The 110,045-nt window shown below is 64.4% G+C and carries 114 protein-coding genes and 2 tRNA genes (2 of these 116 running past the window's edge); 64 read left to right on the top strand and 52 right to left on the bottom strand.

Features of this window, described 5'->3' with window-relative positions:
- The 4 genes from DYZ14_RS01410 to phnG all read right to left on the bottom strand — a co-directional run.
- Positions 1-885: the 5' portion of an alpha-D-ribose 1-methylphosphonate 5-phosphate C-P-lyase PhnJ gene (locus DYZ14_RS01410; RefSeq protein WP_154719009.1), read on the bottom strand. The gene continues 15 nt to the left of window position 1, outside the view; only the first 885 of its 900 coding nucleotides appear in the window; the start codon lies at positions 883-885; its stop codon lies off the left edge, out of view.
- Between the two features lie 157 nt (positions 886-1,042).
- Positions 1,043-2,152 carry a carbon-phosphorus lyase complex subunit PhnI gene (locus DYZ14_RS01405; protein ID WP_154719008.1) on the bottom strand — a complete coding sequence of 370 codons (1,110 nt, stop codon included), beginning with the start codon at positions 2,150-2,152 and terminating at the stop codon, positions 1,043-1,045.
- Positions 2,153-2,156: 4 nt separating this feature from the next.
- Positions 2,157-2,765 (bottom strand): phosphonate C-P lyase system protein PhnH, encoded by a 609-nt coding sequence (gene phnH / locus DYZ14_RS01400; RefSeq protein ID WP_154719007.1) that lies wholly within the window; start codon positions 2,763-2,765, stop codon positions 2,157-2,159.
- The gene (gene phnG / locus DYZ14_RS01395; RefSeq protein WP_154719006.1) at positions 2,765-3,235 is read right to left on the bottom strand and encodes a phosphonate C-P lyase system protein PhnG; all 471 of its coding nucleotides are present in this window, start codon (positions 3,233-3,235) and stop codon (positions 2,765-2,767) included. Before phnG ends, phnH begins: the two co-directional genes overlap by 1 nt.
- An 83-nt stretch (positions 3,236-3,318) precedes the next feature.
- Between phnG and phnF the strand changes: the two genes are divergently transcribed.
- Positions 3,319-4,056: a phosphonate metabolism transcriptional regulator PhnF gene (phnF, locus tag DYZ14_RS01390; protein ID WP_154719005.1), complete on the top strand. Its 738-nt coding sequence runs from the start codon at positions 3,319-3,321 to the stop codon at positions 4,054-4,056.
- 14 nt (positions 4,057-4,070) lie between these two features.
- Here phnF and DYZ14_RS01385 read toward each other — a convergent pair whose 3' ends face one another.
- From DYZ14_RS01385 to mepA, 6 genes are all read right to left on the bottom strand, one after another.
- On the bottom strand, positions 4,071-4,706 hold the full coding sequence (locus DYZ14_RS01385) for a 2,3-bisphosphoglycerate-dependent phosphoglycerate mutase (RefSeq protein ID WP_154719004.1): 636 nt from the start codon (positions 4,704-4,706) through the stop codon (positions 4,071-4,073).
- Between the two features lie 22 nt (positions 4,707-4,728).
- Positions 4,729-5,553 (bottom strand): 4-hydroxy-tetrahydrodipicolinate reductase, encoded by an 825-nt coding sequence (gene dapB / locus DYZ14_RS01380; RefSeq protein WP_154719003.1) that lies wholly within the window; start codon positions 5,551-5,553, stop codon positions 4,729-4,731.
- Positions 5,554-5,568: 15 nt separating this feature from the next.
- On the bottom strand, positions 5,569-7,362 hold the full coding sequence (locus tag DYZ14_RS01375; protein ID WP_154719002.1) for an ABC transporter ATP-binding protein: 1,794 nt from the start codon (positions 7,360-7,362) through the stop codon (positions 5,569-5,571).
- A gap of 115 nt (positions 7,363-7,477) precedes the next feature.
- Positions 7,478-8,500, bottom strand: coding sequence for a glucokinase (locus tag DYZ14_RS01370; protein ID WP_154719001.1), 1,023 nt, complete (start codon positions 8,498-8,500; stop codon positions 7,478-7,480).
- A 39-nt stretch (positions 8,501-8,539) separates the two neighbouring features.
- Positions 8,540-8,914: a methylglyoxal synthase gene (locus DYZ14_RS01365; RefSeq protein WP_154719000.1), complete on the bottom strand. Its 375-nt coding sequence runs from the start codon at positions 8,912-8,914 to the stop codon at positions 8,540-8,542.
- Positions 8,915-9,001: 87 nt separating this feature from the next.
- A complete protein-coding gene (mepA, locus tag DYZ14_RS01360) occupies positions 9,002-10,078 on the bottom strand; it encodes a penicillin-insensitive murein endopeptidase (protein ID WP_154718999.1) in 1,077 nt (358 codons plus the stop codon).
- 242 nt (positions 10,079-10,320) lie between these two features.
- On the opposite strand from mepA, the gene DYZ14_RS01355 reads away from it, so the two are divergent.
- From DYZ14_RS01355 to DYZ14_RS24085, 11 genes are all read left to right on the top strand, one after another.
- Positions 10,321-12,099, top strand: coding sequence for an extracellular solute-binding protein (locus tag DYZ14_RS01355; protein WP_445292244.1), 1,779 nt, complete (start codon positions 10,321-10,323; stop codon positions 12,097-12,099).
- Between the two features lie 139 nt (positions 12,100-12,238).
- Positions 12,239-13,333, top strand: coding sequence for a microcin C ABC transporter permease YejB (locus DYZ14_RS01350; RefSeq protein WP_154718997.1), 1,095 nt, complete (start codon positions 12,239-12,241; stop codon positions 13,331-13,333).
- A gap of 1 nt (position 13,334) precedes the next feature.
- Positions 13,335-14,480, top strand: coding sequence for an ABC transporter permease (locus tag DYZ14_RS01345; protein ID WP_154718996.1), 1,146 nt, complete (start codon positions 13,335-13,337; stop codon positions 14,478-14,480).
- A gap of 67 nt (positions 14,481-14,547) precedes the next feature.
- Positions 14,548-14,823 carry a hypothetical protein gene (locus DYZ14_RS01340; RefSeq protein WP_154718995.1) on the top strand — a complete coding sequence of 92 codons (276 nt, stop codon included), beginning with the start codon at positions 14,548-14,550 and terminating at the stop codon, positions 14,821-14,823.
- The gene (locus DYZ14_RS01335; RefSeq protein WP_195949777.1) at positions 14,823-15,323 is read left to right on the top strand and encodes a type II toxin-antitoxin system VapC family toxin; all 501 of its coding nucleotides are present in this window, start codon (positions 14,823-14,825) and stop codon (positions 15,321-15,323) included. The genes DYZ14_RS01340 and DYZ14_RS01335 overlap by 1 nt, the downstream gene beginning before the upstream one ends.
- The gene (locus DYZ14_RS01330; protein WP_154718993.1) at positions 15,320-16,948 is read left to right on the top strand and encodes an ABC transporter ATP-binding protein; all 1,629 of its coding nucleotides are present in this window, start codon (positions 15,320-15,322) and stop codon (positions 16,946-16,948) included. Before DYZ14_RS01335 ends, DYZ14_RS01330 begins: the two co-directional genes overlap by 4 nt.
- A gap of 14 nt (positions 16,949-16,962) precedes the next feature.
- A complete protein-coding gene (locus DYZ14_RS01325; RefSeq protein WP_154718992.1) occupies positions 16,963-17,925 on the top strand; it encodes a 2-hydroxyacid dehydrogenase in 963 nt (320 codons plus the stop codon).
- A 105-nt stretch (positions 17,926-18,030) separates the two neighbouring features.
- Positions 18,031-18,294, top strand: a complete 264-nt coding sequence (locus DYZ14_RS01320) for a hypothetical protein (protein WP_154718991.1) — start codon at positions 18,031-18,033, stop codon at positions 18,292-18,294.
- Positions 18,295-18,411: 117 nt separating this feature from the next.
- Positions 18,412-19,716: a nicotinate phosphoribosyltransferase gene (gene pncB / locus DYZ14_RS01315; protein ID WP_154718990.1), complete on the top strand. Its 1,305-nt coding sequence runs from the start codon at positions 18,412-18,414 to the stop codon at positions 19,714-19,716.
- A gap of 124 nt (positions 19,717-19,840) precedes the next feature.
- On the top strand, positions 19,841-20,314 hold the full coding sequence (locus tag DYZ14_RS01310) for an SRPBCC family protein (protein ID WP_154718989.1): 474 nt from the start codon (positions 19,841-19,843) through the stop codon (positions 20,312-20,314).
- Positions 20,315-20,425: 111 nt separating this feature from the next.
- Positions 20,426-20,584 carry a hypothetical protein gene (locus DYZ14_RS24085; protein WP_181903923.1) on the top strand — a complete coding sequence of 53 codons (159 nt, stop codon included), beginning with the start codon at positions 20,426-20,428 and terminating at the stop codon, positions 20,582-20,584.
- Positions 20,585-20,607: 23 nt separating this feature from the next.
- Here the strand turns inward: DYZ14_RS24085 and DYZ14_RS01305 are convergent, their stop codons facing one another.
- From DYZ14_RS01305 to DYZ14_RS01260, 10 genes are all read right to left on the bottom strand, one after another.
- Complete coding sequence (locus tag DYZ14_RS01305) at positions 20,608-21,198, bottom strand: IMPACT family protein (RefSeq protein ID WP_154718988.1); 591 nt, start codon at positions 21,196-21,198, stop codon at positions 20,608-20,610.
- A 102-nt stretch (positions 21,199-21,300) separates the two neighbouring features.
- Positions 21,301-22,377 (bottom strand): saccharopine dehydrogenase family protein, encoded by a 1,077-nt coding sequence (locus tag DYZ14_RS01300; protein ID WP_154718987.1) that lies wholly within the window; start codon positions 22,375-22,377, stop codon positions 21,301-21,303.
- A gap of 8 nt (positions 22,378-22,385) precedes the next feature.
- The gene (locus tag DYZ14_RS01295; protein WP_154718986.1) at positions 22,386-23,159 is read right to left on the bottom strand and encodes an amino acid ABC transporter ATP-binding protein; all 774 of its coding nucleotides are present in this window, start codon (positions 23,157-23,159) and stop codon (positions 22,386-22,388) included.
- 18 nt (positions 23,160-23,177) lie between these two features.
- Entirely contained in the window at positions 23,178-23,843 is a 666-nt protein-coding gene (locus DYZ14_RS01290) for an amino acid ABC transporter permease (RefSeq protein WP_115668817.1), read from the bottom strand.
- 191 nt (positions 23,844-24,034) lie between these two features.
- Positions 24,035-24,958, bottom strand: a complete 924-nt coding sequence (gene dapA, locus DYZ14_RS01285; RefSeq protein WP_154718985.1) for a 4-hydroxy-tetrahydrodipicolinate synthase — start codon at positions 24,956-24,958, stop codon at positions 24,035-24,037.
- Between the two features lie 17 nt (positions 24,959-24,975).
- A complete protein-coding gene (locus DYZ14_RS01280; protein WP_154718984.1) occupies positions 24,976-25,719 on the bottom strand; it encodes a 4-hydroxy-tetrahydrodipicolinate reductase in 744 nt (247 codons plus the stop codon).
- Positions 25,720-25,730: 11 nt separating this feature from the next.
- On the bottom strand, positions 25,731-27,149 hold the full coding sequence (locus DYZ14_RS01275; protein ID WP_232365398.1) for an aldehyde dehydrogenase family protein: 1,419 nt from the start codon (positions 27,147-27,149) through the stop codon (positions 25,731-25,733).
- Complete coding sequence (locus tag DYZ14_RS01270; RefSeq protein WP_154718983.1) at positions 27,146-28,483, bottom strand: FAD-dependent oxidoreductase; 1,338 nt, start codon at positions 28,481-28,483, stop codon at positions 27,146-27,148. The genes DYZ14_RS01275 and DYZ14_RS01270 overlap by 4 nt, the downstream gene beginning before the upstream one ends.
- Entirely contained in the window at positions 28,476-28,730 is a 255-nt protein-coding gene (locus DYZ14_RS01265; RefSeq protein WP_115668812.1) for a 2Fe-2S iron-sulfur cluster-binding protein, read from the bottom strand. The genes DYZ14_RS01270 and DYZ14_RS01265 overlap by 8 nt, the downstream gene beginning before the upstream one ends.
- On the bottom strand, positions 28,727-29,902 hold the full coding sequence (locus DYZ14_RS01260; RefSeq protein ID WP_154718982.1) for an NAD(P)/FAD-dependent oxidoreductase: 1,176 nt from the start codon (positions 29,900-29,902) through the stop codon (positions 28,727-28,729). The genes DYZ14_RS01265 and DYZ14_RS01260 overlap by 4 nt, the downstream gene beginning before the upstream one ends.
- A gap of 149 nt (positions 29,903-30,051) precedes the next feature.
- On the opposite strand from DYZ14_RS01260, the gene DYZ14_RS01255 reads away from it, so the two are divergent.
- Entirely contained in the window at positions 30,052-30,981 is a 930-nt protein-coding gene (locus DYZ14_RS01255) for a LysR family transcriptional regulator (protein ID WP_154718981.1), read from the top strand.
- 164 nt (positions 30,982-31,145) lie between these two features.
- Positions 31,146-31,973 carry a transporter substrate-binding domain-containing protein gene (locus DYZ14_RS01250; protein ID WP_154718980.1) on the top strand — a complete coding sequence of 276 codons (828 nt, stop codon included), beginning with the start codon at positions 31,146-31,148 and terminating at the stop codon, positions 31,971-31,973.
- 274 nt (positions 31,974-32,247) lie between these two features.
- Here DYZ14_RS01250 and DYZ14_RS01245 read toward each other — a convergent pair.
- Positions 32,248-32,337: transfer RNA gene (locus tag DYZ14_RS01245), tRNA-Ser, on the bottom strand.
- Between the two features lie 204 nt (positions 32,338-32,541).
- Here DYZ14_RS01245 and DYZ14_RS01240 point away from each other — a divergent pair.
- The 10 genes from DYZ14_RS01240 to deoA all read left to right on the top strand — a co-directional run bounded on the left by DYZ14_RS01240 (position 32,542) and on the right by deoA (position 41,776).
- Complete coding sequence (locus DYZ14_RS01240; RefSeq protein WP_154718979.1) at positions 32,542-32,859, top strand: hypothetical protein; 318 nt, start codon at positions 32,542-32,544, stop codon at positions 32,857-32,859.
- 51 nt (positions 32,860-32,910) lie between these two features.
- Positions 32,911-33,570, top strand: a complete 660-nt coding sequence (msrA, locus tag DYZ14_RS01235) for a peptide-methionine (S)-S-oxide reductase MsrA (RefSeq protein ID WP_154718978.1) — start codon at positions 32,911-32,913, stop codon at positions 33,568-33,570.
- Between the two features lie 250 nt (positions 33,571-33,820).
- Positions 33,821-34,813 carry a BMP family lipoprotein gene (locus tag DYZ14_RS01230; protein ID WP_154718977.1) on the top strand — a complete coding sequence of 331 codons (993 nt, stop codon included), beginning with the start codon at positions 33,821-33,823 and terminating at the stop codon, positions 34,811-34,813.
- 65 nt (positions 34,814-34,878) lie between these two features.
- Positions 34,879-36,399: an ABC transporter ATP-binding protein gene (locus DYZ14_RS01225; RefSeq protein WP_154718976.1), complete on the top strand. Its 1,521-nt coding sequence runs from the start codon at positions 34,879-34,881 to the stop codon at positions 36,397-36,399.
- 7 nt (positions 36,400-36,406) lie between these two features.
- Entirely contained in the window at positions 36,407-37,510 is a 1,104-nt protein-coding gene (locus DYZ14_RS01220; protein ID WP_154718975.1) for an ABC transporter permease, read from the top strand.
- Positions 37,511-37,520: 10 nt separating this feature from the next.
- On the top strand, positions 37,521-38,492 hold the full coding sequence (locus tag DYZ14_RS01215; RefSeq protein ID WP_154718974.1) for an ABC transporter permease: 972 nt from the start codon (positions 37,521-37,523) through the stop codon (positions 38,490-38,492).
- 5 nt (positions 38,493-38,497) lie between these two features.
- Positions 38,498-38,890 (top strand): cytidine deaminase, encoded by a 393-nt coding sequence (locus tag DYZ14_RS01210; protein ID WP_115668803.1) that lies wholly within the window; start codon positions 38,498-38,500, stop codon positions 38,888-38,890.
- Positions 38,887-39,696: a purine-nucleoside phosphorylase gene (locus DYZ14_RS01205; RefSeq protein ID WP_154718973.1), complete on the top strand. Its 810-nt coding sequence runs from the start codon at positions 38,887-38,889 to the stop codon at positions 39,694-39,696. Before DYZ14_RS01210 ends, DYZ14_RS01205 begins: the two co-directional genes overlap by 4 nt.
- A complete protein-coding gene (gene deoC, locus DYZ14_RS01200) occupies positions 39,689-40,462 on the top strand; it encodes a deoxyribose-phosphate aldolase (RefSeq protein WP_154718972.1) in 774 nt (257 codons plus the stop codon). Before DYZ14_RS01205 ends, deoC begins: the two co-directional genes overlap by 8 nt.
- A gap of 3 nt (positions 40,463-40,465) precedes the next feature.
- Positions 40,466-41,776, top strand: a complete 1,311-nt coding sequence (gene deoA / locus DYZ14_RS01195) for a thymidine phosphorylase (protein ID WP_154718971.1) — start codon at positions 40,466-40,468, stop codon at positions 41,774-41,776.
- 28 nt (positions 41,777-41,804) lie between these two features.
- Here deoA and DYZ14_RS01190 read toward each other — a convergent pair whose 3' ends face one another.
- The 7 genes from DYZ14_RS01190 to DYZ14_RS01160 all read right to left on the bottom strand — a co-directional run bounded on the left by DYZ14_RS01190 (position 41,805) and on the right by DYZ14_RS01160 (position 47,336).
- On the bottom strand, positions 41,805-42,314 hold the full coding sequence (locus DYZ14_RS01190; protein WP_154718970.1) for a TIGR02281 family clan AA aspartic protease: 510 nt from the start codon (positions 42,312-42,314) through the stop codon (positions 41,805-41,807).
- Between the two features lie 133 nt (positions 42,315-42,447).
- Entirely contained in the window at positions 42,448-43,077 is a 630-nt protein-coding gene (gene upp / locus DYZ14_RS01185) for a uracil phosphoribosyltransferase (protein WP_115669046.1), read from the bottom strand.
- A gap of 109 nt (positions 43,078-43,186) precedes the next feature.
- The gene (locus tag DYZ14_RS01180) at positions 43,187-44,155 is read right to left on the bottom strand and encodes an adenosine deaminase (protein ID WP_154718969.1); all 969 of its coding nucleotides are present in this window, start codon (positions 44,153-44,155) and stop codon (positions 43,187-43,189) included.
- Positions 44,152-45,372: a phosphopentomutase gene (locus tag DYZ14_RS01175; RefSeq protein WP_154718968.1), complete on the bottom strand. Its 1,221-nt coding sequence runs from the start codon at positions 45,370-45,372 to the stop codon at positions 44,152-44,154. The genes DYZ14_RS01180 and DYZ14_RS01175 overlap by 4 nt, the downstream gene beginning before the upstream one ends.
- A gap of 154 nt (positions 45,373-45,526) precedes the next feature.
- Positions 45,527-46,144 carry a TadE/TadG family type IV pilus assembly protein gene (locus DYZ14_RS01170; protein WP_232365397.1) on the bottom strand — a complete coding sequence of 206 codons (618 nt, stop codon included), beginning with the start codon at positions 46,142-46,144 and terminating at the stop codon, positions 45,527-45,529.
- Positions 46,141-46,791, bottom strand: a complete 651-nt coding sequence (locus tag DYZ14_RS01165; RefSeq protein ID WP_154718967.1) for a TadE/TadG family type IV pilus assembly protein — start codon at positions 46,789-46,791, stop codon at positions 46,141-46,143. The genes DYZ14_RS01170 and DYZ14_RS01165 overlap by 4 nt, the downstream gene beginning before the upstream one ends.
- 131 nt (positions 46,792-46,922) lie before the next feature.
- On the bottom strand, positions 46,923-47,336 hold the full coding sequence (locus DYZ14_RS01160; RefSeq protein ID WP_154718966.1) for a pilus assembly protein N-terminal domain-containing protein: 414 nt from the start codon (positions 47,334-47,336) through the stop codon (positions 46,923-46,925).
- 559 nt (positions 47,337-47,895) lie between these two features.
- Here DYZ14_RS01160 and DYZ14_RS01155 point away from each other — a divergent pair.
- The 10 genes from DYZ14_RS01155 to DYZ14_RS01110 all read left to right on the top strand — a co-directional run bounded on the left by DYZ14_RS01155 (position 47,896) and on the right by DYZ14_RS01110 (position 57,654).
- Positions 47,896-48,066 carry a Flp family type IVb pilin gene (locus tag DYZ14_RS01155; RefSeq protein ID WP_115668794.1) on the top strand — a complete coding sequence of 57 codons (171 nt, stop codon included), beginning with the start codon at positions 47,896-47,898 and terminating at the stop codon, positions 48,064-48,066.
- Positions 48,067-48,220: 154 nt separating this feature from the next.
- The gene (locus DYZ14_RS01150) at positions 48,221-48,733 is read left to right on the top strand and encodes an A24 family peptidase (protein ID WP_154718965.1); all 513 of its coding nucleotides are present in this window, start codon (positions 48,221-48,223) and stop codon (positions 48,731-48,733) included.
- 125 nt (positions 48,734-48,858) lie between these two features.
- On the top strand, positions 48,859-49,671 hold the full coding sequence (gene cpaB / locus DYZ14_RS01145; RefSeq protein ID WP_154718964.1) for a Flp pilus assembly protein CpaB: 813 nt from the start codon (positions 48,859-48,861) through the stop codon (positions 49,669-49,671).
- 11 nt (positions 49,672-49,682) lie between these two features.
- The gene (locus tag DYZ14_RS01140; protein WP_195949775.1) at positions 49,683-51,254 is read left to right on the top strand and encodes a type II and III secretion system protein family protein; all 1,572 of its coding nucleotides are present in this window, start codon (positions 49,683-49,685) and stop codon (positions 51,252-51,254) included.
- 62 nt (positions 51,255-51,316) lie between these two features.
- Entirely contained in the window at positions 51,317-52,009 is a 693-nt protein-coding gene (locus DYZ14_RS01135; protein WP_154719391.1) for a CpaD family pilus assembly protein, read from the top strand.
- Between the two features lie 34 nt (positions 52,010-52,043).
- Positions 52,044-53,333, top strand: a complete 1,290-nt coding sequence (locus DYZ14_RS01130) for an AAA family ATPase (RefSeq protein WP_115668790.1) — start codon at positions 52,044-52,046, stop codon at positions 53,331-53,333.
- Positions 53,334-53,361: 28 nt separating this feature from the next.
- Entirely contained in the window at positions 53,362-54,858 is a 1,497-nt protein-coding gene (locus tag DYZ14_RS01125) for a CpaF family protein (protein ID WP_154718962.1), read from the top strand.
- A gap of 5 nt (positions 54,859-54,863) precedes the next feature.
- On the top strand, positions 54,864-55,877 hold the full coding sequence (locus DYZ14_RS01120; protein ID WP_154718961.1) for a type II secretion system F family protein: 1,014 nt from the start codon (positions 54,864-54,866) through the stop codon (positions 55,875-55,877).
- 12 nt (positions 55,878-55,889) lie between these two features.
- Complete coding sequence (locus tag DYZ14_RS01115; RefSeq protein ID WP_154718960.1) at positions 55,890-56,873, top strand: type II secretion system F family protein; 984 nt, start codon at positions 55,890-55,892, stop codon at positions 56,871-56,873.
- Between the two features lie 136 nt (positions 56,874-57,009).
- Positions 57,010-57,654, top strand: coding sequence for a LysE family translocator (locus DYZ14_RS01110; protein ID WP_154718959.1), 645 nt, complete (start codon positions 57,010-57,012; stop codon positions 57,652-57,654).
- Between the two features lie 40 nt (positions 57,655-57,694).
- On the opposite strand, the gene DYZ14_RS01105 is transcribed toward DYZ14_RS01110, so the two are convergent.
- Positions 57,695-58,522: a tetratricopeptide repeat protein gene (locus tag DYZ14_RS01105; protein WP_154718958.1), complete on the bottom strand. Its 828-nt coding sequence runs from the start codon at positions 58,520-58,522 to the stop codon at positions 57,695-57,697.
- A gap of 146 nt (positions 58,523-58,668) precedes the next feature.
- On the opposite strand from DYZ14_RS01105, the gene DYZ14_RS01100 reads away from it, so the two are divergent.
- The 4 genes from DYZ14_RS01100 to DYZ14_RS01085 all read left to right on the top strand — a co-directional run bounded on the left by DYZ14_RS01100 (position 58,669) and on the right by DYZ14_RS01085 (position 62,165).
- A complete protein-coding gene (locus tag DYZ14_RS01100) occupies positions 58,669-60,060 on the top strand; it encodes a leucyl aminopeptidase family protein (protein WP_154718957.1) in 1,392 nt (463 codons plus the stop codon).
- Positions 60,061-60,162: 102 nt separating this feature from the next.
- A complete protein-coding gene (locus DYZ14_RS01095; protein WP_154718956.1) occupies positions 60,163-60,513 on the top strand; it encodes a MarR family winged helix-turn-helix transcriptional regulator in 351 nt (116 codons plus the stop codon).
- Between the two features lie 112 nt (positions 60,514-60,625).
- Positions 60,626-61,480 carry a C40 family peptidase gene (locus DYZ14_RS01090; RefSeq protein ID WP_154718955.1) on the top strand — a complete coding sequence of 285 codons (855 nt, stop codon included), beginning with the start codon at positions 60,626-60,628 and terminating at the stop codon, positions 61,478-61,480.
- A gap of 235 nt (positions 61,481-61,715) precedes the next feature.
- On the top strand, positions 61,716-62,165 hold the full coding sequence (locus DYZ14_RS01085; RefSeq protein WP_154718954.1) for a hypothetical protein: 450 nt from the start codon (positions 61,716-61,718) through the stop codon (positions 62,163-62,165).
- 115 nt (positions 62,166-62,280) lie between these two features.
- On the opposite strand, the gene DYZ14_RS01080 is transcribed toward DYZ14_RS01085, so the two are convergent.
- A tRNA-Leu gene (locus tag DYZ14_RS01080) sits at positions 62,281-62,367 on the bottom strand.
- 331 nt (positions 62,368-62,698) lie between these two features.
- Between DYZ14_RS01080 and DYZ14_RS01075 the strand changes: the two genes are divergently transcribed.
- On the top strand, positions 62,699-63,175 hold the full coding sequence (locus DYZ14_RS01075; RefSeq protein ID WP_154718953.1) for a BA14K family protein: 477 nt from the start codon (positions 62,699-62,701) through the stop codon (positions 63,173-63,175).
- Positions 63,176-63,235: 60 nt separating this feature from the next.
- On the opposite strand, the gene DYZ14_RS01070 is transcribed toward DYZ14_RS01075, so the two are convergent.
- Positions 63,236-63,541 carry a SelT/SelW/SelH family protein gene (locus DYZ14_RS01070; protein ID WP_154718952.1) on the bottom strand — a complete coding sequence of 102 codons (306 nt, stop codon included), beginning with the start codon at positions 63,539-63,541 and terminating at the stop codon, positions 63,236-63,238.
- Positions 63,542-63,663: 122 nt separating this feature from the next.
- On the opposite strand from DYZ14_RS01070, the gene DYZ14_RS01065 reads away from it, so the two are divergent.
- Together DYZ14_RS01065 and DYZ14_RS01060 are read left to right on the top strand one after the other, a co-directional pair.
- Entirely contained in the window at positions 63,664-64,110 is a 447-nt protein-coding gene (locus DYZ14_RS01065) for a DoxX family protein (RefSeq protein ID WP_154718951.1), read from the top strand.
- Positions 64,111-64,734: 624 nt separating this feature from the next.
- On the top strand, positions 64,735-65,226 hold the full coding sequence (locus DYZ14_RS01060) for an acyl-CoA thioesterase (RefSeq protein WP_154718950.1): 492 nt from the start codon (positions 64,735-64,737) through the stop codon (positions 65,224-65,226).
- A gap of 4 nt (positions 65,227-65,230) precedes the next feature.
- Here DYZ14_RS01060 and DYZ14_RS01055 read toward each other — a convergent pair whose 3' ends face one another.
- From DYZ14_RS01055 to DYZ14_RS01040, 4 genes are all read right to left on the bottom strand, one after another.
- Positions 65,231-65,530: a CcdB family protein gene (locus DYZ14_RS01055; RefSeq protein ID WP_154718949.1), complete on the bottom strand. Its 300-nt coding sequence runs from the start codon at positions 65,528-65,530 to the stop codon at positions 65,231-65,233.
- Positions 65,530-65,760, bottom strand: a complete 231-nt coding sequence (locus DYZ14_RS01050) for a type II toxin-antitoxin system CcdA family antitoxin (RefSeq protein WP_154718948.1) — start codon at positions 65,758-65,760, stop codon at positions 65,530-65,532. Before DYZ14_RS01050 ends, DYZ14_RS01055 begins: the two co-directional genes overlap by 1 nt.
- 183 nt (positions 65,761-65,943) lie before the next feature.
- Positions 65,944-67,767 (bottom strand): translation elongation factor 4, encoded by a 1,824-nt coding sequence (lepA, locus tag DYZ14_RS01045; RefSeq protein WP_154718947.1) that lies wholly within the window; start codon positions 67,765-67,767, stop codon positions 65,944-65,946.
- Positions 67,768-67,874: 107 nt separating this feature from the next.
- Positions 67,875-69,137 (bottom strand): MFS transporter, encoded by a 1,263-nt coding sequence (locus DYZ14_RS01040; protein ID WP_154718946.1) that lies wholly within the window; start codon positions 69,135-69,137, stop codon positions 67,875-67,877.
- Between the two features lie 270 nt (positions 69,138-69,407).
- On the opposite strand from DYZ14_RS01040, the gene DYZ14_RS01035 reads away from it, so the two are divergent.
- The 6 genes from DYZ14_RS01035 to DYZ14_RS01010 all read left to right on the top strand — a co-directional run bounded on the left by DYZ14_RS01035 (position 69,408) and on the right by DYZ14_RS01010 (position 76,068).
- The gene (locus DYZ14_RS01035) at positions 69,408-69,986 is read left to right on the top strand and encodes a helix-turn-helix domain-containing protein (protein WP_154718945.1); all 579 of its coding nucleotides are present in this window, start codon (positions 69,408-69,410) and stop codon (positions 69,984-69,986) included.
- A 22-nt stretch (positions 69,987-70,008) separates the two neighbouring features.
- Positions 70,009-70,533 carry a GNAT family N-acetyltransferase gene (locus DYZ14_RS01030; RefSeq protein WP_154718944.1) on the top strand — a complete coding sequence of 175 codons (525 nt, stop codon included), beginning with the start codon at positions 70,009-70,011 and terminating at the stop codon, positions 70,531-70,533.
- Between the two features lie 148 nt (positions 70,534-70,681).
- Positions 70,682-71,068: a hypothetical protein gene (locus DYZ14_RS01025; RefSeq protein ID WP_445292184.1), complete on the top strand. Its 387-nt coding sequence runs from the start codon at positions 70,682-70,684 to the stop codon at positions 71,066-71,068.
- A gap of 120 nt (positions 71,069-71,188) precedes the next feature.
- Positions 71,189-72,214: a histone deacetylase family protein gene (locus DYZ14_RS01020; RefSeq protein ID WP_154718943.1), complete on the top strand. Its 1,026-nt coding sequence runs from the start codon at positions 71,189-71,191 to the stop codon at positions 72,212-72,214.
- Positions 72,215-72,412: 198 nt separating this feature from the next.
- Entirely contained in the window at positions 72,413-74,515 is a 2,103-nt protein-coding gene (locus DYZ14_RS01015; RefSeq protein ID WP_154718942.1) for an SH3 domain-containing protein, read from the top strand.
- Entirely contained in the window at positions 74,512-76,068 is a 1,557-nt protein-coding gene (locus tag DYZ14_RS01010) for a hypothetical protein (protein ID WP_154718941.1), read from the top strand. The genes DYZ14_RS01015 and DYZ14_RS01010 overlap by 4 nt, the downstream gene beginning before the upstream one ends.
- Positions 76,069-76,122: 54 nt before the next feature.
- On the opposite strand, the gene DYZ14_RS01005 is transcribed toward DYZ14_RS01010, so the two are convergent.
- From DYZ14_RS01005 to DYZ14_RS00990, 4 genes are all read right to left on the bottom strand, one after another.
- Positions 76,123-78,927, bottom strand: coding sequence for an EAL domain-containing protein (locus DYZ14_RS01005; RefSeq protein ID WP_154718940.1), 2,805 nt, complete (start codon positions 78,925-78,927; stop codon positions 76,123-76,125).
- A 69-nt stretch (positions 78,928-78,996) separates the two neighbouring features.
- Complete coding sequence (locus tag DYZ14_RS01000; protein ID WP_210209263.1) at positions 78,997-79,866, bottom strand: FecR family protein; 870 nt, start codon at positions 79,864-79,866, stop codon at positions 78,997-78,999.
- Between the two features lie 185 nt (positions 79,867-80,051).
- Positions 80,052-81,158: a TRAP transporter substrate-binding protein gene (locus tag DYZ14_RS00995; RefSeq protein ID WP_154718939.1), complete on the bottom strand. Its 1,107-nt coding sequence runs from the start codon at positions 81,156-81,158 to the stop codon at positions 80,052-80,054.
- A 201-nt stretch (positions 81,159-81,359) separates the two neighbouring features.
- On the bottom strand, positions 81,360-81,824 hold the full coding sequence (locus DYZ14_RS00990) for a group III truncated hemoglobin (protein WP_154718938.1): 465 nt from the start codon (positions 81,822-81,824) through the stop codon (positions 81,360-81,362).
- A 200-nt stretch (positions 81,825-82,024) separates the two neighbouring features.
- Between DYZ14_RS00990 and mbfA the strand changes: the two genes are divergently transcribed.
- Together mbfA and DYZ14_RS00980 are read left to right on the top strand one after the other, a co-directional pair.
- Positions 82,025-83,008, top strand: coding sequence for an iron exporter MbfA (gene mbfA / locus DYZ14_RS00985; protein WP_154718937.1), 984 nt, complete (start codon positions 82,025-82,027; stop codon positions 83,006-83,008).
- A 44-nt stretch (positions 83,009-83,052) separates the two neighbouring features.
- Positions 83,053-84,252 carry an MFS transporter gene (locus tag DYZ14_RS00980; RefSeq protein ID WP_154718936.1) on the top strand — a complete coding sequence of 400 codons (1,200 nt, stop codon included), beginning with the start codon at positions 83,053-83,055 and terminating at the stop codon, positions 84,250-84,252.
- 108 nt (positions 84,253-84,360) lie between these two features.
- Here the strand turns inward: DYZ14_RS00980 and DYZ14_RS00975 are convergent, their stop codons facing one another.
- The gene (locus DYZ14_RS00975; RefSeq protein WP_154718935.1) at positions 84,361-84,978 is read right to left on the bottom strand and encodes a transglutaminase-like cysteine peptidase; all 618 of its coding nucleotides are present in this window, start codon (positions 84,976-84,978) and stop codon (positions 84,361-84,363) included.
- Between the two features lie 105 nt (positions 84,979-85,083).
- On the bottom strand, positions 85,084-85,911 hold the full coding sequence (locus DYZ14_RS00970; RefSeq protein ID WP_154718934.1) for an alpha/beta hydrolase: 828 nt from the start codon (positions 85,909-85,911) through the stop codon (positions 85,084-85,086).
- 183 nt (positions 85,912-86,094) lie between these two features.
- Between DYZ14_RS00970 and infC the strand changes: the two genes are divergently transcribed.
- From infC to DYZ14_RS00915, 11 genes are all read left to right on the top strand, one after another.
- Complete coding sequence (gene infC, locus DYZ14_RS00965; RefSeq protein WP_115669041.1) at positions 86,095-86,631, top strand: translation initiation factor IF-3; 537 nt, start codon at positions 86,095-86,097, stop codon at positions 86,629-86,631.
- Positions 86,632-86,791: 160 nt separating this feature from the next.
- Complete coding sequence (locus DYZ14_RS00960) at positions 86,792-87,397, top strand: hypothetical protein (protein ID WP_154718933.1); 606 nt, start codon at positions 86,792-86,794, stop codon at positions 87,395-87,397.
- Between the two features lie 153 nt (positions 87,398-87,550).
- Complete coding sequence (locus tag DYZ14_RS00955; RefSeq protein WP_154718932.1) at positions 87,551-88,051, top strand: PepSY domain-containing protein; 501 nt, start codon at positions 87,551-87,553, stop codon at positions 88,049-88,051.
- A gap of 4 nt (positions 88,052-88,055) precedes the next feature.
- Entirely contained in the window at positions 88,056-88,721 is a 666-nt protein-coding gene (locus DYZ14_RS00950; protein WP_154718931.1) for a response regulator transcription factor, read from the top strand.
- Positions 88,718-90,043, top strand: coding sequence for a sensor histidine kinase (locus tag DYZ14_RS00945; protein ID WP_154718930.1), 1,326 nt, complete (start codon positions 88,718-88,720; stop codon positions 90,041-90,043). Before DYZ14_RS00950 ends, DYZ14_RS00945 begins: the two co-directional genes overlap by 4 nt.
- Before the next feature lie 176 nt (positions 90,044-90,219).
- Positions 90,220-90,423 (top strand): 50S ribosomal protein L35, encoded by a 204-nt coding sequence (gene rpmI / locus DYZ14_RS00940; protein WP_147178545.1) that lies wholly within the window; start codon positions 90,220-90,222, stop codon positions 90,421-90,423.
- A gap of 39 nt (positions 90,424-90,462) precedes the next feature.
- Positions 90,463-90,867 carry a 50S ribosomal protein L20 gene (gene rplT / locus DYZ14_RS00935; protein WP_115668749.1) on the top strand — a complete coding sequence of 135 codons (405 nt, stop codon included), beginning with the start codon at positions 90,463-90,465 and terminating at the stop codon, positions 90,865-90,867.
- A 133-nt stretch (positions 90,868-91,000) separates the two neighbouring features.
- Positions 91,001-92,086, top strand: a complete 1,086-nt coding sequence (pheS, locus tag DYZ14_RS00930; protein ID WP_154718929.1) for a phenylalanine--tRNA ligase subunit alpha — start codon at positions 91,001-91,003, stop codon at positions 92,084-92,086.
- Positions 92,083-92,646 (top strand): hypothetical protein, encoded by a 564-nt coding sequence (locus tag DYZ14_RS00925; RefSeq protein ID WP_154718928.1) that lies wholly within the window; start codon positions 92,083-92,085, stop codon positions 92,644-92,646. Before pheS ends, DYZ14_RS00925 begins: the two co-directional genes overlap by 4 nt.
- A 1-nt stretch (position 92,647) precedes the next feature.
- A complete protein-coding gene (gene pheT / locus DYZ14_RS00920; RefSeq protein WP_154718927.1) occupies positions 92,648-95,074 on the top strand; it encodes a phenylalanine--tRNA ligase subunit beta in 2,427 nt (808 codons plus the stop codon).
- Positions 95,075-95,407: 333 nt separating this feature from the next.
- Complete coding sequence (locus DYZ14_RS00915) at positions 95,408-96,868, top strand: sensor domain-containing diguanylate cyclase (protein ID WP_154718926.1); 1,461 nt, start codon at positions 95,408-95,410, stop codon at positions 96,866-96,868.
- Positions 96,869-96,881: 13 nt separating this feature from the next.
- On the opposite strand, the gene DYZ14_RS00910 is transcribed toward DYZ14_RS00915, so the two are convergent.
- Entirely contained in the window at positions 96,882-97,880 is a 999-nt protein-coding gene (locus tag DYZ14_RS00910; protein ID WP_154718925.1) for an aldo/keto reductase, read from the bottom strand.
- Positions 97,881-98,008: 128 nt separating this feature from the next.
- Between DYZ14_RS00910 and DYZ14_RS00905 the strand changes: the two genes are divergently transcribed.
- A complete protein-coding gene (locus DYZ14_RS00905; RefSeq protein ID WP_154718924.1) occupies positions 98,009-98,899 on the top strand; it encodes a LysR family transcriptional regulator in 891 nt (296 codons plus the stop codon).
- Between the two features lie 6 nt (positions 98,900-98,905).
- Here the strand turns inward: DYZ14_RS00905 and DYZ14_RS00900 are convergent, their stop codons facing one another.
- The 4 genes from DYZ14_RS00900 to DYZ14_RS00885 form a co-directional block, all read right to left on the bottom strand.
- Positions 98,906-99,352: a GNAT family N-acetyltransferase gene (locus tag DYZ14_RS00900; protein ID WP_154718923.1), complete on the bottom strand. Its 447-nt coding sequence runs from the start codon at positions 99,350-99,352 to the stop codon at positions 98,906-98,908.
- 7 nt (positions 99,353-99,359) lie between these two features.
- Entirely contained in the window at positions 99,360-100,310 is a 951-nt protein-coding gene (locus tag DYZ14_RS00895; RefSeq protein WP_154718922.1) for an aldo/keto reductase, read from the bottom strand.
- Positions 100,311-100,398: 88 nt separating this feature from the next.
- Positions 100,399-101,397: a GlxA family transcriptional regulator gene (locus DYZ14_RS00890; protein ID WP_154718921.1), complete on the bottom strand. Its 999-nt coding sequence runs from the start codon at positions 101,395-101,397 to the stop codon at positions 100,399-100,401.
- Positions 101,394-101,954 (bottom strand): cysteine hydrolase family protein, encoded by a 561-nt coding sequence (locus tag DYZ14_RS00885; protein WP_154718920.1) that lies wholly within the window; start codon positions 101,952-101,954, stop codon positions 101,394-101,396. The genes DYZ14_RS00890 and DYZ14_RS00885 overlap by 4 nt, the downstream gene beginning before the upstream one ends.
- A gap of 199 nt (positions 101,955-102,153) precedes the next feature.
- Between DYZ14_RS00885 and DYZ14_RS00880 the strand changes: the two genes are divergently transcribed.
- Positions 102,154-103,143, top strand: coding sequence for a Gfo/Idh/MocA family protein (locus DYZ14_RS00880; RefSeq protein WP_154718919.1), 990 nt, complete (start codon positions 102,154-102,156; stop codon positions 103,141-103,143).
- An 8-nt stretch (positions 103,144-103,151) separates the two neighbouring features.
- Here DYZ14_RS00880 and DYZ14_RS00875 read toward each other — a convergent pair whose 3' ends face one another.
- Together DYZ14_RS00875 and DYZ14_RS00870 are read right to left on the bottom strand one after the other, a co-directional pair.
- Positions 103,152-103,526, bottom strand: a complete 375-nt coding sequence (locus DYZ14_RS00875) for a GtrA family protein (protein WP_154718918.1) — start codon at positions 103,524-103,526, stop codon at positions 103,152-103,154.
- Positions 103,523-104,527, bottom strand: coding sequence for a glycosyltransferase (locus DYZ14_RS00870; protein ID WP_154718917.1), 1,005 nt, complete (start codon positions 104,525-104,527; stop codon positions 103,523-103,525). Before DYZ14_RS00870 ends, DYZ14_RS00875 begins: the two co-directional genes overlap by 4 nt.
- Positions 104,528-104,683: 156 nt before the next feature.
- On the opposite strand from DYZ14_RS00870, the gene DYZ14_RS00865 reads away from it, so the two are divergent.
- A complete protein-coding gene (locus DYZ14_RS00865) occupies positions 104,684-106,501 on the top strand; it encodes a hypothetical protein (protein ID WP_154718916.1) in 1,818 nt (605 codons plus the stop codon).
- Between the two features lie 65 nt (positions 106,502-106,566).
- Here the strand turns inward: DYZ14_RS00865 and DYZ14_RS00860 are convergent, their stop codons facing one another.
- Positions 106,567-106,800 (bottom strand): hypothetical protein, encoded by a 234-nt coding sequence (locus tag DYZ14_RS00860; protein ID WP_332308661.1) that lies wholly within the window; start codon positions 106,798-106,800, stop codon positions 106,567-106,569.
- Between the two features lie 128 nt (positions 106,801-106,928).
- Positions 106,929-107,192, bottom strand: coding sequence for a spike base protein, RCAP_Rcc01079 family (locus DYZ14_RS00855; protein WP_154718915.1), 264 nt, complete (start codon positions 107,190-107,192; stop codon positions 106,929-106,931).
- Positions 107,193-107,399: 207 nt separating this feature from the next.
- Between DYZ14_RS00855 and xseA the strand changes: the two genes are divergently transcribed.
- Entirely contained in the window at positions 107,400-109,040 is a 1,641-nt protein-coding gene (xseA, locus tag DYZ14_RS00850; protein WP_154718914.1) for an exodeoxyribonuclease VII large subunit, read from the top strand.
- Positions 109,041-109,149: 109 nt separating this feature from the next.
- Here xseA and DYZ14_RS00845 read toward each other — a convergent pair whose 3' ends face one another.
- Together DYZ14_RS00845 and DYZ14_RS00840 are read right to left on the bottom strand one after the other, a co-directional pair.
- Positions 109,150-109,491, bottom strand: a complete 342-nt coding sequence (locus DYZ14_RS00845) for a hypothetical protein (RefSeq protein ID WP_154718913.1) — start codon at positions 109,489-109,491, stop codon at positions 109,150-109,152.
- Between the two features lie 134 nt (positions 109,492-109,625).
- Positions 109,626-110,045, bottom strand: the 3' portion of a protein-coding gene (locus tag DYZ14_RS00840; RefSeq protein ID WP_154718912.1) for a MarR family winged helix-turn-helix transcriptional regulator. Its footprint extends 78 nt past the window's final position; only the last 420 of its 498 coding nucleotides appear in the window; its start codon lies off the right edge, out of view — the gene reads right to left on this strand; its stop codon occupies positions 109,626-109,628.

The raw sequence follows: 110,045 nt of genomic DNA, 5'->3' as shown, positions 1-110,045 counted from the left end.
CTTTGCCACGCCGAGATGACCCACATGGCCATGCTCGCGGCGTTCCTCGCAGTGATCGGTGTCGGAGCAGACGAACATGCGTCCGCCCTTGTCGTCGAGAATGACCTCGTCGAGATAGACCTGCTCGGCGCCGCAAAGCGCGCAGGGCTTGTCGAAGGTCTGGATCTCGAAGGGGTGGTCCTCGAAATCGAGGCTGACGACTTCGGTGAAGGGCGGAACCGCATAGATGCGCTTTTCGCGGCCCGCGCCGAAAAGCTGCAGCGCCTCCGACATGTGCATCTTCGGATTGTCGAACTTCGGCGTCGGCGAGGGGTCCATGACATAGCGCCCGGCGACCTTGACGGGATAGGCATAGGTCGTGGCGATGCGGCCGTTCTTGGCGATGTCCTCGTAGAGCTTCACGTGCATCAGGCCGTATTCCTCGAGCGCGTGCATCTTGCGCGTCTCGGTCTCGCGCGGCTCCAGGAAGCGCAAGGGTTCCGGGATCGGCACCTGGTAGACCAGCACCTGGTTCTCCTGGAGCTTTTCCTCCGGAATGCGGTGGCGCGTCTGGATGATCGTCGCCTCCCGCGTGTGGGTGGTCACGGCGACGTTGGCGACCTTCTGGAAGAAGGCGCGGATGGAGACGGCATTGGTCGTGTCGTCGGCCCCCTGATCGATCACCTTCAGCACGTCTTCCTGGCCGATGATCGAGGCCGTCACCTGCACGCCGCCCGTGCCCCAGCCGTAGGGCATGGGCATTTCACGGGATGCGAAGGGCACCTGGTAACCGGGTATGGCAATCGCTTTCAGGATCGCCCGGCGGATCATCCGCTTGGTCTGTTCGTCCAGATAGGCGAAATTATAGCTCGCCAGTCCGGAATAGTGTGAAACTTCCTGCGTCATCGGGCGTTGTCCTGCATCAGAAGGAGGTGCTGGATATGGAAATCAATGTCATTCTCACGATCATCATCTCGGTCATGATCGCCACGACCGTCGGCAGTGCTTACTGGTTCAACGAACAGGGCCGTGATTGAGCAAGCCGTGACTGAGTTCGTCCTGGTCATTCTGCGGCCTCGGCCAGTCCGGCCCTCTGCTCTCGCCGTGTGGCCTCGAACTCGGTGCGCATACGCCGCACCAGGTCCAGTTCGGCCTGGAAGTCGACATAGTGCGGCAGTTTGAGGTGCTCGACGAAGCCGGTCGCCTGCACATTGTCGGAATGTGAAATCACGAATTCCTCGTCCTGCGCCGGGGCGACGATATCTTCGCCGAATTCCGTGGCGCGCAGCGCCCGGTCGACAAGCGACATGGCCATCGCCTTGCGCTCGCTCTGGCCAAACACCAGGCCATAGCCGCGGGTAAACTGCGGCGGTGCCTTGGCCGATCCCTTGAACTGGTTGACCATCTGGCATTCGGTGACACGGATGTCGCCGAGCGAGACGGCAAAACCCAATTCCGCAACCTCGAGTTCGACCTCGACTTCTCCGATGCGGATCTCTCCGACGAACGGATGCGTGCGGCCGTAGCCGCGCTGGGTCGAATAGGCCAGCGCCAGAAGAAAACCTTCATCGCCGCGGGCGAGCGCCTGAAGCCGGGTATCCCGCTCCATGGGGAATTCGATGGGCTCACGGGTGATGTCGCCGCCGCTCTGGTCCGCCGGCAGATCGCCGTCGGCTTCGATCAGACCTTCCTGGGCCAGGATGTCCGAGACCCGCATGACCGCCTCGGCGAGCGGCGCCTTGTGCGCCGGGGGAGCCACTTCGCCGTCTTCGAGCAGCGCGGTGTCGAGCAGCCTGTGGGTATAATCGAAGGTCGGACCCAGAAGCTGACCGCCGGGCAGATCCTTGTAGGTGGCCGAAACCCGCCGCTCGACCTGCATCCGCCCTGTGTCGACCGGCACCGAATAGCCGAAGCGCGGCAGGGTCGTGCGATAGGCGCGCAAGAGGAAGATCGCCTCGATCATGTCGCCACGGGCCTGCTTGACGGCGAGTGCCGCCAGCGCCCGGTCATTCAGTGAGGCTTCCGCCATCACGCGGTCGACGGCGAGGCCGAGCTGCTCGACAATCTGGTCGATGGTCAGCGCCGGAAGCGAACGGTCGCCACGCCGCCGGTCGGCCAGAAGCCGATGGGCATTGTCGATGGCGGCTTCCCCGCCCTTCACCGCAACATACATGGTCTCAGGCCTCCTTGAGCGTGATCTTGCAGGTGCGCGGCAGGCCCAACACCTGACGCCCGGCGGTCAGCAAGACGTCGACGCCGCGCGGAAAAAGCGCCCGGTTGTCGGCCCATTGCCGCAGGAAGATGTCGGGAAGGCCGAGGGGCGCGATCGTCGCGCTGTCGCGAATGCCTGGGCCGGAAAGGCTGAGCGCCGGCCCCTTGTCGAGGCTTGCCACCTCCAGGATGATGGTCGTCGAGCGGTCGGGATATTCCTGGTTTCCGGTGGCGAAAAGCCCGAAGGAGGAAAAGGAGGCGCCGGCTTCGGCGAAGGCGAAGCGCGCCTCCGATTTTTCGCGGGTGATTGGCGCGCCGGTATGGAAGCCGATCCAGTCCGCCACTGCCGACTTGGCAAGGCCTTGGGTCAGCCAGACCGGCGTATCGTGGTCGAGAAGCGTCAGTGCGATTGCGCCTGCAGCGGCACCCATCGGTTTCGGCGGTTCGATTTCAGGAAGGATGGACTGGATGGTTCCCGGCCGCGAAAGGCATTCCATCATCATTCGAAACACGCTCTGGGCGTGGTGCACCGGCTCGGAGAACCCGCCGGTCAGGGCCTCGATCGTCGTAGGCATCAGTCCTCTCCCCGCACCATGGTGAAGAAGTCGACGCGCGTTGCGGCCACTTCTTCCGACTTCTTCCGCTTTTCTTCGGCAATTCGCGCGGCGGTCGGGCCAAGCAATTGCGTCTCGACCAGCTCGCGATGCGCCTCGTCCTGCCACAGCGCGTCGAAGATGGCTGCGAGCTTCGCACGCTTCAGATTGGCGCCGAGCACATGGCCATGTCCGACCAGGCCACTGTCCAACCTGACGGTCGCCCGGCTGACCGTAGCTTCGCCAAGATTGAAGGGCGCACCGCCGCCGCCGATCCGGCCGCGCACCATGACAAGGCCGATTTCCGGTCCGCGCAGCATCTTCACGTCCGGTCGTGCGGGCAGTGCATCCCAAACGCGGCCCAGCTCGTCGGGCGCCGCGCGGGCGAGGAGGTCCACGACGCGCTTGCGTTCCGCGGCCGGCGGTCCCGAATTTTCCTGTCTTGCTTCCATTGTCAGGCCTCTAAATGTCTAGTAATATAGACAACCATACAAGTTACTGTATGGCTACCAACCGGGCGTGACAAGCGTGTGACATGACAGAGCCGAAATCGATGGAACGACAAAAGGGCGTGGCGCTGTGGCGCCAGATCGCCGACAGGATCCGGGCGTCGATCGCCCAAGGGGACTATGACGCGACCGGCATGGTGCCGCCGGAAATGCAACTGGCCGAAGCGTTCGGGGTCAACCGCCACACGGTGCGTAGCGCTCTTGCGGCGCTGGGACAGGAGGGACTGGTTCGCTCCGTGCAGGGGCGGGGTACCCTGATCGACCGGAAGGACAAGTTCTCCTTTCCGATCGCCCGGCGCACGCGCTTCACCGAGGGGATCGGCGAGCAGGCGCGGAATGTGGAAGGATTGCTGTTGTCATCCGGGTGCGAGCCGGCCGATGCCGAGGTGGCGAAATGGCTGAAGCTTGCCGTCGGCGCTCCGGTGATCCGCCTCGAAGCGCTGCGCAAGGCCGACGGCCGTGCGCTATCGCGCTCGACGACCTGGTTTCCCGCCGGGCGGTTCGATGGCATCGACGCGGCTTTCCGCCGGACGGGCTCGATCACCATGGCGCTGATGGAGCAGGGCGTGAGCGATTATCTGCGGGATGTGACGCAGGTTTCCGCAACCCATGCCGAACCGGACGATGTCGCGCAATTGGCGCTGACCCCGGGCGCCATCGTTCTGGTAACCCGGGCGCTCAACACCGATCTCGACGGTATTCCTATACAATACGCGGTCACACGGTTTCCCGCCGACCGCGTCGAGTTCACCATCATGAATTGACGATGAAACGGCGCTCAGTGCGCGCCCGACATGTCGCCCAGGACTTCCTTCGACGCGACCGTCGAATCGGCGTTGAGCTTGTAGACCATCGGCACACCGGTCGCGAGGTTGAGCTTGAGGATCTCTTCCTTCGACAGGCGATCAAGCACCATGACAAGCGCACGTAGCGAATTGCCGTGGGCGGCGACCAGCACGGTCTCACCTCTGAGCACGCGCGGCAGGATCTCCGTCATGTAATAGGGCCAGACGCGGGCACCGGTGTCGCGCAGGCTCTCGCCGCCCGGCGGCGGAACGTCGTAGGAGCGGCGCCAGATGTGCACCTGTTCCTCACCCCATTTGGCGCGGGCGTCGTCCTTGTTGAGGCCGGACAGATCGCCGTAGTCGCGCTCGTTGAGCGCTTCGTCGCGGATCGTCTCGAGGTTCGGTTGGCCGACATTGTCGAGCACGATCTGGCAGGTCTTCTGGGCGCGCGACAGCGCCGAGGTGAAGGCGATGTCGAACTTGATGCCGTAATCGGCAAGCGCCTTGCCGCCGGCATTGGCCTCCTCGACGCCGAGCTCGGTCAGGCCCGGGTCCTTCCAGCCGGTGAACAGGTTCTTCAGGTTCCATTCGCTCTGGCCGTGGCGCACGAGCACGAGGGTACCACTCATCGGAAAATCCTCCGCATTGCTTTCAGATGGATGAAGACAGCCCGAGCACGTCGAGCATCGAATAGAGACCGGGTTTCTGGCCTCGCGCCCAAAGGGCCGCCCTGACGGCCCCGCGCGCGAAGATGGAGCGGTCGCCGGCGCTGTGGCTCAGCGTCACCAGTTCGCCCTCGCCGGCGAGGATGACCGAATGCTCGCCGACCACCGAGCCCCCCCGCAGCGTGGCAAAGCCGATCGAGCCCGTTTCGCGCGCTCCGGTGTGGCCGTCGCGCACCCGGACAGAATGGGAGGCGAGATTGACATGGCGGCCACGCGCCGCGGCCTCGCCAAGCAGCAATGCGGTGCCCGACGGCGCATCGACCTTGTGCTTGTGGTGCATTTCCAGCACCTCGATATCCCAGCCCGCCGCGTCGAGCGCGCGCGCCGCCTGCTGCACGAGAACCGACAGCAGGTTGACGCCGAGGCTCATATTGCCGGACTTGACGATCCGCGCGTGGCGGGAAGCCGCCTCGATCCGGGCGTCGTGCTCGGCCAGGCAGCCCGTGGTGCCGATCACATGAACGATGCGCGCCTGCGCGGCCAGCGCAGCGAATTCGGTCGAGGCCTGCGGCGAGGTGAAGTCGATGACGCCATCGGCGTCGAGAAAGGCGGCGAGCGGATCGTCGGTCACGGCAACGTCGATGTTTCCGAGCCCGGCAAGTTCGCCGGCATCGCGCCCGATCAGGCTGGAGCCTTCCCGCTCGACGGCGGCATGCAGCGTCACACCCTCGCTTGCCTGGATCACGCGGATCAGCGTCTGGCCCATCCGCCCACCGGCACCCACCACGACGAGTTTCATAGCATCCTGCATGGTGATCGGTTGTCCCTAGATGAAGTCCTGCGAGGCGGCGGTCGGCTGCAACTGGTTCAGGCGAGCGTAAAGCCCGTCCGGACGCTGTGCAAGATCGTCGTGGCTGCCTTCCTCGGCGATCGTGCCGCCTTGCATGACGATGATCTTGTCGGCGCGGCGAATGGTCGACAACCGGTGGGCGATGACGACCACGGTGCGGCCGGTCATCGCCTCGTCGAGCGCCTTTTGCACGGCGGCCTCGGATTCGGTGTCGAGCGCCGAGGTCGCCTCGTCGAGCAGAAGGATCGGCGCGTTGCGCACCAGGGCGCGGGCGATCGACAGTCGCTGGCGCTGGCCGCCGGACAGCGTCACGCCGTTTTCGCCGACCGGTGTATCGTAGCCGAGCGGCTGAGCGACGATGAAATCATGGGCATGGGCAAGCCGGGCCGCCTCTTCGATCTCGGCATGGGTGGCGTCCGGACGGCCATAGCGGATGTTGTCGCGGATCGTCCCCTCGAAAAGATAGGGCTGCTGCGAGACATAGGCGAGATGCTTGCGCAAGGAGGTCTTGGTGACGTCGGCGATGTTCTGGCCGTCGATCAGGATCTCGCCCTCGAGCGGATCGTAGAACCGCGGAATGAGCGTGATCACCGTCGATTTGCCGGCGCCCGAAGGGCCGACCAGCGCGGTCGTCTTGCCGCCTTCCGCGATGAAATCTATGCCCTTGAGCACCGCCTCGTTTTCGCCATAGGCGAACTTCACCCCGCGAAACTCGATGCGTGCTTCCGTCACCTTGAGATCGGCCGCGCCGTCCTTGTCGCGCTGGTGGGTCTGCATGTCGAGGATCTCGTAGATCATCCGTGCATTGACCACGGCGCGCTCCATCTGCACCTGCAGCTTGGCCAGCCGCTTGGCCGGCTCGTAGGCGAGAAGCAGCGCCGTGACGAAGGAGAAGAAGGCGCCTGGCAGAACCCCGCCGTAAATCGATCGGAAGGCCGCATAGGCCAGCACGCTGGAAATGGCCACTCCGGCGAAGGTCTCGGTGATCGGCGAGGTGCGCTCGCTCAGCCGTGCGATCCGGTTGGCGCGCTTTTCCGCAGCCGAGATCGTGCCCTCGACCTTGCGCTCGAGCTCGGCCTCCATGGTGAAGGCCTTGACGATGGCGATCCCCTGAATGGTTTCCTGGATCGCTCCCAGGACGTGGCTGTTGTAGATCACCGATTCCTTGGTGGCGCTGCGCAGCCGCTTGGAGATGTAGCGCATAGCCAGGAGCATGGGCGGGGCGACCACGAAGACGATCAGCGACAGGATAGGGTCCTTGAACACCATGACGCCCACCAGGGCGACGAGCGTCAGCAGGTCGCGCGCCATCGAGGTCACGGTCAGGTTCAGGACATCGCGAATGCCGTTGATGTTCTGGCTGATCTGCGCGGCCAGGCGCGCCGAGCGCGACTCGGTGAAATAGCCGAGCGACAGGGTCATCAGGTGCGAATAGAGCCGGCGCTGATAGCGGGCGACGATATTGTTGCCGATTTTCGACAGCGTGACTGCCTGGCCGTAACTGGCGAAGCCGCGCAGGACGAAGGCGGCCAGGATAGAGCCGCAGATCAGCCAGACGACGTCGGCGCGCTGGTTGGCGAAGGCCTCGTTGACCACCGCTTCCATGATCCAGGCGGTAAAGGCCGTCGTCAGGGCGACGGCCATCAGGCAGAGAATGGCAAAGACGTAGCCGCGCACATGATCGCGGCCGTTTTCCGAGATGATGCGCTTGAGCACAGCGGTGACGCTTGCCGTGCTGATCGCTGTCTGGTTTGTCCTGCTGGCGTTCAAATAAGGGCGTTCCCGTTCAAAGGGGCCTCGGCATGCGCCATCGGCCCGCGCTGGGCGCTCTATAGCCAGTCGAATGCCGTTTGGCCAGTGTCAATCGGCCGCGCCGCGGGGCCGGTCAGCGGCGCCAGCGCCGGCCTTCGGTGGCGAGCCCGAAATTGGCAGGCGTTCGCGCATAGGCCGCAAGGCCTGAAAGAGCGGCGAGTGGATGGGTGACGACAAAGGTCGGGATCGTCTTCATCAGAGCCGTGTGCGGCGCCTTGTCCTCGAAGGCCTGACGGAATTCCGGCCGCTGGAGAGCCGGGATGATCTTCTGCGAAATGCCGCCCGAGAGGAAGACCCCGCCGCGCGCCATGAAGATCAGCGCCAGATCGCCGGCGAGCCGGCCGAGATAGGTGACGAACAGGCTGATGGTTTCCGCGGCCTGGGCGTCCGCTGCCGAAAGGCCGGTGGCGGTGATATCGGCGGGGATCGTGAACTTTGGCTCCACGCCGTCGGCAAGGCAGACCGCCGTATAGATGTTGACGATGCCGCGGCCGCATAGCAGTTGCTCGGCCGAGATCCTGCCCTCGATCGGCGCCAGGTGCGGGAAGATGGCGAAGTCGCGCTCGCTGCGCGGGCCGATATCGACATGGCCGCCTTCGCCGGGCACGGGAAACCAGGTGTGCTGCGCATGGACGAGGCCGGCCACGCCGAGCCCGGTTCCGGGGCCCAGCACGACACGCGATGCGACCGGGCTGTGATTGTTGCTGCCGATCGGCGCGCGATCCTCGTCGGAAAGCGATGCGACGGCGAGCGCCTGGGCTTCGAAATCATTGACCACCATCACCTCGGCAAATCCGAGATCGGCGATCATCGCCCTTGGCCTCACCACCCAGTCGCAATTGGTCAGCGGAATTTCATCGCCCTCAATCGGCCCTGCAATGGCAAGCAGCGCCGAGCGCGGCTGAACCGAGGTCTTGTCGAGCACGGTGACCTGGATCGCCTCGTCGAGCGTGGAAAAATCGGCGGTATGGACGCTTGGAAACTGCTTCGGCTCCGCATAGGCGTCAATCAGGATGGAAAAGCGGGCGTTCGTACCGCCGATGTCGCCGATCAAGATGGGAAAGGTCAGCTTGTCATTGTCGAGGGGCTTGGGCATGTCCGGTTCCATTTCGGGCCGCGGCGGTGGGCAGGTCGCTTAAGGGGTGTAGGTGGTCATCAGGATTTCGGCGGTGGCGCGGTTGAGCGCCATCGGAATGTCGTAGACGGTCGCCAGCCGCATCAAGGCTTTTACATCGACATCATGAGGCATGGATGTCAAAGGATCGACGAAGAAAATCAGCATGTCGACCTCGCCGGTGGCTATCATCGCGCCGATCTGCTGATCGCCTCCGAGCGGCCCGCTTTTCAGCCGGGTGACGTCGAGGTTCGGGCAGGTCGCCTGGATCCGACCGCCGGTCGTGCCCGTAGCGACGATCCGCCAGTGCGCCAGGACCGACTGGTGACGGTCGGCGAAATCCGCCATGTCGTCCTTTTTCTGGTCATGCGCAATCAGAGCGATGCATCGGGTCATGGTCGTTCCCGGTCGGATTTAAATCGATTTGATCGCCTTCTAACCCAGGACGCCCGGCTTGAAAAGCCCGTCGGCTCCGCGTCCGCTCTAATAGCCCGCGGGACGCGGAAGCGGGATCGGCACGACGTTCGGCACGTCGGGCATCTGCGCGGCGATGGCGGGAACGGCCTCGTTTGCGCTCGCCGGCGCGGCGGCAAGGGCGGAGACGGCGATGGTTCCGCTACCATATGTTGCCGCCATCTCGCTGTCGGGCGAGGGCGCCTGCAACACCACGGCACAGGCCTTCGGCAGGTCGGAAAGCTGCATCGGCCGCGGCGGCTTCGGCGGCTTGGCGTTCGGGTCCTTCTTCGGCTTGGCCCAGGGCTCGTCGGTGAACCACCAGGCGAGCGACTTGTCACAGCCGTCACCGGGGCCGACAGCCGCTTGCGGCTTGCAGCCCGCGGTCCCTTGCGGGCATCCGATGCGGATATGGAAATGCGCATCGTGGCCATAGATCGGCCTGACCTTGCCGAGCGCCGAACGGTCGCCCGTCCAGGTGTCGCACAGCTTCTTCTTGATCGCCGGATTGACGAAGATGCGCTCGACCTGCGGGTAGCTTGCTGCCAGCATGATCAGCCGGGCATGGGCCGGCGTCCAACGCTTGGTGTCGACGGTCAGGAATTTGTTTTCCTTGAGCATCGAGGTGAAGGGCAGGTCTTCGCGCTCCTTCGCCGACATTCGCCGGTCCGGCATCGGCGTCAGCCAGATATCGGCGTCGAGGCCGATCTGGTGCGAGGCGTGGCCGGAGAGCATCGGACCGCCACGCGGCTGCGACACGTCGCCGATCAGGATGCCCGGCCAGCCCACGCTTGGCGCATCCTTCGACAGCCGCTCGAGCAGCGAGATCATCTGCGGATGACCCCAGCGCCGATTGCGCGAAAGGCGCATGGCCTGCCAGTTGGGTCCGTCCACCGGAATGGCGACCGCACCGGCGATACAGCCCTTGGCATAGGAGCCGTAAGCGGCCGGTGCCGCGCGCGCCGGCAGTTTCATGCCGCCGAACAACTCCTTGGCCGGCCGGCTTTCCGCAGACGCTCCGCCGGTCATGGCCGCGAAAAGCCCTGCCGTGATCGCCAGGCCCTTCGCCACGGTCTTCAACCTTTCACGCATCATCATCATCGTCATGCCGTCTTCCGCCGCCTCAAGGATCGCCCGTCTCGTCCGGGTGATTTGCCGTGACGTTACTCTGGAACGAGATTTTGGTGAATCCGTGTTTTCCCACGGCAGCCCGCGTCTTCGCCATACCCGGTCTGTTTTTTGCCGCTGTTTGGCTTATTGTTCAGACAATCCATAAGAAACAAGGGGTGATTTGCATGGGGTTGGCGAAAGTTCGAATAGGGGCGCTCCTGTCTTTCCTGGCGATGGTGATGGGTTCGCCGGCAGGCGCCGCCGAACCGCTGCGCCACGGCGTGGCCCTCTCCGGTGAGGTCAAGTACCCCGTCGATTTTCCGCATTTCGACTACGTCAATCCGCAGGCGCCCAAGGGCGGCGACCTCAAGCTCGCCGCCACCGGCACCTACGACACCTTCAATCCGATCCTCGAAAAGGGCGAGGCAGCCCCCGGTCTCGGCTTGGTGTTCGACACGCTGATGAAGGATGCCGAAGACGAGATCTCGGCCTCTTACGGCCTGCTCGCCGAGGGCGTCTCTTACCCCGAGGACGTGTCGTCGGCGACCTTCCGCCTGCGCGCCGAGGCCAGATGGGCCGACGGCAAGCCGGTCACGCCGGAAGACGTGATCTTCAGCTTCGAGAAGTCCAAGGAACTCAATCCGCTCTACATGAGCTATTACCGCCATGTGGTCGCGGTGGAGAAGACCGGCGAGCGCGACGTCACCTTCCGCTTCGACGAGAAGAACAACAAGGAACTGCCGATGATCCTCGGCCAGTTCCAGATCCTGCCCCGGCATTGGTGGGAGGGTAAAGATCCCGATGGCCAGCCGCGCGACATCAACCGCACGACGCTCGAGCCGGTCATGGGGTCGGGTCCCTACAGGATCGCCGATTTCAAGGCCGGCGCGACCATCCGCTACGAACTGCGCGACGACTATTGGGCCAAGGACCTCAACGTCAATGTCGGCCAGAACAACTTCGCCACGATCAGCTACACCATGTTCGGCGACCTCGACGTCCAGTTCGAGGCCTTCCGTTCCGGCAATTTCGACTACTGGATGGAGACCAAGGCGGCACGCTGGGCGACATCCTACGATTTTCCGGCGGTAAAGGACGGCCGGGTCAAGCGCGAGGAACTGCCCAACCCCTATCGCGCCACCGGCATCATGCAGGCACTCGTACCCAACATGCGGCGCGAAGTCTTCAAGGACCAGCGGGTCCGGGAAGCGCTCAATTACGCGCTCGATTTCGAGGAAATGAACCGCACCGTCTTCTATGGCGCCTATAAGCGAGTCGACAGCTACTTCTTCGGCACGGAACTTGCCTCCCGAGGCTTGCCGGAGGGTCGTGAGCTGGAACTCCTCAACGAGATCAAGGACAAGGTGCCTGCCGACGTTTTCACCACGCCCTATTCCAATCCGGTCGGGGGCTCGCCGCAGGCGCAACGCGACAACCTGCGCAAGGCAGTCGGGCTGCTCAAAGATGCCGGATATGAAATCAAGGGCGGTCGCATGGTGAATACCGCAACTGGCGCGCCGCTCAGCTTCGAGATTCTCCTGTCCAATCCGATGCTTGAAGTGGTCGCGGTGCCCTATAGCGAGGTCCTGCGCAAGATCGGCATCGAGGCTCGCGTGCGCACGGTCGACGACGCGCAATATGCCAACCGGGCCCGAAGCTTCGACTACGACATGACCTGGGTGGTCTGGGGCCAGACGCTCAATCCCGGCAATGAACAGCGCGACCTGTGGGGTTCGGTATCAAAGGATCGCCAGGGCTCGCGCAACTATGCCGGCATCGCCGATCCGGGTATCGACGCGCTGATCGACAAGGTGATCTTCGCCAAGGGGCGCGACGAACTCGTCGCGGCGACCCGGGCGCTGGATCGCGTTCTGCTCGCCCATGACTATGTCGTGCCGCTCTACTATGGAAGCACCGCCCGCATTGCCTACTGGGACAAGTTCGACCATCCGGCCGAATTGCCGACCTATTCGATCGGCTTTCCCACCGTCTGGTGGTCGAAATCGGCGGCCCGGTAAGGCCGGGCTTTGCGCTCGCGCCTCGAACGGCTAGGAATGGCAGGAACGAATCGGTGTCACCGGAAGGGATCGGCGGATTGATCGAAGCTAGGACGACCATGGTTGGAGCGCGCGCGCATCTGACGGGAGCGAATGCCTGATGGGGGCCTACATCCTGAGGCGTCTGCTGCTGATGATCCCGACCATTGTCGGCATCATGGCGATTTCCTTCCTTGTCATCCAGTTTGCACCCGGCGGCCCGGTCGAGCAGGTGATCGCCCAGTTGAGCGGCCAGGGCGACGGCGCCGATCAGCGCTTGTCCGGCGGTGGCGACATGCTGAACCAGCAGTTCGGCGGCGACGACACGAGTGCCAAATATCGCGGCGCGCAGGGTCTCGATCCGGAACTGATCGCCAAGCTGGAAAAGCAGTTCGGCTTCGACAAGCCGCCGCTCACGCGCTTCCTCGACATGATGTGGAGCTATATCCGCTTCGATTTCGGCGAGAGCTTTTTCCGCAACACCAGCGTCATCGACCTGATCGTCGAGAAAATGCCGGTCTCGATCTCGCTCGGCGTGTGGATCCTGATCATTTCCTATGCGATCTCCATTCCGCTCGGCATCAAGAAGGCGGTCGAGGACGGTTCGCCCTTCGATGTCTGGACCTCCGGCGTTATCGTCATCGGCTATGCCGTGCCGAGCTTCCTGTTCGGCATCCTTTTGATCGTGCTATTTGCCGGCGGCTCCTTCTTCGACTGGTTCCCGCTGCGCGGTCTCGTCTCCGACAATTTCGCCGAGCTTTCCTGGTGGCAGAAGATCCTCGACTACTTCTGGCACCTCGCCCTGCCGCTGACGGCCCTGCTGCTTTCCGCCTTCGCCACCACCACCCTGCTCACCAAGAACTCCTTCATCGACGAGATCAAGAAGCAGTATGTGGTGACGGCCCGCGCCAAGGGTCTCGGCGAGCGCCAGGTGCTCTATGGCCACGTCTTCCGCAATGCCATGCTGATCGTGATCGCCGGCATTCCCGGCGCCTTCATCTCGGCCTTCTTCACCGGTTCGCTTCTGATCGAGAACATCTTCTCGCTCGACGGCCTCGGCCGCCTCGGCTATCTCGCCGTGGTCAATCGCGACTATCCGATCGTCTTCGCCACGCTCTACATCTTCTCGCTCATGGGCCTCGTCGTCAGCCTGGTTTCCGACCTGATCTACACCTGGATCGACCCGCGTATCGATTTCGAGCGGAGGGATGTCTGACATGACCTCGCTTGATGCCTCCCGCACCGATGCCGTGAGCCCGGTCAAGAAACCGTGGTTTTCGCCGACCAACAGGCGGCGTCTGGAGAACTTCCGGGCCAACAAGCGCGGCTACTGGTCGTTCTGGCTGTTCATGGTGCTGTTCGTGCTGTCGCTTTTTGCCGAGCTGATCGCCAATGACCGGCCGCTGATCGCCTCCTACAAGGGCGAGATCCTGTTTCCTGTCGCCGTCGACTATCCGGAGGAGAAATTTGGCGGTTTCCTGGCGGTCACCGATTATCGCTCGCCCTTCATTACCGACGAGATCAATGCCAATGGCTGGATGCTGTGGCCGCCGATCCGCTATTCCTACCGGACCGTCAATTCGGAAATCCCCCATTCGGCCCCGACCGCGCCGTTCTGGCTGATGGACAAGGAAGAGCGCTGCTCGGCCTATCCGCTGAAGGACGCCGATCCGAACTGCGTCATCGGCAATCTCAACTGGCTCGGAACAGACGACCAGGCCCGCGACGTCGCCGCCCGGATGATCTACGGCTTCCGTATCTCGGTCCTGTTCGGCTTGATCCTGACCCTCTGCTCGGCGATCGTCGGCGTTACCGCCGGCGCGATCCAGGGCTATTTCGGCGGCTGGACCGACCTTTTGATGCAGCGCTTCATCGAGATCTGGTCGTCCATGCCGGTCCTCTACATCCTGCTCATCATCGCCGCGATCCTGCCGCCCGGCTTCTTCGTGCTTCTCGGTATCATGCTGCTGTTTTCCTGGGTCAGCTTCGTCGGCATCGTGCGCGCCGAGTTCCTGAGGGCGCGAAACTTCGAATATGTGAATGCCGCCCGGGCGCTCGGCGTCGGCAGCTGGACCATCATGTTCCGTCACCTGTTGCCCAATGCCATGGTGGCGACGCTCACCTTCCTGCCCTTCATCCTGTCGGGCTCGATCACCACGCTCACCTCGCTTGACTTCCTCGGCTTCGGCATGCCGCCCGGCTCGCCTTCGCTCGGCGAACTGATCGCTCAAGGCAAGCGCAACCTCCAGGCGCCCTGGCTCGGCCTCACCGCCTTCTTCACCATGTCGATCATGCTGTCGCTGCTGATCTTCGTCGGCGAGGCGGTGCGCGATGCGTTTGACCCGAGAAAGACATTCCGATGAGATGCGGTTCGTCTTTCGCCTGCTTTTGTGGCACCATGCCGCCATCCGTTTCGATGAGGCGACTGTCATGAACAAGATCGTGCGCGATCATTACCCGGTCGAGAACCTGCCTGCCGACCTGCGTCAAGGCCTGGAGGATCAGGCCACGGTACGCGTCGTGATCGAGGTCGAGAACGAGCCGGCGTCCGATCCGCTGGCGCTGCCGGGTTCGGCGCGCAAGAAGCCGCTGACCATCGAGGAAACCCTGGAGATGATCCGCCGCTATCGCGAGCAGCATCCAGAGCGGGTCTCGATGGATGAGGCCGTATCCCGTATTCGTGAATTGCGGGACGAATGGGACTGATGATGCGTTCAGTCAGTCGGCTTTATCTCGACACCAACATCCTGATCGAACTGAACGAGGGAGAAGGGTCTCAGCGACCTCACTTGGAGCAGTTGTTGGCACAAGGTGCTCGCTCGGGAATGTCTTTCGTGACGAGCGCTCTCACCGTTTCGGAGCTGCTCGTGAAGCCCTACCGCGACGGAAAGCTCGACCTTGCCCGGACCTACTATGCCCTGTCACAAGGGCTCGAATGGCTGAGCATTGTCCCTGTTTCGGATGAAGTTATGGACCTGGCTGCCCTGGTTCGGGCGCGTTACAGCAAGTTGAAGCTGCCCGACGCAATACATCTGGCAAGTGCCGCTCGACATCGTTGCGAGGCCTTCTTGAGTGCGGATCAGGGCATTGGTGACCTCATGATTGCCGACCATCCCCTGTTCGGAACTCGTCCGCCGATCTCCGTCACAGTCATGCGCCCGGACGATCCAACGCTCAAATCCCTGCTGGAAAGCCTCTCATCATGACCGCTCCCCTTCTCTCCGTCCGCGATCTCTCGGTCGCCTTTCATCAAGGGAATGCGGAAACACTTGCCGTGGATCGCGTGTCCTTCGACATTGCGCCGGGCGAGGTCGTGGCGCTGGTCGGCGAATCCGGTTCGGGCAAGTCGGTCTCGGCCGCCTCGATCCTGAAGCTCCTGCCCTATCCCGCGGCCAGCCATCCGTCGGGGGAAATCCTGTTCGAGGGCCGCGACCTGATGACGGCCTCGGAGCAGGAGTTGCGCGCGGTGCGTGGCAACGACATCACGATGATCTTCCAGGAGCCGATGACCTCGCTCAATCCGCTCCACAACATCGAAAAGCAGATCGGCGAAATCCTGGCGCTGCACCAGGCGATCGCCGGCGAGACAGCGCGCGACCGCACGCTGGAACTGCTGCGCCAGGTCGGCATCCGCGACCCGGAGAAGCGTCTTTCCGCCTATCCCCACGAGCTCTCGGGCGGTCAGCGCCAGCGCGTGATGATCGCCATGGCACTCGCCAACCGGCCGAAGCTCTTGGTCGCCGACGAACCGACCACAGCGCTGGATGTCACCGTGCAGGCCCAGATCCTCGATCTCCTGCGCCAGCTCAAGGCCGACCACGGCATGTCCATGCTGTTCATCACCCACGACCTCGGCATCGTGCGCAAGTTCGCCGACAAGGTCTGCGTCATGACCAGGGGCAAGATCGTAGAAAGCGGCCCGGTCGAGGACATCTTCACCAACCCGCAGCACGACTACACCAAGAAGCTGCTGGCCTCCGAGCCCCGCGGCGAACCGCCCAGGCTCGACGAGACCAAGCCGGTCGTGATGCAAGGGGACGACATTCGCGTCTGGTTCCCGATCAAGGCCGGCTTCCTGCGCAAGGTCGTCGATCACGTGAAGGCCGTCGACGGGGTGGACATGGTGCTGCGCGCCGGCCAGACGCTGGGCGTTGTCGGCGAATCCGGCTCGGGCAAGACGACGCTCGGTCTGGCACTCGCCAGGCTGATCTCGTCCAAGGGGCGCATCAGCTTCATCGGCCAGGACATTGACGGCTATTCCTTCGCCGAGATGCGTCCGCTGCGCGACCGGCTGCAAATCGTCTTTCAGGATCCCTTCGGCTCGCTCAGCCCCCGCATGTCGGTCGGCGAGATCATCGCAGAAGGCCTGAAGGTGCATGAGCGGGCGCTTTCAGCCGCCGAGCGCGATGCCCGCGTCTGCTGGGCGCTCGACGAGGTCGGCCTCGATACGGCGACCCGCTGGCGTTATCCGCACGAGTTCTCCGGCGGCCAGCGCCAGCGTATCGCCATTGCCCGCGCCATGGTGCTGAAGCCCCGCTTCGTCATGCTTGACGAGCCGACCTCGGCGCTCGACATGACGGTCCAGGCCCAGGTGGTCGACCTGCTGCGCGACCTTCAGAAGAAGCACGATCTTGCCTATCTGTTCATCAGCCACGACCTGCGCGTGGTGAAAGCGCTCGCCAACGAGGTGATCGTCATGCGTTCCGGCAAGGTGGTGGAGCAAGGGCCGGCGACGGAGATCTTCCAGGCGCCGAAGGCCGATTACACCCGCGCCCTGATGGCCGCCGCCTTCAACCTCGAAGCCGTCGAAATCGGCGGCGTCAGCCAGTAAACGGACCGCCTTTCATGCACCACCAGAATGCCGTCGTCATCGACCTCAAATTTGCCCGCAGCGGCGTCCTCGAGGCGCTGAAGGGAGCCTTTCCCGGCCGCGAGGTGATCGACATGGGCGATCCGGCCAATGCCGGCCGGGATCTTTCCGGCGTGCCCTATGCCGTTGTCTGGAAGCCGGACCCGGCATTGTTCGAACGCGCACGGGACTTGAAGGCCATCTTCTCCGGCGGCGCGGGTGTCGATCATATTCTCTCGGCTTACGAGCTTCCGGACCTGCCCGTCGTACGCTTCGTCGACCGCAGCCTGACCGACCGGATGAGCGAATGGGTGGTGCTGCAATGCCTGACCCATTTGCGCGCAGCACTCCCCTATGCTCGCCAGCAGCGCGACCGTGTCTGGCACGAGATCTCTCCCCAGCCGGAAGCTCGCGACGTCACCGTCGGCGTCATGGGACTAGGCGTGCTGGGGCAGGACGCGGTGCGCAAGCTGAAGGTCATGGGCTTTGACGTCATCGGCTGGTCACGGCGCCAAAAGCAGATCGACGGCGTCGAGACCTTCGATGCCGCCGGCCTCGGCGCCTTTCTTGCTCGCACCGATATTCTCGTCGGCCTCCTGCCGCTGACGCCGGACACGCGTGGGCTCTACAACGCATCGCTGTTTGCTATGCTGCGCCAGGGCGGCGCTCTCGGCAAACCGGTATTCATCAATGCCGGCCGCGGCGGAAGCCAGGTCGAGGCGGACGTCGTCACCGCGCTTGAAACGGGTGTATTGGGTGCCGCGTCGCTCGACGTCTTCGAGAAGGAGCCGCTTTCGCCGGAGAGCCCGCTCTGGGATCTGGCCAATGTGGTCATCACGCCGCATGCCGCCGCCGCCTCCGATGTCGGCGCACTGTTCCGCCACGTCGAACGCCAGATCGACCGGTTCGAAAAGGGCGAGCCGCTGGAATACGTCGTCGACCGCTCGTCCGGCTATTGACACGGTCTTGTCGCGTATCTTCGGAACAATAAGTCTGTCCCTCCGTTTGCCCTGAGACTGCGGCACAGCCATGCCGCGCATTTTCAGCACGACACGGAGAGATCCATGACCAGCCGAACTGATCTGCCCGACACCACCGATCGCCGCACGCGGGGCTTGCGGCCAGAAACCGTCACGCCGACGGAGGCCCGCCAGGGGTTTCGCGGACGTCCGGTCCTGATCGTCCTGCTCGCCGGTATCGTTCTTGCGATGCTCGTCTGGATACCCGCCGAGTGGTGGGGTAACGCGATCGCGCCGGAGAACCCGTCGAACCAGCCGGTGCAGGAACAAGCGCCTTCGCCGGCTGAGAACACGCCGGCCCGTCCCTGATCCCTGCTATGGACTTTGCCGGACGGATTCCGGATAACTGACCTCTGAAACGGCCGGGGCAAATCCCGGCCGATTGCTGCGGTCTGAACCGGCCGCGACTTGCAGGACAGTCACTCGATGACCAAGACCGACATCGCGACCAGAGTCTTCAATCACAGCTGGAAGCTCGATCCGATCATCCGCAGCCTGATCGATACGGACTTCTACAAGCTTCTGATGCTGCAAATGATCTGGAAGCTCTATCCGGACGTCGATGCGACCTTTACCCTGATCAACCGGACAAAGACGGTGCGGCTCGCCGACGAGATCGACGAGGGTGAATTGCGCGCCCAACTCGACTATGCCCGCACGCTGCGCCTCACCAAGAAGGAAGCGATCTGGCTCGCCGGCAACACCTTCTACGGCACCAAGCAGATCTTCGAGCCGGAATTCCTCGCCTGGCTGGCCGCCTTCCAGCTGCCTGAATACGAGCTTTCGAAGAAGGATGGCCAGTACGTCCTGAACTTCCACGGCAAGTGGAAGGAAACCACGATGTGGGAGATCCCGGCGCTCGCCATCATCAACGAGCTGCGCTCGCGGACCGTGTCCAAGAACATGGGCCTTTTCACCCTCGACGTGCTCTACGCCCGCGCCAAGGCCAAGATGTGGGCCAAGGTCGAGCGATTGCGTGAGCTTCCGGGCCTCAGGATCTCGGATTTCGGCACCCGCCGTCGCCATAGCTTCCTCTGGCAGCGCTGGTGCGTCGAGGCGCTGAAGGAAGGGATCGGCCCGGCCTTCACCGGCACCAGCAACGTTCTGCTCGCCATGGACTCCGACCTTGAGGCGGTCGGGACCAATGCGCATGAGCTGCCGATGGTCAGGGCCGCGCTCGCGAAGACCGACGCCGAACTGCTCTCCTCCAACTATGACGTGATGCGCGACTGGAACCGGCTTTACGGCGGCAATCTGCTGATCGTTCTGCCCGACACCTACGGCACGGCCGCCTTCCTGCGCAACGCCCCGGAATGGGTCGCCGACTGGACCGGTTTCCGTCCCGACAGCGCCCCGCCGATCGAAGGCGGGGAAAAGATCATCGACTGGTGGCAGAAGATGGGACGCGACCCGCGCCAGAAACTGCTGATCTTCTCCGACGGTCTCGACGTCGACGCGATCATCGATACCTATCGTCATTTCGAGGGCCGGGTGCGCATGAGCTTCGGCTGGGGCACCAATCTGACGAATGATTTCGCCGGCTGCGCGCCGCGCGAGATCGAGGGGCTGAAGCCGATTTCGCTGGTCTGCAAGGTCAGCGAGGTCAACGGCCGTCCGGCGGTCAAGCTCTCCGACAATCCGAAGAAGGCGACCGGCGATCCGGCCGAGGTCGAACGCTACATGCAATTCTTCGGCACAGAGGACCGCGTCGAGCAAGCCGTCCTCGTCTGAAGCCGAAACATCCTGCCCGCAGCGCTTGCCATCCACTCCTTGCCCTGTAAGCTTCCGCATCAAGCGTGTGCCCGGGGAGGGGCGCAAACACACTGGACGGTCGCGGAACGGGAGGAGCACCGACATGGACATGAATGGCAGCGAACGCATCGAGGCGCCGGTCGAGACGGTCTGGCAGGCCTTGAACGACCCGGAGATCCTGCGCCAGGCGATCCCCGGCTGCGAGAGCCTGGACAAGACCTCCGACACAACCATGACCGCCAAGGTGGTGTTGAAGATCGGGCCGATCAAGGCGAAGTTCGAGGGCGCGGTCGAGCTGCAGAACCTCAATCCGCCGTTTTCCTATACGATTGCCGGCGAAGGAAAGGGCGGTTTGGCGGGCTTTGCCAAGGGCGGCGCCGATGTTTCGCTTGAAGCCGACGGACCGGATGCCACGATCCTCACCTACACCGTCAAGGCCGAGGTCGGCGGCAAGATCGCCCAGCTGGGTAGCCGTCTGATCGATTCGACCTCGAAGAAGCTGGCCGGCGAATTCTTCTCCAAGTTCGGCGCGATCGTCGCCGGAGGTGGAGCGCATGGGGAACCCCAGACGGCGTGATGCCGTTGCTGGCATGGGGCGAGCCGGGCGTGACAGCCCGGCGCAAGCCAGCCGGCGTTAAACAGTCCCGAACGATGCAGACTGAATCGGCACCATGAGGGGACTGATAGAATGACCAATGAACCGGATCACTTTTTCGAACAGCAGGATGCGGCAATCCAGGCCATGCTGGTCGAGAACAAGGGCGACGAACTGACCGACATTCTGGTCGCGGCCCTCACCGATGCGCTGCATCTGCTCCGCGACGAATCGCCGGACACCATCCACTGATACGGGCGTGACACGACGCGGGTTCAGCCGTCGCCGAAGCGGACGAATGCCCGTCCGCTGGTGAGGTCGGTTACCAGGCGGTTCGCCTGAGCGGCCGCCGCTTCCGGCAGGGCGACAGTCAGGATCGCGCCGCTTGCGGTGAATTTCTCGTTCACGACGATAAGATCGGGCAGGGCGCCGAGACGGGCCTTCAGCACCGCAAGGTCGGAAAAGCCGGCGACGATCTCACCCTCGATCCGCGGAATGATCTCTGTCTTTGCAGCCGCTTTCAGGCAGGCCGCCGCCGTGCCGCCATAGGCGCGCATCAGCCCGCCACTTCCGAGCAGGATGCCGCCGAACCACCGTGTGACAACGACCACGACGCGATCCAGCGCCTGGCCGTCGATCGCCTGCAGCATCGGCTTGCCGGCGGTCCCGCTCGGTTCCCCGTCATCGCTGAAGCGATACGACTGGCCCATGCGCCAGGCCCAGCAATTGTGATTGGCGGAAGGGTCGCTCACGGCGGCGATGAAGCCCTTGGCCTCGTCCTCGCTCATGACCGGGGCGGCGTGGGCGACGAACCGGCTCTTCTTGATGTCCTGGGAAAATGTCTCGGTGCGCTCGAGGCTAAACATGGGATGCTCCTGAACGTCCCTCATAGCGCTTCGCCCGCCCGCTTGCCAGAGACCGGCGCGAGCCGGAGAACTGCGCCGCCCGGCAATGGCCGGGCGTCGTGTTCAAGCCGACAACAGTGGCCGCAGGAAGTCCCTCGAAAGCAGGGTTCCGGTGTCGATGCGGTGGTGCGCGATCAGGCCCTGTGCCGGGATCTCTCCACCCTGCAACATCGATAGCAGCGTCGCGGCATAGCCGGTCGCCACCGAGGTCAGCGCATTGAAGGGTCCGAGGGTCCGGTTCGGAGAGAAGCGGTGGCAGATGGTGCGCTCCGTCGGCTGGCGGCCGCGATAGCCGCGCGCGGTCACGACCAGCAGCAGCACGTCGTCCTCGATCACCGGCAATCCGTTGTAGAGCAGCGACCGCAGCATGTCGCGTCGGTGGCGCAAACCCAGATCGTCGAGCAGGAAGCGCATGTAGTCGAGGTGGCCGGGATAGCGGATCGTCTTGAACGTCACGTTCCTCGGCGCCGATTCCGAGAAGATCGACAGATCCTCCACACCGCCGGATGTGACGAACTCCTCATAGGTCACGCCATCGATGCTCAGCTGGCCGTATTCCTCGAGCGGCGACACGCTGACCGCCTTGCCGTCGCGGATCGCGGCGCTCGGCCGGGTATATTCGTCGATCAGGCCGTCGACATTCCAGATCTGGCCATAGCCGAGCCGGTTGGTCGGATAGCGCGGTATGGCGCCGACCCGGATGGTCAGGTCCGTGACCGGCGAGAAGGCGTCGAGCAGGCCGCAGGCGACATTGCCGATCATTCCCGGCGAGACTCCGCAACCGTTGAACACGGCGCGGTGTTCGGAAAGCGGCGCGAGGATGGCCCGGGTCTCCGGCCGGGCACAGGAAAAGTCGAGATAGTGAACCCTTGCCCGCGCCGCCGCCTCAGCGATCGCGTTGACGGCCCCGTCCGGCACGGCCGCGACCGCGGCGTCCTGGCCTGACAACAGCCCCTGCAACTCGTCGCTATGGCCGAAGGTCTTGAGCGTCGCCTGGATGTTCATCGCGCGGAGGCGGTCGAGTGCCTCCTCCGATCGATCGATGACCTGGACCGCGAAATCCTCGTTCGCCGCCAGGGCCATTGCCAGCGCCGAGCCGATTTCCCCGGCGCCGAATATGCAGACCTTGAGTTTCGCCATGATGATGTTCAGCCCTTGAACCGCTGAACGAAGCCCTGAAGGCGCGGGTTCTGCGGATTGAGGATCACATCCTCGGCGGTGCCGGTCTCGGCGATGACGCCCTGGTCGAGGAACAGGACACGGCTTGCGACGTCTGCGGCAAAGGCCATTTCATGGGTGACGATTGCCATCGTCATACCTTTCTCCGCCAGGCCGCGAATGACGGCGAGAACCTCGCCCACCAGTTCCGGGTCGAGCGCGCTGGTCACCTCGTCGAGCAGCAGCACTTCGGGCTCCATGGCCAGAGCCCGGGCGATCGCCACGCGCTGCTTCTGGCCGCCGGACAGATGGTTCGGATAGGCTGAGTGCTTTTCCGCAAGTCCCACCTGGGCGAGCAGGTCCATGGCCAGTTCTTCCGCCTCGCGCTTCGGCCGCTTGCAGACCACGATCGGGCCTTCGGTTACGTTCTGCAGCACCGTCTTGTGCGGGAAAAGGTTGAAGTGCTGGAACACCATGCCGACATGGCGGCGCAGCGTGCCGATGCCGATCTCGTCGCCCTTGTCGCGAAACCGTTCGCCGACCGCCTTCTGGCGAAAGCGGATCGTGCCGCCGGTCGGGATTTCCATCATGTTGAGGCAGCGGATGAAGGTCGACTTGCCCGACCCGGAAGGGCCGATCAGCGCGACGACCTCACCTCGCTCGAGGCTGAGATCGAGACCCTTGAGGACTTCGAGCGTTCCATAGCTCTTGCGCAGAGCGGAAGCTTCGATCACGGGTGCCTTTGGTGTGGAGTTCTGTGTCATGTCCGTGCTTCCGTTCCGTTAATCGCTGACCCTGAGGCGCCGTTCGATCCAGTCCGCAGCCTGGGTGAGGGGCAAAAGCATGGCGATGTAGAGCCCGGCCATGAGCGTGTAGGATTCCAGCGGCCGGTAGGTCTGGCCGTTCACCACCGCCGCCATGTAGGCGAGATCGGCGACCGAGATGACCGAGACCAGCGAGGTGTTCTTGAACTGGATGACCGACTGGTTGATGAAGGACGGCAGGACCCGCTTCATCGCCTGCGGCAGGATGATCCGGCTCATCGACTGCCACGGGCTCATGCCGATCGCCGAGGCCGCCTCGCGCTGTCCCTTGTCGATCGACACGATCCCGCCGCGAAAGATTTCCGCATAGAAGGCGCCGACATAGAGCGACAGGGTCAGCATGGCCGCGATGCGGTTGTCGATCGAGGTGCCGACCAGCAACGGAAACGCATAGTAGAACCACAGAAGCTGGACCAGGAGAGGTGTGCAGCGGAAGATCTCCTGGTAGACCCGGGCAATGCCGGACAGGATTTTCCAGCCGGACAGCCGTGCCGCGCAGGTGAGGAAACCGATCAGCACGCCGAAGAAGATCGAGCCGAAGGTGTAGAGGACGGTGATCCACAGACCCCAGAGAAAGAGGTCCCAATATTGCCATACGGAATGGAAGTCCCAGTTGTAACTCATCGGCCACCTCTTGCGGTCTTGTCCGCCGGGAAAGACGGATGATGCCCGTATCGGGGACACCGGTGCACGTCAGTCCAGTTTGTCATTCTTGTTCCCCTGGTCTTTTCGTCGGCTGCCGAACGAGGCCGGAAGCCGACGGTGGATAGTCCTACGTCCGTTCGCCACGGACAATGCAAAGCTGATGCCGCCGCTTACCGCATTTCTTGGAAGGCGGCCGAGGCGGAGGCGAAGCGGCCGAGAATGCCGGCGAGCCTTTCGCGGTTGGCCGGCGAGACCGGAACCATCGGCAGGCGCATCTCCGGCCCGGCGAGGTTGGAAAGCGCCAGCGCCGCCTTGACCGGTCCCGGATTGGATTCGATGAACATGCCGTCGGTCAGTTCGGCAATGAGTTCGTGCAGGGCCAGCGCCCGCGCCGTATCGCCCGTCTTCCAGGCTTCGACCAGTTGCACCATCTCGCGCGGCGCGACATTGGCGACGACGCTGGTGACTCCGACGGCGCCGAGCGAAAGGAAGGGCAGGGTCAGTCCGTCATCGCCCGAATGGATGATCAGCCCGTCGCCGCAGGCGGCGCGCAACTGGGTGACGCGGGCGGCCGATCCGCCGGCTTCCTTGATCGCGATGATGTTGTCGTGCTTTTCCATGAGGACTGCGCAGGTCTCCGGCGCAATCTCCACGCCGCAGCGTCCGGGGACCGAATAGAGCATGACCGGCAGCGAGGTCGCCTCAGCCGCCGCGCCGTAATGCGCGACGAGGCCCGCCTGGGTCGGCTTGTTGTAATAGGGCGTGACGATCAGCACCGCATCGGCGCCGGCCTGCTCGGCCCGCTTGACCTTGTCGATCGTCTTTTTCGTGTCGTTGGCGCCCGCACCCGCCATCACCAGAACGCGCCCGGCTGCAAGCTTCACGGTGCGGGCGATCAGGGCCTCGGCCTCTTCGTCGGAAAGCGTCGCCGCCTCACCGGTCGTTCCGACCGGAACGAGACCCGCGACCCCGGCTTCGATCTGGCGCTCGACCAGGGCGTCATAGGCCGCGGTATCGATGGCACCGTCCTTGAAGGGCGTGATGAGGGCGGTGAAGACGCCGTTGAAGCGTTGATGAAGGTCCTGCATGGTCATGTTCCTCTCTATTATCATCAGTCGTTCAGGCTGTCCGCCAGGCTGTAGCGGCCGGCGGGACGCGGTGTGGAAACCAGCCATCGGGCGGCAGCAAGTGCACCTTCCGCATAGGCTGCGAGTGTATGAACCCGGTAGGTGAAGCTGGCCTCGGCCGAGCCCAAATCGAAGCGAACCTCGTTCACGCCGACCGTGTCGCCCTCGCGGTGGACGGTGATCGACGGTTCGGGGGCGGCAAAGCCCATGGCGCGGCTGCGCGCCTCGAACAGCTGGCGCGCCAGAAGGCGAGAGGTGCCGGACGGTTCCGCCTTCTTGCGGGCATGGTAGATTTCGCCGACGTTTGCCTCGGCATCCGGCATGCGCCGTGCGAAGTCCAGGACCGCCAGCCGGAAGGCTTCAAAGCCGTGGGCAAAGTTGGCGCTGACCAGCATTGGCCGATGAGCGCAGGATGCGGTCAGCCGGGCATCTTCTTCAGCGGTGAAACCCGTGGTACCGATCACCATCGGGATCGCCTTTGCGCCGATATCCGCCTGCAAGGCGAGGCTTGCCGCCGGCGTCGAGAAATCGATCATCACGTCGCAATGGCTCTTCATCGCCGCCTCGGCCGGGCGGTATTCGATGCTGCCGCCGGCGACCGGCATGCCGACAAGGCGCGATCCGGGAGAGACCAGGGCGGCTGCAAGTTCCAGTCCCGGATTGGCGAGGATGAGTTCGACGAGCCGGGTCCCGACCCGGCCCGAGGCTCCCATGATGGCGATGCGCATGACCTGGCTCCTCAGTCGATCACCACCTTCGGCTCCGACATTTCGCGCAGCGCGATGCGCACACCTTCGCGGCCGAGGCCGGAGCGCTTGACGCCGCCGAAGGGCACGTGCTCGGCGCGGAAATCCGGTCCCTCGTTGATCATCACGCCGCCGACGACGAGGTCGCGGGAGAAGGTCTTGATCAGCGCGTGGTCGTTGGTGAAGACGCCGGCCTGCAGGCCATAGGCGCCGGCATTGACCTCGGCGATCGCGGCGCGCGGGTCGGTGAAGCTGCGGATGGCGATGATCGGGCCGAAGGTCTCGTCGGCGATCACCGGCGCATCGACGGCCACCTCCGAGATGACGGTGGGCGCAAAGACCGTGCCGTCATGGGTGCCGCCGGTCAGCAGCGTGCCGCCATGGCCGGAGATGCTGGCGTTGACGCGTTCGGCCACGGCCTTGGCCGCGTCAAGGTCGATGACCGTGCCCATGTCGGTATCGTCCTTCGACGGATCGCCGAACTCGACGGCGTCGACGGCGGCCAGCAGCTTCTCGGTGAAGGCCTTCTCGATGTCCTGGTGCAGGTAGAGTTTTTTCACCGCCGCACAGCTCTGGCCGGCAATCTCGAAGCGATGGCCGATGGTGGTGGCGACGGCCTTGTCGAGATCGGCGTCGGGCAGTACGAACAAGGGATCGTTGCCGCCGAGTTCCATCAGGCAACGAATGAGCCCGCTGGCATTCTTCAGCGCAAGGCCGGCACCCGGCCCGCCGGTAAACGACAGAAGATCGATTGGCGAGCGGGCCAGCGACAGGGCAGCCTCCGCCGCGCCATGAACGATCTGGAACAGGTCGGCCGGCCAGCCGGCCTTCAGCGCCAGTTCGCGCAAGCGCGCGGCGGCCAGCGGTGCCTTGGGAGACGGCTTGGCGACCACGGCATTGCCGGCGGCGATCGCCGGGCCCAGCTTGTGGCAGAGCAGGTTGAGCGGGTAGTTGAAGGGCGTGATCGCCCCGACGACGCCGACCGGTTCGTAGGTGATCGTCGCCAGCCGGTCCGCGCCGCCTTCGACGATCGCGCAGTGCAGCGCCTCGCCGTCCAGGAAGGTCCCGGCATCGCCGGAGAGCTTCAGCGTGTTCTGGGCGCGGCGCACTTCGTTGCGCGCCTCGCGGATCGTCTTGCCCATCTCGCTGGAAATGATCCGCGCCAGGTTCTCTGCATCGGCGGCAATCTCGGCGGCCAGCGCATTCAGCATGGCGCGGCGCACCGCCGGGGTCGAGCCGCGGAACTCCCACTGGGCGGCCTTGGCGCGCAGCACGGCGGCGTTGATTTCGGCCGAAGAGCTGGCCGCCACTTCGCCGACCGGCTGGCCGTCGAAGGGATTGCGGACCAGGATCGCATTGGTGGTCTCGGGCGCCAGGCGCTGGGCTTGCGTCATGTCGGTAAACCTCGTCATTCGTTTTCGGTGTTCGGGGGGATGGCGCCGGTCAGCGCCGCGATGGATATGGGACGCACCGGCCAGCGGCGGCCGGTCAGGTCCTCGGTCGACGGCGCGGGGCCGCCCGGATTGATCTCGGCCATCAGCGCCGCGGTATTGGCGGCGCAGAACCGGCCCTGGCAGGCGCCCATGGCAAAACGGCCATTGTGCTTGACTTCTCGGCCCGTCAGCCGGTCCGCCCGGTCGCAGAGTTGGCGCAGGTCGCCGACCGTCTTGCCTTCGCAGCGGCAGAGAATGGTGTCGTCCGGCAGGGACCGAAGCAGCTGTGGCCCGTGGACCGGAGTAAAGAGCTCCGCCAGCGTCGCCTGCGCCATGCGGGCGCGCTCGACTGCATGGTCAAGCCCGGCGCGGTCGTGCTTCCCCGACAGGAGGTCGGCGACCGCGCGGCCTGCCCGCCGTCCGTCCGCCTCGGCGGCAAAGGCGCCGAGCGCCTCGCGGCAATCCCCGGCCCTCACTATCAGGGGCCTCGATGTCGGTTCCGTCGCCTCGTTCGGCAGGCCGAAATCGTTGGGCCGGATCCCGTCATGCAGGCCGATGCGGTCGACCGTGATCTGCCGCTCGCTGCCGTCGCGCCGCCGCAATACGGCCTGAAGGCTCTCGCCGTTCCGCGCGATCGTCACGAGCTGCGTGCCGCGCATCCATGGCACGCGGCGCAGATAGATCTGCGAGAGATAGCCGGCCGCTTCGCGCAGGAGGGCGGCATGCCCGAGCATGGCGATCCCCGGACCGATCTGCCGCATCGGATCGCCCGCCTCGACGATCGCCACCGGCGGACTGCCGAGCCGTGCCATCTGGGCCGCGACTGCAATCAGCAGCGGCCCGCTGCCGGCGAGCAGGACGCGACCTTGCGGCGCCCGTCCGGTCTCCTTCATCATCACCTGCAGCCCGCCGGCGGTGGAGACCCCGGCCATCTGCCAGCCCGGCCGCGGATGAACCTTCTCGACCGCGCCGGTTGCGAGAATGACAGCCTTGGGTCCCAATTGTTCGACCCGGCCGGTGCGTCGGTTCTCGATCAGAACCCGCCCGTCGCCGTCGACGCCGAGGAAGACCGAAGCATGACGCACCGGGATGCGTGCGGCCGAAAAGGCGTTCGCCAGCGCCTGCCAGCGGGCCTTGGGGCCGGCCGCCTGGTGGATCGGCTGAACGCCTTCGATCGGCTGGCGATGGATCGCGCCACCCAGGCTCTCGCGTTGTTCGACGAGTTCGACCGTGTAGCCGGAACGAGCAACTTCGGTCGCAGCCGCAATCCCGGCCGGACCGCCGCCGATGATGATGACATCGGACTCAATCATGGCGTCTCTCCAGCGCTTCCACCTGCATGCCCGCCCTGGCCGGTGTGATGCACGCTTCCCGGACCACCCCGTCGACCCGCAGCAGGCAGCACTGGCAGGCGCCGATGCCGCAGAAATAGCGCGTCTCCTGGCCGAGCGTGTCGGGGCCGAAGGTCAGGATGCCGGCGGCCTCCAGCGCTGCCGCAAGGCTTTCTCCGGTGCGGAAGGGAATTCTCCGCCCCATCCAGTCGAAACTCTGCCCGGTCATGCCGACGCTCCCTGGCCGGCGAACCGGGCCGGTTCGAAGGACGAAAGGTCGAGATCCGGCTCCTCGCCGCAGATCAGCTGGACGATCGACTTGCCGGTGACCGGGCCGAGGCAGATGCCGTCGCCCTCAAAGCCGGTGGCCACATAGCCGTTTTCGAGACCTGGGATCCGTCCGACCAGGGGCAGACCATCGATGACGGCCGTGCGAACTCCGGCAAAACTCCGCAGCAGCCGGACGCCGGCAAGGCCGGGAACGAGCGCCACGGCATCCTTGAGGATGCGCGAAACGGCGTCGATGTCATTGGTCTCCCGTTTGCCAAAATCCTCGCGCGTGCCGCCGATCAGGAACTGGCCGGTGACGAGCGGGTCGATCACCAGTCCGAGCCCGCGCGGCGGCGGCGCATGGCCGGCCTTCTGGCTTCCCTTGCTGAGCAGATAGCGGCCCGACATGATCGCGCCACGCATGGCGGCGTTAAGCTCGGGTGCCCGTTCCGTAACCAGCAATTGGCCCTTGCGCGGGGTGAGTATGCCGGAGAACCCGAGGAGCTCCGCCGAGCCATTGCCGGCGGCGATTACCACGACGTCGGCGGTGAGCGAGCCGCGGTTCGTCGTTATCCCCGCAATGCGCCTGCCGCCGTCCTCGAGCTGAAATCCCTCGACCCGCATATCGCGCTCGACCACGATACCGGACGCCGTCAGCAGCCGATGGACGATCTGGTAGCCGATCGCATGGCCCTCGCCATGCACCTCAACCGCCATCTTCGCCTGCGGCGAGAGAGCCCGGAAGTCTTGGCGCAAATCGGTTCCGGACAGCGTCTCGACCCTGACGCCTGCGCCGGCGAGAGCGGCCGAATGGGCCTCGAGCACGGCGCATTCCTCGTCCGATGCCGCAACGATGAAAGTCGAGCGGCGCTTGAAGGCGCCGGCGAGCAATCCCGCGTCGGCGAGTTCGCCATAGAGTGCGACACCCTTGAGCGCCGCGGCCATCATCGGTCCCGGTCGCTTGCTGGCAACGGACACGGCGCCGTCTGCGGCCCCCGTCGCTTCCGCCGCCGGAGCCGATGCGTCGATCAGCCGGACGGCGATGCCACGCCTGGCCAGGAAATAGGCCGTGGCGGCTCCGACGATGCCGGAACCGATGACGATGGCGCTGGACGGGGGGCGGGATTGCATGATTTCGAGCCGGCCTTGTTGGTTGTCGACCAATATTGGCGGCTGCAGGGCTTGACCGTCGATACAAGATGACGGCCTTGCTTGTTCACGAAATTTGTATCCGCTAGAAAGTCCCGACCCCTTAACAGAGAAGGAGGGGGACCCGCTCCATGGCCAAGATCAGCCTCACACTCATCCAGACTTTCTACCAGGTGGCGCGGCACGGTTCGTTTTCCGGTGCGGCGCGCGATCTGAACCTGAGCTACCAGTCGGCCGCCAATCATGTGCGGCGGCTGGAGCAGATCCTGCAGGGAAAGCTGATCGATTCCGAGCAGGGCGCCAAGCGAATCTCGCTCACCCCGCGCGGCCGCGCCCTCTACAGCCTGCTTCATCCCGAACTCGACATCATGCTGGAGCGGTTGACCAAGCTGATCGAGAACCAGCGCTCGTCGCTGCGCGTCGGCATGCCCCAGGCGATCTTCTTCTATCTGTTCCCGAGGGTTCTCTCGCGGTTCCGCGAAGCCTTTCCCGAAATGGAATTCGCCGTCTACGAGCGCGACACGGTGCTCGCCGAACTCGTCAAGAACGGCAGTCTCGACGTTTGCATTTCCGAGCGCTATTTCGGCGATCCGGTCGTTCCGCAGCGCCTGCTCGGCAGCTACCGGCTGAGCCTCGTCTATCCCGAGGCCTGGGGCGAGCCGCCTGCGCAACAGGACATTCCCCGCTGGGCCGAGGGCCGCCCCTTCATTACCTACGAGCCCGGCCAGACACTGCGCAACCTGGCCGTCGACTTCCTCGGCCGCGACGGGGCGATTGTCCAGCCGGCCATCTCCACCTCCGGCAGTTCCAGTGTGAAGCGCTGCGTCGAGGAAGGTCTCGGCTTCTCGATCATCCCCTCCTGGTGCGTCGGTCCGGAAGACGTGTCGATCCGCAGCACAAAGCTCACCAACCTGCCGGAAGTGCGGGTCTATTTCGGCAATGCCGGCTTCCTGCAGAAGCATCCGATGGTGCAGCAACTGTTCGAGGACTGCCGCCGCGAACTGGTTGGCCCGGTGCTCGATCCGCCGCGCAGCAGCGAACTCTCCCTGCCGCCGCTCTGACCACGACATATAAAAAAGCCGATAAGTGGCTCGGACTCTCTAGCATTGTTCCCGGTCGATTCGCGGATAGGCTGATTTCCGGCCGGTCAGCCCGCGAGCCTCAAGCACGGGCGCGGGGAGACGGACATCAAACGAGATTCCGGGGAACAATGGAGAACCAGACCATGAAATTGCTTTCAAAGATCTGTGGCGCAGCCGCAATCGCGCTGTCGCTGCTGGCTGGCACGGCGGCATCGGCCGGCACCATCGACGACATCCGCGCCCGTGGCGTGCTGCGCATTCCGGCGATCCTCAACGAGACGCCCTACTTCAACAAGGATCCCCGCACCGGCGAATGGCAGGGCTTCGTGCTCGACATGGCCAACGACATCGCCAAGACCCTGGACGTCAAGCTCGAAGTGGTGGAATCCAGCTGGGCCAACGCCATCCTCGACGTGCAGAGCGGCAAGGTGGACATGGCCTTTGCCGTGACCGCGACGCCGGTCCGTGCCATGTCGGTCTCCTTCTCCGACCCGACCTACTACAACAGCTTCGTGCTGGTCTCCGCCAAGGAGGAGATTGCCGGCAAGACCTGGACCGAGCTCAACGACCCGAAATACACCTTCGCCGTCGACCTCGGCTCCGCCCAGGACCTGATCACCCAGCAATATCTGCCCAAGGCCAATATCCTGCGCTTCAAGACCCGTGACGAAGCGATCGTCGCAGTGACCACCGGTAAGGCCGATGCGCTGGTCAACACCATGCTGAACGGCCTGGTCATTGCCAAGAAGGCACCGACCATCGGCGCCGTGAAGGTCCCGACGCCGGTTCTCTCCACGCCCTCGGTCATCGCCCTGAACTATGGCGCTGACGAGACCTTCAAGAGCTTCGTCTCTGCCTGGGCCGAATATAATCGCCGCATCGGCAACAACCAGACCTGGATCCTGAAGAGCCTCGAGACCTTCGGCATCACTCTCGACGACATGCCGGTCGGCTTCGGCTTCGGCGGCTGACGGCAAGGACACAATCTGTCGCGACCAGGAAACCCGGCGGGAAACCGCCGGGTTTTCCTGTCTTTGCGGCCGATCCGCTCGGCCACGCCAGGATTCTGATGCGACGCCTGCAGGAAACCCGTGCGCCGCGCCATAGGAAAACGAGGACGTGGCGGCGAGCCGGGGGTGTTTCGTCTCGATTAAGACCCGCCCGCCTTGGCAGCCGTTCGGTCGATACGATCGACCGTGCGAAACCGGCCGCTACATATCGCTACATATATTGAGGAAGATGGAATGGCGGACAGAGAGGGATTCGAACCCTCGGTACGCTTTCACGTACACACGCGTTCCAGGCGTGCGCCTTAAACCACTCGGCCACCTGTCCGTAGGAGCCGGCACCCTCGTCATGCGAAGCGGCCGGTCGGGCGCGATATATAACGAGGATTTCCCGGCGATCAACCGAAATCTGACGGTTTTTTGACTTGCCTGGACAAAAGCCTATCTATTGGCTGGCCTTCGCCCCGAAGGCGGTGCATGCAGGGGGCAGGTGCCGTGGTCGCGTGGGGTGGCTGCATGGGGGACTGGTTCTGTGCGTTTCATATTTCGTCTGGCGAGTTTCGGGGCCTTGTGTGTCGCGGTGATTGCCGCCACCATGGATTCGATCGCCTCGGTGTCGGCGTCGCAATTCGTCGTCACGCCGCTCCGATTGGCCTGGGTGGAAATCGCCCCCGCCTCCCTGGTCGGTTTTCGCGCTTTCGTCGAAACGAAGATCGGCACGTCGGCCTGGCGTATGTTCGATGCCTGGTTCCTGCCGCAACCCGCATTTGCGGTGCTTCTCGGTCTGGCGCTGCTCTTGTGGATGGTGGGCTACAAGAAGCCGTCGCCGGCCGGGCGTTTCGCCGCCTGATCCTTGTGCCGCCCCGTCCGCGCGGTTGGTCCGTGCCCGTTAGGAGTCCTGATGTTCCTGATCGATATGTTCAACAAGAAGATGACCATGCCCACCGCCGAGACCGCGCTTCCCGGCCGCCCGGAGCCGCTCGCGACCGCCGAGACGCATTTCGTCTCCGGGCGCCCGTTGAAGGGACCTTATCCGGAGGGTTCGAGGACGGTCTATCTCGGCATGGGCTGTTTCTGGGGCGCCGAGCGGCTGCTGTGGAAGACGCCCGGCGTGTACGTCACAGCGGTCGGCTACCAGGGCGGGTTCACGCCCAATCCCACCTACCAGGAGACCGTGACGGGGCTCACCGGTCATGCGGAGGTGGTCAAGGTCGTCTACGATCCGCAGGTGGTGCCGCTCGAGGCGCTGCTGAAAATCTTCTTCGAGGCGCATGATCCGACCCAGGGCATGCGCCAGGGCAATGACATCGGCACGACCTACCGTTCGGCCATCTATGCCGAAAGCGTCGATGACATCGACACCGCGCTCAAGGTTCGCGATGCCTTCCAGGAGGCGATGATCGCAGCGGGCCGCAAGCAGACGGTGACGACGCAGATCGCCCCGGCGGGACCATTCTATTATGCCGAGGACTATCACCAGCAATATCTGGCGAAGAACCCTGACGGGTATTGCAGCCTTCGCGGCATTGGCGTGACCTGCCCGCTGCCGGTCGCCTCATGAGCCGCCCGCTGCTCGTTCCGGCGGCAGCGAGCCCCTTGATCTGGCTGAATTTTCGGCGTCCTGTGTTGAGGCGGGCAAGCGTCGAATGTTTCTTTACCAGTTGAAAAAAATCGGGTGAATTTTTCCAAGAGCCATGCAAGGATGAAACCAGCCAGGCCCTTGGAAAAGGGGTCGGTGGTTCCGCAGACTGGCGCGTCAAAGCGCTTGCGGGAGGACCCAGCAAGATCAATAGCAACAACAGGGCTGCACAATGAAGAAAACCCTTTTGAGTCTCTTTGCCTTGGCCGCAATGTCGGCAACGGCGCTCGCCGCCGACGTCAAGCCGGCACTCGTCTACGGCACGGGCGGCAAGTTCGACAAGTCGTTCAACGAAGCAGCCTATGCCGGAGCCGAGAAGTTCAAGGCCGAGACGGGCACCGAGTATCGCGACTTCGAACCGACCGGCGACACCCAGGGCGAACAGGCGATCCGCAACTTCGCCTCGCGGGGCTATAACCCGGTCGTCGCCGTGTCCTTCGCCTGGACCTCGGCGGTCGAGAAGGTCGCGGCCGAATTCCCCGACACCCAGTTCGTCATCGTCGATTCGGTGGTCGACCTGCCGAACGTCCGTTCGGTCGTCTACAAGGAAGAGGAAGGCTCCTACCTCGTCGGCGTACTGGCCGGCATGGCGTCGAAGACCGGCAAGGTCGGCTTCGTCGGCGGCATGGACATTCCGCTGATCCGTAAGTTCGCCTGCGGCTACGAACAGGGCGCGCGCGCAGCCAATGCCGACATCGAGGTGTTCCAGAACATGACCGGCACCACCGGCGCTGCCTGGAACGACCCGGTTCGCGGCGGCGAACTCACCAAGAACCAGATCGACCAGGGCGCCGACGTGATCTATGCGGCAGCCGGCGCAACCGGCCTTGGCGTTCTGCAGACCGCGGCCGACAATGGCAAGCTGTCGATCGGCGTCGACTCGAACCAGAACCACCTGCATCCGGGTTCGGTCCTGACCTCCATGGTCAAGCGCGTCGACCTCGCCGTCTACAACGCCTATGCCGACTCCAAGGGTGACAAGTTCACCGCCGGCGTCCAGGCGCTCGGCGTCAAGGAAGACGGCGTCGCCTATGCGCTCGACGAGCACAATGCCAAGCTCGTCACCGACGATATGAAGGCAGCCGTCGAAAAGGCCAAGGCCGACATCATTGCCGGCACCATCAAGGTCCACGATTACATGTCGGACAATTCCTGCCCGAAGTGATCTGATCCGGGCGCAAGGCGGTTGCTCAATCCGCCTTGCGCCCTTTTTATGTCTGGGGGACCGGAATGAACGAAAAGAGCCAGGCGCCGGCGATCGAACTGATCGGCATCGACAAGAAGTTCGGTGCGGTGCATGCCAACAAGAACATCAATCTCACGGTCGCCAAGGGCTCGATCCACGGCATCATCGGCGAAAACGGGGCCGGCAAGTCGACGCTGATGTCGATCCTCTACGGCTTTTACCATGCCGACAGCGGCGAGATCCACATCGACGGCAAGCCGGTCGCCATCCGTGACAGCCAGTCGGCGATCGCCGCCGGTATCGGCATGGTGCATCAGCACTTCATGCTGGTCGAGAATTTCACCGTGCTGGAAAACCTGATGCTCGGCGCCGAGGGCGGCCCGCTGCTCGGCAAGGGCACGGATGCGGCGCGCGACGCCTTGAAGAAGCTCGAAGACGACTATGAACTCGAGGTCGACCCCGATGCCGTGGTCGAGGAGCTCCCCGTCGGGCTGCAGCAGCGGGTCGAGATCCTCAAAGCCATGTATCGCGGCGCCGAAATCCTGATCCTCGACGAACCGACCGGCGTGCTCACCCCCGCCGAAGCCGACCACCTGTTCAAGATCCTGCGCGTGCTGCGCGACCAGGGCAAGACGGTCATTCTCATCACCCACAAGCTGCGCGAAATCATGGCGATCACCGACACGGTGTCGGTCATGCGCCGCGGCGAGATCGTCGCCACCCGCACGACGTCCGAAACGACGGTCGAGGAACTGGCCGAACTGATGGTCGGTCGCCGCGTGCTGCTGCATGTGGACAAGGGCGATTCCAAGCCCGGCGAGGTCTTCCTTTCTGTGCGCAACCTGACGGTCAAGGATCAGCGCGGCGTCACCATGGTCGACAATGTCTCCTTCGACGTGCGTTCCGGCGAGATCCTCGGTATTGCCGGCGTCGCGGGTAACGGCCAGAGCGAACTCTTGGAGGCCATCACCGGCATCCGCAAGCCGACCTCGGGCGAAATCCTGTTCTGCGGTGAGCCGGTCACCGGCTTTGATCCGGCGCGCCTCAGGCGCATGGGACTGGCGCATATTCCGGAAGACCGCCACCATATGGGCCTGGTGCTGGCCTTCGAGGAGGCGGAAAACGCCATCCTCGGCTATCATCGTGACGATCGTTACGGCAGGGGCGCATTCCTGAAGCCCGATGCGGTGCGCAAGGCCGCCGTCGACGAGATCGAGAAATATGACATCCGTCCGCCCAATCCCAGGCTGAAGACCGCCAATTTCTCCGGCGGCAACCAGCAGAAGATCGTCGTTGCCCGCGAGATCGAGCGCGACCCGAAACTGCTCGTCGTCGGCCAGCCGACCCGCGGCGTCGACATCGGCGCCATCGAATTCATCCATCGCCGGATCGTCGAGACGCGCGACGCCGGCAAGGCCGTGCTTCTGGTGTCGGTCGAACTCGACGAGATCCGTTCGCTGTCGGACCGGGTGCTGGTGATGTTCGCCGGCAAGATCGTCGGCGAGAAGAGCCCGGAAACGGCCGAACAGACGCTCGGCCTGATGATGGCCGGCATTGCCGCATGAGGTTTTGATGAGCACCGCTTCCGTACCGCTGCCGAATTGGATCAACTACGCGCTGATCCCGCTGATCAACCTCATCCTCGCCTTCCTGGTCTCCGGTCTCGTGGTCTGGATCATCGGCGAGGATCCCTATGAAGCCCTGAAGCTGATGCTGGCCGGGGCGCTCGGACGCGGCGAGGGCATCGGCTTTACGCTGTTCTACGCCACCAACTTCATCTTCACCGGATTGTCCGTCGCCGTCGCTTATCATGCCGGCCTGTTCAACATCGGCTCCGAAGGCCAGGCCTATCTCGGCGGCCTCGGCGCAGCCCTGGTGGCGCTGTCGCTCGACCATTATGTGCCGTGGTACGTGACCATGCCGCTCGCCATCTGTGCCGCAGCCTTGTTCGGCGCGGCCGGCGCTGCCATCCCCGCCTGGCTGCAGGCCAAGCGCAACAGCCACATCGTCATCACCACGATCATGTTCAACTACATCATCTCGTCGCTGATGAACTATGTGCTGGTGCATGTGCTGATCGTGCCCGGCAAGATGGCGCCGGAAACCCGCACCTTCCTCGAAGGCGGACAACTGCCCAAGCTCGACTGGCTGATGGCCATGTTCGGCCTGAAACTCGGACCCGCGCCTCTCAACGTCTCCTTCCTGATTGCGCTCGTCATGTGCGTGCTCGTCTGGGTGCTGATTTGGCGCACCAAGCTCGGCTACGAGATGCGCACGCTCGGCATCAGCCGTTCGGTCGCCGCCTATGCCGGCATTCCCTATGTCAAGATCGTCATCATCACCATGCTGATCTCCGGCGGCCTTGCCGGCATGATGGCGCTCAATCCGGTGATGGGCGCGTCCGCCCGCCTGCAGGTCGAATTCGTCAGCGGCGCCGGCTTCGTCGGCATCGCCGTCTCGCTGATGGGCCGCAACCACCCGATCGGCATCGTGCTCGCCGCGATCCTGTTCGGCGTGCTCTACCAGGGAGGGGCGGAACTGTCCTTCGACATGCCGACCATCACCCGTGACATGATCATGGTGATCCAGGGTCTGGTGATCCTGTTTGCCGGCGCGCTCGAATACATGTTCCGGCCGACGATCGTGCGCATCTACCAGCAAATCGTCAAAGCGTGAGGTGAGCGACATGGATTACTTCGACATTCTCGTCAGCATCCTCGGCTCCACCGTCCGCCTGTCGATCCCGCTGATCTTCACCGCGCTGGCCGGCCTGTTTTCCGAACGCGCCGGCATCTTCGACATCGGCCTCGAGGGCAAGATGCTGGCGGCCGCCTTCGCCGCCGCCACCGCCGCCTACATGACCGGTTCGCCCTGGCTTGGGCTTGCATCCGGCATCGGCGTATCGCTCGCCTTCTCGCTGGTCCACGGTTTCGCCTCGATCACCAATCGCGGCAACCAGATCGTCTCCGGCGTGGCGATCAACTTCGCGGCCGCCGGCCTCACCGCCGTGCTCGGTCATGCCTGGTTCCGCCAGGGCGGCCGCACCCCGGGCCTTGCCGCCGATGCGCGCTTCTCGCCGATCACGCTTCCGGGTGTCGACCTGATCCGCGACGTGCCGATCATCGGTCCGCTCTATGCCAATGTCATCTCAGGCAACAATCTGCTCACCTATCTCGCCTTCCTCGCCGTGCCGATCTCCTGGTGGGTGCTCTATCGCACCCGTTTCGGCCTGCGCCTGCGCGCCGTCGGCGAAAATCCGGGCGCCGTCGACACCGCCGGCATTTCGGTCACCTGGCTGCGCTACCGCGCGGTTCTGGTCGCCGGCTTCCTCTGCGGCTTCTCCGGCACCTATCTGGCGATCGCCCAGTCGGCGGCCTTCATCAACAACATGTCGGCCGGCAAGGGCTATATCGCACTCGCCGCGCTGATCTTCGCCAAATGGCGCCCGGTGCCGGTCCTGCTTGCCTGCCTGCTGTTCGGCTTCCTCGATGCGCTGGCCAATTTCATGCAGGGCAAGTCGGTTCCCGGCATAGGCGAAGTGCCGGTACAGATCTTCCAGGCGCTGCCCTACATCCTCACCTGCATCCTGCTTGCCGGCCTGATCGGTTCTGCCAATCCGCCCAAGGCCGGCGGTGTCCCTTACGTGAAGGAGCGTTGATTTCCATGTCCCATGACCTGTTCGAGGCTGCGCGCGACGCGATGAAGTTCGCCCATGCGCCCTATTCGAAATTCCCGGTCGGGGCGGCCATCCGCGCCGATGACGGGCGCATCTACACCGGCGCCAACATCGAGAACCTGTCCTTCCCCCAAGGCTGGTGTGCCGAGCCGACGGCGATCGGCTGCATGATCATGGGCGGGGCGAAGAAGATCGTCGAAATGGCGGTCATCGCCGAGAAGATGGCGCTCTGCCCGCCCTGCGGCGGCTGCCGCCAGAAGATCGCCGAATTCGCCGAGGCAGGCACGAAGATCTATCTGTGCGATGAGGTCGGCGTGAAAAAGACGATGACCATGGACGAACTCCTGCCCTTCTCCTTCAAGACGGACATTCTCGGATGAGGGAGGCGATCAACTTCCTCGTCGACCGGCTCGAAGGCCTTCTGCCGCGGTACGGTATCGTGCTCGGATCGGGCCTCGGCTCGCTGGTCGACGAGATCCGCGATCCGATCCGTGTCTCCTACCATGATCTGCCGGGCTTTCCGCTGAGTGGCGTGTCCGGTCATGCCGGTGAACTGGTCGCCGGCTATCTCGACCGCGAACCGGTCATCATGCTGGCTGGCCGTATTCACTACTACGAGCACGGCGAAGCCAATGCCATGCGCGTGCCGATCGAGGTGTTGCGCGGGCTTGGCGTGCAGTCGTTGATCCTCACCAATTCCGCCGGATCGCTGCGCGAGGATCTGCCGCCGGGTTCGGTCATGCAGATCAGCGATCATATCAATTTTTCCGGCGTCAATCCGCTGATCGGCGAGGAAAGCGACAGTCGCTTCGTTGGCATGACCTCCGCCTACGACGCCGATCTCGCCGCCGCCATGCAGCGTGCCGCCGCCGAGGAAGGCATTCCGCTCTCCTCCGGCGTCTATATGTGGTTCTCCGGCCCGAGCTTCGAAACGCCGGCCGAAATCCGCATGGCCCGCATCCTCGGCGCCGATGCGGTCGGCATGTCGACCGTGCCGGAAGTCATCCTCGCCCGCTTTTTCGGGCTGCGGGTGGCCGCCGCCTCTGTTATCACCAATTTCGGCGCCGGCATGACCGGGGCCGAGCTCAGTCATGCCGAAACCAAGGACATGGCACCGATCGGGGGCAAACGGCTTGCCGCCATCCTCAAGAGAATGATCGCTGGTGGAGGGACGGAACTTGGATAGTCACGAAGCGCGGGCCATCGCCGCCCGGGCACTTGCCCTGGTCGATCTCACCAATCTGAAGGACGATTGCACACCGGCGCAGATCGATGCGCTCTGCGCCAAGGCGGTAACGCCCTATGGCCACACCGCCGCCATCTGCATCTGGCCGCGCTTCATCGCCCGCGCCCGCACCCTGCTCGGACCGGAAAGCCCGGTGCGCATCGCAACCGTGGTCAATTTCCCCTCCGGCGACCTGAAGCTCGAGGACGTGCTTGCCGAGACCCGCGAAGCGATCGCGGACGGTGCCGACGAGATCGATCTGGTCATTCCCTATCGGGCTTTCATGGCCGGAGACGAAGGGGCGGTAACGTCCATGGTCGAGGCGGTGCGCGCCGCCTGTGCCGAACCCGTCCTGTTGAAGACCATCCTCGAGACCGGAGAGATCAGGGATACCGCCCTGATCCGCCGCGCCTCGGAGCTGGCGATCGCCGCCGGTGCCGATTTCATCAAGACCTCGACCGGCAAGGTCGCCGTCAATGCGACGCTCGAGGCGGCCGACATCATGCTGCAGGCGATCCGCGACAGCCGCAAGAAGGTCGGCTTCAAGCCGGCCGGTGGCATTTCGAGTGTCGCCGACGCCGGTCTATACCTGCGCCTTTCCGATACCATCCTGGGCGAGGACTGGGTGATGCCGTCGACCTTCCGCTTCGGCGCCTCAGGCCTGCTCGACGATATTTTGACCGTGCTCGGCGGTGGCCGGTCGAGCGCCGACAACACGGGATACTGACAGATGCTGCCCCAGGAAATTATCCGCCGCAAGCGTGACGGCGCCGTCCTCACCGCTACCGAGATCACCGCTTTCGTCGAAGGGCTGAGCCAGGAAAGCATTTCCGAGGGCCAGGTCGCGGCCTTTGCCATGGCGGTGTTCTTCCGGGGCATGACGCCGGAGGAGATCGTCGCCTTGACGCTTGCCATGCGCGATTCCGGCGAGGTTCTATCCTGGGCCGGCATCGGCCAGCCGATCGCCGACAAGCATTCGACCGGTGGTGTCGGCGACAATGTCTCGCTGATGCTAGCGCCGATCGTTGCGGCCTGCGGGCTCGCCGTGCCGATGATCTCCGGTCGTGGTCTCGGCCACACCGGCGGCACGCTCGACAAGCTGCAGTCGATCCCCGGCTATGACGTGATGCCCGATGCGGCGACCTTCCGCCGGGTGGTGGACGAGGTCGGCTGCGCCATCATCGGCCAGACGGGCGATCTTGCGCCAGCCGACAAGCGCCTCTATGCCATCCGCGACGTCACCGCGACCGTCGAATCCATTCCGCTGATCACCGCCTCCATTCTGTCGAAGAAGCTCGCCGCAGGACTGGAGAGCCTGGTCCTCGACGTCAAGGTCGGCAATGGCGCCTTCATGGCCAAGGCCGAGGATGCCGAGGCGCTGGCCCGCTCGCTGGTGACTGTTGCCAATGGGGCAGGGGTGCGCACCTCGGCGCTTCTGACCGACATGAATGAACCGCTTGCCGATGCGGCGGGCAATGCCGTCGAGGTGCAGAACGCGGTCGATTTCCTCCGCGGCGCCAAGACCGGCACCAGGCTCGAGGAAGTGACGCTGGCACTCGGGGCCGAGATGTTGGTCAATGCCGGCATTGTCGCTGACCTCCAGACGGGCCTCACCCGGTGTCGTGATGTGCTCGCTTCCGGCAAGGCAGCCGAGGTGTTTGGCCGAATGGTGCATGCGCTCGGCGGTCCGGTCGATTTCATGGATAATGCGGATCGCTACCTGCAAAAGGCGGCCATCGAGATTCCGGTGCTGGCCAAGGCCGATGGTTACCTCGCCTCCGCCGACACCCGCGGCCTTGGCCTTTGCGTCGTCGCCCTTGGCGGCGGACGTCAGCGACCGACCGATGCCATCGACCACCGGGTCGGGCTGACGGGGCTCATTCCGCTCGGCACCGCCGTATCCAGGGGCGACCTGATTGCCACCGTGCATGCCAACGACCGCGACAGCGGCGAGCGTGCCGCGCAGATGGTGGCGGCAAACTATGGCATCGCCGACGACAGGCCGGAGCTCGCGCCGGTGATCGGCAAGCGCATCAACTGAGAATGAGGGGCGAGGGCAGGGGTGCCCCTTAACGCTCCAGGCGCAGGCGGTCGTCCTCGGCCGAATAGCCGCCGAGGCGCTTGAGGAAACTCATGCCGATCAAGGTGCCGGACAGCGCCTTGTCGCGCAGCACGAAGGCGTCGACGTCCTCAACCCGCACCGTGCCGATCTCGACCCGTTGCAGGCGGATATGCGCGGCGCGGGTCTCGCCGTTTGCCGTGCTGATCGGATACTTGAAGTCGAGCGAGGCGATGCTGACCCCGATGCGCCGCGCGGTCGTCTCGTTGATCGCCACCAGCGATGCCCCGGTATCGACCATGGCCTCGATGGCCTTGCCGTTGAGCCTGAACGTGCCGCGATAATGGCCCGTCGCGTCGGCTTCCAGCACCGTGGTTCCCGCCCGAGCGACCGCCACCGGCACTGCGGCGGGTGTCCCGCCGCCGGCGGAGACGGGCATCTTCAGGGCCTCGAATACCTGTGGCACCTGGGTTGCAGCGACCGCCACCACGAAAACCAGCCCGATCGCGCGCATCAGCATGGCATTTCTCCCGCCTTATCCAAGCCTTCGGGGGGTCTGATAGCCCATCCCGATTGAAAAGCCGCTAAGGCGCGAACGAAAACGCCCCGGAACGCGTGTCCCGGGGCGTGATCCGTCAATTCTGGTTAAGCCTTTATTTCGTTCCGTACATGCGGTCGCCGGCATCCCCGAGACCGGGCATGATATAGCCCTTCTCGTTGAGATGGCTATCGATCGAGGCGGTGAAGACCGGCACGTCCGGATGCGCCTCGCGGAAGTTCTTGATCCCTTCCGGTGCGGCGAGCAGGCAGAGGAAGCGGATGTTCTTCGCGCCGCGTTCTTTAAGCTTGTCGACGGCCGCGATCGAGGAATTGCCGGTGGCCAGCATCGGGTCGACGACGATGATCAGGCGTTCGTCGAGCGCGTCGGGTGCCTTGAAATAATACTCGACGGGCTGCAGCGTTTCGTGGTCGCGATAGACGCCGATATGCGAGACACGGGCGGCGGGCACCAGTTCCAGCATGCCTTCCAGAAGGCCGTTGCCGGCGCGCAGGATCGAGGCGAAGACCAGCTTCTTGCCCTCGAGCACCGGCGACTGCATGGTCGTCAGCGGCGTCTCGATCGTCTCCATGGTCAGTTCCAGGTCCCGCGTCACCTCGTAGCAGAGCAGCGTGGAGATTTCCCTGAGCAGCCGGCGGAAACTCGACGTCGAGGTCTCCTTGCGGCGCATGATGGTCAGTTTGTGCTGAACCAGCGGATGATTGATGACTGTGACGCCGTCCATGGTCGGGCCCTTCTATTCTTCTTTTGTGATAGGAAATGTTTTCCACATTCCCTCGGGAACCCGCAAGGGCGTCGTTGAAATTTGCCCGCTCATCCCCAGGCGCGGACGTTCAAAGCCGGGCGAGCAGCGCCTTCCGGGTCGGCTCGTCGACAAAGGCCGCCTCGATCGCCGTGCGCGTCATGGCGTTAATCTCTGCGTCGGTGAAGCCCATCACCGTCGACGCCGTCTCGTATTCCTGCGCCAGCGAGGTATGGAAGTACGGCGGATCGTCGGAGTTGAGCGTCACGCGCACACCGGCCTCGACAAAGCGCCGGAGCGGATGGCTGGCATAGTCGGGAAACACCTTGAGCGCGATGTTCGAGCCGGGGCAGACCTCCAGCACCGTGCCGAGATCGGCCAGCCGCCTGACCAGGTCCGCATCCTCGATCGCCCGCACGCCGTGGCCGATCCGGCTCGGCTTCACCAGGTCCAGCGCATCGGCGACGGAGAAGGCCCCGCACAATTCGCCGGCATGGATGGTGATGCCGAGGCCTGCCTCGCGCACGATGTCGAAGGCCGGGGCATAATCGGCCACCCGGTTCATCCGCTCCTCGCCGGCCATGTTGAAGCCGGTGACCAGCGGATGGTCGAACGTCGCCGCCCATTTTGCGCGGGCGAGCACGTTTTCCGGCCCCAGATGCCGTTCGCCGATGATCACCATGCGGCATTCGATGCCGGTCTTTTCCCGGGCCGACAGGATGCCCGCCGCAAGGCCGCCGACATAGTCGTCGGGCGACAGGCCGACGGCCTCGCCATGGTCGGGCGAGATGAACAGCTCGCTATAGATCGTGTTCGCGGCGGCCAGCTCGAGGAGATAGGCCTCGGCCAGCGCCGTATAGTCCTCGGCCGTGCGAAAGACGGACGCGACGAAATCATAGCAGGCTATGAAGCTGGTGAAATCGTTCCACACATAGGCGCCGTCCTTGACGAAGCCATCGGTTGCCACGCCGTATTTCTCCGCCTGCGTCATCGTCAGAGCCGGCGGTGCGGCGCCCTCCACGTGGCAGTGGAGTTCGGCCTTCTTCAGATGTGCCGTCAAAGGAAGCTCCGTCCATGCGGCCCGGCCGGAATGCCGAGATGGGCGGCAATCGTCTCGCCGATATCGGCATAGGTATTGCGGATACCGATCATGCGAGACTTGATGCCGGGGCCGAAGGCCATGATCGGCACCCGCTCGCGGGTATGGTCCGTGCCGCGCCAGGTTGGGTCGCAGCCATGGTCGGCGGTCATCAGCACCATGTCGCCGGGCTTGAGCTTGCGATGCACCTCGGGCAGCCGCCGGTCGAAGGCCTCGAGTGCGGCGGCATAGCCGGGCACGTCGCGGCGGTGGCCGTAGAGCATGTCGAAATCGACGAAATTGCTGAACACCAGGTCGCCGTCCGCCGCCTCGTCCATGACCTTCAGCGTCGCATCCATCAGCGCCATGTTGCCGTTCGCCTTGATGACGCGCGACACGCCCTGGTGGGCGAAGATATCGCCGATCTTGCCGACACCATGCACGCTGCGGCCGGCCTCGACGAGGCGGTCGAGCAAGGTCGGCTCCGGCGGCAGCACGGAATAGTCGCGGCGGTTGCCGGTGCGCTGGAAGGTGGCGGGCGTCTCGCCGATGAAAGGTCGTGCGATGACCCGGCCGATATTGAGCGGATCGATCAGCTTGCGCACGATCTGACACAGCGTCAGCAAGCGCTCGAGGCCGAAATGCGTCTCGTGGGCGGCGATCTGGAAGACTGAATCGGAGGACGTGTAGCAGATCGGCTTGCCGGTGCGGATATGCTCCTCGCCGAATCTGGCGATGACTTCCGTGCCCGAGGCGTGGCAATTGCCGAGAATGCCGGGAAGCTCCGCCTCGCGGCAGATCGTCTCGACCAGTTCCTCGGAAAAGGCGTCGCCGTCTGCAGGAAAATAGCCCCAGTCGAACATCACCGGCGTCCCGGCGATCTCCCAATGGCCCGACGGCGTATCCTTGCCGTGCGAAACCTCGTTCGCCGCGCCGTGCAGGCCGAACACCCGTTCCGGCACAGGCATGCCGGCCGGCGCACGTCCGCTCGACAGTTTGGCAATGGCCACCAGTCCGAGGGCCGACATGTTGGGAAGCGCAAGCGGACCGGACCTCAACCCCTTGCGATCGCCTGCACCCGCCGCGCAGAACTCGGCGATATGACCGAGCGTGTCGGAGCCGTCGTCGCCATAGGCGGGCGCATCGGGCGCACCGCCGATGCCGAAGGAATCAAGAACGAAAAGAAATGCTCGTGCCATGGTCCACCTGCGCCGCGGGACACGGCCCTCATGGCTGTCGTCGTCCGGGCGGTCGAAGCGGCATGTTTAGCGCCAAGCGGCCGGCTTGGCAAACCCGGGGGCGGACGTGAAATGGACTCTAGCGCCGTCACGGCCCTTAAGGAGAGCCGCCCTGTCAGCAGTCGCTACAGGTGATGTCGGTATTGACGCGCTGCCGGAAGTAGAATTCTCTGGTGATCGTCAGTTCCCTGATCGTCGATCCGGAGAGCGCCGGAAGATACATCAGCAATTCGTGGGAAACGGTGAGTTCGGTGCGGATCAGGAAGATGTCGGCTTCGAGCATGTCGGCGGGCACCGGCACCGTCGCGCCGACCGCATAGGGTGCGGAGCCGGAATTCGACCACGACCACGCCACCGACGCAGCCTTTGCGCTGTCGACTTTGACCCCTGTAATATTCAGCGCCAGTTTGTACGGGTCATACGGCGCGAAGATCGCGCTCACGACATCGATCATGTCATCGAGGTCGTCCTTGACGACCTTGTCCGTCCGCGACACGAGGTCCGCGACGGTGCTGGCCGACACTGTTGCCCGTTTCGACGTGTTGAAGGCGAGTGTCAGCTCGAAAGCCGCCAGATACAGCACCAGCAGCAGCGGGGCGATCAGGGCGAATTCGACGCCACCGATACCGCTTCGGTCGTCGCGCATGCGGCGTAGCGCCGATGTCAGCCGGGAAAGGTAGCCTTTCCGGCTCCGGTCGGCGTCGCGGCCCGGGGTCTGGCTCGGTGCGCTCACGGATAATCCTCGTTCTGGATGGCCGTCGTCGCCGAGATCAGGAAGTCGGTGGGCATCGAGCCGTCGGCCGGACGGATCGTGGTGATATAGGGCCGGACGAGGTCGGTCATCACCTGCCAGCGGTAGAGGGCCCGGACCATGTTGATGGACTTGGGACCGCCGGGGGCAAAATCGAAGCTCGACGGGTCAATGTCGGAGTAATCGGCGGTCGATATGCGCGGTATTTCGCCGGGTATGTCGCCGAAGGTCGGGAAGGTACGGACGTCGAGGTAAAGTTTCGAAGGCGTGGCGATTTCTGTTTCGGAGCAGGTGATGAGGATCGAGATCTCGTTGCAGAAAGCCTGGCGGAACTCCCCCTCGGTCATGTCCGTCGTCCGGTCGAGATCGTAGGTGATCCGGCCGGTGCGCAGCTCGCGCGCCATGTTGTTCACGGCCAAATGGACCATCTGCTCCGCATAGAAGGCCACGAAGGTCTCGATGATTGCGAAGATGATGAGGAAATAGGGAATGGCCAGAATGGCGAACTCGATGGCCGCAGCCCCGTCGCGGGATCGGCGCAGGCGTCGCCACAGGCGGCGTATCGGCCGGCCGGTCTTGGCGCGCCCGTCCTGGTGCTGCCTGTCGGGATGCTTGAAGTCTGCGCTCATCGCTCGTATCCGCGGTCCGGGATCAGTCTCGACGTTAGGAGCGAAGTGTTGATTTTCCGTTGTCGCGATCTTTACAATTCGATGCGTGCCGCAAGCGGCCTTTCACGGGGTTTGCCGGTCGGGGCCTTGAATCACTTCGTGGCGGCGGTGGCGCCGGTGGTGACATGCTCTTCGCAATTGGGCGAGCAGGACAGAACGGTGCGCGTGGTGGCCTTGAACACCCGCACGGTATTGCCCTCGTCGATGGACACCAGAATGCGCTCGTCGACGATGGCATTGCCGTCGGCGTCGAGAAGTACGAGGTTGGTGGTGCCGAAGGCGCGGCCGGTGAGAACGATGGTCTGGGCGTCGGCAACGGTTGCATCGGCGACATCGGAATTGCCGACGATCACCTTGCTCACCGGGCGATCGAGCTTCAGCACGCGCGCGCTGTTCATATAGACGCGCAGGACCGTGTCGTCCTCGGCCCGGACAGGTCCGGCGGCAAGGGCTCCGCTCAGCGCAAGGGCGCCGGCAAGCGAGAAGAGAACGCTGCGAGACAACATACGTGCCAGCCTTTGAAACCGCCTGTGATCGTGACTGGTCTGAGAGCATGGTCGGGAATGGTGAATGAACCGTTAAGTCGCCCGAGGAAACGATCGCGACTGCTTGATCGCGCACGATATCGGACTTCAAGCCCTTCCGGAACGAGTTGCCGCTCGTTCCGCCTTGCAAAGGACAGAGGCAGGATGCCGGTGGTCTGCGTGCGATCCGCAAGCCAGGCGTATCGGAATGGCGCATGGTTCGCCCGTTAACGGGCATACGCCTGGGCACTAAGGTCGCCAGTTGCCCCACCGGGCGGTCGCAGCCTGTCCGAGTGCTAAGTCAACATATTGATAATTAATCACTATTTACGAAGCCGTAGTGAGGTCTCGGCGATCGACTAAAATGCAGTCTGGCCTGTTCGACATTCGTTTACCACGCCCGATGCAATCCTCTCTTCAGGTCTCGGTAACTGTCTTTGTTAAGCCGATGGCAATGGCCGCTGTGTAGTTTGCAGCCATCCGAGCAACGGCGAACAGTTGCCGGGAGTGCTGAACAACCTTCGTGGAGTAGGAGAGTCACATGACCAAGATTTTTGCACGTTTTTTCAAGGATGAATCCGGCGCAACCGCGATCGAGTACGGCCTCATCGCCGCCCTGATCTCCGTCGCCCTCATCACCGGCGCCTCGACGCTCGGCAACTCGCTGAACAATCAGTTCAAGGACCTGGCCGACAAGCTGGACAACAACTGATACATCCCTTGCCGGTCATATCGGCATAGGCGATCCAAAGACCGCTCTCGTCCAGAGGGCGGTCTCTTTCGTTGAGCGAGACGGATCGCTCCGCGATTTGCATTTCCTTAAGCCGAGCCCGTTAGGGTCAAAGGGTCTAAGTCGGAAGCGTGCCATGCTTGAAGCTGCGATCTTCGTGATATTCCCGATATGCCTCGTCCTGGCGGCTCTGACCGACCTGTTCGAGATGACGATCCCCAACCGGATCCCGGCGATCCTACTGGCCTCATTCTTTGTAGTGGCCCCCTTCGTCGGCTTGACCTGGGCGGGTTTCGGCATGCATCTGGTGGCGGGCCTGATCGTCTTTTCGGTCGGCTTCACGCTCTTTGCCTTCAACGTGATGGGCGGTGGCGATGCCAAACTCCTGACCGCTGCGGCCGTCTGGTACGGTTTCACGCCGGAGCTCATGTCCTTCCTCATTCATGTCGCCTATCTGGGCGGGGCGCTGACCATCGTCATCCTGCTCCTGCGCTCGCGCCTGAATACCGTGATCGCCATGGGTCTGCCCATTCCCCAGTCCCTGCTCGGCGCCAAGAAGGTGCCTTATGCCATCGCCATCGGCTTTGCCGGCCTGATGACCTATCCCCAGTCGCCCCTCGTCCTCGCCGCGCTCGACAACATCCGGTAACACGCGACGATGAGGTGACCGAAAGCGATCGTTAACCAAGATCGTAAGCGGCTTGTTAACCATAATTACACCAATTGCTGATCATTCTGCGAGGCACAGACCTTTGCGTCCCTCAAGGAACGATCATGAAACCCGCGCGTATCATCATTCTCGCAGTGGCTATCGTCGCCGCCGGCATGGCCGGGCTGCTGGCCATGCGGCTCAGCGGCACCCGCTCCGTCGTGATGGAGCAGGCCGAGTCGGTGGTGAAGAAGGAACCGACGGTCAACGTCCTGGTGTCTGCCGCTAACCTCCCCGTCGGATCGCGGCTCGATGAAAAGTCGATGCGCTGGATGGCCTGGCCCGAAGGCAGCGTGATCGAAGGGTTCATCACGGAAAATGCCCGCCCCCAGGCGATGACCGAGCTGACCGGGGTCGTCGTGCGACTGCCGATGTTCGAGGGCGAGCCGGTGCGGCGCGAGAAGATCGCCGATTCCTCGGGTCGCGTCATGTCGTCGCTCCTGCCGTCCGGCAAGCGTGCGGTCGCCAGCGAAATCTCGGTTGCAACCGGCGCCGGCGGCTTCATCCTGCCGAACGACCGCGTCGATGTGATCATGGTGCGCCGGGGCAGCGAAGATTCCTATCTGACCGAGACGGTGCTTTCAAACGTGCGCGTGCTGGCGATCGACCAGCAGATCGAGGAAACGCCGGACGGCGGCAAGTCGGTGGTCGGCACGACTGCGACGCTCGAGCTGACGCCGGACCAGGCAAAGGTCTTCACCGTCGCCCAGCAGATGGCCGAGCGCCTGTCGCTCGCCCTGCGCTCGGTCGCCGACGCCCAGGAAGAAGATACGTCCGCGGCCGACTATCTGCTGAGCGGCGGATCGGGCCGTCCATCGATCCAGGTCATCAAGTCGGGCGAGGTGGTCAAGTCGACCGCCGACGCCAAGTCGGAATGAGGGGGGATGTCATGACCAGTTCGAAACGGAAGATCCGCCCGTCGCTTTCCACAGGCCTGGCCCTCTGCCTGGCCTTCTCCGGCATGCCGGGCGACTATGCCCCGAGCTTCCTCTCCGTCCCGGCCGCCGAAGCGGCAAGCCAGAGCGTGCTGCGCATTGCCGAGGCCGGTCCCGGTGCCCGCCGCACCGTCAAGCTGGGCCTCAACAAGGCGCTGGTCGTCGATCTGCCGCAGGATGCGCATGACATTCTCGTCGCCGACCCGGAAATGGCCGATGCCGTCACACGCACCTCGCGCCGCATCTACCTGTTCGGCAAGGCGGTCGGCCAGACCAATATCTTCATCTTCGGCGAGAACGGCGAGGAGATCGTCAGCCTCGACATCGAGATCGAGCGCGACATTGCCGGACTGGAGACCAATCTCCGCCGCTTCATTCCCGAATCCGATATCACCGTCGAGATCGTCTCCGACAACATCGTGCTGACCGGCACGGTCCGCACGCCGCAGGACGCGGCCCGCGCCGAAAGCCTGGCCACGGCCTTCCTGAAAGGCGGCGAAGCGACCACGCGCAACGAAACGGCGTCCGGTGGCGACAATGGCGGCGACGTCGCGATCTTCGCCGAAGAGCGTCAGGTCTCCTCGATCGTCAACCTGTTGACCATCGAAGGCGAGGACCAGGTCACGCTCAAGGTCACCGTCGCCGAAGTGAGCCGCCAGGTGTTGAAGCAGCTCGGCTTCAACGGCAGCGTCTCCGACGGCTCGAGCGGCATCACCTTCCAGAACCCCTCCAATCTGGGCAATTCCGTCGGCGTGACCAATGCGCTTGGCGGTGTCCTGCCCACCGCGGTCGGCTCGATCGCGGGCTATACGGTCAGCAGCTACATCAACGCCATGGAGCAGGCCGGTGTCATGCGCACGCTCGCCGAACCGAGCCTGACGGCGATCTCCGGCGAACAGGCGAAGTTCTACGTCGGCGGCGAGTTCCGCATGGCCGCCGAGCAGGAAATCAATTTTGACGAGGACACGGGCAGTCCGACCGTGACCCGCACGACCGAAACCGTCGACTACGGCATCGAGCTGAACTTCCGGCCCGTCGTGCTGGCGCCGGGCCGCATCAGCCTGAAGATCGAGACAAATGTCTCGGAGCCGACCTGGGAAGGTTCGGTCGTCACCGGCAACACGTCGCGCGGTATCCCCGGCTCGACCTATATGTCGATCCGCAAGCGCGAGGCCTCGACCTCCGTCGAACTGCCCTCGGGCGGCTCGATCGTCATCGCCGGTCTCGTCCAGGACAATATCCGTCAGGCCATGTCGGGTGTTCCCGGCCTCGCCAAGGTGCCGATCCTCGGCACGCTGTTCCGCAGCAAGGACTTCCAGCGCAACGAGACCGAACTGGTGATCATCGCCACGCCCTATCTGGTCCGGCCGGTGGCACGCAACCAGTTGCAGCGGCCCGACGACAACTTCAATCCCGAAAACGATGCGGCGACCTTCTTCCTCAACAAGGTCAACAAGGTCTACGGCCGGCGCGAAGCGGATGCCACGGGTCGCTACCACGGCGCCGTCGGTTTCATCTACAAGTGAAGAGGGAGGCGAGGATGAACAAGCACCAGACCCTTCCCGGCAACAGCGAAAGCCGCAACACCATGCCTCTCAAGAGATCCACTTTCGCCGCGCCGCGCTTCACCCGCACCGCGCTCGCCGCGACCATTCTCGGTGCTGCCGCCATCCTGTCGGGATGCGGCACCAATCCCGACAGGATGAACACCGGTTCCATTCCCGACGATTACCGGACGCGTCACCCGATCACGCTGACGGAAGTCGAGCACACGCTGGACATCCCGATCGCTTCGGGCGATCGCGAACTGACGATCGGTATGTCCGACGCGGTCGGCGGCTTTGCCGCCGATTATCTCGCGAGCTCGTCCGGTACGATCCAGATCCTGTTGCCGCAGGGCTCGCCGAATGCCGGTGCGGCATCGCTGATGCGCCGTCAGATCCGCCAGGCGCTGATCGGTCGCGGCGTGCCGGCGCCGCGCATCATCGAGACCAGCTATCAGGCAGGCGCAAGCGGCGATGCCGCACCGGTCCGGCTGAGCTATGTGGCGATCACCGCGGTGACCAACCAGTGCGGCCAGTGGCCGGAGGACTTGCAGGCCAACACCTTCTCCAACAGGAACTGGCAGAATTTCGGCTGCGCCACCCAGGCCAATCTGGCGGCCCAGATCGCCAATCCGATGGATCTCGTCACCCCGCGCGCCCAGGCACCGATCGATGCCACGCGGCGCTCGACCGTGATCGGGCTCTATCGCCAGGGCAAGGACACCTCTTCGAACTAGGACGGCGCGAGCCACCCGAAGGCAGGATGAAAGCATGAGTGCGATCGACTACGAATTCGATACGAGGCCCGTAGACGACATTCTGCCCGAGGGCAGGGTGGGAACCGGCGATCTCGAAAGCCTGCGGCCCCTGCCGCGCATTTCCGTTCACGCCTTCTGCGTCTCGCAGGGCGTGCAGCGGGTGATGGAGCAATGCGCCCAGGATCGGCGCATGGCCAAGGTCAGCATGCGGATCACCAACGGCAACATTGCCGCCGCCGCCTCCATGTTCTCGTCGACGCCGACGCCCAATCTGATCATCCTCGAAACCGACGCCACACCGCAGACCCTGCTGCAGGAACTGGCGCCGCTGGCCGAGGTCTGCGATCCGAGCTCGCGCGTCATCATCATCGGCCGGCACAACGACATCGCCCTTTATCGCGAACTGGTCCGCAACGGCATTTCCGAATACATCGTCTCCCCGGTCAGCATGGCCGAGGTCATGGCCGCCGTTTCGGCGATCTTCGTCGATCCCGAAGCCGAGCCGCTCGGCCGCACCATCGCCTTCATCGGCGCCAAGGGCGGCGTCGGCTCCTCGACCATCGCCCACAACTGCGCCTTCGGCATTTCCAGCCTGTTTGCCACCGAAACCATCCTCGCCGATCTCGATCTCGCCTATGGCACGGCCAATATCGATTTCGACCAGGATCCGGCCCAGGGCATCGCCGAGGCGGTGTTTTCGCCCGAGAGGCTTGACGAGGTCTTCCTCGACCGCCTGCTGACGACCTGCTCGCAGCATCTGTCGCTGCTGGCCGCCCCGTCGCTGCTCGATCGCTCCTATGATTTCGATCGCGGCGCATTCCAGCCGCTGCTCGAGCTCTTGCAGCGCTCCGCGCCGATCACCGTGCTCGACGTTCCGCATGCCTGGTCCGACTGGACCCGCGCAGTGCTTGCCGAGGCAGACGAGGTGGTCCTCACCTGCGCGCCCGATCTTGCCAACCTGCGCAACGCCAAGAACATGCTCGACGCCCTGAAGAAGCTCAGGCCCAACGACAAGGCGCCGCATCTCCTGCTCAACCAGGTCGGCATGCCGAAGCGGCCGGAAATCGCGCCCCAGGACTTCTTCGAGCCGCTGGAAATCGAGCCGATCGCCATCATTCCCTTCGATGCCGCGCTGTTCGGCAATGCGGCCAATAGCGGCCGGATGATCTCGGAGATCGACGCCAAGTCGCCGACGGCCGAGACCTTTGCCCAGATCGCCCATCTGGTGACCGGACGGGCGACGGTGAAGAAGCCGAAGCGGGGCGGGCTCGACAAGGTGCTCGGATTGCTCGGCCGGAAATAGTGTCTTCGACGGAAACAGGTAGTCAGTGATGTTTGGCAGACGCGGAAGCGACGGATTTGGCAAGGGTGGTCTGGGGGCTGGAACGGCATCTCCGGCTGCGCCGCCGGCGGCCGCCCAGCCGCAACGCGTCCCGTCGTTCGATCCTGTCGGCGAAGAGCCGGTGGTGCGCCAGCAGGTCTCGCCGCCGCCGCTCCAGTCCCCCGCGGCGAGCCCGGCGCGCAAGCGTCCGCCCCGCACCCAGGACTACTACGACACCAAGAGCCAGGTCTTCTCGGCGCTGATCGACACGATCGACCTCTCGCAGCTCGCCAAGCTCGACGGCGAGAGCGCGCGCGAGGAAATCCGCGACATCGTCAACGACATCATCACCATCAAGAACTTCGCGATGTCGATCTCCGAGCAGGAGGAACTGCTCGAGGATATCTGCAACGACGTTCTGGGCTACGGCCCGCTCGAGCCGCTGCTGGCGCGCGACGACATCGCCGACATCATGGTCAACGGTGCCGGGCAGACCTTCATTGAAGTCGCAGGCAAGACGATCGAATCGGAAATCCGTTTTCGCGACAACGCTCAGTTGCTGTCGATCTGCCAGCGCATCGTCAGCCAGGTTGGCCGTCGCGTCGACGAGAGCTCGCCGATCTGCGACGCCCGTCTTCCCGACGGCAGCCGCGTCAACGTCATCGCCCCGCCGCTCGCCATCGACGGCCCGGCGCTCACCATCCGCAAGTTCAAGAAGGACAAGCTGACGCTCGACCAGCTGGTCAAGTTCGGCGCGATCACGCCGGAAGGCGCGCAGATCCTGCAGATCATCGGTCGCGTGCGCTGCAACGTGGTCATTTCCGGCGGTACCGGTTCGGGCAAGACGACGCTGCTGAACTGCCTCACCGGTTATATCGATACGACCGAACGCGTCATCACCTGCGAGGATACCGCCGAACTGCAGCTCCAGCAGCCGCATGTGGTGCGCCTCGAAACCCGCCCGCCGAATATCGAAGGCGAAGGCGAGATCACCATGCGCGACCTCGTCAAGAACTGCCTGCGTATGCGCCCCGAACGCATCATCGTCGGTGAAGTGCGCGGACCGGAGGTCTTCGACCTGCTGCAGGCGATGAACACCGGTCACGACGGCTCGATGGGCACGATCCACGCCAACACGCCGCGCGAATGCCTGAGCCGCATGGAATCGATGATCGCCATGGGCGGGTTCTCGCTGCCGGCCAAGACCGTGCGGGAAATCATCTCCGGCTCGATCGATGTCATCATCCAGGCCGCCCGCCTGCGCGACGGCTCGCGCCGCATCACCCACATCACCGAGGTGATCGGCATGGAAGGCGATGTGATCGTCACCCAGGACCTGATGCGCTACGAGATGGAGGGTGAGGACCTCTCCGGCAAGATCATCGGCCGCCATGTCTCGACCGGCATCGGCAAGCCGCATTTCTGGGATCGTGCGCGCTACTACAACGAGGAACGGCGCCTTGCCGCGGCCCTCGACGCCATGGAACAGAAGAGCAAGGAGATCTAGGCGCGATGTTCGGTTTCGATCCCATGGTGCTCGCCATCGTCGCTCTCGCGGCCATCGCGACGGCTGGCCTTACCTATGGGATCCTCTATTCGCGGATCGAGGTCGAGAAGAAGACGGAAAGCCGGATCAACAGGGTCAAGGCCGCCGAAACCGATACCCTCAAGGTCAAGGCGGCCCGCGACCGGGTGCAGGAAATCTCCAAGCGGCGCAAATCGGTCCAGGATTCGCTGAAGGATCTGGAGCGCAAGCAGGAAGAGAAGTCGAAGAAGATCGCCAGCACCAGCGTCAAGCAAAGGCTGGTGCGGGCGGGGCTGTCGTTTACGCCGGGCCATTTCTACATCGCCAGCGTCGTGCTCGGCATCGTCGTTCTCGTGGTCGCCTTCCTCGCCGGGTTTCCCCTGCTCGTCACGCTCGGCATGGGCTTCGTCGCCGGTCTGGGTTTGCCTCGCTGGATCCTCGGTTTCCTGATCGGGCGTCGGCAGAAGAAGTTCCTCAACGAGTTTCCCAATGCGCTCGATGTGATGGTTCGTTCGATCCGCTCCGGACTGCCGCTCAACGACGCGCTGCGGCTGATCGCGTCCGACGGCCAGGAGCCGGTGAAAGCCGAATTCCGCCGCGTGGTGGAATCCCAACAGGTCGGCTTAAGCGTTCCCGAGGCCTGCCAGCGCATGATGCTGACCATGCCGCTGACGGAGGTCAATTTCTTCGCCATCGTCATCGCCATTCAGGCCCAGGCCGGCGGCAACCTGTCGGAATCCCTGTCCAATCTGTCGCGCGTCCTGCGTGATCGCCGCAAGATGCGGGCCAAGGTCCAGGCACTCTCCATGGAAGCCAAGGCGTCGGCCGCCATCATCGGCGCCCTGCCGTTCATCGTCACGCTGCTCGTCTACCTGACGTCGCCGCAATATATCATGATCTTGTTCACCGACCCGCGCGGACATCTCATCATCGGCATCTCGGCCGTCTGGATGTCGATCGGCATCTTTGTCATGCGCAACATGATCCAGTTCGACATCTAGGGAGGGCCGGCCATGGAGCAACTCGCCGCAAGTTTGACCGACCCCGCCATGATTGTCGCAGCCCTCGTCGCGATCGCGGTTTTCGCGACGTTTTACACCTTTGCCATCCCCTATCTGGAGCGCGGCGACCTCAACAAGCGGATGAAGGCCGTCTCGACCGAGCGCGATCTGATCCGGGCCCGCGAGCGCGCCCGCATGAATGCCGAGGGCAGCCATGGCAAGGCGAGCCTGCGCGCCGGCAACAACCAGTCTGTCCGCCAGATCGTCGAGAAGTTCAACCTGCGCCAGGCGCTGGTCGACGATGCGACGATGGACAAGCTCAAGGCGGCCGGTTTCCGCTCGCAGAATGCGCTCAACATCTTCCTGGTGGCGCGCTTCCTCCTGCCCTTCCTGACGCTGACGCTGACCGCGGTGTGGATCTTCGGCCTCGGCAACCTGGCGGAAAAGGCCTTGCCGGTGCGGCTGCTGGTGACGATCGTCGGCGGCTATGTCGGCTTCTACCTGCCCAACATCTACGTCAAGAACCGGATGAACAAGCGGCAGCATTCCATTCGCCGCGCCTGGCCGGATGCGCTCGACCTCATGCTGATCTGCGTCGAATCGGGCATATCGATCGAGGCCGCCATGCGCCGCGTTGCGGAAGAGATCGCCAGCCAGTCGAGCGAACTGGCGGAGGAGATGGTGCTGACCACCGCCGAACTCTCCTTTCTGCAGGATCGCCGCACCGCGCTGGAGAATCTCGGTACTCGTACCCAGCTCGAAGGGGTGAAGAGCGTCACACAGGCGCTCATCCAGGCCGAGCGCTACGGCACGCCAATCGCCCAGGCGCTGCGCGTGCTGGCCCAGGAAGGCCGCGACGAACGCATGAACGAGGCCGAGAAGAAGGCCGCCGCCCTGCCGCCGAAGCTGACCGTGCCGATGATCCTGTTCTTCCTGCCCGTCCTCGTCGCGGTCATTCTCGGCCCGGCCGGCATCCAGGTGGCGGACCGCTTCTAGTCATTCCATATTCCTCGCCCGATTGTCGCCGGCGACCTCGTCGGTTAACACTCGGCAATCGCGCCTGGCCGTCGTCTATTGGCGGTGCGGCTCGTCTTGCGCTGGCCACGCGTGGCCCTTGGGAACGGAGATCCGCATGTCTTCCATCGCAATCCTGCTCAGCATCGTCGGCACCGTGCTGATCGGGGCCATGAGCCCGGGGCCTAGTTTCGTGCTCGTCTCCCACACCGCGATCATCCGCTCGCGCAGGGCCGGCCTTGCCGCTGCGTTGGGCATGGGAATCGGCGGTGCGATCTTCGCCCTTCTGGCGCTTGCCGGCCTTCATGCGCTGCTGGTGCGCGTCGAATGGGCTTATCTGCTGTTCAAGCTGCTCGGCGGAGCCTATCTCGCCTATCTCGGCGTTCGCATCTGGCGCGGTGCGAGCCTGCCCCTGCCGCCGGAGCGGGCAGGGGGCGTCGACCACGCTGGCGCCGCTTGGAAAAGTCTCGCCGTCGGCATCGCCACCCAGCTCAGCAATCCGAAGACCGCGCTGGTCTACGGCAGCATTTTTGCCGCTTTCCTCCCGGCCGCGCCGGAGCGCTGGCTGTTCACGGCGCTGCCGCTCGGCGTCTTCGTCGTCGAGGCGGGATGGTATGCGGTGGTGGCGCTGGTCTTTTCAGCCGAGCGGCCGCGGGCGGCCTATGGGCGGGCGAAGCACGTCGTCGATCGCATTGCCGGTGCGGTACTCGTCGGGCTCGGCGTGCGACTGATCCTCGATGCAGTCAGAATGCGCGCCGTCTGACGGCAACCGTCCGACGACGTCCCTGATGGATCTAACCAGCTCAGTTGGTGCTTTTGTCGTTCTTGCCGTCCTTGGCCGCCAACTGCTTCCAGGAATTCTGCTGGCTCATCATCGAGCGCAGATAGGCGACGTTGGCGTCCGCCTGCTGCGGGTCGAGTTCCTGGCGGGCGATTTGCTCGGCCTCGGGGAAGCGTCCCTGCAGACCAACCACCAGCGCCAGGTTCTGCCGCACCCGGCTGTCGGCGCCGGGCTGCTGCGAGGCCGATCTGAGATAGGTCTCGGCGGTCTTGAGATCGCCGCCCAGCACGTAGGACATGCCGAGATTGGACAGGATGGTCGGATCGTTGGGCTTGAGGTCCAGCGCCATGCGATAGCGCCCCCTGGCCTCGTCGGACCGTCCGAGCTGGTCGAGCACGGCGCCTTCCGCCGAATAGAGGCGCCAGTCCGGGCGGTCCGGCGTCTGCGCCCGGCCTATGGTCCCGAGCGCCTGTTCCAACTGGCCGGCCGCAGCTTGCGCCTTGCCGAAGGCGGCAAGCACCTCGCGGTCGGCGGGATGGGCGATCGCCACCTGCTGCATCACGGCGAGCGCCTGGGTGTTGCGTCCGGTCATCATCAGGATGTTGGCATAGGCGAGGCCGGTGTTCCTATCTTTCGGATTGCGCTCGTAGCCGGCGCCCACGGTCGCTGCGGCGCGCGCCAGTTCCGGGGCGTTCATCGTCTCGACCGGCTTGGACAGTTTCGGGATGGACCCGGTCGTCAGAGGCTTCTTCGTCGTCGAACAGCCGCCAAGGGCCGCAGCCGCGATCAGCACGCAGACGCTGCCGAGAATACCGATGCGGTGCCGTGGTGAAGTCTGCCGAAGAGCCATGTCGCTTATCCTGGATCGGTTTGCCGGCGCCGCATGTCCATCCGCGCGGACGAAGGCGGCGCAACCTCCACTCAAGCAATAATCTGTTAACCCTAACGGAGTGTTAATAGCCCCGATCCGCATTGATTCTCCCAAGAAGGCAGGCCATGGCCCCGTACCAGTATATCGAAAGACCGACCCCCTTCAGCACCAAGGGCGGCCATACGCTTCCCGTCTTCGCTGTCACTCCCGCCCATATCGAGACCGGGACGATCGATCCGATCGCGCTCGACTGGGCGCGCAAGGCCGGTTTCAAGGCCGATGCGGGCTCCCTGCTGTTGATCCCGACCGCAGACGGCCATCTCGGTGGAGCTCTCTTCGGCCTCGGCAGCAATCCGTCGGACAATCCTTTTCTCTCCGGCAAGCTCGCCCGCAGCCTTCCCGCCGGCGAATGGCATATTGAGACCGCGCCGCTGACCGCTAATCGTCTGCTCCTCGGCTATGGCCTTGGCGCCTATCGTTTCGGCCGCTACCGTTCGGAAAAGCCGGTCGAGCCGACGCTGATGATTCCGCAGGACGCCGATGCCGCCGACATCAAGCGCCAACTCGCCGGCGTCTATCTCGCCCGTGACCTGATCAACACGCCGACCAATGACATGGGCCCGGCCGATCTGGAAAAGGCCTTCCGGGCGCTGGCCGATCACTACAAGGCCGAGGTCTCGGTCGTGGTCGGCGATGGCCTTCTGGAGCGCAATTTCCCGCTCGTCCATACCGTCGGCAGGGCGAGCGCCCAGGCGCCGCGCCTGCTCGAGATGCGCTGGGGCAAGAAGGGTCATCCCAAGGTGACGCTGGTCGGCAAGGGCGTGTGCTTCGACACCGGCGGCCTCGATATCAAGGGCTCGGCCAACATGCTGCTGATGAAGAAGGACATGGGCGGCGCGGCCAATGTCATGGGTCTCGCCCTGATGATCATGGACGCCAAGCTGAAGATCGACCTGCGCGTCATCGTGCCGGCGGTGGAAAATTCCATAGCCGGCAATGCGTTTCGTCCCGGCGACATCTATCGCAGCCGCAAGGGCCTCACCGTCCAGATCGACAATACCGATGCCGAGGGGCGCCTGATCCTCGCCGACGCGCTGGCCTATGCCGACGAGGACAAGCCGGACCTGCTGATCGACATGGCGACGCTGACCGGTGCCGCCCGTGTGGCGCTCGGCCCCGACCTGCCGCCCTTCTACACCGACGACGAGGATCTTGCCGAGCACCTGATCGATGCCAGCCTCGAGACCGACGACCCGCTGTGGCGCATGCCGCTCTACAAGGGCTACGAGAAAAACATCCGGGCGCAGATCGCCGATCTCACAAACGCGCCCGCCGGCGGCATGGCCGGCTCGATCACGGCCGCCCTGTTCCTCAAGCGCTTCGTCGACAAGCAGACCAAGTGGGTGCATTTCGACATCTTCGGCTGGGCGCCTTCCGAGCGCCCGCATTCGCCGGTCGGCGGCGAGGCCCAGGGCATTCGCGCGCTCTACCGCTATCTGCGCACCAATCTGCGCTGAGGCCGGGTTTGAGCGGCGCGCCGGCCTCAAGTGTCGGCGCGCTTGCAATGCCGCGCCGATTGCCGGAAAAGAAGAGGCGACAACGACGTTCCGGATCGGTTGATGAGTGTTGAACTGACCGCCAGCCAGGCCTTGGGCCTGTGGCACCAGGTAAGCCTGCAACAGGTGCAGGAGGACAAGCGCGACCTGACGCTCAGGCAGATGGCAATCCTCTTGCAGATCTATCTGGTGCCACCGCCGCACACCGTGCGCGGCCTAGCCGCGACGCTCGGCGTCACCAAGCCGGTGATCACCCGCGCGCTCGACACCATGGGCGAGATGGGGCTCGTCGACCGGGTGCGCGACGAACGCGACCGGCGCAGCGTCATCGTCAAGCGCACCGTCGGCGGCGCGCTTTTCCTCGAGAAACTGGGCGATCTGATCATCGATCGGGGCCGTAGACTGGGATACTAGAGCAGGTCCGCATTTCTTCTTGAAATGCACCCTTGCCCTGGCTTTTTGCTTCTATCCGTTCCGGCGCCAGGATCGCTGCGCGCTTTGACGAAACAGCTTTTGAGAGAGTGACATGGCACTGGACCGCAGACTGCATGCGTATCGCGACGACCTGGCCGACACGGCGCTGCGAGGGCAGGTGACCGCCGCGCGTTTCGCCTCCGGCGAGCCCGCCCGCCTCGCCGTTCCGGTCGCCGGCCTTCGGCCGAGGCCGGATGCCGCAAGCGGCATCGACACCGAGCTGCTGTTCGGCGAAGACGTCGCCGTCTTCGATCGCGCCGACGGCTGGGCCTGGGTCCAGGCGAAGACCGACGGCTATGTCGGCTACCTGCCGGAGGGTGCGCTGTCCGACGCAGCCGAGCAGCCGACCCATCATGTAATCGTGCCGCGCACCTTCGTCTATCCCGGACCGGACCTGCGCTTTCCCATCTCGACAGCACTCTCTATGGGCAGCCGCATCGCGGTCGTCGGCGAAGCCGAGACGCGTGGCACCCGCTATTTCCTGCTGGCCGACGGCCGCGCCGTGGTCGCCGGCCACTGCCTGCCGCTGGGCACTTACGTCACCGACGACTATGTGGCAATCGCCGCGCGCTTCCTCGAGACGCCCTATCTCTGGGGCGGCCGCTCCGGTTTCGGCATCGACTGTTCGGGCCTGGTTCAGCTGGCGCTGCAGATCACGGGGCGGACCGCGCCGCGCGATTCCGACATGCAGGCTTCGGGCCTTGGCGCGGTCATCGCCCGCGAGGATCTGCGGCGTGGCGATCTGGTCTTCTGGAAGGGCCATGCCGGCATCATGACCGACGAGAAGACGCTGCTGCATGCCAATGGTCATACCATGACCGTGGCCCTCGAGGATTTCGAGGCGGCGGTGAAGCGCATCGGCTGGCTTTACGAAATGCCGACCGGCTATCGCCGGCCGATCGCCTGAGCAAGGCCTGGGCAGGCAGGCCCGCGCCACAGGCCCGCCAACAGGGAGGTCGCCGCAGCGAAGGCGGTTTCCCCTGGGGCAGAAGGGGTGCCGGGCGACGGCTCTGGGGCGGCAGGGCTTGCCACGGCTCTGAGGGCGATAAGCTTGAGGCGACGGGCATTGGGCAACCGGTCTTGGGCGAGGCGACCGTGATCCCTATATGGCGACGGGAATGCAGCGGATGAGGCAGGGTGCTATGACCATATTCTCGATGATGCGGCGGGCAAGCCAGGCGATCCGCCGGCTCAAGACACAGGCACCGACAGAGCCCCGGTCGCAGCCGATGCGCCGGGCCTTGCCGGCCCTGTCCATCCTCTGCCTCGCCGCCGTCCCGGTCGCGATCCCAGTCGCAGTCCCTGTCGCCAGGGCCGCCGGCCCTTCGCAACCGCCCGCCGCCGCGCCGCAGGCGTTTCACGACTTGCCCGGCGTGAAGCCGCAGTCCGGCGATCTGTTCGGCAAGGGCTATCGATGCGAGACGGAACTCCGACAGGTGCGGCAGCGCCACGGCGTACGCTTCTTCGGCGACGGCGTGCCGGTTCGCGTCTATCGCTGCACCCGCGACGGCGTGGTCTACGAGAGCACCGAGCCGCCCAATCCCTCCGGCGGCTGGTATCCCGGCGTCAATCCCCGCATCATCGACCGCTGACCGGACCGTCTCGAGCCCCCGGTCCACCGTTGAATTCTCGGCAACAAAAAAGCCCGGCGAACCGGGCTTTTTTGTTTTGTTTTCGGACCGTTAGACACGGTCTGAAACGGGAATTTGGTGCCCAGAAGAGGACTCGAACCTCCACACCCTTTCGAGTACCAGCACCTGAAGCTGGCGCGTCTACCAATTCCGCCATCTGGGCGACGAGGAGCCATGTAAGGGGAGGGACTCCGGCTGTCAACTGGCTTTTTGAAGTTTTCGTGTCAATTGCCCAAGCATCGCCCGGAAAGCCTTGGGATGCGGATTTTCACGGCGGAAATTTTTTTGGCATTCGGGCATGCGAAGCGGTCGCGGACGCTTTACGCGGGGTCTTGGAAAAGCCATCATCGCTCGGGAAAGCTTGTATGTTTCGCCTTGTCCGCAGGCCGGCTCGCCAGCCGTTTCAGCGGGGGAGGCGGGATCGCCGGACATCGGGCGAAGACGGAGGATGGTCCACCGCCAAGGCCGAATGCCCCGTTTACTGGAGGAGCGCCATGAACAAACTGGCCCATATGCTGCTCGGTTCGCTGCTCGGCCTGGCCGGCCTTTTCGCCGTCCCGGCCCAGGCGGCATCCGGCCTTTCGCCGTCCGCCCGGCCGGCTTCGGGGGCTTCGGATGTGGTCGAGGTCGAGGTCGTCTGCGACCGCTACGGCTGCTACGACACCCGCCGCCGCCGGCCGCCGCCGGCCTGGGATGACGGTTATCGCCGTCCGCCACCGCCGCCACCGCCGATCTATCGTCGTCCGCCGCCCCCGCCATACGGCTGGGATGACGGCTATCGTCGCCCGCCACCGCCACCGCCGCCGATCTACCGCCGGCCGCCTCCGCCGCCCCCGCCGGTCTATGGCGGGCGCAACTGGAGCCGGCATGTCGAATGGTGCCTCAATCGCTACCGTTCGTACAATCCGCAGACCAACCGCTTCCTGTCGACCAGCGGTTACTTCAAGGTCTGCCGCTCTCCCTATTATTGAGCGTAACCGACTGTCGATCTGCAGGCACCGGGCGGGGAGCGATCTCCGCCCGTCTCCGTCTCAGTCCCCGGCCTGCCCTTCGCCCTTCGGCCGATCGACATGTCCAAGGTCGCGCTCCGGCTCGATCACATCGCGCACCCTCTGCTTGAGGTCCTTCGGCCCCGGAAAGCCGCCGTCGCGCTTGCGCTCCCAGATCAGCGCCCCGTCGATGCGGATCTCGAAGCTGCCGCCGGTGCCGGGAATGAGCGCCACTTCGCCAAGCGCGTCGCCGAAGGTCTGCAGCAGTTCCTGCGCCATCCAGCCGGCGCGCAGCAGCCAGTTGCACTGGGTGCAGTAGAGAATGGTGATCCGTGGTTTCCGGTCCATGGGACAGCCTTGCGTCTTCACGATAAAGTCAACTCGTTTAATCATGTTTTGATTGCGCCGCACTTGTCGGAACGCGCAGTTGCGGCCATGAGTGCGGGGAAATCGAGACAAGGAGCTATAGCATGTCCCACCCCGTCGACCGCAACCGCCTGATCGTGCCGCAGGTCGCCCCGCTCTATGCCGGCGGCCACGAGACCGTCGAGACGTTTCTGAGGGTGGTGGCCGGCCTGCTGCTCGTCACCCACGGCTATGGCAAGATCGTCAACCCGTTCGCCGCCGCCGGCATGGTCGAGAGCCTCGGTTTCTATCCCGGCGTCTTCTGGTCGCCGCTTCTGGCCGCCACCGAATTCTTCGGCGGCATCCTGGTGGCGATCGGGCTCTTCACCCGCCCGGCCGCCTTCGCCGCGGCGATCGTCCTCCTGGTCACCGTCTATTTCCACGGCATCGTCAAGGCCGAGGGTCTCGGCGGAGCGGAAAAATCGATCCTGTGGACGGCCATCTTCCTGTTCTTCGCCACCCGCGGCGGCAACCGCCATTCGCTCGACGCCCGGCTGAAGAAGACGTTCTGAGAGGTGTTACCCGCCAGGGCGGCGCTTCCGCCCGGCGGACGCGGTTTCGCGCTCACGCGGGCGGTTTTTCGCCCCCGTGTTGCGGCACATCTGCGTCATCTCGGCCCTTGGCCGCATCAGTTCGGACGGGGCGCTGCAAGCTGCCTCGTAAGTTAAATTAAATATGGCACCCTGCGGCGCCCCGTTCGGTGATTTTTGGCTTCGGAGGTCGTCTCCTCTGCACGGGGCAGCGCCATCCTCGAGGGATGCCGGACCCCGCTTGTGTGCCGCACAGGCACGCCGCTCTTTCAGCGAGGGGAGCCACTTACCAAAACCCCGAGGACCTGAAGCCAGCGATCGCTCCCGCCCACGGCACCGGTCCCGCCTCGCCGGGCTCGCATCACCCGATGTATCCGATGGCGGAACGGACCCAGTGTGGCGCTGCTCGCGAAGACGGGGGCGAAAAACCGACACGCGCCCTGAATTCGTTGAGGAAACGCGTTTGGGCTTCCCCGCATTTTGGGCCTTTTGGCGGGAATGCGGCGCCGCTCGGCTCAGGCGCGCGCCGGTTTGCCCCCCCTATTCACCGCCCGGCGCGCTGCCTAGACTGGGGCCGCCAGCCGCCACGCCGAGAAAGGACATCGCATGAACCGCGCCCACGACCCAAGCCAGCTCGACATGGTCGTGCTGATGACGCCGGACATGGCGAATTTTTCCGGCAAGGTGCATGGCGGCGCCCTGTTGAACCTGCTCGACCGGGTCGCCTATTCCTGCGCCTCGCGCTTTTCCCAGCACTATGCCGTGACGCTGTCGGTCGACCAGGTGGTGTTTCGCCAGCCGATCCATGTCGGCGAACTCGTCACCTTCCTTGCCTCGGTCAACTATGCCGGCCGCACCTCGATGGAAATCGGCATCCGCGTCGAGGCCGAGGACATCCGCAGCGGCGAGCGCCGCCACACCAATTCCTGCTATTTCACCATGGTCGCCGTCGACGAGACCGGCAAGCCGACCACCGTGCCGGAACTGGTGATCGACACGGAGATGAAGGCCAGGCGCAAGCGCGCGGCGGAAGAACGCCGGGCGCTCAGGCGCGAATTCGAGGCGCGCTTCGAGAAGGCCAAGGCGGGGGTGGAGTGAGGGGTCAGAAGCCCTGGAACAGGAAGTCTGTCGCGGCGGTGATCTCGTCGGATCGGTGCGAGAGGTCTGTAACCATCGGGCCGATCTCGGAGGTCGGGACGGAGGCCATGCGATGAGTCGCCATCACATAGGGCTGGCCGTCAATCACAAAGCGGGGCGTAAGGCGCGTCATCGTCCAAGGCATGTCGGACACGGGGATCAAGGGTGCCATGATTCGCGACGGAAGTTGATCCAAAAGGTCGGACTGAAGGTCGACGGCGAGCATGCTTCCGGTCCTCAGACGAAAGATGCGGAACCGGCTCATCAGAACTGCCGATACTTGGCGAAGGGCAATCCGTGCTTCTCGACATATTCGCGCTCCGCCCGGATCGCCTCGGCGTTCTCGATCCGCCAGAGCCGTTCCTTCTCCGCCTTGACGGCGCCGGCTAGCCCTTTCTCCGCGGCACCAGACACGTCGAGGCCAAGCGCGCGGGCTTCCGTGACCAGCGTGTCGTCAAGCGGGACATCGGTTGCCTTGCGGATGTTCGAACTCATCGCACTCTCCATCGGAACGGCGGAACTATAGCGCAGTCGCGGGGGCGACGCAAAAGGCCGGTGCTGCGCCGGCCTTGCCATTTCTATGATGTTGAGGCCGCGTGATGATCTCAATGGACGGGCAGCTAGGCCCCCTCATCCGGCGCTGCGCGCCACCTTCTCCCCGAGGGGAGAAGGGGAGGATCACTCGTCGCTCATCTTCAACGCGGCAATGAACGCTTCCTGCGGAATATCCACCTTGCCGAACTGGCGCATGCGCTTCTTGCCGGCTTTCTGCTTGTCGAGCAGCTTGCGCTTGCGGCTGGCGTCGCCGCCGTAGCACTTGGCGGTGACGTCCTTGCGCATGGCGGAGATCGTCTCGCGGGCAATGACGTTGCCGCCGATCGCCGCCTGGATCGGGATCTTGAACATGTGGCGCGGGATCAGGTCTTTCAGCTTTTCGCACATGTCGCGGCCGCGCTTTTCGGCGGCCGAGCGGTGGACCAGCATGGACAGCGCATCGACCGGCTCGCCATTGACCATGATCGACATCTTGACGAGATTGCCCTCCTGATAACCGTTCAGGTGGTAGTCGAAAGAGGCATAGCCCTTGGAGATCGACTTCAGGCGGTCGTAGAAATCGAACACCACTTCGTTGAGCGGCAGCTCATAGGTGAGCATGGCGCGCTTGCCGACATAGGTGAGTTCGGTCTGGATGCCGCGACGGTCCTGGCAGAGTTTGAGGATGCCGCCGAGATAGTCGTCGGGGGTGAGGATCGTCGCCTTGATCCACGGCTCGCGGATTTCGGCGATCTTGACCACATCCGGCATGTCGGCCGGATTGTGCAGTTCGCGCTCGGTGCCGTCGGTCATGGTCAGCTGGTAGACGACGGACGGGGCCGTGGCGATCAGGTCGAGGTTGAACTCGCGCTCGAGGCGCTCCTGGATGATTTCCAGATGAAGCAGGCCGAGGAAGCCGCAACGGAAGCCGAAGCCGAGGGCTGCCGAACTCTCCATCTCGTAGGAGAAGGAGGCGTCGTTGAGACGCAGCTTGCCCATGGCGGCGCGCAGGTCCTCGAAATCGGCCGCATCGACAGGGAACAGGCCGCAGAACACCACCGGCTGCGCCGGCTTGAAGCCCGGCAGGGCCTTGGCGGTCGGGCGCTTGTCCTCGGTGATGGTATCGCCGACGCGGGTGTCGGCCACTTCCTTGATCGAGCCGGTGAAAAAGCCGATCTCGCCGGGCCCGAGTGAGTCGACGGCGACCATCTTCGGCGTCAGCACGCCGACGCGTTCGACCTGATACTTGGCGTCCGTGCCCATCATGCGGATGGTCTGGCCCTTGGTCAGCACGCCGTCGATGACGCGCACCAGGACCATGACGCCGAGATAGGTGTCGTACCAGCTGTCGACCAGCAGCGCCTTCAGCGGGCCTTTTTCGCCGAGCTCGCTCTTCGGCGGCGGCAGCTGGTGGACGATGGCTTCCAGCACGTCGGGAATGCCCAGGCCCGTCTTGGCGGAAATCAGCACGGCTTCCGAGGCGTCGATGCCGATCACTTCCTCGATCTGCTCCTTGATGCGGTCCGGTTCGGCTGCCGGGAGGTCGATCTTGTTGAGGACGGTGACGATCTCGTGATTGTTGTCGATCGCCTGATAGACGTTGGCGAGCGTCTGGGCTTCGACCCCCTGGGAGGCGTCGACGACCAGCAGCGAACCTTCGCAGGCCGATAGCGAGCGCGACACTTCATAGGCGAAGTCGACATGGCCGGGCGTGTCGATCAGGTTCAGCACATAGGTCTCGCCATTATTGGCCTTGTAGTGCAGGCGCACCGTCTGGGCCTTGATGGTGATGCCGCGTTCGCGCTCGATGTCCATCGAGTCGAGTACCTGTTCCGACATCTCGCGCTCGGCAAGGCCGCCGGTCGTCTGGATCAGACGGTCGGCCAGCGTCGACTTGCCGTGGTCGATATGGGCCACGATCGAGAAGTTGCGGATATGGTCGAGGGGCGTGCGGGTTTCTGTGCTCATGGCTTGCGCATATAGCAGCGGCGCTTGAGCCCGCAAAGCGGAAAAGCAGGGTTTTGTTCACCCTGACTTCGGGTTTTGTCGGCTTGTCGCGCCGTCCGCTGGGTCTGTCAGCGGGCTCGGTCGCTGCGGCCGTCGTCCGGCTCGGTGATGACGGTGGCGTTCGGCACCTGGGCGCTCAGCATTTCAAAGGCCTCGCGCTCATCCGGCGGAACGGCTTCGCGGCCCTTGAGCCGCATCAGAATGAAGGCGCCATAGGCTGCCGCGACCGCCATGGCGGCATAGATGAAGGTCTTGGGTCCAAAGACCGGCGTCACCAGCGTGACGAACAGCGGCACCAGCGTCGCCGAGGCCGACCAGGCGACCAGCATGGTCGAGGCCAGCGGCACGAAATCCTCGGGCTTGGTGCGGTCGTTGGCATGGGCATTGGCGATCGCATAGACGGTCTCGACCGCGCCGGCCCAGATGGCGAAGACGATCATCAGCAGCAGCAGCTGGGCAAAGGAGACAAACAGCGCGACGACGGCCATGACGGCGATCAGCCCGCAGGTAAACAGAAGGACCAGGCGGCGATCCATGCGATCCGACAGCGCGCCGAGCGGATACTGGATGAACAGCATGCCGAGCTGCATGACGAACATCAGAAGGGCGACCTCGGCCTGCGACACCTGGTGGCCGGCGGCGTAGATCGGCGTGAAACCCTGCACCATCATCGACAGACCGCCGGCGGCGAGAACGCCGATGAAGCCGACGGGGGAATTGCGCCAGGCCATCTTGATGTCGACGCTGACAGTGGCCGGCGCCGGCGGGGTCGGCAGGCGCGTCAGGCTGATCGGCAGGATGGCGAGCGCGGTGAAGAATATGGTGACGAGCGGCGCCAGATTGCCTTCGGCCGGCAGCCGGCCGAAGGCGAAGGCGCCGACGCCGAGCCCCACGACATAGGCCATGTAGAAGAAGGACATGGCCTTGCCGCGCCATTCGTTCGAGGCGGCATGGTTGAGCCAGCTCTGGGCGATGATGAAATTGGTATTGCCGGCCATTCCGTAGAGCAGGCGACCGATGATCCACAGGATCGGGTTGACGCCGATCGCGATCAACAGCGCCCCGAGGATGACGAGCGCCATGGAGGCGGCGAACAGCCGCGCATGGCCGACCCGGCGGATCAGGGGCCCGGCGACGACGCAGCCGACGAGCCCGCCGAAGGCGACCGCGGTGATCGCCGCGCCCGCGGCCCAGGACGGGCTGTCGCTGCGGGTCAGGACGAAGGGCACATAGGCCGACATCACCCCGTTGCCGAGCGCCACTGCCGTCATCGAGGCGACGATGCTGGCGACGGAGAGGGGCGAATTCGCCCGGGCTTGCTGGGGGATCATCGAAAAACCCTGGAGAATGGCGGCACCGGATGACATCCGGCAAGGCGGTGGAACGCGGAAACGGCCGCCCGGGAGGCGGCCGTCCCAGTCTTTCTAGCCGAAGGGAAAGGGGCGCGATAGCGTCGCCGCGACGCCGGCTGTAGTTTGCCGGACGGCCGCGGTCAGGGTGCCGCGGGATTGCGAGGCTTCGGCTGAAGAAGCCCCGGGCCTGAGGGCGCAAAGGACGGCGCGGGCCTTGACTCCAGCATATGACTACGTAATTCTATGATAATGGAAAATGTTGACGCCGATCTGGCGCGCCATATCGGCGCCCGCCTCAATGCGCTTCGTGCCGAGCGCAGCCTGACCCTTGACCAGCTGGCGGAATTGTCCGGCGTCAGCCGGGCGATGATTTCGCGGGTCGAGCGCGGCGAGGCGAGCCCGACGGCGGCGCTTCTGGCGCGGCTCTGCTCGGCGCTCGGCGTGTCGCTTTCGGTCTTCTTCGCCACCAGCGGGGCAGAGGTTTCACCGCTCGCCCGGCGGGCCGACCAGCCGGTCTGGCGCGATCCGGAAAGCGGCTACCTGCGTCGGGTCGTTTCGCCGGGCGGAACGGGCAGCCGCGTCGATGTTGTCGAGGTCGAGTTTCCCGCCGGCGCCGAGGTGCGCTTTCCCGGCCAGCAGGCGAGCCGCAGCCAGTCGCAGCATGTCTGGCTGTTCGAGGGCGAGATGGAGCTTTCCGTCGGCGAGGCGGTGCACCGGCTTGCTGCCGGCGACTGCCTCTTCATGAATGTCGGCGACGTTCACGGGTTCAGGAACCCGACGGACAAGCCCGCCCGCTATGCCGTGATCATCGATCTCGGCCACCGCTGAACAACTGCCTCTGGAGCGCCTTATGACCGCCATCCGCCTGCTGAACGAAGAACAAGCCTTGGCCGCCCTTCCCGACCTCTGCGAGGTGCTTGCCGATTGCGTCGAGGGCGGCGCCTCGCTCGGCTTCATGTCGCCCTATCGGCCCAAGGACGCGCTTCCCTTCTGGCAGGGGGTGGCGGCTGCCGTCGGGCGGGGAGAGGTTCTGCTGGTCGTGGCAGAGGACGATGACGGACGGGTGGTCGGCACGGTCCAGGTCGGGTTCGCCAGCAAGCCCAACCAGCCGCATCGCGGCGATCTGATGAAGCTTTTGGTGCATCGCCGGGCCCGTGGGCTCGGGCTGTCGCGGCTTCTGATGGAGGCGGCGGAATCGGCGGCGGCCAGGGCCGGTCGCACGCTGCTGGTGCTCGACACCGCGACGGGGGAGCCGGCGGAGAAGATCTACGAGCGGCTCGGCTGGAGCCGGACCGGGGTGATCCCGAACTATGCGCTGTTCCCGGATGGGCGCTACTGCGACACGACGATCTTTTACAAGCAGATCAACGGTTAGATCGGGGGGGCAGATCGGCGGGACGGCAGGCAACTAAGCCCAAAAAACGTCCGCGCCTCGGGCCCTCACCCCCTCCCTTGATTGCCGCCCGTCGTGCTAGCAATGGGAAGGCCTGACGTTTCGGGCCGTCAAGCATCGGGGGTAAATCATGTCATCGCTTTCTTACGGGATGCGCCGCGCCGCAGCCCTCTTCCTTCTCGCCGGTACTGTCGCGGCATCGGTCCTGCCGGCCGCTGCCGCCGACGTCACTTTCATGATGCGCAACAGCCATCCGAATGCCGTCGAGGTCGAACTCTACAGCCAGGACCGAAATCACGTCTGGCCGGGCGGCAACGAAGTCTATTATCTCGATGACGGCGAGACGAAGGAGATCCCGCTGTCCTGCAACGAAGGCGAGCAGATCTGCTACGGCGCCTGGGTTTCCGGCGATCAGGGTACTTACTGGGGCACTGGGCCGGAAAATGCCGAGAACTGCTCCGACTGCTGCTACACCTGCACCGGCGGCGAGACCGAGGAAATCAACCTCGTCCCGTAAGCCTGTTCCGGTCGGATGAAATTTGGTCATCCGACCGGAAATGACCTTGTGTCCGTCTTGCCGAGCCGGCGCGGATGACGTTACGTTCCTCTCAAGATTACAAGGGGAACGTCAACGATCATGCGGGTCATCTATTCCGAAAAGCACAAGCTGCGCGACGCCAAGACCGAGCTGCATGGCGGCATCCTGGTGAAGCCCTTCGAGGGGCCGTTCCGCGCCGAATGGATTCTCGCGGCGGTCAGGCAAGCGGGCTTTGCCGACGTCGTTGCGCCCGAGGAACACGGGCTCGAGACCGCGCTCAAGGTGCACGGCGCCGACTATCTCGAATTCCTGCGCACCTGCTGGGACCGCTGGAGCGCTCAAGGGTTCCCCGGCGAGGCGATCCCGACGGCCTTTGCCTATCGCCGCAGCCGCAATCGCGTGCCCGACAACATCGACGGCGCCGTCGGCTACTATGCCAATTCGGTCGAGACGGCGATCTCCAAGGGCACCTACGAGGCGGCGATCGCGTCGATGGACGTGGCGCTTTCGGGCGCCGACTGGCTGAATGCCGGCAACCGCTTCGCCTTTTCGCTCTGCCGTCCGCCCGGCCATCACGCCGGCATCGACCTCTACGGCGGTTATTGCTTCATCAACAATGCCGTGGTGGCCGCCCAGCGCCTGCTCGATCACGGAGCGAAGAAGGTCGCGATCCTCGATGTCGACTTCCACCATGGCAACGGCACGCAGGACATCACCTACAATCGCGGCGACATCTTCTTCGCCTCGCTGCACGGCGATCCGGTCGATGCCTTCCCCTATTTCCTCGGCTATGCCGACGAAACCGGCGAGGGCGACGGCGAAGGGCTGAACGCCAATTATCCGATGCCGGCGGGCACGCCCTGGGAGGTCTGGGCGGCGGCGCTCGCCGATGCGCTGAAGCGCATCGAGGCCTATGGCGCCGAGGCGATCGTCGTCTCGCTCGGCGTCGATACCTTCGAGCAGGACCCGATCAGCTTCTTCAAGCTGAAGAGCCCCGATTATATCCGCATGGGCGAGATGATCGCCGCGACCGGCCTGCCGATCCTGACCGTCATGGAGGGCGGCTATGGCGTGCCCGAGATCGGCTTGAACGTCGCCAATGTGCTGAAAGGTCTGGAGGCCTGAGGGGTACGGCCATAGGCAGACGATTGGCGCAGATGGCTGGCTTGCCGGCCGCTCTCTGTGCCCGCAGTTGACTTCAATCAATAATCGCCGGCCGCAAAGGCGCATACTCGCCTTGGACCAACAAGGGGAATTGCCGCAATAGGCCGTCTTTCCGATCCCTCATCGGCGGACGGCGGCGCGGCAACAGGGAGGCATGGCGTGGACCGGCATCGCACATTCTGGCTGGGCACTATCCTTTTGGCATCGCTCGGAGCGAGCCTGGCGGCTGGACCGGTGTATGCCGACTATGTCGGGGGGCTGAACCCGGCAGGCGATAACTTCCTGGCACTGCGCACGGGACCGGGCTCGCGCTTTCCGATGATCCTGCCCATGGGGCCGGGCACCGAACTGACGGTGATCGGCCGTGACGGACGCTGGCTGAACGTCGAACTCCCTGACGGTACACGCGGCTGGGCCTATGACGCCTACATCTTTGGCGGCGCCTCGCCGGACGGCGGCCCGGACGGCCCGCCGCCGGATATGCCTCCGCCAGATATGGACTCCATGGGACCCGGCAGCCCGCCGCCCCTCGACCTCAGCGATGATGCCCCGCCCTCCGACATGGGAGGAGATCCTGGGCCGGCCGAAACCGAAGATGCGGAGCAACCGTCCGAACCCGAGGACATTGCGCAGCCCCCCGATCCCGTCGAGACCGATCCGGGCGAGGCGGACAAGGCCGGTGTCCCGGCCAATCCGATGGCCAGCAACTGGATCACCTATCGCAACGACCGCTTCGGCACGCGGATCGATTATTCCGCGCCGATGTTCCGCATGCTGCCGCCGCCGGAAAACGATGATGGGCGGACCTTCGAGGCGCGCGATGGCTCGGCCCGCTTCCTGGTCTTCGGTTCGCACAATGTGTTCGACAGCACGCTCGACGAACTGATCGAGGAGCACCTGGCGGGCCTCGCCGACGACGAAAAGGTCACCCAGAAGCGCCGGGGGGATAGCTGGTATCTGCATTCCGGCTTTCGCGGCGGCGACTTCTTCCTGCGCAAGGTGCTGATGAGCGATGATGGCGGGGTGATCCACACTTTCGAGATCAGCTATCCCAAGGGCCTGAAGGCCAGGCTCGATCCGATGGCCGCGCGCATGGCCAACTCGCTGCGTACGGCGGATGAGGGGGCCGACGGCCAAGGCGAACAGCCGGCGACGACGGTTGATAAGGATCTGCCGGAAGAGACGGGTTCGGCCAGTGACGACGGGGCACGCTCTGTGGACGCCGCCGGGACGACCGCCGACGACGGCAAGGCGCCGCCGGTGACCGAACGGGATGGCTGGGCGACACATGCCTTCGAGGGGTTTGCCCTCCAGGCGCCGCAGGACTGGACGAAGCAGATCGACGGCGACACGCTCACCCTGAAGGCGCCCGACGGCCAGCGTAGCCTGATGGTCTGGTGGTGGTTCCCCGACGAGCCGCTGCTCGGCTATACCGACATCGTCTCCAACCGCAAGATCAAGGTGGCCGATCAGGCGGCCCTGTGGATCCACTCGAGGTTCGAGGGGATCGAGACTTTGAGCGTGACGCTGGACGAGGGCCGGGCGGACAAGAAGCGCCTGCATTTCCTGTTCGAAGCGACCGGCGACATCCGCCTCGGCGGTGGCGACCCGGACTTCGACCGCATCCTCGAGAGCGTGACGATCGATGGAAAGGAGAGCAAGGCTGAGGACGACGGCGGCGGGCAGCCACTGGTCGTGCTCGGGGCGGGCAATCGGGTGGCGACGTCGCCTGGTGCCGCAACGGCGGACAGCGAGGCAGAGGAAGGCCTGACCGAAGAAGACGACGAGCGCCGCGCCTGGGTCGGCCGGACGTCGGTCGCGGTCCCAACCGGCTGGAAGGTCGAGCCCGACGAGGACATTGCCGGCGGGGTCCTCATGACCCGTCCGGACGAAGGGGCGCAGATCGCGCTGTCGCTCTGGCCGAAGGACAAGCCGATGCCGAGCGACGAGGTCGCCTCGCTGGACTACACGGTGATGATCGGACGTCCTGCGACCGTGCTCGAGCTCAGCCAAGGGCGCATGCGCGGCCGGCAGATCTTCTTTGACGAACCGCGCGGCGACGGCGCGCGGCTGACGCTGTCCTACCGCGCCTTCGGCGAGGACCTGGCCGACGGTCTGCCGCTGTTCGAAATGGTGCTGGCGAGCCTCGACGAGACGCTGCCACCGCCCGAGGGAACCGAGGTTCCCGCCGTCGCACCGGCGAGCGGAGCCGATCCCTTTGCCGATATCGACCTGAGCGACCTGGAGGTGAACCCGAGATGAGATCCTTGCGACCGATTGACCTGCCGGCCCTGGTCATGGCCGGGACACTCGCGCTCTTTTCTCCGGCGGCGCTCGCCCAGGCGCCGACCACCTGGCAGGAGGATGCCAAGAAGGCGGCGCTCGACTATGCCGATGAACAGGCCAAGGAGGTGATCAAGTCGCAGTCGCAGGCGGCGATCGTCGCGCTCTACAAGAAGCTGTACAAGTCGGGAGCGAACAAGACCCTGGTGCGCCAACTCGGTACGGTGGCGCTTTCGGCCAACGAGATCAACAAGTTCGCCGAGAATGCGGCCGATGCACTGACCAGCGGCGATCCCGAAAAGGCGAAGGCGGCGACCGAAGAGGTCGCGGTCGCCCTCGGCAAGACGCTGGCCAACGGCATCAAGGACCCGGCACTGCGCCAGCAGATGGCAGGCGTGCTCGGCAATATCGACAAGGTCAACGAGGCAGCCGACGTGCTTGGCAAGGCGGCGGGCGGCGATCCGCAGGCGGCCTATGAATTTCTCGGCCGCGCCTTCATCGCCGCGACGCCGGCGGCCGCCGCCTTTACCGCGGTCGAGACCGCGGCGGGCGTGGTGAACTACGCCAAGGGCAAGTTCGTCGACAGCACGATCGAGGAACTCTACCAGGAATATGCCAAGGGTGACGAGCAGACCCGCGAGGCGATCCGCACGCGGCTGGAGACTTTGCCGCTCTATTCCTCCGTCATCCGCGACCGCAAGATCGAGTTGGCCGACCAGCGTGCCGACGACATTTCCCAGGCGACGGCGGAACCGAGCGACGCGGTGCGCGAACGGTTGACCGCAACGAGCGACGAGGAAGTCGTCGACGACATACTCCAGACCTTTGCGGCCCGCAGCAAGAAGGATCAGGCGGCCGCAGTGGTGGAAAAGGCGCGCGCCGATGCCCAGGCCGAAGCCGACCTGATGACCGAGGCGCTCGACACGGCGGCTTATGGCAAATACGGGCGCGACTGGTGGACCAAGCACCCCTACAATCTTCAGCGCTTCACCCAGATGATCCGCGACAAGCTGAAGAAAGACGGCGTGCTCGATCCGCACAATGCGACCCACATCAAGGCCATGGCGAATCTTCTGTCGACCGGTGTGGTGTATGGGGCCAATTCCACGGAATATCGGGAGCAACTGGAAAAGTTCGAGGAATACCGGTCCGTGGTGGCGCGCCATAGCGGACTGACCGAGGAGCCGCAGCAACCGGCCGCGGATCTCGCCGGCCAGTATGGTGGCCGCATTTCCGGCAAGGCCTCCGGTTCCCTGACCCTCGTCGTTGCCGGTTCTTCGGTCTCAGGTTCGATTTCGGGCAGCTTCGAGGGCGACGGCTTCAACGCGCGATTTTCAGGCTCGCTGGGCGCGGACGGCGCCTTCAGCGCGCCGTTGACCGGTGTGCTGCAGGGCACGGTGTTCAAGGAGACCAAGCCCTACCCGTTCAACGGGACGATCAACGGCCGGATCGACGGGCGTTCCGGTTCGGGCCAGTGGTCGGCCAGCAACAAATGGGGTGGCGGCAGCGGCGGCTGGCAGGTGTCGAAATAGGCGGGTGGTGCTCTCTCTGCGTGAGGACGGCCAAATTTGCCTTGCCCCGCCGGATCAAGCCCGCGCGGCCAGCGCGGGCGGCACGCTTTCGCTGTCCGCCAGCCGGATGAGGTCTTCGGCGGGTTGCGGCCGGCCGAACAGATAGCCCTGGCCCTGCTCACAGCCGATCCGCCGCAGGAAGGCGGCTTCCGCCTCGGTTTCGATCCCTTCGCAGATCATGGCGATGCCGAGACCGCGGCAGAGCGTCTTCACCGATTGGACGATTGCCTGGCTCGCCGTATTGTCGATCAGCGTGCGAACGAACATCTGGTCGACCTTGATCTTGTCGAGCGGGAAGCGTGCCAGATAGCCGAAGGAGGAATAGCCGGTGCCGAAATCGTCGAGCGCGATCGAGACGCCGAGCGCCTTCAGGGCCGAGAGCTTTTCCAGCATTTCGTCGGAGGGATTGAGGAAGGTCGACTCGGTGATCTCGATCTGCAGCCGGTCGGGGCGCAGGCCGGTTTGTTGCAGCGCCTGCCGGACCGTGGCGACGATGTCGCCGCGCTGCAATTGCAGGGGCGAGACGTTGACCGCCACCGCAAGGTCCGGCCGGAAGGTCAAGGCATCGCGGCAGGCCTGGAGCATGGCCCAGGCGCCCAACTGCTCGATGAAGCCGTTGGCCTCGGCGATCTCGACGAAGACCTGGGGCGAGACGAAGCCGAGTTCGGGATGGCGCCAGCGCAACAGGGCCTCGCAGCCGATCAGCTTGCCGTCGCTGAGGCGAACTTGCGGCTGGTAGAACAGCCTGACCTCGTTGCGGTCGAGCGCATGCCAGAGTTCCGCCTCGATCCGCCGCGTCTGTGCATGGCGGGCGCCGCCTTCCGGATCGAATTCGACCAGTCCATTGCCATTGGTGCGACGCGCATCGTCTAGCGCGAGTTCCGCCTCCGCGACGAGAGCCGCACCGCCCCGGCTGGGCGCATCCGTGCTGAACACCATGCCGATATGCACGCCGAGCTGCGCCTTGGTCTCGGCGACGGCGAAGGGGGTCGAAAGGGCGGCGACGATGGCATCCGCCAGCGCGCGGGCTTCCTGAGGGGTGACGGGCGTGAGGGTGAAGGCGGAGAACGTGTCGCCGCCGAGACGGGCAATCGGCGACAGCCGATCGTCGAGCGATCCCAGGCGGCGCACGACCGCCTTGAGCAGGGCGTCGCCCTTGGAGCGGCCGAGGGTCGAATTGATGGTCTTGAAGCGGTGGAGGTTGACGGCATAGACGGCATGGCCGCTGCCCGGCGGCGGTGTTTCCGTCAGCCTTGCATTGATCTCGTTGACGAAAGCCGAACTGCGCAGCGCGCCGGTGAGAACGTCATGGCGTGACAGGAAGCCGATCCGTTCCTCCTGCCGGCGGCGCTCGGTGATGTCGCGCGCCGTCACGCAGGCGACGAAGGCATGGTCTTCGCCGCGGCGGCTCTTGCCGTCCGCAAGCGCCCTCTGCGAGGCGGTGATGGTGTATTCGATCGTCCGCGCCCCGGCACCTTCGCCGAGCGAGAGCTCACGCAGCTTCGCCGGTCCGACGCATTGCCGGCGCACATCCGCCATGGCGGCGTCAATCTCGCGACGCCAGGCCTCGGGCAGGATGGCCATGACCGCATCGCCGTCCTCGAGCGAGGCGAGTTCGGGCAGCACGTCGGCGATGCGGGTACTGTGGGCGATCAGGATCCCGTCCTCGTCGACCACCAGGATCGCATCGGCGCTGTCGCTGATGACCTGGCCGAGCAGGCTGCGGCTATTGTCGGCCTCGACCGAGGCGAGCCGCAACAGCCAGGTCCTGAGGTCCAACTCCTCGAGGATCCGGGTGACGACGATCAGGCCGAGCAAGGCCTGACTGGCGGCGGTCGGCAGGAGGAGAGCATGGGCCGATTGCAGCCAGAAGCCGGCTGTTTCCAGCGCGATCACGGTCGACCCGATCAGCAAGGATTGCAGACGCAGGCTGCGCCGCGGCGAAAGGGTGACAAAGCCCAGGACAGCGCAAAGAATCAGCAGAGGCCAGGCCCGCAACGGGGTCAGCATCCGGTCCTGCAGCAGGGTTTCGGTGGCGATGATCTGGAGTGTCGGGCCCGAGATCAGACCATGCACCGGCACCAGGAAATTGTCCTTCAGCTCGATCGCGGCCGCCCCGACGACGACGATCTTGTCCTTGAATGCGGCGGGATCGACGCGGCCGGAGGCGACGTCGATCGCCGAATGGGAAACGAGGCTGGCCGGATCGATGGAAAAATCGATGACGAACGGCGGCGAGTTTGCGTCGGCCATGCCGGCGAGTGCGGCGGGAACGGACATGACGAATTCGCCGTCCTGCTCTTCGCCAAAGGCGAACCTTCGAACGACGCCGTCGGCATCCGCTCGCACGCTGGCGCTGGCCGTCCAGGCATTTTCGGAGAAGATCGGGTGGGGTGCCGTGACGTCCGTCGCGCCGGACCGGTCGCCGGTCGTGCGGTATTGCGTGAACGTCGGCAGGATGACCCCGCCGCCGGCCTGCTCGAGCGCCCGGGCCAGGGCCTCGTCGCCCGCCTCCGACGAGCGGGAACTGAAATCGACATCGAGGAAGATGTCGCGGGCCTCGGCCCTGGTGAGAACGTCGATCAGCCGGGCATGGACCGAGCGGTCCCAGGGCCACACGCCGATGGCATCCAGGCTCTGCTTGTCGATGGCGACGAAGACCACATCGCCGGTCGGCGCGCGCGGCGCAAGAGCCATGCGCCGCGCCGTCAACCCCGCATCCAGCCGGGCGAAGCCGCCGAGCCCGGCCAGGCTGGCGACGATGCAGAACAGGCTGGCCAGGACCAGCAACCGGCGGAAGGGGAAGGCGGCTTTCAACATCCTCTGCTTTCTGGTGATGGCGAAATATCGTCCTCGAGAGACGTTAGGCCCTTGATCAATCTGCCCCGCTCATCTCCCGTTCCCGTTCCCGTTGCCGTTCCCGTTCCCGTTGCCGTTCCCGTTCCCGTTCCCGTTGCCGTTCCCGTTCCCGTTCCCGTTCCCGTTGCCGTTCCCGTTCCCGTTCCCGTTGCCGTTCCCGTTCCCGTTGCCGTTGCCGTTGCCGTTGCCGTTCCCGTTGCCGTTCCCAATCCCGTTACCATTGCCAATCCCGTTGCGGTTCCCGGGCGTGTCGCCGGCTCCGTCGGCGCGGTTGTTAGGATTGGTGGCATCAATGCTGGGGACGGCCGGGGCGGTGACCGGCGCGCTGACGACGGGAGCCTTTGGACCGGGCCCGAGGACGGAGAGCGAGCCCGGAGTACCTGGCGAAACGGCGACCGACTGGCCGGCGTGGACGTCGACCGACTGGCCGCGTTGCGGGTCGGTAACGCCGACGACGCCGCGCGATACCCCAAGCGTGGCACCCTTGCGGTCGACCTGGACGCTGAAACGCGTGCCCTTGACGACCGCCGCGAGAAACGGTGTCTGGATCTTGAGATTGCGGCCGGCGCGCTTTTCGAAGTCGACGACGATCTCACCGAACTGCTGGGCGATTTCGAATTTCTTGCCCGCGCTGTCCTTGGCGAAGATCGCCGTCATCGTGCCGGGCTGGACCGTCACCATGTCGTCTTCGTGGGCGAGGAGCACGCGGCCGCGCGGTCCGGTGCTGATCCAGGCTCCGGTCGGGATCTCCATTCCGTCCACGACGCGCTGCCAGGTCTTGCTGTCGGTCGTATAGTTTGCCGGTTGCCGGACCTTGGAGACGATCCAGCCTTCGGCGAACGCCGAAACGGCCGGGCTGAGAGCCACGACAATCGTGGCAAGGGCTATCGACAAGCGCAATTTTCGACCTCCACGCAGAACACACTGCGCGGATCGTAAAACACTCAAAATAACAAATACCTAACATATAAAATTAGAAATATTTCATTGTGCTCCGCTAAGCCGGCCCGAATGGGCGCGCGCCAAGAAAAAGCCCCGGACAGGGATGTCCGGGGCGGGGTCTGCGCGCCTTGGCGGCGAAGGCGTCAGAGTTTGCCCTGGCGCTGCTGGATCATCATGTAGGTATCGAAGCCGTATTCGGCGATCTGTGCCCAGAGATAGGCATCCTTCTTGAACGCCTGCTGGCTGTCGTAGATCTTCTTGAAGGCGGGGTTCTCGGCGCTGAGGTCGGCATAGGTCTCAAGCGCCGCCTGGTGGCAGACATCGAGGATATCGGAGCCGAAGGCCCGCAGTTCGGTTCCTTCCGCCACCAACTGGCGAAGCGCCGCCGCATTGTGCGTATCGTACTTGGCCAGCATGGAGGCATTGGCTGCCGCGCAGGCATCGGTGAGGATGCGCTTGTAGTTCGCCGGCAGCCCTTCGAACTTCTCCTTGTTGAAGAAGGCATGCACGGCCGGGCCGCCTTCCCACCAGGCGGGATAATAATAGTACTTGGCGACCTTGTAGAAGCCGAGCTTGAAATCGTCATAGGGGCCGACGAATTCGGTGGCGTCGATCGTGCCCTTTTCGAGCGCGGCATAGACGTCCGAGCCGGCGATCTGCTGCGGCGTGACGCCGACCTTGCTCATCACTTCGCCGGCGAGCCCGGCAATGCGCATCTTCAGGCCCTTCAGATCGTCGATCGTCTTGATTTCCTTGCGGTACCAGCCGCCCATCTGGGCGCCGGTATTGCCGGCGGGCAGCGCATAGAGATTGTGCCCGGCGAGAAACTCGTTGATCAGTTCATTGCCGCCGCCAGCCGAAAACCAGGCATTGGTCATCCGGGCATTGAGGCCGAAGGGGATGGCGGTGCCGAGCGCGAAGGCCGGATCCTTGCCGATGTAATAGTAGCAGCAGGTGTGCGCCATCTCGACGGTGCCGGCAGCGACCGCATCGGCGGCCTGGAGCGGCGGAACGATCTCACCGGCAGCGAAGGTCTGGATGGTAAAATTGCCGCCGGTGGCTTCCGATACGCTGCGGGCGATCTCGTCAGCGGCGCCGAAGATGATGTCGAGGCTCTTGGGGAAGGACGAGGTCAGCTTCCAGGTGATCTTGGGATTTTCCTGGGCAAGCGCCGGGGCGGCGAGCGAGACGGAGGCGGCAGCGCCCAAGCCGGCGGCGCCGGCCTGCTGGAAGAATTTACGGCGATTCATGGTTCAGTGGCCTTGGTTGTTTCCTATAATCGTTTCCTCCTCCATTGCGGGGTCTAGCCATGATGTGACGTGCTTGCAAGCCCGAAAGCTGCCAGAATTGCGCACAAGGGCGTTTTGCCTTTCGCAAAATTACGCAGAAAGCTCGGACGGAATGCGAAAGATGCGCGACAGGGCGTGTTGGCAGATCCGTCAGGCGGACGGCTAGATGCGTTGGGTCGGGTCGTCGAGGGCGGGATTATAGAAGAGGGCGGTGACGAGGCTGCGGGCGATCCGTTCGGCCGTCGCCATGAACCAGGCATGGGCTTCGACTGTCGCTTCAATGTCGACGAGGGTCTGGCTGAACAGCGCCAGCCATTCGGCAAACAAGCCTTCTGTGATGCCAGCCACGCCTTGGTGGGCCTGGACCGGCTTGCCGCCATAGGCACCGTTCTTGAAGGCGACCGAAGTCCAGAAGGCCTTCATCTTGGCGAGGTGCTCCGGCCAGCGGCCGGAAAGGCGGGTGTCGAAGACGGGGCCCAGGCTCGGATGGTCCTGGATGCGGCCGTAGAACGTCTCGACCAGTCGATCGATGAAGGCGCGGTCGACGCCCATTTCGGCCATCTGCGCCTCGGCGCGGGCGGTGATCTCGGCCCGGTGCGCCGCGCGACCGATCAGATCATCCTGCATCGCCGTCTCCTTCCTTCGTCCCATGTCAGCTTGACGCTTGTCGTTGATCGTGATGCGCTCGTCAAACGGGCGCGCCCGGGCCGATCGCGGCATCGGCTTTTGGATTTCCCCTGGTCAAGGGGTGCGGCACTGCGACGACTTGACCTCGAACAGCTCCCGAACTAGATTTAGAATGATTATAAAGAACGAGGTAGATTTTCATGCTGGCGCGCTTGTTTTCGTCGTCGAAACGCCCTTTTTCCAGCCTCAGCGACCAGGAAATCCTGGCGCTCGCGATTTCGTCGGAAGAGGATGATGCGCGCATCTACCTCGCCTATGCCGACCAGCTGCGCGAACAATATCCGCAATCGGCCAAGGTGTTCGAGGATATGGCGGAGGTCGAGCACACCCACCGCAACCAGCTGATCGAAATGCACCGCCAACGCTTCGGCGAGCGCATTCCGCTGATCCGCCGCGAGCATGTCAGCGGATTTTATGAACGCAAGCCGGATTGGCTGCGCGTCAACCAGAGCCTCGACCAGATCCGCGCCGAGGCGGAGACGATGGAGCAGGGCGCCTACCGCTTCTATATCGCGGCGGCGCAGCGCACGACGGACGCGCAAACCCGCAAGCTGCTCGGCGATCTGGCGCTGGCCGAGCAGGGCCATGAGGAAATCGCCTCCATGCTCGGCGAGCGCCACACGCCGGAAGACGTCAAGAAAGAGGAAGACGCGAGCGCCCACCGCCAGTTCGTGCTGACCTATGTGCAGCCGGGCCTTGCCGGTCTGATGGACGGATCGGTCTCCACCCTCGCACCGATCTTCGCCGCCGCCTTTGCCACCGGCGACACCTGGCAGACCTTCCTGGTCGGCCTGTCGGCCTCGGTCGGCGCCGGCATTTCCATGGGCTTTACCGAAGCCGCCCACGACGACGGCAAACTGTCGGGACGCGGCTCGCCGATCAAGCGCGGCCTGGCTTCGGGCATCATGACGGCGCTCGGCGGCCTTGGTCACGCGCTGCCCTATCTCATTCCGCATTTCTGGACGGCGACCATCACCGCCGCCGTCATCGTCTTCTTCGAACTCTGGGCCATCGCCTTCATCCAGAACAAGTATATGGAGACGCCCTTCCTGCGCGCCGCCATGCAGGTCGTGCTCGGCGGCTCGCTCGTTCTCGCCGCCGGCATCCTGATCGGCCACGGTTGATGATTGTCATGAAGCCGCAATGCGAATAGCGTAGCGGCGTCATCATGAAACCATCCCCGGCCACTCTCGGCATGGGCGTTTCCATGACCGTGGGTTATGGCACGCTCTACTATTCCTTCTCGATCCTGGCGCCCGAAATCGCTCGCGAATTCGGCTGGTCGCAGAGCTTTGTCTTCGCGGTCTTTTCGATCGGCCTGTTGGGCGGCGCGGTGTCTGCCCCCATTATCGGGCGGCTGATCGACCGGTTCGGCGCGCGCCCCGTGCTGACCTTCGGATCGATCCTGGCGGCCGCGATGCTCGCCGCCCTTTCCATGGTGCAGAACGGCTGGCAGTTCGCCGCCGTGACGCTGGCGGCGGAATTCGTGTCGATCGCCGTGCAATATGATGCCGGCTTCGCCGCGCTCGCACAGCGCCATGGCCAGGAGGCGCGCAGCCAGATCACCCTGGTGACGCTCGTTGCGGGCTTTGCCTCCACGGTGTTCTGGCCGCTGATCCAGTGGCTCTTGACGATGATGACCTGGCGCGAGGTCTATCTGGTCCTCGCCGGTCTCAACCTGGTGCTCGCCCTTCCGGTTCATGCGCTCTGGCCGTCCTATCGGCAGCCGCCGGTGCGCCCCGCGACGAGTTCTGCTGGCGCCGGACGTCCCCCGGTCGTCAGCCGCCGGCCGCAGCTCGCCCTGATGGCCATCAGCCTTTCGGCCGGCGGATTCGTTCTCTCGGCCATGGGCGCCTCCCTGCTGGTGCTGCTCGGCGACGCCGGCTTCACGCCCGCGATCGCGACGCTTGCCGGCAGCATGATCGGGCCGTCGCAGGTCGCGGCCCGCATCATCGAATATGCGCGCCGGGGCGTGCTTTCCCCGCCGGTGACGGGGCTGATCGCCACCGGGGCGATCTTCCTCGCGCTCGCCTTGCTGTTTGCCGCGGCAATCTTCCCGGCCGTCGCCATCGTGCTGCTGTTTGCTGTCTTCTTCGGCATTGGCCAGGGGCTGACGTCGATCATTCGCGGCGTCCTGCCGCTGCATTATTTCGGCACGGCCGGCTACGGCCGGACCATGGGCACTTTGTCGGGCATTCGCATGGTCCTGTCGGCTGCCGCACCCGTCACCATCATCTTCGTCAATGAGAAGCTCGGCGTATCAGCGGCGGTCGGCTGCCTGCTGTTGATGGGGGCGGTCGGTCTTGCGGCGATGATCGCCCTGTCGCGCCTGGCGCCGCTGCGGGCGCAGGAGACATCGACGAACTGAACTTCAGGCCCGGGATCGCACGGGATGGCGTTGTCCAGACGGGGAAGGACGGGCCCGCAGCCATCGACGCCGTTCGCTCATGAAGCGCGACGTGCCGGCAGGGTGGCCTCAGTCGAGCGCGCCGACCATGACGTCGGTCGCGCCGTTCTCGATCGTCACCCAGCGGCCGGTGTCGAAGCTCGCCTGACGCTTGAGATAGGTATAGCGCGTCTCCGTCCAGAGCTTCACCTCATCGACGAGGTTGTCGAGGATGAAGTCGCCCTGGGCGCTGCGCAGCGTCAGCACGGCATGGCCCTCGCCATCGGGCTTGCGCACCACGGTGATCAGCAGGTCGGCGGCCGAGAAGCCGGCTTCCATCAGCTTCTGCCGCTTCAGGAGGACGAAATCCTCGCAATCGCCGGCATCCACCGGATAGCTCCAGACCTCTTCGCGGCCATGGGCCTCGGCGTCGGTCACCGGCATGATGGCGGCATTGACGCCGGCATTGATGTCGCGGACCACGTCCCAGCCGTGCGGGGTGAGGCGCGGCAGGGCGCCCGGCTTGCTCTTCACGCTGCATTGGTCGCGGTAAAGGCGGCAGAATTCATAGTGGCCGATCGGCTGCGACGTGACGCTGCCGGTGGTCATCGACAGCAGAGTCCTCGGTGCGGTGAAGCCATTGCCGGCCGGCGAGCAAACGCCGAGCATCACAAGCAGCGCCGCAAAAGCGCGCGATCGGTTCATCATGAACTCGTCCCCTTAATCCTTAACAAAAAGTTAAGGTCCAACGGGGTTGAGAGTCAATCGCGGCGCCGGCGCTGCGTTAGGGATTTGTCAACTATGGTTAAAATGCTACAGATCGGCCGCACCGCCGGCGTCGACCATCGACAGGATCGCCGCCTTCATCCGGGCGATGTCTTCGGGCCGCGACAGCCGGTGATCGCCGTCGCGCACCAAGGTCAGGACGACGTCGTCGGCCGGGAGGAATTCCATCAGCTTGAGGGCGTGGGCATGGGGTACGTCCGGGTCGGCCATACCCTGCAGGATATGCACCGGGCAGCCCGTTTCGATGATCCCGGTCAACACCCGGTTCGCCCGGCCGTCCTCGATCAGCGCGCGGGTGAAGATGTTCGGTTCGGGGCTGTATTCCGACGGCTCCTCGAAATAGCCTCGCTCGGCGAGGGACGCCCGTTCGGCTTCGGAAAGGTTCGGCTCTATCAGCTCGATCGTGAAGTCCGGCGCCGGCGCGATCAGCACCATGCCGGCGAGCCGCGGGCCGGTGCCGCGTCGTGCGAGTTCCTGAGCCAGGCGCAGCGCGATCCAGCCGCCCATTGACGAACCGACCAGGACGAGGCTCGGCAGGCCGGCATGATCGATGACGGCGAGCGCTTCTTCCACCCAGCGGGAAATCGTGCCTTGACGGAATTCGCCACCGGAGGCGCCGTGGCCGGAATAGTCGAAGCGGATCGCCGCCAGGCCCTTTTCCGCTGCCAGCGCATCCATCTCGAGCGCCTTGGTGCCGCTCATGTCGGAACGATAGCCGCCGAGCCAGACGAGCGCGGGGGCCGCGGGCGCCGTCGTCGCAGCCGCGGGACGCGTAAGGATGGCGATGTCGCGGGCTTCGTCGCCGCGGCCGACCGTGATCGTTTCGGCGTGCGGGGCGGAGTGGATCGAGGTCATGGAGGGCTCCCTGGGCGTGTAAGGCCCTGTAAAACAGATTCGCGAAGTGACGGACAGCAGGTGATTTTCCATCCGAAGCGTGTTATTGACTTGCCGAGCGGCAAGAGCCAAATAGCTGAAACGCTGGAGGCCCGCGCGTCAGGCGCGTCGTCGCTAGGCTCAACAGTTCAGGAGAATACGACCATTCGCAGACCTTTCAAAGCCGATGCCCCTGTCAAGGAAGGGCCGCGCTCCAATCGGGAGATCCGGATTCCCCGGGTCCAGCTTATCAATGACGAAGGCCAGAACCTCGGCATCGTGCCGACGGACGAGGCGCTCAGGATGGCGGAAGAGGCGGGTCTCGACCTGGTCGAGATTTCCCCCAATGCCGAGCCGCCGGTCTGCAAGATCCTCGACCTCGGCAAGCTGAAATTCGCCAACCAGAAGAAGGCGGCCGAAGCGCGCAGGAAGCAGAAGATCGTCGAGGTCAAGGAAATCAAGATGCGTCCCAACATCGACACCCATGATTATGAGGTGAAGATGAAGGCCATGAACCGCTTCTTCGAAGAGGGCGACAAGGTCAAGGTGACGCTCAAGTTCCGCGGCCGCGAAATGGCCCACCAGGAACTCGGCATGAAGCTTCTCTTGCAGGTGAAGGAAGACACGCTCGCCGTCGCCAAGGTCGAGGCCGAGCCGAAGCTTGAAGGCCGTCAGATGATGATGGTGCTCGCGCCAAAGTAAGGTTGCGATCATTCCCAGGAAACGAGCCGCCTTCCGGGGCGGCTTTTTTCATGTCCGCTGCTGACAGTTCTCTGACAGCGCGGCTGGGCGAACTGTCAGCCAAGGGCGGGTAAGTTCCGGGTGTCGAGATCAGAGATTCTCAAACACCGGAGGAATAAAGATGATCAACCTTCTGCGTAAGCCCCTGCTCGTATCGAGCACCGCACTGCTTTCGCTGACCGTTCTGCCAGCGGTCGTATCCAGCCTCGCGCTGCCGCTTGCCTCGTCCGTCGTATCCGTCGCCTATGCTGACGATCACGGTGGCGGTGGCGAGAGCGATGGTGGTGGCGAAAGCGATGGCGGCGGCGAGAGCGATGGCGGCGGCGAGAGCGACGGCGGTGGCGAAAGCGACGGTGGTGGCGAAAGCGACCATGGCGCTGGTGATGACAATGGTCATGACGACAGCGACGACGACGGTGCCGACGATCACGGCGGTGGCGACAACGACGTCGAGGATGACGGCAATGACGACGTTTCCGACGACGATGGTGTCGATGACGTGGATGACGTGGATGACGACAACGCCTCGAACGGTCGACGCGAAGAGACCCAGCTGATCGTCAACGATGCCCAATATGCCGGTCTCTCCAAGGGCTCGCTGATTGCCGTCGATCAGGCCGGCCAGCGCTTGCAGTTGCGGTTCGAGTGGGAACACGGCAAGCCCGAAGTGAAGTTCGAGGCACCTGCCGGATCGGTTAAGCGGGTGACGGTCGTTCCGGCTAGCTGATTCTGTTTGAAAGGGCTGTGATCCAGCCGCCGGGATCACAAGTCTTTTCACCCCGCCCGCAAGGGCGGGGCTTTCTTCTTGTTGCTGTGGCGTGCCGGTGAAACAGACGTTACTGTCCTTCGTGAACGGCGCCCGAGGAAAGGCTGAGAAACAATGACGGCCATCGATAGGCGGGAATTCCTGTTGTTGCTCCTGGTGGCGGTGACGTCGACGGCGCATCTCTCGGGGGCAGAGCCGGCCCTTGCCGACGATGACGGCGGTGATGGTGGCGACGACGGTGGTGGTGACGACGGCGGTGGTGAAGACGGTGGTGGCGACGACGGCGGCAGCGGTGGTGACGACGGCGGCGATGATTCCGGCTCCGGCGGTGATGAGGGCGAAAGCGACGATGGCGGCGACAACGATAGAGCGGGGTCCGACGACGACCATACCAAGGCGCGCGACGCAGTCCGGGAAGGCCGCATTCTGCCGCTTCGCGAGATTCTGCAGCGCGTAGCCGCCATGCGAGCAGGACGCGTGTTGTCGGTCGACCTGTCGCTCGAGTCCAAGACCCCTTTCTATGTGCTCAAAGTCGAGAACGAAAAGGGCGGCGTGCGCACGCTTCGCCTCAATGCCGAGACGGGTCGCACGCTCGGCCCGTTCGGGTGGTGGTGACGACATGCGGCTGCTGCTTGCTGAAGACGATCGCGATATCGCGGAACATACGAAAGCCAAGCTTGAGGCGGAAGGCTATATCGTCGACCATCTCGCGACGGGGCCAGAGGTTTGGGAGGAGGGTGAGACCGGTGATTATGCCGCCATCATTCTCGATCTCGGCCTGCCGGGCATGGACGGCCTGTCGATCCTCAAGCGCTGGCGGGCGAGCGGCCTCGATACGCCGGTCCTCGTCCTGACGGCGCGGGGTTCCTGGATGGAGCGGGTCGACGGCTTCGAGGCCGGAGCGGACGACTATCTGCCGAAACCCTTTCGCAGCGAAGAGCTGGTCGCGCGTCTCAAGGCGCTGCTGCGCCGTGCCCGCGGGCGGCCGTCGCCGATCAAGTCCGCAGGGCGTTTCGTCGTTGACGACCAGACCCGGCGCGTGACCTATGACGGCCAACCGCTCGACCTGACCGCGCTTGAATACCGCCTCGTGCAGTTGCTCGTCAGCGAGCCCGGCCGCGTCTTCGATCCGATCGAGATCGCCAGGCGCGTGCAGGGGCGCGACGATGACGCGGCCAAGAATTCGGTCGAGGCGATGATCGCCCGGCTTCGGCGCAAGACCGATCCGGAGGCGATCGAGACGCGACGCGGATTTGGCTACGTGCTGCCGGATCAGAACATATGATCCAGTCTCTCCGGGTCCGGGTCGTCATCGGAGCCTTCGCCGCCATCGTCTTCATCCTTCTCGTGCTGGGCTACGGCTTGAGCCGTGTCTTTTCCGGCTATGTGGCCGAACGATACCGGGTGGAAATGGCCGTTATCGTCGATCAACTGGCCGCCGGCCTGGAATTGCGCAACGAGAAGGTGGTTCTTGAAAAGACGCCGACCGATCCCCGCTTCACGCTTCCAGGCAGTGGACGCTACTGGCAGGTGGCTCCCGAATCGGGCGAGGTATTGCGCTCGCGATCGCTTTGGGATGTCGACCTGCCGGCCAATGCGTTGATTCCGGCGGATTACGGGTTCCTGACGGCGGAAGGGCCGGACGGCGCCGACCTTCTGGTCTACCAGCGCGCAATCTCCCTCGACGGTTCGAATGGCGCGCGGCGGTTTACGCTGTCGGCCGCCTTCGATCGTTTCGAGTTCGATGACGCGGTCGCCCAGTTTCACAGCGCCATGGCCATGATGCTGGCACTGAGTGCCGCGGTCCTCGTCGCAGCCGCCATCTTTCAGATAGGTGTCGGGCTCGCACCCCTCGTGCGCCTTCAGCAGCGTGTAGGGCTGGTTCGCGCCGGACAGGCAAATTCGGTCGATGATGTCGGCGTTTCGGAATTGCGGCCGCTCGTCTCCGAGCTCAACCTGCTGCTCCAGGAGCGTGAGACGGCGGTGGAAAGGGCGCGAGCCCGTGCGAGCGATCTGGCGCATGGGTTGAAGACGCCCCTGACCGTCCTGCTCCATGTCGCCGACCATCTTCCGCCGACGGAGAGGGAACTGGCTCGCCAGCAGGTCGATCTCATTCGCCAGCGCGCCGACCGCCAGCTGCAATCGGCACGGCTGGGCGTCGAGCAGATGAGCCTGACCGAACTCGGCTCGCTGGTTGGCAAGCTGGTCATGGTGCTGAGGCCCATTACCGAGCCGCGCGGTATCGAATGGCAGATCCGCGTTCCCGCCGGGCTTGCCGTGGACATGGATGCCGCCGACTTCGCCGAGGCGCTCGGCAATGTGCTCGACAATGCGACACGGTTCGCCCGGGGCGAAATTCGCATCACGGCGGCGGCCGCGGACAAGGCCGCTGTGATCATCGTCGAGGATGACGGTCCGGGCGCATCGGAGGCGGATCTGGCCATCCTTCCCTCGCGCGGCGTGCATCTGGGCGAGGATGACAGCGGTTCCGGGCTGGGGCTCTCCATCACGGCGGACATCCTGTCGGCCTATGGCGGATCGCTGGAACTCGGCCGCGCGAAGCTCGGCGGACTGTCGGTGAAGCTGTCGGTGCCGCTTCGCGGCTAGCGGGCCCGCATCGTCGGCGGCCGTTCGAGATTCCCGATGCGACCCGTTGCGCTTTTATCCGTCAGCGGTTATAAGCGCGCGTCCGAACGGTCCGGCAGGGCATGCCGTGGCCGTTCTTTATGCTTGAAAACGGGCGTCGTCTGCCTGTTTCGATACAAGAACAATGGAGTAGCAAAATGCCCAAGATGAAGACGAAGTCCTCCGCCAAGAAGCGGTTCAAGATCACCGCCACCGGCAAGGTCCTGGCGGCTGCCGCCGGCAAGCGCCACGGCATGATCAAGCGGTCCAACAAGTTCATCCGCGACGCACGCGGCACGATGGTTCTCGCCGAAGCTGACGGCAAGAAGGTCATCAAGAACTACCTGCCGAACGGTCTCTGAGACCCTTTCGCTTTTTGGATCATTTAAGGAGATCATGACATGGCACGCGTAAAACGTGGCGTAACTTCCCGCGCCAAGCACAACAAGGTATTCAAGGCAGCCAAGGGCTTCTACGGCCGCCGCAAGAACACGATCCGCGCAGCAAAGGCCGCCGTGGACCGTTCGAAGGCATTCGCCTATCGCGACCGCAAGGTCAACAAGCGCAACTTCCGCGCCCTGTGGATCCAGCGTATCAACGCTGCTGTGCGCGAACACGGCCTGACCTATGGCCGCTTCATCGACGGCCTGAACAAGGCCGGCATCGAAGTCGACCGCAAGGTTCTGTCCGACATGGCCATCCATGAACCGGCAGCTTTCGGCTCCCTGGTTGCCGCTGCCAAGAAGGCGCTGGCCTACCTCAAGGACGCCGGCACGGCCAACGAGTTTGAAAGCGCGGTCAAGTAAGCCAGCGCTTCCCAAGCTTTTGTAAAAGAAATTGTTGGGAAACCCGCGCTGGCAGGGCTAGCGCGGGTTTTTCATTTTGTCGTCATGCCGGGGCGTTAGGGACCCGCGGTGGTATAAGGGGCAGGAAACGGACATGTCCGATCTCGACAGTTTGAAAACGGCGCTTCTCGCCGACATCGCCGCGGCGGACAACGAAGCCGATATCGAGGCGGTCCGCGTCGCCGCGCTTGGCAAGAAGGGTTCAATTTCCGAACTCCTGAAGACGCTGGGCTCGATGACGCCGGAAGAACGCCAGACGCGCGGTGCGGCGATCAACGCACTGAAGAACGAAATCACCGAAAAGATCACCGCCCGCAAAACCGAGCTGAAGGACGCCGCCATCACCGCGCGGCTGAAGGCCGAGACGGTCGACGTCTCGCTGCCCGTCCGCTCCTCGCCGGCCGAGCGCGGCCGCATCCATCCGATCAGCCAGATCGTCGACGAGATCACCGCGATCTTCGCCGACATGGGCTTCTCGATCGCCGAGGGTCCGGACATCGAGACCGACTATTACAATTTCACCGCGTTGAACTTCCCCGAGGGTCATCCGGCCCGCGAGATGCACGATACCTTTTTCCTGGAGCCCGACGACAACGGCGACCGCAAGGTGTTGCGTACCCACACCTCGCCGGTGCAGGTGCGCACCATGGAAGCGCAGAAGCCGCCGATCCGCATTGTCATTCCCGGCAAGACCTACCGCCAGGACAGTGACGCCACCCATTCGCCGATGTTCCACCAGGTCGAGGGCCTGGTGATCGACAAGACCGCCAATGTCGGCCACCTGCGCTGGATTCTTGAAGAGTTTTGCAAGACCTTCTTCGAGGTCGACAATGTGGTGATGCGCTTCCGCCCGTCCTTCTTCCCCTTCACCGAACCGTCCTTCGAGGTCGACATCCAATGCGACCGCTCGTCCGGTCCGATCGTCAAGTTCGGCGAGGGCACGGACTGGATGGAGATCCTCGGCTGCGGCATGGTTCATCCGAACGTCCTGCGCGCCGGCGGGCTCGATCCGGACGAATACCAGGGCTTTGCCTGGGGCATGGGCCTCGACCGCATCGCCATGCTGAAGTACGGCATGCCGGACCTGCGCGACTTCTTCAACGCCGATGTGCGCTGGATGAGCCATTACGGTTTCCGCCCGCTCGACGTGCCGACCCTGTTTGGGGGATTGAGTTTATGATAGAGCTTGTCACCCGACTCTGGGAAATCCTGTCGCCGGTACACAGTCAAATCCTATCACTGATCTTCACCCTAGTCGGAGCCATGATTTTCTGGTTGTTCCGCGCACGCGTCAAACTTATTTGGGGGCGATCGAACAATAGTATTCATTTCATTCAGGCGGATGATAAGAAAACTGAAATATATTGTGAGAAATATTTTCTGCAGAACGCAGGGCGGAAGCCTGCGAATGATGTTCAATTTGTTATGTCATTCAAGCCAGACGATTTCTCAGTATTTCCGGCAAGAAATTATGAGCAATTAGTAAATCCAGAGGGTCAGTTCGTAACTAGATTTCCGTTCATTGCCCCGCGTGAGTTGGTGGTAATAGATGTGGTATATATCCAGAAGAGAGCCGCAGTTATAGAATCTGTGATTTGCAGTGAAGTTATTGGAAAAAATGTTGCTTTCATTACGAATAGAAAATTTGGAATGACATTCAATATTATGGTTTCTCTGCTTTTATTTTTTGGTGCCGCATTTATTTTGCAGACTGTACTGAACCTGGTCTTGGGGAGCTAACATGAAATTCACACTCTCCTGGCTGAAGGATCACCTGGAAACCGACGCCACGCTCGACGAGATCTGCGAGCGGCTGACCGCGATCGGCCTCGAGGTCGAGGACGTCGACGACAAGGCGGCCTACAAGCCCTTCGTCATCGCCAAGATCCTGACGGCCGAAAAACATCCGGAAGCCGACCGGCTGAAGGTGCTGACGGTCGATGCCGGTGACGGCTCTTCGCCCGTGCAGATCGTCTGTGGCGCCCCCAATGCGCGGGCCGGCCTGGTCGGGGCGCTCGCCCGTCCCGGCACCTATGTTCCGGGCATCGACGTGACGCTCGCCGTCGGCAAGATCCGCGGCGTCGAAAGCCACGGCATGATGTGCTCCGAAAAGGAGCTCAACATGTCGGACAACCACGACGGCATCATCGATCTTCCCGATGACGCTCCGGTCGGCGCGTCGTTCGCGTCCTATGCCGGGCTCGACGATCCGGTCATCGAGATCAACCTGACGCCTAACCGTCCTGACTGCACGAGCGTCTTCGGCATTGCCCGCGATCTCGCCGCCTCCGGCCTCGGCAAGCTCAAGCAGCCGAAGGCGCCCGAGTTCAAGACCGAGGGCGAAACGCCGATCGAAGTGAAGATCGTGCTCGACGACGAGAAGCTCTGCCCGGGCTTTGCCTATCGCCTGGTGCGCGGCGTGAAGAACGGTCCGAGCCCGCGCTGGATGCAGCAGCGGCTGCTGGCGATCGGTCTTCGCCCGATCTCGGCGCTGGTCGACGTCACCAATTACATGACCTTCGACCAGGGCCGGCCGATGCACGTCTTCGACGCCGACAAGGTCAAGGGCGTGCTCACCGTGCGCCGCGCCCGCGAGGGCGAGGAGATCCTGGCGCTCGATACCCGCACCTACAAGCTCAATCCGGCCAACGTCATCATCGCCGACGACAACGGCCCGGAATCGATCGGCGGCATCATGGGTGGCGAGCATTCGGGCTGCGACGAGAACACGGTCAACGTGTTGATCGAATCGGCTCTGTGGGACCCGATCAACATCGCCAAGACCGGCCGCGGCCACGGCATCATCACGGATGCGCGCTATCGCTTCGAGCGCGGCGTCGACCCGGAATACATGATGCCCGGCCTCGAGCGGACCACCGAACTGGTTCTCTCCATGTGCGGCGGTACGGCGGCCAGGGCCAAGGTCGTCGGCTACAAGGGTTACGACCGCAAGACCGTCGACTTCCCCTTTTCCGAAGTAAAGCGGCTAACCGGCCTCACCGTCTCCAATGACGAGGCTCGCCAGATCCTGACCGGCCTCGGCTTCGAGGTCTCGGGCAAGGGCGAGACGGTCTCGGTCGCCGTTCCGTCCTGGCGTCCGGATGTCGACGGCAAGGCCGACCTGGTGGAAGAGGTCATGCGCGTGCATGGCGTCGACAAGATCAAGCCCGAGCCGCTGGCGCCGACTGGTTCGGTCAACGCCAAGATCCTCACCCCCCTGCAGATCCGTACCCGCACCGCCAAGCGGGCGCTGGCCTCGCGTGGCATGCTGGAGGCCGTCACCTGGTCCTTCATCCCGGAAGCGCACGCAAAGCTTTTCGGCGGCGGAAGCCGTGCGCTGAAGCTCGCCAACCCGATCGCCGCCGACATGTCGGACATGCGCCCATCGCTGCTGCCCGGCCTTTTAACGGCTGCCCAGCGCAATGCCGACCGCGGCTTCGGCGACGTGGCGATCTTCGAGGTCTCGGGCACCTACGAGAACGACAGGCCGGAAGGCCAGCGTCGTATCGCCGGCGGCATCCGCCGCGGCACGGCCTCGCTTGCAGGCGCCGGCCGCATGTGGTCGAACGCGGCCAAGGGCGGCGGCAAGCCGGTCGACGTCTATGACGCCAAGGCCGATGCGCTCGCCGTTCTGGAGGCCTGCGGCCTGCCGATGTCGAACGTCCAGGTCGAGCAGGGCGGTCCTGCTTGGTATCATCCGGGTCGTTCCGGCACGATCAAGATGGGTCCGAAGGTGGTGATCGGCCATTTCGGCGAGTTCCATCCGAAGACGCTGGAAGCGCTCGACGTGTCCGGCGCTTTGTGCGGCTTCGAGGTCTATCTCGACGTCGTGCCGGAGCCGAAGCGGAAGGCGACCCGCACCAAGCCGGCGCTCGACCTCTCGCCCTTCCAGATGGTGAAGCGCGACTTCGCCTTCGTGGTCGAGAAGGCGGTCGAGGCGGGTGCGATCATCAAGGCGGCGGCCAGCGCCGACCGCAAGCTGATCACCGGCGTCAATGTCTTCGACATCTTCGAGGGTGCTTCCGTTGGCGAGGGCCGAAAGTCGGTGGCGATCGAGGTGCTGATCCAGCCGGTCGAAAAGACCCTGACCGACGAGGACTTCGACGCGCTGACGAAGAAGATCGTCGGTAATGTCGAAAAGACCACCGGCGGCAGCCTGCGCGCCTGAGGGACGAGAAGAAGCGGGAGCGGCGTTCGGCGCCGCTCCGGGTTTCCGGCACATCCGCACCATTGCGCGGCGTCATCCTCGGCCTTGTGCCGAAGATTTTCTGAGGTCAATGAAATCAACCCGCACGCAGATGCTCGGGACAAGCCCGAGCACGGCGAATGGGTGCCTGGCGAGCTTTCCCGGTGTTCTCAGGACCGGTGCGGCACCGCCCGGGCCGGCCGGAATTGCCCCTGTTTGATCAATAGAGATTTAATCAATACTGAATAGCCTGACCCGACATGCCGAGGGTCAAGGTTCTCTTGACGCGATTTTTCTCCGGTGGGCGATATTCCAATGAACGTTTCCGTGGACGCGAACATCTTCGAACTCGCTCCGATTGCGATGTGGATCGAGGATTTCAGCGAGGTCAAAGCGCAGTTCGACGCATGGCGCGCAGACGGCGTGACAGATCTTCGCGCCTTTCTCAAACAGGATCGCACACGTGTCGCGGAATGCTCCTCGAAGATCCGTATCCTGCAGGTCAACCGCAAGACGCTCGACCTGTTCGAGGCGCAAGACCTCGATGAGCTCGCTGGAAATCTCGGCAGGGTTTTCTGCGACGACATGTGGGAGACCCACATCAACGAACTGACGGACCTTTGGGAAGGCAGGATGGAGTTTGCCGGAACGGCGGTGAACTACACGCTCAAGGGCCGGCGACTTGATATCCAGCTGCGTGGTTCCGTCCTTCCGGGCCATGAGCGGACGCTCGGGCAATTGCTGGTCACCACCGAAGACGTGACGGAGCGGGAGGATGCGCGGCGCGCCGAGCTGGAGAACCGGCGCTATGCGGAAGGCGTCTTCGAGCATTCGCCCGTCTCGCTGTGGATCGAGGATTTCAGCGGTATCCGGACGCTGATCGAAGATGTCCGTTCACGCGGCATCGTCGACTTCCGGGTGTTTACCGACGTGCATTCCGAATTCGTACGCCAGTGTATGTCGGAAATCCGGGTTCTTGATGTCAATCAGGCCACGCTTGATCTGTTCGGCGCGCCCGATCGCCAGACACTGCTGCTTCGCCAGGGCGAGATCTTCCGTGACGAGATGGAAAAGCCGTTCCGCGAGCAGTTGATCGATCTCTGGGACGATCGGCTCTATCACAGCCGCGAAGTGGTCAACTACGCGCTGGATGGCAGCGTTCGGCATATCCTTCTCAACTTCGCGGTCTTCCCCGGCCATGAGCGCGATTGGTCGCGGGTGCAGGTTGCGCTGACCGACATCACCGCCCGCAAGAAGGCCGAGGCCTATCTCGAATATCTCGGCAAGCACGACATCCTGACCAAGCTGCACAACCGCGCCTTCTATACCGACGAGTTGAACCGGCTGGAGCGCAAGTCGCTCAGGCCGGTCTCGGCCATCGTCGTCGATCTCAACGGCCTGAAGGAGGCCAATGACCAGCGCGGGCACGACGCCGGCGATGCCTTGCTTCGGCGTTTCGGCGAGGTCTTGAACAGCGTCGTGAAACCGCCCCACCATGCGACGCGCATCGGCGGCGACGAGTTCGCGGTCCTGATGCCCGGCGCAGACCGCCAGGCCGCGCAGGGCATGGTGGACACGATCCACGAGATCCTGAAGATCAACAACCAGTTCTATTCCGATGCACTGCTCAGCATATCGCTGGGCTTTGCGACCAGCGAGCCGGGCGAAAGCATGGAAGCGCTGATGAAGCGGGCCGACGACATGATGTACGAAAACAAACGCCTGCACTATGCCAGCCAGCCGATCGCCGCAGACGCAAGGCGCACCAAGGTTTGAAATCAGGCGGGGCTCAACGCCCCGCCATCTTCGCCATGCGTTCCGGATAACGGGCACCCGCCACCTTCTTCGGCGACAGCATGTCGCCGAGCGTCGCCAGTTCCTGCGGTGAAAGCACGATGTCGGCGGCCGCGACGTTCTTTTCCAGATTGGCGATCTTGGTCGTGCCGGGGATCGGCACGATGAAATCGCCCTGGGCCAGAACCCAGGCGAGCGCCAGCTGGCCGGGCGTCACGCCCTTTTCCGCTGCCATCGCTTCCAGCGCCGCAATGAGCGCCAGATTGGCGTCGAAATTCTCCTGCGAGAAGCGCGGCAAGGTCCGGCGGAAGTCGTTCTCCGCCATGCCGTCGAGCGTCTTCAGCGCGCCGGTCAGCACGCCGCGGCCGAGCGGAGAAAAGGGCACGAAGCCGATGCCGAGCTCGCGGCAGGTGTCGAGCACGCCGTTTTCTTCCGGATCGCGGGTCCACAGCGAATATTCGCTCTGGATGGCGGCAATCGGATGCACGGCATGGGCACGGCGCAGCGTCGCGGCACTCGCCTCCGACAGGCCGATTGCCCGCACCTTGCCCTGTCGCACCAGGTCAGCCATGGCGCCGACCGTGTCCTCGATCGGCACGTCCGGATCGACGCGGTGCTGGTAGAACAGGTCGATGACCTCCACGCCGAGCCGCTTCAGCGAGGCCTCGGCGACTTCCCGCACATGTTCGGGGCGCGAATCCGTACCGCCGGCGGTCGCGTCGTTGGGATTTTCCGTGTTGATGCGGAAGCCGAACTTGGTGGCGATCTTCACCTGGTCGCGATAGGGCCTCAGGCCCTTGCCGACGAGGATCTCGTTGGTAAACGGTCCGTAGATCTCGGCGGTGTCGAACAGCGTGACGCCGAGCTCGACGGCACGGGCGAGCGTCGCCAGCGATCCCGCCTCGTCGCCGGTCTGGGTATAGCCATGGCTCATGCCCATGCAGCCGAGGCCGAGCGAGGAAACGGTGAGGGGGCCAAGTGTGCGTGTCTTCATGAAATCGTACCTCTGATGTTCGATCACCGTCCGTCAGTATAGACGGAGGTGACAGGGGCAAGATAGCGCGGCATCAGCCCGTCGATAATGCATGCAATCTGTCGCGGCTTGTTCTATCAGATAGAACAATGAACAGGATCCAACTCTCGCAGCTTGCCGTTCTGGCCGCCGTCGCCGAAGGCCGCAGCTTTCGCAAGGCGGCCGAGGAACTGGGCATCGCCCCTTCCGCCGTCAGCCATGCCGTGACCGCGCTGGAGGCGAGCCTCGGCGTGCGCCTGCTTGCCCGCACGACCCGCAGCGTCGCGCCGACGGAAGAGGGGCGCATGCTTTTGGAAACGCTGTCGCCGGCGCTCGCCGACATCAGTGCCGTGCTGGAGGGGCTGGCCGACCGCAGGGGCACGCCGGCCGGGCCGTTGCGCGTGACCATGCCGATGCTCGCCGCCGAAGACCTGATCGTTCCGCGTCTCGGCGCCTTCCTGAAGACCTATCCGGAGATCGAGCTGGACGTCGTCACCAATGACCGCTTCGAGGACATCGTCACTGAGGGCTTCGACGCCGGCTTGAGGCTCGGCGAACATCTGGAGGCCGACATGATCGCGGTGCGCGCCAGCGGTCCGCAGCGCGGTCTGATCGTCGCGTCGCCGGCCTACATAGCCGCCCATGGGCGGCCGCAGGCGCCGGGCGACCTCATCCATCACCGCTGCATCCGGCGGCGCTTTTCCAGCGGGCGCATCTACCGCTGGGAGCTGGAAAAGGCGGGAAAGCTATTGGCCGTCGACGTGTCCGGCCCGTTGATCCTCTCCGACCAGCGGCTGATGCGCCGCGCCGCGATCGATGGGGTTGGGCTTGCCTACCTGTTCGACGGTCGGGTCGACGCGGATGTCGCCGCCGGACGGCTGGTCCCCGTGCTCGAGGACTGGTGCCCGCCCTTCGAGGGCTTCTTCATCTACTATCCCTCGCGCCGCCAGATGCGCCCGGCGCTCAGGGCCTTCGTGGATTTTTTTCGGCACCGTGGCTGATCGAGATCAACGGAGCGCCATCCGGTAGCGCACGTGCCCGTCTTCCTTCGCATAGGTGTCGTAGAGCTTGCGCGCCGTCGCGTTGTCGTGGTTGGTGTGCCAGTAGAGGCGGGACCAGCCCTTCTGCTTGGCCAGGGTGATCAGGTCGTCGATCAGCGCCCGGCCGAGGCCCCGGCCGCGGAAGGTCTCGTCGAGATAGAGGTCTTCCAGATAGCATTCGGGCGAAAGGGCCCAGGTGGAATCGTGGAAATGGTGGATGGCAAAGCCCGCCATCTGGCCGTCGACCAGCGCCACCCGCATGGCGACGCGGGACGACGGATCGAGGATGCGCGTCCAGGTGTGGTGGGTGACCTCTTCGGGCAGGTCGACCTTGTAGAAGGTCAGGTATCCCTTCCACAGCCGCCGCCAGGCGGTTTCGTCGGCGGGCTGGGCGTCACGTATCTCGATGGTCATGGAATTCTTACGCTCCGGCTTCGGTGAGGCGCGCCATCTGCGCTTCGGAAAGTTGAAGCTTGCCGGCGGCAATCAGGCTTTCGAGCTGGCGAAGGCTGGTGGCCGAGGCGATCGGCGCGGTGATGCCGGGACGGGCGGCGACCCAGGCGATGGCGACGGTTGCCGGCGACGTGCCGGTCTCGGCGGCCACCTGGTCGAGGGCGGCGAGGATCCTCAAGCCCTTGTCGTCGAGATAATTGCCGACGCGGTAGCTGCGCGCCGCACCTTCCGTGTCCTTCAGGCTGCGATACTTGCCAGTCAGGAAGCCGGCGGCCAGCGCATAGTAGCTGATGACGCCGACATCTTCCCGCATGCAGAGGTCGGCCAGTGGCCCTTCGAACCTGTCGCGGGTATAGAGATTGTATTCCGGCTGCACGACGTCGTAGCGCGGCAGATTGTTGCTTGCCGCGGCGTCGAGAGAAGCCTGCAACTGGCCAGCCTCGTAGTTCGAGCAGCCGATCGCCCGCACCTTGCCCTGCTGCTTGAGCCGGGCGAAGGCCTCGAGCGTCTCCTCGATCGGCACCTCCTCGTCCGGCTTGTGCGCGAGATAGAGGTCAATGTAATCGGTGCCGAGCCGCTTCAGCGAGGCCTCGGCCGCTTCCGCAATCCATTTGGCGGAAAGCCCGGTCTTTCGCCCCTGGCTGTCGAAGCCGACCTTGGTGACGATAACCGCCTTGTCGCGGGCGACATGGCCGCGCTTGAGCCATTTGCCGATGATTTCCTCGCTCTCGCCGCCGACATGGCCGTCAACCCAGGAGGAATAGACGTCTGCCGTGTCGATCGCATTGTAGCCGGCATCGAAGAAGGCATCGAGCAGGTCGAACGAGGTCTTTTCGTCGGCGGTCCAGCCGAACACGTTGCCGCCGAACACGACGGGGGAGATGGAAAGGCCGGTGCGGCCGAGCGAACGCTTCTGCATGGGTAAACTCCGTGGGTTCGCGGGAGGCGGCCGAAGGCGGCCGGACTTGAGAGCCTGCAGGTTAGCAACCGCGCCTGTGATCGACCACTCAATTTCTGTGATCGGACGTGCGGTAGTGGCTCGGCGGTATGCTGTTGTGCTGCGCCCAGATGCGCCTGAGATGGCGCGGCGAGGAGAAACCCGCCCGCTCGGCCACCGTCTCCATGTCGAGGCGGGAATGGGAGAGGATGTCGCGCGCCAGCGTCACCCGCATCAGATTGACGTAAGCGTTGACGGACAGACCGGTATGCTCGCGAAACAGCCGCGTCATGTGGCGCTCGCTCAGATGGGCAAGATCCGCGAGTTGCGACAGCGTCCAGTCGCGGGCCGGATCGGCCATGATCGCATCCTGGATGCGGTGGATCGCCGGGTGCAGGTGGTTGCGGCCGGACAGCCAGGGCGAGAGCTGCGGATCGGCGCCGCTGCGGCGCATGTAGATCACCATGGTCCGCGCGATCGCGAGCGCGACCGGCGCGGAGATAAGCTTTGCGACGATGTGCAGCATCAGGTCGATGCCGGTGGAGATGCCGGCGCTGGAAAAGCGTTCGCCGTCCTCGACGAAGAGGCGGTTTTCCAGCACCTGCGCCGTCGGGGCGAGACGCTGCAGGTCGTCGATGCAGTCCGCGTGGGTGGTGCAGGCATGGCCGTCGAGCAGACCGGCGGATGCTGCGAGCAGGGCGCCGGAGCAGACGGTGACGAGCGTGATGCCGGGCACGACGACGCGGGCGAGCCAGCGCGCGATCTCCGCCCGCTCGGCCGCAACCGACGAAGGATCGGGAACCGCGCCCATGCTGCCGGAGATCACCACATAGGCGCCGTCGGGCAGTCGCTCGGGCAGAGGCTCCAGATTGGCGAGCGTCAGCCCGATCGAGGTCGTCTGTTCGGCATGGGCGGCGACGAAATGGCAGTCGAACAGGATCTCCTCCTGTTCGCTGTTGGCATAGCGCAGCACCTCGACCGGACCGGCGACATCCATCAGGAGCGTGTGCGGCGGCAGCACGACATAGACGGGGATGGTCCGGCGGTCGGGGCGGGGCGCGGCTGTCATGCGGCGAGACCGATCTGGCCGAGCGCCTGTTCCACCGTCGCGATGCGGGCAAAGCGACCGGCCAGCACCAGCTCGGTGCGGGTCTTGATGTCGGTCGCGCTGAAGACCTGGCCCGAGGCATGGGTCATCGGGAAGGTCAGCGTCGCCTCGGTCACGTAGTCGACCGCGAAGCCGAGATCGGCGCCGTGGCGCGTCGTCGTCTCGCAGCACTGCTCGGTGCGGATGCCCGAGACGATCAGCCGGCCGATGCCGCGCTGGCGCAGCCAGATCTCGAGCGGCGTGCCGACGAAGGCAGAGTGGCGGGTCTTGTGGATGATGACGTCCGGCTCGATCTTGAGGCCGGCGAGCGTCGTGACGAATCCGCTGTCGAGGCGGAACTCCGCATCCTCGTCGGTGTGGAAGATCTGCACGACGGCATGGCCGGCGGCCTTCGCCCCGTCGATCAGCGCCTGCTGCCTGGAGAGGAAGTCGACGACGTCCTCGTCGCGCCAGTAGGGGCGGTGGCGGAAGGATTCCTGAACGTCGATGACAAGGAGGGCGGTGTTGCTGGCGGCCATTTTCTGCATCCTCTGTGTTGATGGGATAGCCGAAAATACCGCATGAGAAAAAGGGAAAAAGTTCTGCTCCGGACGATGATGGGACATTCTCGGCCAATCATGATCGGTCCCAAGGTCTATCGTGGTTTGCCTTCGAGGCCCGTTGCCAAGCGGCGGATCTCTGACTAGGGTCGCGCGGCAACGATACAGGAGGAGCCCCATGCTGCGTTTCGGAATTCTGTCCACGGCCAAGATCGGCCGCGACCTCGTGGTGCCGGCCATGCAGGACGCCGAAAACTGCGTCGTGACGGCGGTTGCCAGCCGCGATCCTTCCAAGGCACGCGCCATGGCGGACCGTTTTTCCGTGCCGCACGCCTTCGGCTCCTACGAGGACATGCTGGCATCCGATACGATTGATGCCGTCTACATTCCGCTGCCGACCGCGCAGCACGTCGAGTGGACGATCAGGGCGGCGGACGCCGGCAAGCATGTGCTGTGCGAAAAGCCGATCGCGCTCAAGGCATCCGACATCGACCAGCTGATCGCGGCGCGCGACCGCAATGGCGTGCTGGTCTCCGAAGCGTTCATGGTCACTTACACGCCGGTCTGGCACAAGGTGCGCGCGCTGCTCGCCGAAGGGGCGATCGGGCGGCTGCGCCACGTGCAGGGCGTCTTCACCTATTTCAACCGCGACCCCGGCAACATGCGCAATATTCCCGAACTCGGCGGCGGCGGCCTGCCGGATATCGGCGTCTATCCGGCGATCGCCACCCGCTTTGCTACCGGTGCGGAGCCGCTGAAGGTGCAGGCGTCGGTCGAGCGCGATGCGCAGTTCGGCACCGACATCTATTCGAGCGTCAAGGCGGATTTCGGCAGCTTCGAGCTGAGCTTCTATGTCTCGACCCAGATGGCCAACCGCCAGTCCATGGTGTTCCACGGCACGGAAGGGTTCATCGAGGTCCGCTCGCCCTTCAACGCCGATCGGTGGGGCGCCGAAGAGGTCGAGCTTTCCAACCAGTCGCACAACCAGTCGCAGGTGTTCCGTTTCCAGGACAGCCGCCAATATCGCCGCGAGGCCGAGGCCTTTGCCAAGGCAGCGCTGAGCGGTGATCGTTCCGAGGTCGTCAGCCTGGAGAGCTCGCGCGACAACCAGCGCTTCATCGACGCGATTTATCGCGCCGGGGAAAAGGACGGATGGGAGACGGTCTGAACCCGAGCTCAGCGGCGAAAGACGAAGCGCGAGTAGCCGAAGAAGGAAAAGGCCATGGCGGCGATCGAGGCGATCACCAGCGCCGCCAGCGGCTGAAGGATCGGCAGCGACAGGAGAAGCCCGCTGTAGATGAGGTAGTTGACCACGGCCGAGGTGATGCCGACCGAGCCGTAGCGGAAACCTTCGACCGCGATCGAGCGACGCGAGGCGCCGAAGGTGAAGCTGCGGTTGAGATACCAGGTGGCGACCAGCGCAACAGCAATGGCGATGGCGCGCGCCAGGAACGGGCCGAGCGGCGTCGCCTCGAGCAGCAGCCAGAGTACGGAACCATCGACGAGAAAGCCGATGGTTCCGACGATGCCGAAGCGGGCGAGCTTCTTCATGCCGCGTCGGCGGTTCGCGCCGGCTTACGCTTTTCGCGCTCCGTCCGGGCCGCCTGCTGTGCATGGGCAAGCGCCGGCAGGGTCAGGTAGTGGATGCGCAATTGCTCGGCGCGCGAGCGGGCGAGCGAATCGAGGATCAGCCCGGCGGTGAAGCAAAACAGCGCCATCAGCATCAGGGCGGTGGCGAGGATCCAGGTCGGCATACGGCTGACGAGGCCGGTGGTGAAATATTCGACGAGGACCGGGGTCATGAAGGTGAGGCTCGCCGCCATGATCGTCGCCGCGATGGCGCCGAAGAAGGCGAAGGGACGCGTCTCCTTCATCAGCATGGCGAACATCCAGAGGATCTTGGCGCCGTCCTTGAAGGTCGAGAGCTTGGAATGCGAGCCCTCCGGCCGCCGGCCGTAGTCGAGTTCGAGTTCGGCCACCGGCAGCTTCAGCCGCGAGGCATGCACCGACATTTCCGTCTCGATCTCGAACCCGGCGGAAACGGCGGGGAAGCTCTTGACGAAACGGCGCGAAAAGACCCGGTAGCCCGACAGGATGTCGGTGAAGTCGCTGCCGAACAGGAAACGGTAGAGCGTGTTGAACAGCCGATTGCCGAAGGCATGGCCGTTGCGCCCGGCATCGGCATGTACGCCACGGCGCGTGCCGACCACCATGTCGGCGCGCTCGGTCACAAGCGTGCGGATCAGTTCCTCGGCGTCGTCGGGTGCATAGGTACCGTCGCCATCGGCCATGACATAGACGTCGGCCTCGATGTCGCAGAACATGCGGCGCACGACATGGCCCTTGCCCTGGCGGCGCTCGCGCACCACGGTCGCACCCGACAGCATGGCGGTCAGCGCCGTGCCGTCGGTGGAGTTGTTGTCGTAGACATAGATACGGGCATGCGGCAGCGCCGTGCGAAAGCCCTGCACCACGGCGCCGATCGTCGCGCCTTCGTTATAGCAGGGCAGCAGAACCGCCACGTCGAGATTTTCGGATGCTGACCCAGGCATATCGGCTACTCGCGACAGAGACATGCCCGACGAACGCGGCGTCCGGCCTGGTTTTACTATTTCTTGAGAAGGTTAAGGCTAGGTTTCGCGAAGACATGGCAGGCGTGTTTTTGTCTCGCGACAGTGCGAGAGGCCTGGACGAAGGATAGAGCACGCATGATCGATCAGGTAACGGCCGACAAGACATGGAGCAGGCTCTGGACCCGTCTCGACTTCGTCGTCGCTTTCTTCGGTATCGCGACCATCGTCATACTCCTGCTGATCAACCTGCCGGGAGCCACCGACTATGTGGGCGTCGACAATGACGACGCGATGCGCCTCGTGCAGGTGCGCGATCTGCTCGGCGGCCAGTCGTGGTTCGATCTAACGCAATATCGCCTCGGACTGGATGGCGGAACGCTGATGCACTGGTCGCGCCTGGTCGATCTGCCGATCGCCGCGCTGATCCTCGCCTTCTCGCAGGTTCTGCCGGCCGAGCGCGCCGAGGCCGCGGCATTGCTGGTCTGGCCCCTGTTTCTGATCTTGCCGCTCTTCGTCGCCGTGGCGGTCGGGGCGCGCCGCATCGGCGGGTTGCCCGCCATGCCGATCGCCCTTGGCCTTGCCGCCCTGCTGGCCCTGACCTCAAACCGCTTCCTGCCGGGCGCGATCGATCATCACAATGTCCAGCTGGTGCTGGTCGCCGTCATCGCCGCCATGCTGGTCGATCCGCGTCACAAGCCGGCGAGCTTTGCCCTTGCCGGCCTGGCGGCTGCAGTGGCGATTGCGATCGGTGCCGAAACCTCCCCCTTCGTCGCCACCGCCTGCCTCGTCGTCGCGGTCCTGTGGGCTTGGCATGGCTCGGGCTTTGCCCCGGCGGCGCGGGCCTTCGCGCTGACGGTGACGATCGCCATCTCGGCCCTGTTCTTCGCCACCGTGCCGCCGCGCCTCTACACGATGGCGGCCTGCGACAGCCTTTCGATCAGCTATTACGGGATCACCGCCGTGGGCGGACTGCTGCTGCTGGTTACGGTCCAGCTGGCCAGCCACGCTTCACGCCGCACCCGCTTTGCCGTCCTCATGGCCGATGGCGCAGCTGTGCTCGCCGCGGCGCTGATCCTTGCCCCGCAATGCCTGCAAAACCCGCTCAACGATCTCGATCCGCTTCTGGTCACCCTCTGGCTCGACTTCGTCATCGAGGCGCAGTCGATCCTCCAGCAATTGCGGGTCGAGCCGGCGAGCCTCGGCGGTTTCTATGCGGTGGGCTTCTTCGCCATCGTCGTCTGCCTGTTGCGTATCGTCCGCGACGACCGGCGCGAAATCCATGCCATCCTCCTGGCACTGATCCTCGTCAGCTGGCTGATCGCGCTGATCCAGCTGCGCGGCGCGGTCTTCGCCAACCTTCTGTCGATCCTGCCCCTGTCGCTGCTGATCGCCGAACTGCGCCGAAACGCCCGCGACGACCCGGAGAACATGGGCGCCGGCTTTGCCTTCGCGGTGACGACGCTGCTCGCCGTGCCGAGCGTCTGGCTGCTTGTCGGTGTGTTCGCGACCGAAGGGACAGCCGGCGTCACCCAACGGATGAAGGGGAGCGTCGGGCCCGCGACGTCCTCGCAGGATTGCGAAGCGGCCGCAGCCCTTCGCCAACTCGGGGCCTTGCCGCCGACAACCGTGGTCGCACCGTCGAATACAGGCTCGAAAATCCTGCGCTTCACGGCGCACAGGGTGCTTTCGGCTCCCTATCACCGCAACCAGGGCGGCATGCTGACCGAACTGCATATCGGCCTCGCGACGCCCGCAGAGGCGGCGGCCTTCCTGCGCGGCGCCGGTGCCACGATCATCGCCTATTGCGGCACGGATCCGCAGACGGAGACGATCCGGGAGCTGAAGCCCGACGGGTTCTATGCGGCGCTCGAGCGGGGAGAGGTGCCGACCTATCTGGAGCCCTTGCCGCGCGATCCGAAATCGGGCCTGGCCCTCTACCGCATGCGGTTCTAGGCCCCGCCGGCAATCCCTTTGCCCAGCGGTGAGCGAGCGAAACCTGAGGGCAGGCGGTGGGTTGTTCAGACGGTCTTGCGACGCTCGATGGCGACGAGGCCGACGAGATGCAGGATCAGGCCGGCATTGAAGCCGGCATAGGCCGAAGCCAGGGACAACCAGGCGACAGGCCCGGGCGAAACGGCTGCGGCAAGCGCGAAGACGGCACCGATCAGCACCGCGGCCAGAGCGATGCTCACCGCCGAGCGGGTCAGGCTGGCGGCAATTCCGATCATCATGGCGGTGGCAAAAATCATCATGCGTCTCTGTTGAAGGACTCGTCCGGCGATTCTAGGGCGAATTAGCTAACAGGCGGTTTCCGCTCGAAAGGCGGCCGGACGCAGCGTGCCGCGCCCGACCCGTCGGGCTAACCTTGAGTGGAGGAGGCTCAGGCAAGACCGACAATGGCGCCGGCGGTGGTACCCGTCGCGCGCACCCGCACGACGCGCAGCGGCAGGAGACTGCCGTCGGGAAGGCCGGAGAGCACGAATTCGGCACCCGACAGCATGGTCACGGCAAGATTGCCGCCCATGCCGACATAAAGCGCCCGCGTCGCCTCGGGCAGGTCGGTGGCATCATCCGGCACGACGGTAAAGCCGGTCGAGGCGGGACCGGAAAGGGGAGGCTGGAAGGCGGCGAAGCGGTCGGTCATGGAAGGGTTCCTCTTGGGCAGATGATTTCACCGATTTTCCCCCGGCAGGAAAAGGCGGGGAAATGGAAGGATCGCATTGTCCGGCCGGCGGAGTCGGCGGGCAGGCGTTTGCCCTTGTGGTTCCGGGGTTTGCGGCGAGCGCGGAATGCCGCGCGATGAGGCGAGAGGGCGGCTGAACTTCCCCGCATTTTGCGCTAGGAAAGGGACATGACCAGTTTTGCCAGCGATGATTCGCGCTCCAATCTTGCCGAGTTCACCGTCTCGGAACTGTCGGGCTCCATCAAGCGCACGATCGAGACCGCCTTCGATCACGTGCGCGTGCGCGGCGAGATTTCCGGTTATCGCGGTCCGCATTCCTCGGGCCATGCCTATTTCAGCCTGAAGGACGACAAGTCGCGGATCGACGCGGTGATCTGGAAGGGCTCGTTCTCCAAGCTGAAATACCGGCCGGAGGAGGGCATGGAGGTGATCGCCACCGGCCGCATCACCACCTTCCCCGGCTCGTCGAAATACCAGATCGTCATCGAGCAGATGGAGCCGGCCGGCGCCGGCGCGCTGATGGCGCTGATCGAGGAGCGCAAGCGCAAGCTGGGGGCCGAGGGCCTATTCGATCCCGCCGCCAAGCAGCTTCTGCCTTACATGCCGAAGGTCATCGGGGTCGTGACCTCACCGACCGGCGCCGTCATCCGCGATATCCTGCATCGCATCGCCGACCGCTTTCCGGTCCATGTGCTGGTCTGGCCGGTCAAGGTGCAGGGCGAGGGGTCTGGCGAGGAGGTGGCCAATGCCATCCACGGCTTCAATGCATTGGCGCCGGGCGGGCCGATCCCGCGGCCGGACGTGCTGATCGTCGCGCGCGGCGGCGGCAGCCTCGAAGACCTGTGGAGCTTCAACGACGAGATCGTCGTGCGCGCGGCGGCAGCAAGCGGCATTCCGCTGATCTCGGCGGTCGGCCACGAGACCGACTGGACGCTGATCGACTATGCGGCAGACGTGCGGGCGCCAACGCCGACGGGTGCGGCCGAGATGGCGGTGCCGGTCAAGGCCGAGCTGGTGGCGCAGGTGGCCAATCTTGCGGCCCGGCTGTCGGGTGCCACCTCGCGGCAGATGGAGATCCGCCGCCAGGGTTTGAGGGCGTTGACGCGCGCGCTTCCCTCGCTCGACCAGTTGCTCGCGCTGCCGCGCCGGCGCTTCGACGAGGCGGCGACCGGGCTTGGCCGTGGCCTCGAACTCAACACCATGGCCAAGCGCCGCAGCTTCGAGCGCGCCGCATCGGCCCTGCGTCCCGACATGCTGGCGCGGCGCATCGGCGAGAGGCGCCAGAGGGTTACCGAGCGCGCGGCACTGGCCGAACGCATCGTCGAGCGGATGATCGACCGCCTGCGGGCGCGGGTGAGCGGCGCCGACGCCGTGCTGCGCAATCTGCCGGGACGATTGCGTGCCCAGACCGACCGCAACCGCGACCGGCTGGACGGCCTGATGCGGCGGGCCGACAGCGCGGTGGTGAACGAACTTCGCGCTAGTCGCGCCGCGCTTGTCGGCCAGGAACGCATGTTGCAGTCGCTGTCCTACAAGAACGTGTTGCAACGCGGCTATGCGGTGATCCGCGACGCCGGCGATCGTCCGGTCTCGCGAGCGGCCAGCCTTGGAGCAGGGGCGGCGATCTCAATCGAGTTTTCCGACGGCCGTGTGTCGGCCGTTACCAGCGGCGGCGAGGGCGCGCCGGGGCGGTCCGAGGTCGAGCCGTCGTCACCGCCTGCTTCGTCGGCCGTCAGCGCCAGGCCCGCAGCCGCGTCTCGACAGGCGAAGAAGAGCGAGCCGCCGGCCGGTCAGGGGAGCCTGTTCTGAAAGGTGGACGGCGCGCTGCCATCGCTTCGGTGCGTCCGCTGAACGATCGCCTTCATCGTCTCGGCGGTTCTCACGCCAAGGAACGGACGCGTTGACCCTGGAACGGTGCTCAGCGGTAATAGAGGATCCGGCCACCATTGGCCGCCGTCTCGACCCAGACGACGTTATGCAGGGCGATATGGCGTCTTTCGATCGCTGCCTGAAGCGTCGGATCCGCGGCCACTTCGGCCTGCGCTGCGCGCAGGCGGGCCGGCGTCTGCGAGGTCGGCTCTGCGGCCCCGCCCCCGCCGCGATCGGCATGTCCGGGCCAGACGGAAACGGCCGTGACGCCATCATTGTAGTTGCGCCCGAACAGGATCGCCGCCAATTCGGCGTCGTCGGCAATGGCCGGGGATGTCGCGACGGTGAGCAGAGAAAGGCTCGCGAACATTGCGCCTGTGATCCGTCCCATGGTCTCTTCTCCTTGTTGTGCCGATCGGGCTTGAGGGGCAACAATCGAGCCGTTCCGCAACAAGCCGTTCTTCGTTGAAGATAGGATATCCGCCGGGGATTTAAATGGGTCCGCGTGGCGGACGGCCCGCCGAATTATTCGAAGGCAGACAGATGTCGCCTCAGAAGCGCGTCGAGCGCCTGGCGTTCCTCGACGGTGAGCGCGGCCATCAGCCGCTCCTGATTGGCGACATGCGCCGTCACCGCCTCGTCCACCAGCGTGCGCCCCTTGGGCGTCAGCGCCACGAGCAGGCCGCGCCGGTCGTCCGGATTGGGCAGGCGCTCGACGAGGCCCTGCTTCTCCAACTGGTCAATGCGGTTTGTCATGGTGCCCGAGGTGACCATCATCGTCGCCATCAGGTCGGACGGCGAGAGACGGTATGGCGCGCCCGACCGGCGCAGCGTCGCCAGGACGTCGAAGGTCGAGCTGTTCAGCCCGTGGGCTGAAAGAACTGCGTCGATCTCGCGTGACAGATGGGTGCGCAGCCGAGCCAGCCTTCCGAGCGGCCCCATGGC

The organism is Ciceribacter sp. T2.26MG-112.2 (assembly GCF_900492205.1).
GTDB lineage: Bacteria > Pseudomonadota > Alphaproteobacteria > Rhizobiales > Rhizobiaceae > Allorhizobium > Allorhizobium naphthalenivorans_A.
The sequence above is the reverse complement of the archived record's forward strand: the minus strand, read 5'-3'. Positions and strand labels throughout refer to the sequence as shown.

Bases quoted from the DNA above. Each gene is read 5' to 3' on its own strand.
- DYZ14_RS01405 (WP_154719008.1), bottom strand. From the start codon at position 2,152: ATGTATGTTGCGGTGAAGGGCGGGGAAGCCGCCATCGACAATGCCCAT.
- phnH (WP_154719007.1), bottom strand. From the start codon at position 2,765: ATGCCTACGACGATCGAGGCCCTGACCGGCGGGTTCTCCGAGCCGGTG.
- phnG (WP_154719006.1), bottom strand. From the start codon at position 3,235: ATGGAAGCAAGACAGGAAAATTCGGGACCGCCGGCCGCGGAACGCAAG.
- phnF (WP_154719005.1), top strand. From the start codon at position 3,319: ATGACAGAGCCGAAATCGATGGAACGACAAAAGGGCGTGGCGCTGTGG.
- DYZ14_RS01385 (WP_154719004.1), bottom strand. From the start codon at position 4,706: ATGAGTGGTACCCTCGTGCTCGTGCGCCACGGCCAGAGCGAATGGAAC.
- dapB (WP_154719003.1), bottom strand. From the start codon at position 5,553: ATGCAGGATGCTATGAAACTCGTCGTGGTGGGTGCCGGTGGGCGGATG.
- DYZ14_RS01370 (WP_154719001.1), bottom strand. From the start codon at position 8,500: ATGCCCAAGCCCCTCGACAATGACAAGCTGACCTTTCCCATCTTGATC.
- DYZ14_RS01365 (WP_154719000.1), bottom strand. From the start codon at position 8,914: ATGACCCGATGCATCGCTCTGATTGCGCATGACCAGAAAAAGGACGAC.
- mepA (WP_154718999.1), bottom strand. From the start codon at position 10,078: ATGACGATGATGATGATGCGTGAAAGGTTGAAGACCGTGGCGAAGGGC.
- DYZ14_RS01355 (WP_445292244.1), top strand. From the start codon at position 10,321: ATGGGTTCGCCGGCAGGCGCCGCCGAACCGCTGCGCCACGGCGTGGCC.
- DYZ14_RS01350 (WP_154718997.1), top strand. From the start codon at position 12,239: ATGGGGGCCTACATCCTGAGGCGTCTGCTGCTGATGATCCCGACCATT.
- DYZ14_RS01345 (WP_154718996.1), top strand. From the start codon at position 13,335: ATGACCTCGCTTGATGCCTCCCGCACCGATGCCGTGAGCCCGGTCAAG.
- DYZ14_RS01340 (WP_154718995.1), top strand. From the start codon at position 14,548: ATGAACAAGATCGTGCGCGATCATTACCCGGTCGAGAACCTGCCTGCC.
- DYZ14_RS01335 (WP_195949777.1), top strand. From the start codon at position 14,823: ATGATGCGTTCAGTCAGTCGGCTTTATCTCGACACCAACATCCTGATC.
- DYZ14_RS01330 (WP_154718993.1), top strand. From the start codon at position 15,320: ATGACCGCTCCCCTTCTCTCCGTCCGCGATCTCTCGGTCGCCTTTCAT.
- DYZ14_RS01325 (WP_154718992.1), top strand. From the start codon at position 16,963: ATGCACCACCAGAATGCCGTCGTCATCGACCTCAAATTTGCCCGCAGC.
- DYZ14_RS01320 (WP_154718991.1), top strand. From the start codon at position 18,031: ATGACCAGCCGAACTGATCTGCCCGACACCACCGATCGCCGCACGCGG.
- pncB (WP_154718990.1), top strand. From the start codon at position 18,412: ATGACCAAGACCGACATCGCGACCAGAGTCTTCAATCACAGCTGGAAG.
- DYZ14_RS01310 (WP_154718989.1), top strand. From the start codon at position 19,841: ATGGACATGAATGGCAGCGAACGCATCGAGGCGCCGGTCGAGACGGTC.
- DYZ14_RS24085 (WP_181903923.1), top strand. From the start codon at position 20,426: ATGACCAATGAACCGGATCACTTTTTCGAACAGCAGGATGCGGCAATC.
- DYZ14_RS01305 (WP_154718988.1), bottom strand. From the start codon at position 21,198: ATGTTTAGCCTCGAGCGCACCGAGACATTTTCCCAGGACATCAAGAAG.
- DYZ14_RS01300 (WP_154718987.1), bottom strand. From the start codon at position 22,377: ATGGCGAAACTCAAGGTCTGCATATTCGGCGCCGGGGAAATCGGCTCG.
- DYZ14_RS01295 (WP_154718986.1), bottom strand. From the start codon at position 23,159: ATGACACAGAACTCCACACCAAAGGCACCCGTGATCGAAGCTTCCGCT.
- DYZ14_RS01290 (WP_115668817.1), bottom strand. From the start codon at position 23,843: ATGAGTTACAACTGGGACTTCCATTCCGTATGGCAATATTGGGACCTC.
- dapA (WP_154718985.1), bottom strand. From the start codon at position 24,958: ATGACCATGCAGGACCTTCATCAACGCTTCAACGGCGTCTTCACCGCC.
- DYZ14_RS01280 (WP_154718984.1), bottom strand. From the start codon at position 25,719: ATGCGCATCGCCATCATGGGAGCCTCGGGCCGGGTCGGGACCCGGCTC.
- DYZ14_RS01275 (WP_232365398.1), bottom strand. From the start codon at position 27,149: ATGACGAGGTTTACCGACATGACGCAAGCCCAGCGCCTGGCGCCCGAG.
- DYZ14_RS01270 (WP_154718983.1), bottom strand. From the start codon at position 28,483: ATGATTGAGTCCGATGTCATCATCATCGGCGGCGGTCCGGCCGGGATT.
- DYZ14_RS01265 (WP_115668812.1), bottom strand. From the start codon at position 28,730: ATGACCGGGCAGAGTTTCGACTGGATGGGGCGGAGAATTCCCTTCCGC.
- DYZ14_RS01260 (WP_154718982.1), bottom strand. From the start codon at position 29,902: ATGCAATCCCGCCCCCCGTCCAGCGCCATCGTCATCGGTTCCGGCATC.
- DYZ14_RS01255 (WP_154718981.1), top strand. From the start codon at position 30,052: ATGGCCAAGATCAGCCTCACACTCATCCAGACTTTCTACCAGGTGGCG.
- DYZ14_RS01250 (WP_154718980.1), top strand. From the start codon at position 31,146: ATGAAATTGCTTTCAAAGATCTGTGGCGCAGCCGCAATCGCGCTGTCG.
- msrA (WP_154718978.1), top strand. From the start codon at position 32,911: ATGTTCCTGATCGATATGTTCAACAAGAAGATGACCATGCCCACCGCC.
- DYZ14_RS01230 (WP_154718977.1), top strand. From the start codon at position 33,821: ATGAAGAAAACCCTTTTGAGTCTCTTTGCCTTGGCCGCAATGTCGGCA.
- DYZ14_RS01225 (WP_154718976.1), top strand. From the start codon at position 34,879: ATGAACGAAAAGAGCCAGGCGCCGGCGATCGAACTGATCGGCATCGAC.
- DYZ14_RS01220 (WP_154718975.1), top strand. From the start codon at position 36,407: ATGAGCACCGCTTCCGTACCGCTGCCGAATTGGATCAACTACGCGCTG.
- DYZ14_RS01215 (WP_154718974.1), top strand. From the start codon at position 37,521: ATGGATTACTTCGACATTCTCGTCAGCATCCTCGGCTCCACCGTCCGC.
- DYZ14_RS01210 (WP_115668803.1), top strand. From the start codon at position 38,498: ATGTCCCATGACCTGTTCGAGGCTGCGCGCGACGCGATGAAGTTCGCC.
- DYZ14_RS01205 (WP_154718973.1), top strand. From the start codon at position 38,887: ATGAGGGAGGCGATCAACTTCCTCGTCGACCGGCTCGAAGGCCTTCTG.
- deoA (WP_154718971.1), top strand. From the start codon at position 40,466: ATGCTGCCCCAGGAAATTATCCGCCGCAAGCGTGACGGCGCCGTCCTC.
- DYZ14_RS01190 (WP_154718970.1), bottom strand. From the start codon at position 42,314: ATGCTGATGCGCGCGATCGGGCTGGTTTTCGTGGTGGCGGTCGCTGCA.
- upp (WP_115669046.1), bottom strand. From the start codon at position 43,077: ATGGACGGCGTCACAGTCATCAATCATCCGCTGGTTCAGCACAAACTG.
- DYZ14_RS01175 (WP_154718968.1), bottom strand. From the start codon at position 45,372: ATGGCACGAGCATTTCTTTTCGTTCTTGATTCCTTCGGCATCGGCGGT.
- DYZ14_RS01165 (WP_154718967.1), bottom strand. From the start codon at position 46,791: ATGAGCGCAGACTTCAAGCATCCCGACAGGCAGCACCAGGACGGGCGC.
- DYZ14_RS01160 (WP_154718966.1), bottom strand. From the start codon at position 47,336: ATGTTGTCTCGCAGCGTTCTCTTCTCGCTTGCCGGCGCCCTTGCGCTG.
- DYZ14_RS01155 (WP_115668794.1), top strand. From the start codon at position 47,896: ATGACCAAGATTTTTGCACGTTTTTTCAAGGATGAATCCGGCGCAACC.
- DYZ14_RS01150 (WP_154718965.1), top strand. From the start codon at position 48,221: ATGCTTGAAGCTGCGATCTTCGTGATATTCCCGATATGCCTCGTCCTG.
- cpaB (WP_154718964.1), top strand. From the start codon at position 48,859: ATGAAACCCGCGCGTATCATCATTCTCGCAGTGGCTATCGTCGCCGCC.
- DYZ14_RS01140 (WP_195949775.1), top strand. From the start codon at position 49,683: ATGACCAGTTCGAAACGGAAGATCCGCCCGTCGCTTTCCACAGGCCTG.
- DYZ14_RS01135 (WP_154719391.1), top strand. From the start codon at position 51,317: ATGCCTCTCAAGAGATCCACTTTCGCCGCGCCGCGCTTCACCCGCACC.
- DYZ14_RS01130 (WP_115668790.1), top strand. From the start codon at position 52,044: ATGAGTGCGATCGACTACGAATTCGATACGAGGCCCGTAGACGACATT.
- DYZ14_RS01125 (WP_154718962.1), top strand. From the start codon at position 53,362: ATGTTTGGCAGACGCGGAAGCGACGGATTTGGCAAGGGTGGTCTGGGG.
- DYZ14_RS01120 (WP_154718961.1), top strand. From the start codon at position 54,864: ATGTTCGGTTTCGATCCCATGGTGCTCGCCATCGTCGCTCTCGCGGCC.
- DYZ14_RS01115 (WP_154718960.1), top strand. From the start codon at position 55,890: ATGGAGCAACTCGCCGCAAGTTTGACCGACCCCGCCATGATTGTCGCA.
- DYZ14_RS01110 (WP_154718959.1), top strand. From the start codon at position 57,010: ATGTCTTCCATCGCAATCCTGCTCAGCATCGTCGGCACCGTGCTGATC.
- DYZ14_RS01105 (WP_154718958.1), bottom strand. From the start codon at position 58,522: ATGGCTCTTCGGCAGACTTCACCACGGCACCGCATCGGTATTCTCGGC.
- DYZ14_RS01100 (WP_154718957.1), top strand. From the start codon at position 58,669: ATGGCCCCGTACCAGTATATCGAAAGACCGACCCCCTTCAGCACCAAG.
- DYZ14_RS01095 (WP_154718956.1), top strand. From the start codon at position 60,163: ATGAGTGTTGAACTGACCGCCAGCCAGGCCTTGGGCCTGTGGCACCAG.
- DYZ14_RS01090 (WP_154718955.1), top strand. From the start codon at position 60,626: ATGGCACTGGACCGCAGACTGCATGCGTATCGCGACGACCTGGCCGAC.
- DYZ14_RS01085 (WP_154718954.1), top strand. From the start codon at position 61,716: ATGACCATATTCTCGATGATGCGGCGGGCAAGCCAGGCGATCCGCCGG.
- DYZ14_RS01075 (WP_154718953.1), top strand. From the start codon at position 62,699: ATGAACAAACTGGCCCATATGCTGCTCGGTTCGCTGCTCGGCCTGGCC.
- DYZ14_RS01070 (WP_154718952.1), bottom strand. From the start codon at position 63,541: ATGGACCGGAAACCACGGATCACCATTCTCTACTGCACCCAGTGCAAC.
- DYZ14_RS01065 (WP_154718951.1), top strand. From the start codon at position 63,664: ATGTCCCACCCCGTCGACCGCAACCGCCTGATCGTGCCGCAGGTCGCC.
- DYZ14_RS01060 (WP_154718950.1), top strand. From the start codon at position 64,735: ATGAACCGCGCCCACGACCCAAGCCAGCTCGACATGGTCGTGCTGATG.
- DYZ14_RS01055 (WP_154718949.1), bottom strand. From the start codon at position 65,530: ATGAGCCGGTTCCGCATCTTTCGTCTGAGGACCGGAAGCATGCTCGCC.
- DYZ14_RS01050 (WP_154718948.1), bottom strand. From the start codon at position 65,760: ATGAGTTCGAACATCCGCAAGGCAACCGATGTCCCGCTTGACGACACG.
- lepA (WP_154718947.1), bottom strand. From the start codon at position 67,767: ATGAGCACAGAAACCCGCACGCCCCTCGACCATATCCGCAACTTCTCG.
- DYZ14_RS01040 (WP_154718946.1), bottom strand. From the start codon at position 69,137: ATGATCCCCCAGCAAGCCCGGGCGAATTCGCCCCTCTCCGTCGCCAGC.
- DYZ14_RS01035 (WP_154718945.1), top strand. From the start codon at position 69,408: ATGGAAAATGTTGACGCCGATCTGGCGCGCCATATCGGCGCCCGCCTC.
- DYZ14_RS01030 (WP_154718944.1), top strand. From the start codon at position 70,009: ATGACCGCCATCCGCCTGCTGAACGAAGAACAAGCCTTGGCCGCCCTT.
- DYZ14_RS01025 (WP_445292184.1), top strand. From the start codon at position 70,682: ATGTCATCGCTTTCTTACGGGATGCGCCGCGCCGCAGCCCTCTTCCTT.
- DYZ14_RS01020 (WP_154718943.1), top strand. From the start codon at position 71,189: ATGCGGGTCATCTATTCCGAAAAGCACAAGCTGCGCGACGCCAAGACC.
- DYZ14_RS01010 (WP_154718941.1), top strand. From the start codon at position 74,512: ATGAGATCCTTGCGACCGATTGACCTGCCGGCCCTGGTCATGGCCGGG.
- DYZ14_RS01005 (WP_154718940.1), bottom strand. From the start codon at position 78,927: ATGTTGAAAGCCGCCTTCCCCTTCCGCCGGTTGCTGGTCCTGGCCAGC.
- DYZ14_RS00995 (WP_154718939.1), bottom strand. From the start codon at position 81,158: ATGAATCGCCGTAAATTCTTCCAGCAGGCCGGCGCCGCCGGCTTGGGC.
- DYZ14_RS00990 (WP_154718938.1), bottom strand. From the start codon at position 81,824: ATGCAGGATGATCTGATCGGTCGCGCGGCGCACCGGGCCGAGATCACC.
- mbfA (WP_154718937.1), top strand. From the start codon at position 82,025: ATGCTGGCGCGCTTGTTTTCGTCGTCGAAACGCCCTTTTTCCAGCCTC.
- DYZ14_RS00980 (WP_154718936.1), top strand. From the start codon at position 83,053: ATGAAACCATCCCCGGCCACTCTCGGCATGGGCGTTTCCATGACCGTG.
- DYZ14_RS00975 (WP_154718935.1), bottom strand. From the start codon at position 84,978: ATGATGAACCGATCGCGCGCTTTTGCGGCGCTGCTTGTGATGCTCGGC.
- DYZ14_RS00970 (WP_154718934.1), bottom strand. From the start codon at position 85,911: ATGACCTCGATCCACTCCGCCCCGCACGCCGAAACGATCACGGTCGGC.
- DYZ14_RS00960 (WP_154718933.1), top strand. From the start codon at position 86,792: ATGATCAACCTTCTGCGTAAGCCCCTGCTCGTATCGAGCACCGCACTG.
- DYZ14_RS00955 (WP_154718932.1), top strand. From the start codon at position 87,551: ATGACGGCCATCGATAGGCGGGAATTCCTGTTGTTGCTCCTGGTGGCG.
- DYZ14_RS00950 (WP_154718931.1), top strand. From the start codon at position 88,056: ATGCGGCTGCTGCTTGCTGAAGACGATCGCGATATCGCGGAACATACG.
- DYZ14_RS00945 (WP_154718930.1), top strand. From the start codon at position 88,718: ATGATCCAGTCTCTCCGGGTCCGGGTCGTCATCGGAGCCTTCGCCGCC.
- rpmI (WP_147178545.1), top strand. From the start codon at position 90,220: ATGCCCAAGATGAAGACGAAGTCCTCCGCCAAGAAGCGGTTCAAGATC.
- rplT (WP_115668749.1), top strand. From the start codon at position 90,463: ATGGCACGCGTAAAACGTGGCGTAACTTCCCGCGCCAAGCACAACAAG.
- pheS (WP_154718929.1), top strand. From the start codon at position 91,001: ATGTCCGATCTCGACAGTTTGAAAACGGCGCTTCTCGCCGACATCGCC.
- DYZ14_RS00925 (WP_154718928.1), top strand. From the start codon at position 92,083: ATGATAGAGCTTGTCACCCGACTCTGGGAAATCCTGTCGCCGGTACAC.
- pheT (WP_154718927.1), top strand. From the start codon at position 92,648: ATGAAATTCACACTCTCCTGGCTGAAGGATCACCTGGAAACCGACGCC.
- DYZ14_RS00915 (WP_154718926.1), top strand. From the start codon at position 95,408: ATGAACGTTTCCGTGGACGCGAACATCTTCGAACTCGCTCCGATTGCG.
- DYZ14_RS00910 (WP_154718925.1), bottom strand. From the start codon at position 97,880: ATGAAGACACGCACACTTGGCCCCCTCACCGTTTCCTCGCTCGGCCTC.
- DYZ14_RS00905 (WP_154718924.1), top strand. From the start codon at position 98,009: ATGAACAGGATCCAACTCTCGCAGCTTGCCGTTCTGGCCGCCGTCGCC.
- DYZ14_RS00900 (WP_154718923.1), bottom strand. From the start codon at position 99,352: ATGACCATCGAGATACGTGACGCCCAGCCCGCCGACGAAACCGCCTGG.
- DYZ14_RS00895 (WP_154718922.1), bottom strand. From the start codon at position 100,310: ATGCAGAAGCGTTCGCTCGGCCGCACCGGCCTTTCCATCTCCCCCGTC.
- DYZ14_RS00890 (WP_154718921.1), bottom strand. From the start codon at position 101,397: ATGACAGCCGCGCCCCGCCCCGACCGCCGGACCATCCCCGTCTATGTC.
- DYZ14_RS00885 (WP_154718920.1), bottom strand. From the start codon at position 101,954: ATGGCCGCCAGCAACACCGCCCTCCTTGTCATCGACGTTCAGGAATCC.
- DYZ14_RS00880 (WP_154718919.1), top strand. From the start codon at position 102,154: ATGCTGCGTTTCGGAATTCTGTCCACGGCCAAGATCGGCCGCGACCTC.
- DYZ14_RS00875 (WP_154718918.1), bottom strand. From the start codon at position 103,526: ATGAAGAAGCTCGCCCGCTTCGGCATCGTCGGAACCATCGGCTTTCTC.
- DYZ14_RS00870 (WP_154718917.1), bottom strand. From the start codon at position 104,527: ATGCCTGGGTCAGCATCCGAAAATCTCGACGTGGCGGTTCTGCTGCCC.
- DYZ14_RS00865 (WP_154718916.1), top strand. From the start codon at position 104,684: ATGATCGATCAGGTAACGGCCGACAAGACATGGAGCAGGCTCTGGACC.
- DYZ14_RS00860 (WP_332308661.1), bottom strand. From the start codon at position 106,800: ATGATGATTTTTGCCACCGCCATGATGATCGGAATTGCCGCCAGCCTG.
- DYZ14_RS00855 (WP_154718915.1), bottom strand. From the start codon at position 107,192: ATGACCGACCGCTTCGCCGCCTTCCAGCCTCCCCTTTCCGGTCCCGCC.
- xseA (WP_154718914.1), top strand. From the start codon at position 107,400: ATGACCAGTTTTGCCAGCGATGATTCGCGCTCCAATCTTGCCGAGTTC.
- DYZ14_RS00845 (WP_154718913.1), bottom strand. From the start codon at position 109,491: ATGGGACGGATCACAGGCGCAATGTTCGCGAGCCTTTCTCTGCTCACC.